Source organism: Georgenia ruanii (genome assembly GCF_009193175.1).
Taxonomy (GTDB): domain Bacteria; phylum Actinomycetota; class Actinomycetes; order Actinomycetales; family Actinomycetaceae; genus Georgenia; species Georgenia ruanii.
On the sequence record NZ_VUKE01000005.1, the window covers coordinates 57,440 to 172,782 of the forward strand.

General features: G+C 74.6%; 96 protein-coding genes and 2 tRNA genes (2 of these 98 running past the window's edge). 62 read left to right on the forward strand and 36 right to left on the reverse strand.

Annotated features, from left to right (window positions below; all coding sequences use genetic code 11):
* The 13 genes from GD880_RS06925 to nhaA all read left to right on the forward strand — a co-directional run.
* On the forward strand, positions 1–729 hold the 3' portion of the coding sequence (locus GD880_RS06925; RefSeq protein ID WP_226909442.1) for a LacI family DNA-binding transcriptional regulator. Its footprint begins 300 nt before the window's first position; only the last 729 of its 1,029 coding nucleotides appear in the window; its start codon lies beyond the left edge, outside the window; the stop codon is at positions 727–729.
* 88 nt (positions 730–817) lie between these two features.
* Positions 818–2,245, forward strand: coding sequence for a glucuronate isomerase (gene uxaC, locus GD880_RS06930; protein WP_152230902.1), 1,428 nt, complete (start codon positions 818–820; stop codon positions 2,243–2,245).
* Positions 2,242–3,642: a mannitol dehydrogenase family protein gene (locus GD880_RS06935; protein WP_152230903.1), complete on the forward strand. Its 1,401-nt coding sequence runs from the start codon at positions 2,242–2,244 to the stop codon at positions 3,640–3,642. The genes uxaC and GD880_RS06935 overlap by 4 nt, the downstream gene beginning before the upstream one ends.
* A gap of 352 nt (positions 3,643–3,994) precedes the next feature.
* Entirely contained in the window at positions 3,995–5,026 is a 1,032-nt protein-coding gene (locus tag GD880_RS06940; RefSeq protein WP_152230904.1) for a TRAP transporter substrate-binding protein, read from the forward strand.
* A 125-nt stretch (positions 5,027–5,151) separates the two neighbouring features.
* Positions 5,152–5,766 carry a TRAP transporter small permease gene (locus GD880_RS06945; protein WP_152230905.1) on the forward strand — a complete coding sequence of 205 codons (615 nt, stop codon included), beginning with the start codon at positions 5,152–5,154 and terminating at the stop codon, positions 5,764–5,766.
* Between the two features lie 7 nt (positions 5,767–5,773).
* Positions 5,774–7,084, forward strand: a complete 1,311-nt coding sequence (locus tag GD880_RS06950) for a TRAP transporter large permease (protein WP_152230906.1) — start codon at positions 5,774–5,776, stop codon at positions 7,082–7,084.
* A gap of 251 nt (positions 7,085–7,335) precedes the next feature.
* Positions 7,336–8,346 (forward strand): LacI family DNA-binding transcriptional regulator, encoded by a 1,011-nt coding sequence (locus tag GD880_RS06955; RefSeq protein ID WP_152230907.1) that lies wholly within the window; start codon positions 7,336–7,338, stop codon positions 8,344–8,346.
* 45 nt (positions 8,347–8,391) lie between these two features.
* Positions 8,392–9,645: an extracellular solute-binding protein gene (locus GD880_RS06960; protein WP_152230908.1), complete on the forward strand. Its 1,254-nt coding sequence runs from the start codon at positions 8,392–8,394 to the stop codon at positions 9,643–9,645.
* Positions 9,646–9,682: 37 nt separating this feature from the next.
* Positions 9,683–10,819: an ABC transporter ATP-binding protein gene (locus GD880_RS06965; protein WP_152230909.1), complete on the forward strand. Its 1,137-nt coding sequence runs from the start codon at positions 9,683–9,685 to the stop codon at positions 10,817–10,819.
* Positions 10,816–11,745, forward strand: a complete 930-nt coding sequence (locus GD880_RS06970; RefSeq protein WP_152230910.1) for an ABC transporter permease — start codon at positions 10,816–10,818, stop codon at positions 11,743–11,745. Before GD880_RS06965 ends, GD880_RS06970 begins: the two co-directional genes overlap by 4 nt.
* Positions 11,745–12,626, forward strand: a complete 882-nt coding sequence (locus tag GD880_RS06975) for an ABC transporter permease (protein WP_152230911.1) — start codon at positions 11,745–11,747, stop codon at positions 12,624–12,626. The genes GD880_RS06970 and GD880_RS06975 overlap by 1 nt, the downstream gene beginning before the upstream one ends.
* 94 nt (positions 12,627–12,720) lie before the next feature.
* On the forward strand, positions 12,721–13,191 hold the full coding sequence (locus tag GD880_RS06980; protein ID WP_152230912.1) for a MarR family winged helix-turn-helix transcriptional regulator: 471 nt from the start codon (positions 12,721–12,723) through the stop codon (positions 13,189–13,191).
* A 168-nt stretch (positions 13,192–13,359) separates the two neighbouring features.
* Positions 13,360–14,652: a Na+/H+ antiporter NhaA gene (gene nhaA, locus GD880_RS06985; protein WP_152230913.1), complete on the forward strand. Its 1,293-nt coding sequence runs from the start codon at positions 13,360–13,362 to the stop codon at positions 14,650–14,652.
* Positions 14,653–14,658: 6 nt separating this feature from the next.
* Here nhaA and GD880_RS06990 read toward each other — a convergent pair whose 3' ends face one another.
* Positions 14,659–15,114 carry a Dps family protein gene (locus GD880_RS06990; protein WP_152230914.1) on the reverse strand — a complete coding sequence of 152 codons (456 nt, stop codon included), beginning with the start codon at positions 15,112–15,114 and terminating at the stop codon, positions 14,659–14,661.
* A gap of 265 nt (positions 15,115–15,379) precedes the next feature.
* Between GD880_RS06990 and leuS the strand changes: the two genes are divergently transcribed.
* Both leuS and GD880_RS07000 read left to right on the forward strand, forming a co-directional pair.
* Positions 15,380–18,319 carry a leucine--tRNA ligase gene (gene leuS, locus GD880_RS06995; RefSeq protein ID WP_152230915.1) on the forward strand — a complete coding sequence of 980 codons (2,940 nt, stop codon included), beginning with the start codon at positions 15,380–15,382 and terminating at the stop codon, positions 18,317–18,319.
* 151 nt (positions 18,320–18,470) lie between these two features.
* Entirely contained in the window at positions 18,471–19,493 is a 1,023-nt protein-coding gene (locus GD880_RS07000; protein WP_152230916.1) for an aldose 1-epimerase, read from the forward strand.
* A gap of 46 nt (positions 19,494–19,539) precedes the next feature.
* On the opposite strand, the gene GD880_RS07005 is transcribed toward GD880_RS07000, so the two are convergent.
* Together GD880_RS07005 and GD880_RS07010 are read right to left on the reverse strand one after the other, a co-directional pair.
* Positions 19,540–20,409, reverse strand: coding sequence for a TolB family protein (locus GD880_RS07005; RefSeq protein WP_152230917.1), 870 nt, complete (start codon positions 20,407–20,409; stop codon positions 19,540–19,542).
* A complete protein-coding gene (locus tag GD880_RS07010; RefSeq protein ID WP_152230918.1) occupies positions 20,406–22,238 on the reverse strand; it encodes a helicase HerA-like domain-containing protein in 1,833 nt (610 codons plus the stop codon). The genes GD880_RS07005 and GD880_RS07010 overlap by 4 nt, the downstream gene beginning before the upstream one ends.
* A 65-nt stretch (positions 22,239–22,303) precedes the next feature.
* Between GD880_RS07010 and GD880_RS07015 the strand changes: the two genes are divergently transcribed.
* The 6 genes from GD880_RS07015 to GD880_RS07040 all read left to right on the forward strand — a co-directional run bounded on the left by GD880_RS07015 (position 22,304) and on the right by GD880_RS07040 (position 30,401).
* On the forward strand, positions 22,304–23,197 hold the full coding sequence (locus GD880_RS07015) for a DegV family protein (RefSeq protein ID WP_152230919.1): 894 nt from the start codon (positions 22,304–22,306) through the stop codon (positions 23,195–23,197).
* A 122-nt stretch (positions 23,198–23,319) separates the two neighbouring features.
* Entirely contained in the window at positions 23,320–24,150 is an 831-nt protein-coding gene (locus GD880_RS20640; protein ID WP_226909443.1) for a helix-hairpin-helix domain-containing protein, read from the forward strand.
* Positions 24,147–26,645 carry a ComEC/Rec2 family competence protein gene (locus GD880_RS07025; protein WP_193314396.1) on the forward strand — a complete coding sequence of 833 codons (2,499 nt, stop codon included), beginning with the start codon at positions 24,147–24,149 and terminating at the stop codon, positions 26,643–26,645. The genes GD880_RS20640 and GD880_RS07025 overlap by 4 nt, the downstream gene beginning before the upstream one ends.
* 41 nt (positions 26,646–26,686) lie before the next feature.
* Complete coding sequence (gene holA, locus GD880_RS07030; protein WP_226909444.1) at positions 26,687–27,694, forward strand: DNA polymerase III subunit delta; 1,008 nt, start codon at positions 26,687–26,689, stop codon at positions 27,692–27,694.
* Positions 27,695–27,758: 64 nt separating this feature from the next.
* Positions 27,759–29,183, forward strand: a complete 1,425-nt coding sequence (locus GD880_RS07035) for an MFS transporter (protein ID WP_152230921.1) — start codon at positions 27,759–27,761, stop codon at positions 29,181–29,183.
* 78 nt (positions 29,184–29,261) lie between these two features.
* Positions 29,262–30,401, forward strand: a complete 1,140-nt coding sequence (locus GD880_RS07040) for a glycosyltransferase family 4 protein (protein WP_152230922.1) — start codon at positions 29,262–29,264, stop codon at positions 30,399–30,401.
* Positions 30,402–30,503: 102 nt separating this feature from the next.
* On the opposite strand, the gene rpsT is transcribed toward GD880_RS07040, so the two are convergent.
* From rpsT to GD880_RS07055, 3 genes are all read right to left on the reverse strand, one after another.
* Positions 30,504–30,764, reverse strand: coding sequence for a 30S ribosomal protein S20 (gene rpsT, locus GD880_RS07045; protein WP_152230923.1), 261 nt, complete (start codon positions 30,762–30,764; stop codon positions 30,504–30,506).
* A 201-nt stretch (positions 30,765–30,965) separates the two neighbouring features.
* The gene (locus tag GD880_RS07050; protein ID WP_152230924.1) at positions 30,966–31,574 is read right to left on the reverse strand and encodes a type II toxin-antitoxin system PemK/MazF family toxin; all 609 of its coding nucleotides are present in this window, start codon (positions 31,572–31,574) and stop codon (positions 30,966–30,968) included.
* A gap of 26 nt (positions 31,575–31,600) precedes the next feature.
* Positions 31,601–32,167 (reverse strand): hypothetical protein, encoded by a 567-nt coding sequence (locus tag GD880_RS07055; protein WP_152230925.1) that lies wholly within the window; start codon positions 32,165–32,167, stop codon positions 31,601–31,603.
* Positions 32,168–32,306: 139 nt separating this feature from the next.
* Here GD880_RS07055 and lepA point away from each other — a divergent pair, with 139 nt between their 5' ends.
* Both lepA and GD880_RS07065 read left to right on the forward strand, forming a co-directional pair.
* On the forward strand, positions 32,307–34,220 hold the full coding sequence (lepA, locus tag GD880_RS07060; RefSeq protein WP_152230926.1) for a translation elongation factor 4: 1,914 nt from the start codon (positions 32,307–32,309) through the stop codon (positions 34,218–34,220).
* Complete coding sequence (locus GD880_RS07065) at positions 34,217–34,882, forward strand: MOSC domain-containing protein (protein ID WP_193314397.1); 666 nt, start codon at positions 34,217–34,219, stop codon at positions 34,880–34,882. The genes lepA and GD880_RS07065 overlap by 4 nt, the downstream gene beginning before the upstream one ends.
* 44 nt (positions 34,883–34,926) lie before the next feature.
* On the opposite strand, the gene GD880_RS07070 is transcribed toward GD880_RS07065, so the two are convergent.
* The 3 genes from GD880_RS07070 to GD880_RS07080 form a co-directional block, all read right to left on the reverse strand.
* Positions 34,927–35,727 carry a DUF2182 domain-containing protein gene (locus tag GD880_RS07070; protein ID WP_152230927.1) on the reverse strand — a complete coding sequence of 267 codons (801 nt, stop codon included), beginning with the start codon at positions 35,725–35,727 and terminating at the stop codon, positions 34,927–34,929.
* A 13-nt stretch (positions 35,728–35,740) separates the two neighbouring features.
* Positions 35,741–36,340, reverse strand: a complete 600-nt coding sequence (locus tag GD880_RS07075; RefSeq protein WP_152230928.1) for a DUF1326 domain-containing protein — start codon at positions 36,338–36,340, stop codon at positions 35,741–35,743.
* A gap of 156 nt (positions 36,341–36,496) precedes the next feature.
* Entirely contained in the window at positions 36,497–37,051 is a 555-nt protein-coding gene (locus GD880_RS07080; RefSeq protein WP_152230929.1) for a GNAT family N-acetyltransferase, read from the reverse strand.
* A 20-nt stretch (positions 37,052–37,071) separates the two neighbouring features.
* On the opposite strand from GD880_RS07080, the gene hemW reads away from it, so the two are divergent.
* Positions 37,072–38,364: a radical SAM family heme chaperone HemW gene (hemW, locus tag GD880_RS07085; RefSeq protein ID WP_152230930.1), complete on the forward strand. Its 1,293-nt coding sequence runs from the start codon at positions 37,072–37,074 to the stop codon at positions 38,362–38,364.
* Positions 38,365–38,391: 27 nt separating this feature from the next.
* Here hemW and GD880_RS07090 read toward each other — a convergent pair whose 3' ends face one another.
* Positions 38,392–38,868 (reverse strand): DUF1877 domain-containing protein, encoded by a 477-nt coding sequence (locus GD880_RS07090; protein WP_152230931.1) that lies wholly within the window; start codon positions 38,866–38,868, stop codon positions 38,392–38,394.
* A 93-nt stretch (positions 38,869–38,961) separates the two neighbouring features.
* Positions 38,962–39,849 (reverse strand): DUF3097 domain-containing protein, encoded by an 888-nt coding sequence (locus tag GD880_RS07095; RefSeq protein WP_152230932.1) that lies wholly within the window; start codon positions 39,847–39,849, stop codon positions 38,962–38,964.
* Between the two features lie 183 nt (positions 39,850–40,032).
* Between GD880_RS07095 and hrcA the strand changes: the two genes are divergently transcribed.
* From hrcA to GD880_RS07155, 12 genes are all read left to right on the forward strand, one after another.
* Positions 40,033–41,052, forward strand: a complete 1,020-nt coding sequence (gene hrcA / locus GD880_RS07100; protein ID WP_152230933.1) for a heat-inducible transcriptional repressor HrcA — start codon at positions 40,033–40,035, stop codon at positions 41,050–41,052.
* Between the two features lie 85 nt (positions 41,053–41,137).
* Positions 41,138–42,256 (forward strand): molecular chaperone DnaJ, encoded by a 1,119-nt coding sequence (gene dnaJ, locus GD880_RS07105; RefSeq protein ID WP_152230934.1) that lies wholly within the window; start codon positions 41,138–41,140, stop codon positions 42,254–42,256.
* Between the two features lie 22 nt (positions 42,257–42,278).
* The gene (locus GD880_RS07110; RefSeq protein WP_152230935.1) at positions 42,279–43,115 is read left to right on the forward strand and encodes a 16S rRNA (uracil(1498)-N(3))-methyltransferase; all 837 of its coding nucleotides are present in this window, start codon (positions 42,279–42,281) and stop codon (positions 43,113–43,115) included.
* Between the two features lie 119 nt (positions 43,116–43,234).
* Positions 43,235–44,305: a PhoH family protein gene (locus GD880_RS07115; protein ID WP_152230936.1), complete on the forward strand. Its 1,071-nt coding sequence runs from the start codon at positions 43,235–43,237 to the stop codon at positions 44,303–44,305.
* Positions 44,302–44,754, forward strand: coding sequence for an rRNA maturation RNase YbeY (gene ybeY, locus GD880_RS07120; RefSeq protein ID WP_152230937.1), 453 nt, complete (start codon positions 44,302–44,304; stop codon positions 44,752–44,754). The genes GD880_RS07115 and ybeY overlap by 4 nt, the downstream gene beginning before the upstream one ends.
* 7 nt (positions 44,755–44,761) lie before the next feature.
* The gene (locus GD880_RS07125; RefSeq protein ID WP_193314398.1) at positions 44,762–46,084 is read left to right on the forward strand and encodes a hemolysin family protein; all 1,323 of its coding nucleotides are present in this window, start codon (positions 44,762–44,764) and stop codon (positions 46,082–46,084) included.
* Between the two features lie 23 nt (positions 46,085–46,107).
* Positions 46,108–47,061: a GTPase Era gene (era, locus tag GD880_RS07130; RefSeq protein WP_226909461.1), complete on the forward strand. Its 954-nt coding sequence runs from the start codon at positions 46,108–46,110 to the stop codon at positions 47,059–47,061.
* A 106-nt stretch (positions 47,062–47,167) separates the two neighbouring features.
* Positions 47,168–48,670, forward strand: coding sequence for an alpha/beta hydrolase family protein (locus GD880_RS07135; RefSeq protein ID WP_152230939.1), 1,503 nt, complete (start codon positions 47,168–47,170; stop codon positions 48,668–48,670).
* A 131-nt stretch (positions 48,671–48,801) separates the two neighbouring features.
* Complete coding sequence (locus GD880_RS07140) at positions 48,802–49,686, forward strand: PP2C family protein-serine/threonine phosphatase (protein WP_152230940.1); 885 nt, start codon at positions 48,802–48,804, stop codon at positions 49,684–49,686.
* Positions 49,683–50,810, forward strand: a complete 1,128-nt coding sequence (locus GD880_RS07145; protein WP_152230941.1) for an FHA domain-containing protein — start codon at positions 49,683–49,685, stop codon at positions 50,808–50,810. The genes GD880_RS07140 and GD880_RS07145 overlap by 4 nt, the downstream gene beginning before the upstream one ends.
* Positions 50,807–52,345 carry a serine/threonine-protein kinase gene (locus tag GD880_RS07150; RefSeq protein WP_152230942.1) on the forward strand — a complete coding sequence of 513 codons (1,539 nt, stop codon included), beginning with the start codon at positions 50,807–50,809 and terminating at the stop codon, positions 52,343–52,345. The genes GD880_RS07145 and GD880_RS07150 overlap by 4 nt, the downstream gene beginning before the upstream one ends.
* A gap of 117 nt (positions 52,346–52,462) precedes the next feature.
* A complete protein-coding gene (locus GD880_RS07155) occupies positions 52,463–53,164 on the forward strand; it encodes a hypothetical protein (RefSeq protein ID WP_152230943.1) in 702 nt (233 codons plus the stop codon).
* Between the two features lie 37 nt (positions 53,165–53,201).
* Here GD880_RS07155 and GD880_RS07160 read toward each other — a convergent pair whose 3' ends face one another.
* Complete coding sequence (locus tag GD880_RS07160; protein WP_226909446.1) at positions 53,202–54,707, reverse strand: HNH endonuclease; 1,506 nt, start codon at positions 54,705–54,707, stop codon at positions 53,202–53,204.
* 349 nt (positions 54,708–55,056) lie between these two features.
* On the opposite strand from GD880_RS07160, the gene GD880_RS07165 reads away from it, so the two are divergent.
* From GD880_RS07165 to GD880_RS07195, 7 genes are all read left to right on the forward strand, one after another.
* On the forward strand, positions 55,057–61,194 hold the full coding sequence (locus tag GD880_RS07165) for a fibronectin type III domain-containing protein (RefSeq protein WP_152230945.1): 6,138 nt from the start codon (positions 55,057–55,059) through the stop codon (positions 61,192–61,194).
* Positions 61,195–61,270: 76 nt separating this feature from the next.
* Positions 61,271–62,254 carry an AAA family ATPase gene (locus GD880_RS07170; RefSeq protein WP_152230946.1) on the forward strand — a complete coding sequence of 328 codons (984 nt, stop codon included), beginning with the start codon at positions 61,271–61,273 and terminating at the stop codon, positions 62,252–62,254.
* Positions 62,251–63,456 (forward strand): DUF58 domain-containing protein, encoded by a 1,206-nt coding sequence (locus GD880_RS07175; RefSeq protein WP_152230947.1) that lies wholly within the window; start codon positions 62,251–62,253, stop codon positions 63,454–63,456. The genes GD880_RS07170 and GD880_RS07175 overlap by 4 nt, the downstream gene beginning before the upstream one ends.
* Positions 63,453–65,735 carry a transglutaminaseTgpA domain-containing protein gene (locus GD880_RS07180; RefSeq protein ID WP_152230948.1) on the forward strand — a complete coding sequence of 761 codons (2,283 nt, stop codon included), beginning with the start codon at positions 63,453–63,455 and terminating at the stop codon, positions 65,733–65,735. The genes GD880_RS07175 and GD880_RS07180 overlap by 4 nt, the downstream gene beginning before the upstream one ends.
* A gap of 413 nt (positions 65,736–66,148) precedes the next feature.
* Positions 66,149–67,906: a 2-isopropylmalate synthase gene (gene leuA, locus GD880_RS07185; protein ID WP_226909447.1), complete on the forward strand. Its 1,758-nt coding sequence runs from the start codon at positions 66,149–66,151 to the stop codon at positions 67,904–67,906.
* Between the two features lie 100 nt (positions 67,907–68,006).
* A complete protein-coding gene (gene recO / locus GD880_RS07190; RefSeq protein ID WP_152230949.1) occupies positions 68,007–68,738 on the forward strand; it encodes a DNA repair protein RecO in 732 nt (243 codons plus the stop codon).
* A gap of 140 nt (positions 68,739–68,878) precedes the next feature.
* Positions 68,879–69,607, forward strand: coding sequence for an isoprenyl transferase (locus GD880_RS07195; RefSeq protein ID WP_405002734.1), 729 nt, complete (start codon positions 68,879–68,881; stop codon positions 69,605–69,607).
* Here the strand turns inward: GD880_RS07195 and GD880_RS07200 are convergent.
* From GD880_RS07200 to GD880_RS07220, 5 genes are read right to left on the reverse strand one after another with little or no spacing between them, the layout of a single operon-like run.
* Positions 69,604–70,167, reverse strand: coding sequence for a DedA family protein (locus GD880_RS07200; RefSeq protein ID WP_152230950.1), 564 nt, complete (start codon positions 70,165–70,167; stop codon positions 69,604–69,606). The genes GD880_RS07195 and GD880_RS07200 overlap by 4 nt on opposite strands.
* 25 nt (positions 70,168–70,192) lie before the next feature.
* The gene (locus GD880_RS07205; RefSeq protein WP_152230951.1) at positions 70,193–70,591 is read right to left on the reverse strand and encodes a Fur family transcriptional regulator; all 399 of its coding nucleotides are present in this window, start codon (positions 70,589–70,591) and stop codon (positions 70,193–70,195) included.
* Positions 70,591–71,505 (reverse strand): metal ABC transporter permease, encoded by a 915-nt coding sequence (locus GD880_RS07210; RefSeq protein ID WP_152230952.1) that lies wholly within the window; start codon positions 71,503–71,505, stop codon positions 70,591–70,593. The genes GD880_RS07205 and GD880_RS07210 overlap by 1 nt, the downstream gene beginning before the upstream one ends.
* Positions 71,505–72,350, reverse strand: a complete 846-nt coding sequence (locus GD880_RS07215) for a metal ABC transporter ATP-binding protein (RefSeq protein WP_152231045.1) — start codon at positions 72,348–72,350, stop codon at positions 71,505–71,507. Before GD880_RS07215 ends, GD880_RS07210 begins: the two co-directional genes overlap by 1 nt.
* The gene (locus GD880_RS07220) at positions 72,347–73,324 is read right to left on the reverse strand and encodes a metal ABC transporter substrate-binding protein (RefSeq protein ID WP_193314399.1); all 978 of its coding nucleotides are present in this window, start codon (positions 73,322–73,324) and stop codon (positions 72,347–72,349) included. The genes GD880_RS07215 and GD880_RS07220 overlap by 4 nt, the downstream gene beginning before the upstream one ends.
* 422 nt (positions 73,325–73,746) lie before the next feature.
* Between GD880_RS07220 and GD880_RS07225 the strand changes: the two genes are divergently transcribed.
* From GD880_RS07225 to dusB, 3 genes are all read left to right on the forward strand, one after another.
* Complete coding sequence (locus GD880_RS07225; RefSeq protein ID WP_152230954.1) at positions 73,747–75,132, forward strand: glycine--tRNA ligase; 1,386 nt, start codon at positions 73,747–73,749, stop codon at positions 75,130–75,132.
* A 468-nt stretch (positions 75,133–75,600) separates the two neighbouring features.
* Positions 75,601–76,164, forward strand: a complete 564-nt coding sequence (locus tag GD880_RS07230) for a hypothetical protein (protein ID WP_152230955.1) — start codon at positions 75,601–75,603, stop codon at positions 76,162–76,164.
* A gap of 108 nt (positions 76,165–76,272) precedes the next feature.
* Positions 76,273–77,499: a tRNA dihydrouridine synthase DusB gene (gene dusB, locus GD880_RS07235; RefSeq protein WP_152230956.1), complete on the forward strand. Its 1,227-nt coding sequence runs from the start codon at positions 76,273–76,275 to the stop codon at positions 77,497–77,499.
* Positions 77,500–77,516: 17 nt separating this feature from the next.
* Here the strand turns inward: dusB and GD880_RS07240 are convergent, their stop codons facing one another.
* From GD880_RS07240 to GD880_RS20650, 3 genes are all read right to left on the reverse strand, one after another.
* Positions 77,517–79,280, reverse strand: a complete 1,764-nt coding sequence (locus GD880_RS07240; RefSeq protein WP_226909450.1) for a glycoside hydrolase family 13 protein — start codon at positions 79,278–79,280, stop codon at positions 77,517–77,519.
* A 107-nt stretch (positions 79,281–79,387) separates the two neighbouring features.
* Complete coding sequence (locus tag GD880_RS20645) at positions 79,388–79,672, reverse strand: substrate-binding domain-containing protein (RefSeq protein ID WP_319593252.1); 285 nt, start codon at positions 79,670–79,672, stop codon at positions 79,388–79,390.
* A 186-nt stretch (positions 79,673–79,858) separates the two neighbouring features.
* On the reverse strand, positions 79,859–81,073 hold the full coding sequence (locus GD880_RS20650; protein WP_226909451.1) for an alpha-amylase family protein: 1,215 nt from the start codon (positions 81,071–81,073) through the stop codon (positions 79,859–79,861).
* A 56-nt stretch (positions 81,074–81,129) separates the two neighbouring features.
* On the opposite strand from GD880_RS20650, the gene GD880_RS07250 reads away from it, so the two are divergent.
* The 3 genes from GD880_RS07250 (at position 81,130) to GD880_RS07260 (ending at position 85,602) form a co-directional block, all read left to right on the forward strand.
* Positions 81,130–82,458 (forward strand): deoxyguanosinetriphosphate triphosphohydrolase, encoded by a 1,329-nt coding sequence (locus tag GD880_RS07250; protein WP_152230957.1) that lies wholly within the window; start codon positions 81,130–81,132, stop codon positions 82,456–82,458.
* Between the two features lie 126 nt (positions 82,459–82,584).
* Positions 82,585–84,741, forward strand: coding sequence for a DNA primase (dnaG, locus tag GD880_RS07255; protein ID WP_152230958.1), 2,157 nt, complete (start codon positions 82,585–82,587; stop codon positions 84,739–84,741).
* A 228-nt stretch (positions 84,742–84,969) separates the two neighbouring features.
* Positions 84,970–85,602: a DUF4352 domain-containing protein gene (locus tag GD880_RS07260; protein WP_193314400.1), complete on the forward strand. Its 633-nt coding sequence runs from the start codon at positions 84,970–84,972 to the stop codon at positions 85,600–85,602.
* 82 nt (positions 85,603–85,684) lie between these two features.
* Here GD880_RS07260 and GD880_RS07265 read toward each other — a convergent pair whose 3' ends face one another.
* Both GD880_RS07265 and GD880_RS07270 read right to left on the reverse strand, forming a co-directional pair.
* Positions 85,685–86,308, reverse strand: a complete 624-nt coding sequence (locus GD880_RS07265) for a malonic semialdehyde reductase (RefSeq protein ID WP_226909452.1) — start codon at positions 86,306–86,308, stop codon at positions 85,685–85,687.
* A gap of 131 nt (positions 86,309–86,439) precedes the next feature.
* A complete protein-coding gene (locus GD880_RS07270) occupies positions 86,440–86,637 on the reverse strand; it encodes a hypothetical protein (protein ID WP_152230961.1) in 198 nt (65 codons plus the stop codon).
* A gap of 257 nt (positions 86,638–86,894) precedes the next feature.
* On the opposite strand from GD880_RS07270, the gene GD880_RS07275 reads away from it, so the two are divergent.
* Complete coding sequence (locus tag GD880_RS07275) at positions 86,895–88,388, forward strand: DUF1846 domain-containing protein (RefSeq protein WP_152230962.1); 1,494 nt, start codon at positions 86,895–86,897, stop codon at positions 88,386–88,388.
* A 63-nt stretch (positions 88,389–88,451) separates the two neighbouring features.
* On the opposite strand, the gene GD880_RS07280 is transcribed toward GD880_RS07275, so the two are convergent.
* From GD880_RS07280 to GD880_RS07290, 3 genes are all read right to left on the reverse strand, one after another.
* Positions 88,452–90,068 carry an FAD-dependent oxidoreductase gene (locus tag GD880_RS07280; protein ID WP_193314401.1) on the reverse strand — a complete coding sequence of 539 codons (1,617 nt, stop codon included), beginning with the start codon at positions 90,066–90,068 and terminating at the stop codon, positions 88,452–88,454.
* Between the two features lie 287 nt (positions 90,069–90,355).
* Positions 90,356–90,431, reverse strand: a tRNA-Asn gene (locus GD880_RS07285).
* 64 nt (positions 90,432–90,495) lie between these two features.
* On the reverse strand, positions 90,496–90,999 hold the full coding sequence (locus GD880_RS07290) for a hypothetical protein (RefSeq protein ID WP_152230963.1): 504 nt from the start codon (positions 90,997–90,999) through the stop codon (positions 90,496–90,498).
* A 71-nt stretch (positions 91,000–91,070) separates the two neighbouring features.
* On the opposite strand from GD880_RS07290, the gene GD880_RS07295 reads away from it, so the two are divergent.
* A tRNA-Ile gene (locus GD880_RS07295) sits at positions 91,071–91,144 on the forward strand.
* 499 nt (positions 91,145–91,643) lie between these two features.
* A complete protein-coding gene (locus GD880_RS21010) occupies positions 91,644–91,772 on the forward strand; it encodes a hypothetical protein (RefSeq protein ID WP_264372274.1) in 129 nt (42 codons plus the stop codon).
* 89 nt (positions 91,773–91,861) lie between these two features.
* Here the strand turns inward: GD880_RS21010 and GD880_RS07300 are convergent, their stop codons facing one another.
* Complete coding sequence (locus tag GD880_RS07300; RefSeq protein ID WP_152230964.1) at positions 91,862–92,920, reverse strand: zinc-dependent alcohol dehydrogenase family protein; 1,059 nt, start codon at positions 92,918–92,920, stop codon at positions 91,862–91,864.
* A gap of 249 nt (positions 92,921–93,169) precedes the next feature.
* Here GD880_RS07300 and GD880_RS07305 point away from each other — a divergent pair, with 249 nt between their 5' ends.
* The 6 genes from GD880_RS07305 to GD880_RS07330 all read left to right on the forward strand — a co-directional run bounded on the left by GD880_RS07305 (position 93,170) and on the right by GD880_RS07330 (position 100,172).
* A complete protein-coding gene (locus GD880_RS07305) occupies positions 93,170–94,567 on the forward strand; it encodes a ferredoxin reductase family protein (RefSeq protein WP_152230965.1) in 1,398 nt (465 codons plus the stop codon).
* Positions 94,568–94,578: 11 nt separating this feature from the next.
* A complete protein-coding gene (locus GD880_RS07310) occupies positions 94,579–95,115 on the forward strand; it encodes an FMN-binding protein (RefSeq protein ID WP_152230966.1) in 537 nt (178 codons plus the stop codon).
* Positions 95,112–95,972, forward strand: a complete 861-nt coding sequence (locus GD880_RS07315) for an FAD:protein FMN transferase (protein ID WP_152230967.1) — start codon at positions 95,112–95,114, stop codon at positions 95,970–95,972. The genes GD880_RS07310 and GD880_RS07315 overlap by 4 nt, the downstream gene beginning before the upstream one ends.
* A gap of 136 nt (positions 95,973–96,108) precedes the next feature.
* Positions 96,109–96,981, forward strand: coding sequence for a DUF2231 domain-containing protein (locus GD880_RS07320; RefSeq protein WP_152230968.1), 873 nt, complete (start codon positions 96,109–96,111; stop codon positions 96,979–96,981).
* A 260-nt stretch (positions 96,982–97,241) separates the two neighbouring features.
* Positions 97,242–99,587: a coiled-coil domain-containing protein gene (locus GD880_RS07325; protein ID WP_152230969.1), complete on the forward strand. Its 2,346-nt coding sequence runs from the start codon at positions 97,242–97,244 to the stop codon at positions 99,585–99,587.
* Between the two features lie 132 nt (positions 99,588–99,719).
* Entirely contained in the window at positions 99,720–100,172 is a 453-nt protein-coding gene (locus GD880_RS07330) for an SRPBCC family protein (protein WP_152230970.1), read from the forward strand.
* Positions 100,173–100,252: 80 nt separating this feature from the next.
* Here GD880_RS07330 and GD880_RS07335 read toward each other — a convergent pair whose 3' ends face one another.
* From GD880_RS07335 to GD880_RS07345, 3 genes are all read right to left on the reverse strand, one after another.
* Entirely contained in the window at positions 100,253–101,503 is a 1,251-nt protein-coding gene (locus GD880_RS07335; protein ID WP_152231048.1) for a M18 family aminopeptidase, read from the reverse strand.
* A gap of 106 nt (positions 101,504–101,609) precedes the next feature.
* A complete protein-coding gene (locus tag GD880_RS07340) occupies positions 101,610–102,011 on the reverse strand; it encodes a YchJ family protein (protein ID WP_152231049.1) in 402 nt (133 codons plus the stop codon).
* Positions 102,012–102,113: 102 nt separating this feature from the next.
* The gene (locus GD880_RS07345) at positions 102,114–103,145 is read right to left on the reverse strand and encodes an aminotransferase class I/II-fold pyridoxal phosphate-dependent enzyme (protein WP_152230971.1); all 1,032 of its coding nucleotides are present in this window, start codon (positions 103,143–103,145) and stop codon (positions 102,114–102,116) included.
* A gap of 85 nt (positions 103,146–103,230) precedes the next feature.
* Here GD880_RS07345 and def point away from each other — a divergent pair, with 85 nt between their 5' ends.
* Positions 103,231–103,719 (forward strand): peptide deformylase, encoded by a 489-nt coding sequence (def, locus tag GD880_RS07350; protein WP_152230972.1) that lies wholly within the window; start codon positions 103,231–103,233, stop codon positions 103,717–103,719.
* A gap of 165 nt (positions 103,720–103,884) precedes the next feature.
* Positions 103,885–104,385, forward strand: coding sequence for a DUF3145 domain-containing protein (locus GD880_RS07355; protein WP_152230973.1), 501 nt, complete (start codon positions 103,885–103,887; stop codon positions 104,383–104,385).
* 86 nt (positions 104,386–104,471) lie between these two features.
* Here the strand turns inward: GD880_RS07355 and GD880_RS07360 are convergent, their stop codons facing one another.
* The 6 genes from GD880_RS07360 to GD880_RS07385 form a co-directional block, all read right to left on the reverse strand.
* Positions 104,472–105,962 carry a DUF4153 domain-containing protein gene (locus tag GD880_RS07360; protein WP_152230974.1) on the reverse strand — a complete coding sequence of 497 codons (1,491 nt, stop codon included), beginning with the start codon at positions 105,960–105,962 and terminating at the stop codon, positions 104,472–104,474.
* 209 nt (positions 105,963–106,171) lie between these two features.
* Positions 106,172–107,413 (reverse strand): beta-ketoacyl-[acyl-carrier-protein] synthase family protein, encoded by a 1,242-nt coding sequence (locus GD880_RS07365; protein ID WP_152230975.1) that lies wholly within the window; start codon positions 107,411–107,413, stop codon positions 106,172–106,174.
* A gap of 116 nt (positions 107,414–107,529) precedes the next feature.
* Entirely contained in the window at positions 107,530–107,781 is a 252-nt protein-coding gene (locus tag GD880_RS07370) for an acyl carrier protein (RefSeq protein ID WP_152200008.1), read from the reverse strand.
* Positions 107,782–107,892: 111 nt separating this feature from the next.
* Positions 107,893–108,900, reverse strand: coding sequence for a beta-ketoacyl-ACP synthase 3 (locus GD880_RS07375; protein WP_152230976.1), 1,008 nt, complete (start codon positions 108,898–108,900; stop codon positions 107,893–107,895).
* Positions 108,897–109,823, reverse strand: a complete 927-nt coding sequence (locus tag GD880_RS07380; protein ID WP_152230977.1) for an ACP S-malonyltransferase — start codon at positions 109,821–109,823, stop codon at positions 108,897–108,899. The genes GD880_RS07375 and GD880_RS07380 overlap by 4 nt, the downstream gene beginning before the upstream one ends.
* A gap of 181 nt (positions 109,824–110,004) precedes the next feature.
* Positions 110,005–111,201, reverse strand: a complete 1,197-nt coding sequence (locus GD880_RS07385; protein ID WP_226909453.1) for a PucR family transcriptional regulator — start codon at positions 111,199–111,201, stop codon at positions 110,005–110,007.
* Between the two features lie 174 nt (positions 111,202–111,375).
* Here GD880_RS07385 and GD880_RS07390 point away from each other — a divergent pair, with 174 nt between their 5' ends.
* Positions 111,376–112,056: a hypothetical protein gene (locus GD880_RS07390; protein ID WP_152230979.1), complete on the forward strand. Its 681-nt coding sequence runs from the start codon at positions 111,376–111,378 to the stop codon at positions 112,054–112,056.
* Positions 112,057–112,061: 5 nt separating this feature from the next.
* Complete coding sequence (gene aspA / locus GD880_RS07395) at positions 112,062–113,600, forward strand: aspartate ammonia-lyase (RefSeq protein WP_152230980.1); 1,539 nt, start codon at positions 112,062–112,064, stop codon at positions 113,598–113,600.
* A 167-nt stretch (positions 113,601–113,767) separates the two neighbouring features.
* Here the strand turns inward: aspA and aceE are convergent, their stop codons facing one another.
* Positions 113,768–115,343 carry the 3' portion of a pyruvate dehydrogenase (acetyl-transferring), homodimeric type gene (aceE, locus tag GD880_RS07400; RefSeq protein WP_152230981.1) on the reverse strand. Its footprint extends 1,169 nt past the window's final position, so only the last 1,576 of its 2,745 coding nucleotides appear in the window; the start codon falls outside the window, past its right edge; its stop codon occupies positions 113,768–113,770.

Sequence of the window (115,343 nt, forward strand, 5' to 3'; positions counted from 1 at the left end):
GACCGGCAGGAGCGCGAGGCCCTCGAGCGGGCGCTGCCCATCGTCGAGGGCATCGTCCTGGGCACCTCGCGCATGTCGGACGCCTCCATCCGGATGATCGCCAAGCAGCGGCCGATGGTGGCGATCAACCGGGCCGTCCGGGAGATCCCCTCGGTGGTGCCCGACAACTCCCGGGGGGTGCGCCGCGCGCTCGAGCACCTCGGCGAGCTCGGGCACGACCCGGTCACCTACCTCGCCGGCCCCGAGGCGTCGTGGGCGGACGGGATGCGCTGGCGCGGGCTGCGCGAGGCCTCCCTCGAGCTGGCGGTGCACGTGCGCCGGCTCGGCCCGCTGGCCCCCACCGTGGCCGGCGGCGTGGCCGGGGCGAAGGCGTGGCTGCAGTCGCCCACCACCGGGGTGATCGGCTACAACGACCTCGTCGCCATCGGCTTCCTCCGCTACGTCACCTCCCGGGGCGTGCGGGTGCCCGAGGACGTCTCGGTGGTCGGCTACGACAACATCTTCGCCGCGGACCTCGTCACCCCGCCGCTGACGACCGTCGCGACGCCCCGGCGGGCGCTCGGCGCCGCCGCCGTGCGCAACCTGCTCGCCCAGATCAAGGGGGCCCACCCGCGCGGGGGGCCGCCCGTCATCGTGCCGGTCAAGCTCGTGGAGCGCCAGAGCACCGGCCCGGCCCCCGTGCGGGTGCCCGGTGCCGCGGCGTCGTCGTCCGGGCTGCCGGCGCGCTGACCGCCGTCGCCCCCGACCGCGGGGCGCCGACCAAGCAACTGGCGGCAACACGTTGGCGCGTGGTGGCCCCCGCCGGAACGATGGCGGCATGACGACCTCTGACGACGACGTCCTCCACGTTCACCCGGACCGGCTGCTGCCCTCCGAGCCCGGCCTGCGCAAGATCGCGCGCGAGCTCTACGACTCGGTCAAGGACCTGCCGATCATCTCGCCGCACGGGCACGTGCCGGCCCAGTGGCTCGCCGACGACGTCCCGTTCGAGGACCCGACGTCGCTGCTCATCACGCCCGACCACTACGTCAACCGGCTGCTGCACGCCAACGGCGTCTCCCTCGCCGACCTCGGCGTCAACCAGGCGCACTTCACCGAGGAGCAGAAGCGCAACGCCTTCCGCCTGCTGTGCGCCAACTGGAAGGCCTACCGTGGCACGCCGGTGAAGTTCTGGTTCGAGTCCGAGCTCGCCGACATCTTCGGCATCACGCTCGCGCCCACCGAGGCCAACGCGGACGCCATCTACGACCAGATCGCCGCGGCCATCGCCACGCCGGCGTTCCGGCCCCGCGCGCTGTACAAGACCTTCGACATCGAGTTCATCGCCACCACCGACGACCCCACGGACGACCTGCGCTTCCACGAGAAGCTCGCCGCCGACCCCGCCTGGGACGGCACGGTGGCCCCGACGTTCCGGCCGGACAAGTACCTCGAGCCGGCCACCCCGGCGTGGAACGGCCTGGTCGACCGGCTCGGCGAGGTCGCCGGCGTCGACACCGGCACCTACGCCGGCTGGGTGGCCGCCATGGAGAACCGCCGGGCGTTCTTCAAGGTCCACGGCGCCGTCTCCTCCGACCACTCCCACCGCGACCCGGGCGCCGTCAAGCTCGACGACGCCGAGGCCGAGCGGCTCTACGCCAAGGCCCGCGCCGGTGAGATCACCCCGGCGGAGGGCGACGTGCTGCGCCGGGACTTCATGTTCCAGCAGGCCCGGATGGCCTCCGAGGACGGCCTCGTCATGACGCTGCACCCGGCCGTCTACCGCAACCACGACACGGGCAGCTTCGAGCGGTACGGCGCCGACGTCGGCGGTGACATCCCCATGCGGGCCGAGTTCACGAACAACCTCCAGCCGATGCTGTCGGCGTTCGGCACCAACCCGAACTTCCAGCTCATCCTGTTCACCATCGACGAGACGGTGTACTCCCGCGAGCTGGCCCCGCTGGCCGGCTTCTACCCGTCGGTGTACGTCGGCGCGCCGTGGTGGTTCATCGACGAGCCGGACGCGATCCGCCGCTTCCGCCGGGCCGTCACCGGCTCCGGCGCGGGCTTCGGGCGCACGTCGGGCTTCATCGACGACACCCGGGCGTTCCTCTCCATCCCGGCGCGCCACGACATGAGCCGCCGCCTCGACTCCGGATACCTCGCCGAGCTCGTCGGCGAGCACCGCCTGACCATGGACGAGGCACTCGACACCGCTCACGACCTCGTCGTCACCCAGCCCCGGAAGGCGTTCAAGCTGTGACCACCGCCCTGCCCCGCCTCTCGCGGTCCGCCCACGGCCGCCCCGCCGCCCCCGTGCGCATCGTGCACCTGGGCATCGGCAACTTCACCCGGGCCCACCAGGCCTGGTACACCGAGCACGCCCCGGACGCGGGGGAGTGGGGGATCGCGGCCTTCACCGGGCGCCGCCCCGACACCGCCGAGGCCCTCGCCCCCCAGGACGGGCTCTACACCCTCATCACCCGCCGGGCCGAGGGCGACGCCTTCGAGGTCATCAGCTCCCTGTCGGCCGTCCACGCGGCCGCCGAGACCGCGGCGTTCCTCGACTACCTGCGCGCCCCGACGACGGCGATCCTCACCACCACGGTGACCGAGGCCGGGTACATGCGCGGCGCCGACGGGCACCTGGCCGTGGACAACGCCGACGTCGCTGCCGACATCGCGGCCCTCCAGGCCGACCCGACGGCGACCACCCGCACCACGCCGGCCAAGGTGGTCGGGGGCTTCCTCGCCCGCCGCGCGGCCGGTGCCGGCGCGCTCACCGTGCTGCCGTGCGACAACCTGCCCGACAACGGCCCCTCCTTCCGCACCGTGGTGCAGGACCTCGCCGCGCGGGTGGACCCGACGCTGCAGGCCTGGATGGACGAGAACGTCGCCTGGGCCACCTCCATGGTCGACCGGATCACCCCGGCCACCACCGACGCCGAGCGCCAGGCGGTCGCCGACAGCGAGGGCTACGAGGACGCCTCACCGGTGCCCACCGAGCCGTTCAGCGAGTGGGTCGTCGCCGGGGCGTTCCCCGCCGGGCGGCCCGCCTGGGACGCCGCGGGCGTCACCCTGGTGGACGACGTCCGCCCCTTCGAGCAGCGCAAGCTGTGGCTGCTCAACGGCTCGCACTCGCTCATGGCCTACGCCGCGACCATCCTCGGCCACGAGACCGTGGCCGACGCCGTCGCCGACCCCACCGTGCGCGGCTGGGTCGAGGAGTGGTGGGACGTCGCCGGCCCGAACCTGCCGCTGAGCGCCGAGGAGGTCACGAGCTACCGCGCGGCCCTGCTCGACCGCTTCTCCAACCCGCGCGTGCGGCACCTGCTCGCCCAGATCGCCGCCGACGGCTCGCAGAAGATCCCCGTGCGGATCCTGCCCGCGCTGCGCCTGGAGCGGCAGGCCGGCCGCCTGCCCGACGGCGCCGTCCGCCCGCTCGCCGCCTGGGTGCTGCACCTGCAGGGCCACGGCGCGCCCGTGAAGGACGCCCGCCAGGACGACGTCGTGGCCGCCGCGCAGGGCGACGTCGCCGCGGCCACCACCGCCCTGCTGCGGCTGCTCGCGCCGGACATGCTGCCCGACGACGAGCTGGTCGCCGCCGTCGTCGCCAAGGCCGAGGAGCTCCGCGCCCAGGAGGGTGCCGCCGGCCGCTGACGGCGCCCGCCCGCCCGACGAGGCCCTTCCCGTGACCGGGGAGGGCCTCGTTCGTCGTGCCCGGTCACGGGCGCCGAGGCAAGGAGTGGCAACTGATTGCTGCTTGGGGACGGATTGTGACTGAATCTGCGTGTCGTGCTTCACAACGGACGCCCGCCGTCCCCCCGATCCTCAGCGCCCACCCGGGCGGGCGGGCGCGCCCCGTGAAGCGATGCCCGACCCTGAGCCGGGGCCGAATCGGCCGCAACGCCGCGAGTCGTGCCTGGTGCTCCGGGCGCCGTCCCGCGGCGGGCGACCGGCGCGGGCGACGCGGACCCCTACCGCTCATCGCTGAGCAGAACAGGAACAACTCATGAAGCGCAACAAGACCCTCTCGGTGATGGCCCTCGCCGGCGCGACGGCGCTGGTGCTGGCCGCGTGCGGCGGCGGGGCCGACGCGGAGGGCGAGGGCGGCGACGCGGCCGCGTCCGGCGGCAAGACCATGAAGCTGGCGCTCAACCAGACCGAGGAGCACCCCTCCTACATCGCGCTCGACCACTTCGGCGAGCGGCTCTCCGAGGCCACCGACGGCCGCTGGGGCATCGAGGTCTACCCCAACGAGACCCTCGGCGCCCAGCAGGAGGCCCTGCAGCTCGTCTCCTCCGGCAGCGTCGACATGGCCATCGTGTCCGGCACGCAGCTGGAGAACCTCAACGAGGACTTCCTGGTCTTCAACCTGCCGAAGGTCTTCGACAGCGTCGAGCACCAGATGAAGGTCGTCCAGGACCCCGAGATCACCGGCGACCTGTACAGCTCCCTCGAGGACAGCAACCACATCACCGTCGTCGGCGGCTTCACCCAGGGGGCGCGCAGCGTCTACACCAAGGACGCCCCCGTGAAGACGCCCGCGGACCTCAAGGGCAAGAAGATGCGCGTGCAGGAGTCCGACCTGCACATCGCCATGGCCCAGGCCATGGGCGCCGCGGCCACCCCGATGGCCTACGGCGAGCTCTACACCGGCCTGCAGTCCGGGGTCGTCGACGCCGCCGAGAACAACGAGGTCTCCTACTTCACCCAGAAGCACTACGAGGTGGCCCCCTACTTCTCTTACACCAACCACCTCGTCGGGCTCGACTACCTCGTCGTCAACAGCGACCTGCTCAACGAGATGTCGGAGGAGGACCGGGCCGCCTTCGACAAGGAGTGGACCGCCGCCTACGGGGAGCACACCCAGCTCTGGACCGAGTCCACCGAGAAGGCCATCGCCGACGCCAAGGCCGGCGGCGCCCAGTTCAGCGAGGTCGACGCCGCCGCGTTCGACCAGGTGCTCACGCCGCTGGCGGACCAGTTCATCAAGACCGACGCCCAGCGCGCCCTCTACGACGCCGCCCGCGACGCGGCGTAGCGAGCGGTTCAGGCGGGGAGGCGCACCGTGACATCCCGGTGCGCCTCCCCGCCGCCGCGTGCTCAGGAGGCACGTCATGGCATCAGTGAGCAGCGCGCACGCTGCACCCCACAGGGGAGGAAAGCATGAGTAGCAACACAGTGGGCGGCGCCGACGGCGCATCGGTCGTCCCGGAGCAGGGGAGCGGTCCGGCCCGCACGCGCCCCACCGGCGGACCGGTCGTCGCGGCGCTGGAGGCGGTGCGGAAGGTCATCGACCGCATTCTCATCGCCGTCTGCGTCGTCATCTTCGCCGCGCTCGTGGTGATCGTGTCCTGGCAGGTCTTCTCCCGCCAGGTGCTGGACGCCCCGGCGACCTGGACCGAGGAGATGGCCCGGTACGTGTTCGTCGTCCTGGCCCTGCTCGGAGCGGCGCTGGTGTTCTCCGAGCGCGGGCACATCGCCGTCGAGGTCCTGATCCACAAGCTGCGCGAGCCGGTGCAGAAGGTCGTCGCCGTCGTCGTCGAGGCGACCATCATGTTCTTCGCCGTGTACGTCATGATCTTCGGCGGCTACGAGGTGGCGCAGAACGCCTGGGGCCAGAACGTCTCGACGCTGCCGCTGACCGTCGGGCAGATCTACATGATCCTGCCGGTCGCCGGCGTCCTGATCACGTTCTTCTCGCTCTGCCACGTCGTGGGGACGTTCGCCGGCACGGAGGAGCTCGTGCCCTCCGTCGACGAGAACAACCAAGGAATCTGAGGCCGCCATGGAACCCGTGACTCTCGCAACGATCGTCCTCCTGGGCGGCATCGTCATCGGCATCCTCATCGGTGTCCCGGTGGCCATCTCGATGGGCCTGCCCTCCGCGCTGGCCATCGTGGTCCTGCTCGGCTGGGACGGCGCGGCCCTGACCTCCGCCCAGCGGCTGTTCTCCGCCAGCAACTCCTTCGCCCTGCTGGCCATCCCGTTCTTCATCCTCGCGGGCGGGCTGATGAACACCGGTGGCATCGCCCAACGGCTCATCGACCTGGCGCAGGTGGTCGCCGGGCGGCTGCCGGCCTCGCTGGCGCAGACCACCGTGGTCGCCAACGCCATGTTCGGCGCCGTGTCGGGCGCGTCCGTCGCCTCGGCCGCCGCCGTCGGCTCGGTGCTCTCGCCGCCGATGCGCCGGGCCGGCTACGACCCCGCGTTCGCCGCCGCCGTCAACGCCACCTCCTCGCCCGCCGGCATGCTCATCCCGCCGAGCAACACGTTCATCGTCTACTCGCTCGTGTCGAGCACCTCGATCGCCGCGCTGTTCATGGCCGGCGTCGGCCCGGGCCTGCTGTGGGCGCTGGTGTGCATCGCCATGGTGGCGTTCTACGCCCGCAAGCACCCCGAGCTCGGGGGTGCCCAGCGGCCCACGCTGCGCCAGGCCGGCATCGTGTTCCTGCGCGCCATCCCCTCGCTGCTCATGATCGTCGTCGTCATCGGCGGCATCCTGGCCGGGTACTTCACGGCCACCGAGTCCGCCGTCATCGCGGTGCTCTACGCCCTCGTCCTCGGGCTCATCCAGCGGACGCTGCCGGTGCGGGAGCTGCCGTCGATCATCCTCGAGGCGGCCAAGACCACGGCGATCGTCATGCTGCTCATCGGGGTCTCGGGCATCCTCGCGTGGGTCCTGTCCTTCGCGCGGGTGCCCGAGATGGTCGCCGACTCGCTCCTGGACCTGACCGACAACAAGGTGCTCATCCTCATCATCATCATGGTGATCCTGCTCATCGCGGGCACCGTCATGGACCCGACCCCGGCGATCCTCATCTTCACGCCGATCTTCCTGCCGGTCGTCACCGAGCTCGGCGTCTCGCCGATCCACTTCGGCACGATGATGGTCTTCAACATGTGCCTGGGGAACATCTCCCCGCCGGTGGGCAACAACCTCTTCGTCGCCGCACGCGTGGCGAAGGTGCGGATCGAGCCGATGATCTCCCGGGTCATGCCGATCTTCTGGGCGCTGACCGCGGCGCTGTTCATCGTCGCGTTCGTCCCGCAGCTGTCCCTGTGGCTGCCGGAGCTCATGGGGCTGATCAAGCCCTAGCCCGACCCCTCCCACCCGCGCCGGGCCGGCGCCGCTCCCCGCGGCGCCGGCCCGGCGTTCGTCGTGGCGCTCCCAGCACCGGCTTGCGCGACGTGCTGCAACCCGTTGCACCGCGGACGGGCGCCCGGGATCGACCATGCGTCCGCCGGAGAGCTCCGGCCCCACGGCGTCCGCATCACAGCTCGGTAAACTCTCTTGACGCGGTCTGCAAGGGCTTGCACAGTAGGGCACCTCCACGAGGGGGTGGGGTTATGCGCTCGACCGCACGCGACGTCGCCAAGATGGCCGGCGTGTCCATCTCGACGGTCTCCCGCGCGCTCTCCGCCCCGCAGAAGGTCGCCACCGGCACCCGGCAGAAGGTCGAGCAGGCCGCCCGCACCCTCGGCTACGACCCCAACCTCGCGGCCCGCGAGCTGGCCACCGGCCGCACGGGCAACCTCGGCCTGGTCATCCCCGACCTCGAGAACCCCTTCTTCGCCTCGGTCACCAAGGCGGTGCAGGCCCGGGCCCGGGCCGCGGGCCACGCCGTCTTCGTGGCCGACACCGACGAGGACACCCACCAGGAGCCGCGGCTCGTGCGCAGCCTGGCCCGCCAGGTCGACGGCGTCATCCTGTGCGCCCCGCGTGTCACCGACGCCGAGCTCGCCGCGCTGGAGGCGGCCGCCCACACACGCATGATCCTCATCAACCGCACGTGCGGGGACATGCCGTCGGTCACCGCCGACCACGTCGACGGCGTCCGGCAGGCGCTGCGCCACCTGCGCGCCCTGGGGCACCGGCACATCGCCTACGCCGGCGGGCCGAGCAGGTCCTGGGCCGACCAGCAGCGCCGCGCCGGGCTCACCACCGCGGCCGAGGAGCTCGGCGACGTCACCGTCGACGACCTCGGCGCCTTCGCGCCGGTCTTCTCCGGGGGCATGGCCGCCGCCGACCTCGTGCTGGCCAGCGGGGCCACGGCGGTGCTCGCCTACAACGACCTCATGGCCATCGGACTGCTGGCCCGCGCCCGCGAGCGCGGCGTCGAGGTCCCCGGTGAGCTGAGCGTCGTCTCCTTCGACGACATCCCGCTGGCGGTCGCCGTCTCCCCGGCGCTGACGACCGTGGCGGTGCCCGTCGGCATGCTCGCGCGCACCGCCGTCGACCTCCTCACGGAGATGATCGACGAGGAGCGCACCGGTGCCGTCGGGCCGCCCGCCCGCCGCTCCCGCCTCGACCTACCCGTCGAGCTGAAGGTCCGGGGTACCACCGGTCCCCGTCGCTGAGCACCCGCCGGCGAGGGCGCCGGCGGCACACAGAGAGGAAGCGCCATGAGACGCACCACCCTGCAGGTCGCCACCGCCGCCGTGGCCCTGGGCATGCTGCTCGCCGCGTGCTCGCCGCCGGAGACCGGCGGCGGGGCCACCACCGCCCCGAGCGGGGACGGCACCGCGACCGGCACCGCGGCCGGCGACGTCCCCGACAAGCCGTCCGCGCCGGTCACGCTCAACATCCTCGACGTGGCGGGCAACAGCAAGCTCACCACGACGATGGTCGACGAGTTCGTCCAGAAGAACCCCGACGTCGTCTCGGCCGTGACGTGGGAGACCGGCGCCGCGCCGGACCTGGTGGGCACCATCAAGCCGCAGGTCGACTCCGGCAGCCTGCAGGTAGACCTGGTCATGACCGGCACCGACGGCCTCTCCGCCGGCATCGACCAGGACCTGTGGATCCCGCTGGTCACCGACTACGGCGACCGGCTGAGCAACCAGAAGAACTACCTCGAGCCGGCGGCGAAGATGCAGGAGCTGGCTCAGGGCTTCGGCGCCGTGACGACCTACTACCCGTCCGGCCCGCTGCTCCAGTACAACCCGGACGTCGTCAAGGACGGCGACGTGCCGAAGGACCCCCAGGAGCTGCTCGACTGGGCCAAGGCGAACCCCGGCAAGTTCGGCTACGCCCGCCCGGCCAACTCCGGGCCCGGCCGCACCTTCCTCCAGGGCCTGCCCTACATGCTCGGCGACAAGGACCCCTCCGACCCGGAGAACGGCTGGGAGAAGACCTGGGCGTACCTCAAGGAGCTCAACCAGGTCATCGACAACTACCCGACGGGCACCGGGCAGGTCATCACCAACATGTCCGACGGCACCTGGGCGATGATCCCGACGACGACCGGGTGGGACATCGAGCCGCGCGCGGACGGCCGCGAGCCCGAGAACATCCAGGCGGCCGCGTTCGACGACTTCACCTGGGTGACCGACGCGCACTACGCCGTCGTGCCCAAGGGGCAGAGCCCGGACAAGATCTCCGCCATCCTCCTGCTGCTGCAGGACATGCTCACCCCCGAGCAGAACGCCAAGGCCTACGACAACGGCTACTTCTACCCGGGTCCGTCCATCGAGGGCGCCACCCTGGACAAGGCCCCGCAGGAGAGCCAGGACGTCATCAAGAAGTTCGGTCGTGACTGGTACGACGACCTCATCGCCTCCAAGCCCACCCAGTCGCCGCTCCCGGCAGACAAGCTGGTCAAGGCGTTCGACATCTGGGACCGCGAGATCGGCGCCGGCAAGTACGAGAGCAAGTGACCGCAGCGGCGACGGACAGCACCGAGGACGGCACATCATGGCGATCTCAGCGGGTGTCTTCGAGACCCTCGAGCTGCGCGGGGTCGGGCGCAGCTTCGGCGGGCAGGTCGCGCTGGTCGACCTCGACCTGACGATCCGGGCAGGGGAGTTCATCGCCCTGCTCGGGCCGTCGGGTTGCGGGAAGTCCACCGCGCTCAACTGCCTGGCCGGTCTCCTGCCGCTCACCCACGGCACGATCACGATCGACGACGAGCGCGTGGACACCGTGCCCTCGGAGCGCCGCGGCTTCGGCATGGTGTTCCAGAACTACGCGCTCTTCCCACACCTGACGGTGGAGAAGAACATCGCCTTCGGGCTGCAGATGCGCAAGGTGCCCCGCGCCGAGATCCGGCGGCGGGTGGCCGAGGCAGTGGCCCTGGTCAAGCTCGACGGGCACGAGAAGAAGCTCCCCGGGCAGCTCTCCGGCGGGCAGCAGCAGCGCGTGGCCATCGCCCGGGCGGTCGTGCTCGAGCCCCGGCTGGTGCTCATGGACGAGCCGCTGTCCAACCTCGACGCCAAGCTGCGCCTGGAGATGCGCATGGAGATCCGGCGGCTGCACCAGAGCCTGGGGCTGACCACCGTCTACGTCACCCACGACCAGGAGGAGGCGCTGTCCATGGCGGACCGGCTCGTGGTCCTGCGCGAGGGGCGGGTGCAGCAGGTCGGCACCCCCGAGGAGCTGCACAACGCCCCGGTGAACTGGCACGTCGCGGACTTCATGGGGTACCGCAACCTCACCGACGTCACCGTGGTCACCGTCGACGGCGGGCAGGCCGTCGTCGACGGCGGCCTGGGTCGCCTGACCGCCGCGGCGGTGCAGGAGGTGCGGGCCGGCGGGCCGGCGCGCCTGGCCATCCGCCCCGAGGACCTGCGGATCGTGGCGCCCGGCGCGCAGCCGATGGGCGGCAACGCCGTGCCGGCGCGGGTCGCCGTCGTGGAGTACCACGGGCGGGAGTTCGCCGTCGGCGCCCTCACCGCCGACGGCACCACCCTCCACGTGCGCAGCGACTACCCGCCCCAGGTGGGGGAGGAGGTCACGCTGACCGTGGACCCGGCGCGGGCGCGGCTGTACCGCGCGGCCATCGAGGACGGCCTGGACGCCCGGGCGCGCGAGCTCGAGGAGGCCCGGGGATGAGCGCCGCACCCGGGAGACGACGGGAGCGCGGCTCGGCCAGCCTGCGCCACCGGCTGGCCGAGCGGGGGATCGACACCGGGCTGCTGCTCCTCGTCCCGGCGGTCGTGTTCGCGGTCGCGCTCTTCATCTACCCGTTCTTCTACGGCCTGGGCCTGACGGTCCAGCCCACCGCGCTGACCCAGCAGCGCTGGGGCGGGGGGATCTTCGCCAACTACGTGGCGTTCTTCCGCGACCCGTTCATCTTCGACAGCGTGTGGATCACCATGCGGCTGGCCCTGCCGGTGGCGCTGTTCAACGTGCTGGCGGCGGTGCCGGTCGCGTTCAAGCTGCGTCACCGCTTCCGCGGCAAGCGCTTCCTCCAGACCCTGCTGGTGCTGCCCATCGCGCTGGGCACGGTGCTCACCGCGCAGGGGCTGCTCATCTTCGCCGGGCGGCAGGGATGGCTCAACCGCTTCCTCGTCGACGTGGGCCTCGTCGGCGAGCCGGTGCAGCTGGTGATGAACTACACCGGCGTCTTCCTGTCGCTGGTGATCTCCGGCTTCCCGTTCGCGTTCCTGCTCATCTCCTCCTACCTCTCGGGCATCGATCCCGCGCTCGAGGCGGCCGCGACGACGCTGGGGGCGAGCTGGTTCCAGCGCTTCCGCCGGGTGATCCTGCCGCTGCTCGCCCCCGGGCTCGCCACCACGTTCATCCTCACCTTCGTGCTGGCGTTCTCCGTCTTCCCCTCCGCCCGCCTGGTCGGCGACGCCGGCGGCTCCACCCGCGTCATGGCGCTCATGGCGTACCGGGCCTTCGGGGAGCAGATCGACTACCCGATGGCCTCGACCATCGCGGTGATGATGGGCGTCGTCGAGCTCGTCGTCATCGCCCTGGTGCTGCTGTGGCGGGCCACGCTCTACAAGGGGACGACCGGAGGGAAGGGCTGATGGCCACCACCACCGCGAACGCGCCGGACACCGCGGCGCCGGTCCGCCGCCTCGTCGCCGCGCCGAGCACCTGGCTCGTGTGGGCGCTGACGGCCGTGTTCTTCGTCTTCCTCGTCGGGATCCTCGTCTCGGTGGTCATCGACTCCGTCGGCCGGCAGTGGTTCACCGGCTGGCTGCCCGCGGAGTTCACCACCGAGTGGTACAGCCGGGCCTGGGCGCGTTTCGACCTCACCCACGTCGTCGGCGTCACCGTCGGCGTCGCGCTGACCGTCGTGGTGATCTCCATCCTCATCGGCGTGCCGGCGTCGTACGTGCTCGCCCGGCGCGACTTCCCCGGCAAGCGGCTGGTCACGCTGCTGTTCCTGCTGCCGATCATCATCCCGCCGATCACCTACGGCATCCCGCTGGCCACGGTGATGTACAACGTCGGCCTGGGCCGCACCGTGGTCGCCGTCGTGCTCGTCAACCTGGTGCCCTCGGTGCCGTTCGTCATCCTGACCATGACGCCGTTCATCGAGCAGATCAACCCGGCGATCGAGAGCGCCGCGCGGATGTCCGGGGCGCGGATGACGGACGTGTTCGTGCGGATCCTCGGGCCGCTCCTGGTGCCGGGCATTCTCGCCGCGGGCATCCTCGTCCTCGTCCGCACGGTGGGGATGTTCGAGCTGACCTTCCTCGTCTCCGGGCCGCCGAGCGACACCCTCGTGGTGGCGATCTACCGCGCCATGACCTCCGCCGGCGGCGGCGAGGCGCGCCAGCTGGTCTCCGCCATGGCGTTCCTCTACACGGCGACGATGCTGGTGATCCTCCTCATCGCGCTGCGCTTCATCAACCCCACCCAGCTCGTGGCGCGGGTGCGGGAGACCCGGGAGGAGGACTGAGCCTGCCCGGCCGGGGCCGGCGCGGGCGGGTCCCGGCCGGCGCCGCGGACGGCGGTCCGCCGCCCGCGGCGCCGGGGCCCGTAAGGTGAGCCCCATGGAGGAGAGGGCACAGGTCGCGGCGCACGCCCCGGCCGGTAGCCGCCTGGCCGCCGAGGCCTGGGAATCGCTCTTCCGCACCCAGGTCGCCCTCATGCGCCGGTTCGAGAACGACGGCGACTTCGCCCCGCTGCGCCCGCGCGAGTACGACGTGCTCTTCACCCTCAGCCGCGCCGAGGACCGGCGCCTGCGGCTGCGCGACCTCAACGACCAGGTCTTCATGAGCCAGCCCAGCCTCAGCCGGATGGTCGACCGGCTCGAGCTGCGGGGCCTCGTGGCGCGCGAGCCGGCGCCCGACGACGCCCGGGGCGTCCTCGTGGCGCTCACCGAGGACGGGCTGGCCCTGCAGAAGCAGGTGGGTCGCCAGCACGTGCGCAGCATCGCCCGCTACGTGGGCGGGGCCCTCGACGAGGACGAGCTGCGCGCGCTCGTGGCGCTGACGTCGAAGCTGCGCGCCTACCGGCCGTGAGGCACTGCACCGACCCGGCCTGACGGCCCGGGTGCGCGGGCGGCCACCGCTGTGGCGGAGGCCTCGCGGGCAGGCCCTGCGATCAGGGCGAGGCCGTCCCGTATGCTGGGTGGCAGGTGAGCCGGGAAGTCTGGTCGGCACTGCTGCCGCCGACCCCAGGAGCCTTCCGTGACGCAGCCGCGTGAGCACCACCACGTCCGCACGAGCCGCCCCCGCCGCGGGCTCGCCGCGCGCCTGCAGGACGAACGCTCCTCGGGGCTGCTCCTGCTCGTCGCCGCCGTGCTGGCGCTGGTGTGGGCGAACTCGCCGTGGCGGGAGAGCTACTTCGCCCTCGCCGGCACGGTGGTGGGGCCCTCGGGCCTCCACCTGGACCTCCCGGTCTCGGCGTGGGCGGCGGACGGGCTGCTGGCCGTCTTCTTCTTCGTCGTCGGGCTCGAGCTCAAGACCGAGTTCGTCACCGGGTCGCTGCGTCGCCTCAGCGCGGCGCTGCTGCCCATGCTCGCCGCCGTGCTCGGCATGATCGGCCCGGCCGTCCTGTACACCCTCGTCCAGCTGGGCGCCGGCTCCGGGGCGACCGCGGGCTGGGCGATCCCGACGGCCACGGACATCGCCTTCGCGCTGGCGCTCCTGGGGATCTTCGGCCGGGGCCTGCCGCCCGCACTGCGGGTGTTCCTCATGACCCTCGCGGTGGTCGACGACCTGCTCGCCATCACCGTCATCGCCGTCTTCTACACCGAGGAGATCCACCTCCTGCCGCTGCTCGGCGCGCTGGCGGTCGTGGGGCTCTTCGCCGTGCTGGTGCGCCGACGGGTCGGCGCCTGGTGGGTGCTCGTCCCGCTCGCGGTCCTCGCGTGGGGCCTCATGCACGCCTCGGGCGTGCACGCCACGGTCGCCGGGGTGCTGCTCGGCCTGAGCGTGCCCGCCCGCGCCGGCCGGGGCGAGCGCGAGGCCATGACCCACCGGTTCGTCGCCCGTGTGCAGCCCTGGTCCGCCGGGCTCGTCCTCCCGGTGTTCGCCTTCTTCGCGGCGGGCGTCGCCGTGGTCGACTCCGGCGGGCTCGGCGAGGTGCTCGCCGACCCCGTGGCGCTGGGCGTGATGGCCGGCCTGGTGCTCGGCAAGCCGCTGGGCATCTGGGGCGGCGTCGCGGTGCTGGTGCGCACCACCCGCCTGCGGCTCGGCAACGGGGTGGACCTGGCCGACCTGCTCGGCGTCGCGATGCTCGCCGGGATCGGCTTCACCGTCTCCTTGCTCATCGCGGACCTGTCCTTCGGTGGCACCGGCCTCGGCAGCTCGGCGAAGCTGGCCGTGATCGTCGGCTCGGTGCTCTCCGCCGTCCTCGGCGGGCTCACCCTGCGGCTGCGCGCCCGGGTGCGGGTCCGGGGCGCCGGCGCCCGCCGCGCTCCGGCGGGCGGCGGTGCGGCCGGCCCGCGCCCCGAGAGGGTGCGGGCCGGCCGGCGCTGAGTCCGCTCAGTCGCTGGTGCTGGCGCGCAGCATCCAGGCCTGCTTCTCCAGGCCGCGGGCGATGCCGATGAGCAGGTCGGCGCTGAGGTGGTCGGTCTCGTCGAGCTCGTCCAGGCGCTCCTTGATCCGGTCGGCCACGCCCTGCAGACGTTCCTCGAACATCCGGATGACCTTGTCGGTGGCCAGCGGGCCGCCGTCGAGCCGGGGCAGCCCGGAGCCCTCCGCCACGGTCGCGGCGCGGGCGTCCGGCGTCCCGCCGACGGCCACGAGCCGCTCGGCGACCTCGTCGGACCCCGCCCGGACCTCGGCGATGATCTCGTCGAGCTGCAGGTGCACCGACCGGAAGTGCGGGCCGTGGAGGTTCCAGTGCGCCTGCTTGCCCTGGAGGGCGAGGTCGACCAGGTCGACGAGCGCCTGCTGCAGGCTCGTCTCGACGATGGCGGGCAGCGTCGTCGTGGGCATGGATACGTGCTCCTTCCTGCCCCTAATGGGGCCACGATGCGGTGCCCCTCACCCTAGGTACGCCCTCCCGGCGCCGCCCGTCGAGCCGTTCGCTGGGGCACCGGAGCGCTGCGATAGCCTTGGACCATGACGGCCGCGGTGCTCCTTACGCAGCCGCGCTGACACCAGCGGGCGCCCTCGGCGCCGCGCCAGCGCGGCTCACCTCCCTGTCGGGAGGTTTTCTCATGTCCGGAGCCCCGAGCATCACTGAGCAGGAAGAGCAGCCATGAGCACGCACGACGACGCCACGACCACCGAAGAGCGCGTCCCCGCCGAGGAGACCGGCTACCGCTACACGGCGGCCCTGGCGAACGAGATCGAGCGGGCCTGGCAGGACCGCTGGGAGGAGCGCGGCACCTTCTGGGCCGACAACCCCACCGGCGACCTCGCCACCGGCGCCCCGGTCCCCACCGAGAAGTTCTACCTGCTCGACATGTTCCCCTACCCCTCCGGCAAGGGGCTGCACGTCGGCCACCCGCTGGGGTACATCGCCACCGACGTCGTCGGCCGCTACCAGCGGATGAAGGGCAAGAACGTCCTGCACGCCCTCGGTTACGACGCCTTCGGCCTGCCGGCCGAGCAGTACGCCGTCCAGACCGGCCAGCACCCTCGGATCACCACCGAGGAGAACATCGCCAACATGCGCTCCCAGCTGCGCCGGCTGGGCCTGGCGCACGACTCGCGCCGCACCTTTGCCACCACGGACCCGGAGTTCGTGAAGTGGACCCAGTGGATCTTCCTGCAGATCTTCAACTCCTTCTACGACGCCGACGCCGAGCGCCCCGACGGCGGCCTCGGCCGCGCGCGCCCCATCGCCGAGCTGGAGGCCGAGCTGGCCGCCGGCACCCGGCCCACCCCCGACGGGCGGGCCTGGGCCGAGCTGAGCGCCGACGAGCGGCGCCAGGTCCTCGACGACCAGCGCCTGGCGTACATCTCCGAGGCGCCCGTGAACTGGTGCCCGGGCCTGGGCACCGTGCTGGCCAACGAGGAGGTCACCTCCGAGGGCCGGTCCGAGCGCGGGAACTTCCCGGTCTTCAAGCGGAACCTGCGCCAGTGGATGCTGCGCATCACCGCCTACGCCGACCGCCTGGTCGACGACCTCGACACCATCGACTGGCCCGAGAAGGTCCGCTCGATGCAGCGCAACTGGATCGGCCGGTCCACCGGCGCGCACGTCGACTTCGCCGTCGCCGGCGCAACCGAGCCGCTGACCGTCTTCACCACCCGGCCGGACACGCTCTTCGGCGCCACGTTCATGGTGGTCTCCCCGGAGCACCCGCTGCTCGCCGACGGCGTCCCGGCCGCCTGGCCGGAGGGCACCAAGGCGGCGTGGACCGGCGGGGCGGCCGCCCCGGCCGAGGCGGTGCGCGCGTACCAGGCGGCCGCGGCGGCGAAGACCGACGCCGAGCGCCAGGACGAGGGCCGCACCAAGACCGGCGTGTTCACGGGTCTGTTCGCCACCAACCCGGTCAACGGCGGTGCCGTCCCGGTGTTCACCGCCGACTACGTCCTCATGGGCTACGGCACCGGCGCGATCATGGCCGTGCCGGCCGAGGACGAGCGCGACTACGAGTTCGCCCAGGTCTACGACCTGCCCGTCATCCGCACCGTCCAGCCCCCGGAGGGCTTCGAGGGCGGGGCGTTCACCGGCGAGGGCCCGACCATCAACTCCGCCAACGAGGAGATCTCCCTCGACGGCATGGGCATGGACGAGGCCAAGGCCACCATCACCGCCTGGCTCGAGCGGAAGGGCGTCGGACGCGGCGCGACCACCTACCGGCTGCGCGACTGGCTGTTCTCCCGCCAGCGCTACTGGGGCGAGCCGTTCCCGGTGGTCTACGACGAGCAGGGCCGCGTCCACGCGCTGCCGGCGTCCATGCTGCCGGTGGACCTGCCCGAGGTGCCCGACTACTCCCCGCGCACCTTCGACGCCGACGACGCCGAGTCCTCCCCGGAGCCGCCGCTGGGGCGGGTGCCCGAGTGGGTCGAGGTGCAGCTGGACCTCGGCGACGGGGTCAAGACCTACCACCGCGACACCAACACCATGCCGAACTGGGCGGGCTCGTCCTGGTACGAGCTGCGCTACCTCGACCCCCACAACGACGCCGCGCCGGTCGACCCGGCGAACGAGCGGTACTGGATGGGCCCGCGCCCGGCGACGACGCTGCCCGACGGCACCGCGGCGCCCGCGAACGTCTCCGGCGGCGCGGACCTGTACGTCGGCGGCGTCGAGCACGCCGTCCTGCACCTGCTCTACGCCCGCTTCTGGCACAAGGTGCTCCACGACCTGGGGTACATCTCCAGCTCCGAGCCGTTCCACAAGCTCTTCAACCAGGGCTACATCCAGGCGTACGCCTTCGCCGACGCCCGCGGGCAGTACGTGCCGGCGGAGGAGGTCGTGGAGGGGCCGGCGGGGGCCGATGGTGAGCCGACCTACACCTGGCAGGGCCAGGAGGTCTTCCGCGAGTACGGGAAGATGGGCAAGTCGCTGAAGAACATCGTCACCCCCGACGACATGTACGCGACGTACGGCGCCGACACCTTCCGGGTCTACGAGATGTCGATGGGGCCGCTGGACGTCTCCCGGCCCTGGGACACCCGCGCCGTCGTCGGCTCCCAGCGGTTCCTCCAGCGGCTGTGGCGCAACGTCGTCGACGAGCACACGGGGGAGACGACGGCGGTGGACGCGCCCGCCGACCTCGAGACCCGCAAGCTCGTCGCCCGCACGGTGGCCGAGGTGGAGACCGAGATGTCGGCGATGCGGGTCAACACCGCCATCGCCCGCATGATCGTGCTGAACAACCACCTCACGGCGCTGGCGCAGGTGCCGCGCGAGGCCGTCGAGCCGCTCGTGCTCATGGTCGCGCCGGTCGCCCCGCACATCGCCGAGGAGCTGTGGTCCCGCCTCGGGCACCGCGAGTCCCTGGCCAAGGAGCCGTTCCCGACGGCGGACCCGGCCCTGCTCGTCGAGGACACCGTCACCTGCGTGGTCCAGGTGGCCGGCAAGGTGCGCGACCGCCTCGAGGTGCCCGCCTCCATCGGCGAGGACGACCTCAAGGCCCTGGCCCTGGGCTCCGCCGCCGTCAAGCGCAGCCTGGGCGACAAGGCGGTGCGCACGGTGATCGTGCGGGCGCCCAAGCTGGTCAACATCGTCCCGGCGAAGTAGCCCCGCTCCGCCACCAGCCACGATGCCACTCTGGTCGCGGCCAGACTGACATCGTGGCTGGTGGCTGGGCGACGGTCCGTGGACATCTCGGCACGGCGGGCGCCGATCGGCCACAGTTGGGGGAGAGACCTTCCGACCCTGGAGCGAACTGATGGCGACTGCGGCACCCGAGAACCGCGCGACCGTGGAGCGCGGCTCCTTCGACGGCGAGCCGACGTGGATCCTCACCCACCCCGACGGCGCCCGTCTGGTCGTGGCGGAGACCGGGGCGACGCTCCTGGCGTGGCAGGTGCCCGGGCCTGACGGCGGGCCGGTGGACCTGCTCGACGGGTACGCCTCGGCCGCCGAGCTCGAGGCTCAGGACGGCTACCGCAACGCGGTCCTCGTGCCCTGGTCGAACCGGGTGCACGGCGCGGTGTACACCTTCGCCGGGCAGCGGCACGAGCTCGCGGCCGACGCCGACGGCGAGGCGCTGCACGGCCTGGTGGCCGGGACCCGGTTCACCCGGGCGCAGGTCGCCGCCAGCGACAGCGACCGCATGGTGCGCCTGCGCACCTCCCTCGCCCCCGGCGACCACCCGGGCTACCCGTTCGCGCTCGACGTCACGGTGACCTACTCCCTCGGCGTGGGCTCGGAGGGCGAGGCCCGTCTCGACGTCGAGATCAGCGTGGTCAACACCGGCGACGACCCGGCGCCGGTGGCCCTCGGCTGGCACCCGTACCTGCGCCTGCCCGGCCACGCCGCCGTCGACGACCTCGATGTCACCATCCCGGCCCGCGCCCGGGTGCTCACCGACGAGGACCTCATCCCGCTCGCCGGGGAGCAGGCCTACGCGGGCGTCGCCGCCCCCGCGCGCTACGCCCCCCTCGGCACGGCGGTGCTCGACGACGCCTTCACCCACCTCGTCCCCGACGAGGACGGCGTGGTCGCCACCGTGGTGCGCTCCCCGCGCACCGGCGCCACCCTCACCGTCGAGCAGGAACCCGATCAGGCCCGGGTGGTGCACGTCTTCACCGGCGACACGCTCGACCGGGACCCACGCACCTCGGTGGCCGTCGAGCCGTGCCAGCTGCTCGCCGACGCCTTCAACCGCGCCGACACCGCCAAGGCGATCGCCCTCGCGCCCGGCGCCCGCCGCCAGCTGGTCAGCGGCATCGTGTACCGCCGCGGCTGACGCCGCGACGCTTCGCGGTCGCCCGGACCCGGTCGGTCACGCCAGGTCAGAGCGGGTACGCGACGAAGGCGAACCGCCGCGAGTCCGGCGCCCACCCGTTGACGTTGGTGGTGCCCTGGCCGCCGCGCAGCCCGACCAGGTCGCGCGGGGGAGCGGACCGGTCGGCGGGGACCAGCCGGAGCAGGACGTCGAGGTCGGCCGGGTGCCCCGCGGTCCCGGGCGGGTAGCTGAGGTAGACCACCCACCGCCCGTCCGGGGAGACGTGCGGGAACCAGTTGACGCGCTCGTCGTCGGTGACCTGCTCGACGGCGCCGCCCGCCCAGCGGAACAGCTGGGCGTGGCCCGGGGAGGCACGCTCGGAGTTGAACCACACCGACCCGTCCGGGGCCAGCTCGGCGCCGTCGTCGGGGAAGGGGTCGTCGGTCAGCTGCCGGTCGGGGCCACCGGCCGCGGGGACGGTGTAGACGTTGGTCACCCACCGGCCCGCGGCGTCCAGGCCGCCGCCGACGTAGCTGAGGGTGCGCCCGTCGGCGGAGATGCCGTGCAGGTAGTGCTTGAACCGGCGCGCCTCCGGCTGGCCGTTGCCGATGCGACGGCCGGTCCCGCCGGTCCACGGCACGGCGTAGAGGTGGCCGTCGCGACCGGAGACGTAGATCGTCGTGCCGTCGGGCGCGAGGACGTGGTCGTTGTTGACCGGCGGGAGCCCGGTGGTGACGATCCGCTCGAGGACGGCCGGGCCCGCCCCGGGTGCGGGCAGACGGTAGAGTTCGCCGTCGCAGTTCACCACGAGCCAGTGCCCGTCCCGGCTCCAGTTCGGCGCCTCGACGTGCCGGTCCGTCCGGAGCACCACCTCGCAGGCGCCGGTGGCGACGTCGATGACCGTGAGCGCGGCGTGCCGCCCCGGTGCGAGGGTCACCGGCGCCGCCTCGTGCCGAAGAGGGAGCGGGTGATCTCCCGGCCGAGCTGGGTGCCGGCGGAGCGGAGCAGGCTGTCGATCGCGCTCGACCCGGCGCTCCGCGCCCGCCGGGATGCCGCCCGGACGCGGGCCTCGTCCCGCTCGAGCTGCTCTCGCCGCTCCCTGTCGTGCGCCCGCGCGGCCTTCTCCGCCTCCGCGGCCTGCGCCCGCGCCGCGCGGTCGGCCTCCGCCTTCGCCCTCGCCGCCTGGGCGGCCGCCTGCTGCTGGGCCACCCGCGCGGTGAGCAGCTCGTAGGCGGACTCGCGGTCCACCGGCTCGCGGTAGCGCGCGGCGAGCGGGGAGGCGGCGGCGACCTGCTCGGTGGTGCCCGGCGCGGCCGGGCCCATGGCCGAGCGCGGGGCGCGTACGCGGGTGGGGGCCACCGGCGTGGGCGCGCCCGACTCCGACAGGACGGTCACGACCGCCTCGCCCGTGCCCAGGGAGGTAAGCACCTCCTCGAGGTTCAGCGGCGACGTGGGGAAGGTGCGCACGGTGGCGCGCAGCGCGTCGGCGTCCTCAGGGGTGAACGCGCGCAGGGCGTGCTGGACCCGGGCGCCGAGCTGGGCCAGCACGTCGGCCGGGACGTCCTGCGGGGTCTGGGTGACGAAGAAGATCCCGACGCCCCGCGAGCGGATGAGCCGGACGGTCTGCACCACCTGGGTGAGGAACTCCTTCGAGGCGCCGGTGAACAGCAGGTGCGCCTCGTCGAAGAAGAACACCAGCGTGGGCCGGTCCGCGTCGCCGACCTCCGGGAGGGAGCCGAACAGGTCCGCGAGCAGCCACATCACGAACGTGGAGAACAAGGCGGGACGGTCCTGCAGGTCGGGAAGCTCGAGCGCGGTGACGACGCCGCGGCCGTCCGCGGCGGTGCGGAGCAGGTCGGTGGTCTCGAACGCCGGCTCGCCGAAGAACGCGTCGGCGCCCTGGGCCTGCAGGGCGGCGATCTCGCGCAGGATCACCCCGGCGGTGGCGGTCGAGATGCCGCCGATGTCCCGCAGCTCGGGCTTGCCCGCGTCGCTCGTGAGATAGGCGACGGTGGAGCGCAGGTCCTTCAGGTCGAGCAGGGCGAGCCCCTGGGCGTCGGCCCAGTGGAAGATCAGCTGCAGGCTGGACTCCTGGGTGTCGTTGAGCCCGAGGACGCGGCTGAGCAGGAGGGGGCCGAAGTCGGTCACGGTGGTGCGCACCGGCACGCCGGCGCCGGCGCCGCCCAGCGCGAGCAGCTCGACCGGGAAGGACGACGGCGACCAGTCCTGGCCCAGCGCGCGCGTGCGGGCGAGCAGCTTGTCGCTACGGGCGCCGGGCTGCGCGAGGCCGGTGAGGTCGCCCTTGATGTCGGTGAGGAACACCGGCACGCCGGCGTCCGAGAGCTCCTCGGCGAGCAGCTGGAGCGTGCGGGTCTTGCCGGTACCGGTGGCGCCCGCCACCAGACCGTGGCGGTTGAGCATCGCGAGCGGGAGCCGGACCGGGGCGCCGGGGACCGGGGCGCCGCCGTCGAGCAGCGCCCCCAGCGCGATGCTGGGCCCGGTGAAGGCGTACCGCTGTGCGACCTCCTGGGCGTAGCCCGTCAGTGCGTCGCCCGGTGCTGGTGCAGGGGCCGCGGGCACGGTTGACGGTGCCGGTGCCGCGGGCGCCGCCGCTCCCGCCGCAGCCGGAGGATCGCCGCTCGCGGCCAGCGCGGCGTCGAGTGCGGCCTGGGCGGCTGCCGCGCGGGCCTCGGCCGCCTCGGCGGCCGCCTGGGCGGCCGCGGCGCGCAGGCGGGCGATCTCGGCGGCGTCGGGTGCGTCGGCCATGGCGGGGATCCTATGTGCGGCGTCCCACGCGGGCGCCCGGGACGGGCGACCGTAGGGTGAGGGTCATGAATCCGACCGTCGCCGTCGTCACCGACTCGACGGCGAGCCTGCCGCCGCGGGTGGCGGCGGTGTACGGCATCGGCGTGGCGCCGCTGCACGTCGTGGTCGCCGGTGACGACCGGCTCGACGACGCCGCCTCGAGCGCGGAGCTGGTCGACCGGATGCGGGCCGGCGCGGCGGTGACCACCTCCCAGCCGTCGGTCGGCGAGCTCGTCGCGGTGTTCCGCGCGGCCGCGGACGGCGATCGCGAAGTGGTCAGCCTGCACCTGTCGGGCGAGCTGTCGGGGACGGTGGGTACGGCGCGGCGGGCCGCCGCGCTCCTTGCCGCCGAGGGCCGCCGGGTCCACGTGCTCGACACCCGCACGGTCGCCGGCGGCACCGGGCTGGCCGCCCTCGCGGCCGCCGAGGCGGCGGCCGCCGGCCGGCCGGCGGACCAGGTGGTCGCCGTGGCCCGCGAGACAGCGGCCAAGGCACAGGTCCTCTTCGCCGTGCCGGAGCTCGGCTGGCTCCAGCGCGGCGGGCGGATCGGCCCGGGCGCCGCCCTCGTCGGCTCGGCCCTGGGCATCCGCCCCGTCCTCGGCATCGCCGACGGCCGGATCGCCGTGGTGGAGACGGTCCGCGGCCTCGCACGCGCCCGGCGCCGGCTGGTGGCCCGCGCGGTCCAGGCGGCCGGCGGGCCCGGCGCCCGCGTGCCGCACCCGCCGGCGGTGCGGGTGCGGCTGGCCCTGCACCACTTCGGCGACCCCGCCGAGGCCCGGGAGCTGCAGGACCAGCTGGCCGCCGCCCTGGCGGAGACGGGGGCACTCGTCGCCGAGACCCTCCGGAGCGAGCTGACCGCCGTGGTGGGCGCGCACACCGGGCCGGGCGCGCTCGGCGTCGTCGTCGCTCCGGCGGGCTGAGTCGCCGCCGCCGCCGCCGCAGCAGCCGGCGCCGGCTGGGCCCGGCGCGGTCCTGCCAGCCCGTCCACAGCCGCGCCGCCGCGGCTCCGGCCGCGCGGGACGGCCTGCATAACGTGCCGGTCGTGGACAGCTCCCGACTGCACGCCCTGACCCGCGCCGCCTACTCGGCCGCGGCCGGGCACCTCGAGGTCACGCCGGAGGACGACGACGTCCCGGCCGCCCGCCGTTGGCTGCCGGGCGGTCGGGCCGCGGCCGCGGCGGCGGTGGTGCTGCTCCTGCTGGGGCTGGGGTGGGCGGCGTTGTCGTGGGCGCACGCGCCGGCAGCCCCGGTGCCGCTGCCGACGGCCGACAGCGCCGAGCCGGCGCCCGGCGCGACGGGGCAGGCGCCCGACGGCCCGGCGGGCGCGCCCGCGGAAAGGCCCGGCGCCGGTTCGGCGTCCGCCGGTCCTGTCCCCGCCGCCACCGCCGGCGCGCAGCGGGTGGTCGTGCACGTGGCCGGCGCGGTCGCGCGTCCCGGCGTCGTCGAGCTGGCGGGCGGCGCCCGCGTGGCGGACGCGGTGGAGGCGGCCGGCGGGGCCACCGGGGAGGCGGAGCTCGCGGCGGTGAACCTCGCCCGCCTGCTGGTGGACGGCGAGCAGGTCTACCTGCCCCGTCTCGGCGAGGCCGTCCCCGGCGGGCAGGCGGGATCAGCCGTCCCCGGGGGCCAGGCCGGCCCGACCGGCCCAGACGGCGGACCGGGAACCTCGGGCGCCGGGGCGGGCGGCCTCGTCAACCTCAACACGGCGACCGCCGCCGACCTCGACGCCCTGCCGGGCGTCGGGCCCGCGATCGCCCAGCGCATCCTCGAGTGGCGCGAGGCCAACGGGCAGTTCACCTCGGTCGACGACCTCGATTCCGTCCCGGGCATCGGCCCGACGACCATGGAGCGGCTGCGCCCGCTGGTGACGGTGTGACCGGCCCGCCGGCGGCCGCGGACGCCACGGGACGCCGACACGACCCGGCGGGTCCGCGCGACCGCCCGCCCACCGAGACGGCCGGGCCGCCGCCCGCACCCGTCGACGCCCGGCTCGTCCCGGCTGCCCTGGCCCTGTGGGCAGCCACCGGGATCGGGGTGGCGGCCGACGCGGCACTGCTCGGCGCGGCCGCGGCTCTGGCGGGCGCCGGCGCCACCGCGGCCGCCCTGCGGCTACCCCGAGAAGCCCGCGCCCGCGCACGGGGCCGCCACCACGGCGCGCCGACCGCGCGGCCGGCCGCCGCCGTGCTGCTGGTGCTGACGACGCTGTGCGCCGGGCTCGCCTCCACCGCGGTGCAGGTCCACACCCGGAGCACCGGCCTGCTGGCCGAGCTGGGCGACGGCGCCAGCGCTGTGCTGGTGGGCCACGTCGCCACCGAGCCGCGGCCGGTGGCGCAGCGGCAGTGGGAGAGCGTCCCGCGCCAGCGGCTCGAGCTGCGCCTCACCGAGGTCGCCGGCCGGGGGCAGGCCGGCCCCAGCCGGGCGCGGGTCGTGCTGGTCGGCCCACCGGAGTGGGCCGAGGTGGCGCTGGGGGAGCAGGTCCGGGTCCGCGCCACGGTGCGGGCCACCCCACCGGGCGACGCGGCCGCCGCCCTGGCCACCACCCGCGCGGCGCCGACCATCTTGGCCGGCCCCGGTGGCCACCTGGCGGTGGTCAACCACCTGCGCCAGGATCTGCGCGCGCTCACCGCCGACCTGCCCCCGCACGCTCGGGGCCTGGTGCCGGGCATCGCCGTCGGGGACGACCGGGCGCTGCCCGCGGACCTGGCCGCGGCGATGCGGGCGACCTCGCTGACCCACCTCACCGCCGTCTCAGGCGCACACGTCGCCATCGTGCTGGGCGTGGTGCTCGCCGCCCTGGCCTGGCTGCCGCGGCGGTGGCGGGCGGGGGGCGCCGTCGTCGTGCTGGTCGCGCTCGTGACCCTGGTGCGTCCCGAGGCCAGCGTCCTGCGGGCCGCCGTCATGGGCGCCGTCGTGGTCGCCGCGCTGGTGCTCGGCCGGCCGGCCCGGGCGCTGCCGGGTCTGTGCACCGCCGTCGTCGTCCTGCTCCTGGGCGACCCGTGGCTGGCGCGCGCCTACGGGTTCGTGCTGTCGGTGCTCGCCACCGCCGGTCTCGTGCTGCTCGCCCGCCCGTGGACGCGATGGCTCGCGCGCTGGCTGCCCCGCTGGCTGGCGGCCGCGCTGGCGCTGCCCGCCGCGGCGCAGGCGGCGTGCGCGCCGGTGGTGGTCCTCCTCCAACCCGCCGTGGCGACCTACGCCGTGCCCGCGAACCTGCTCGCCGCGCCGGCCGTGCCGCCGGCGACCGTGCTGGGCGTGGCTGCCACGCTGCTGGCGCCGCTGTGGCCGGGCGGGGCGCACGCGCTCGTGCACGTGGCCGCGGGCTGCACCTGGTGGATCGCGACGGTGGCCCGTGCCCTCGCCGCGGCCCCGGCCGCCCAGCTGCCCTGGCTGCCCGGGCCGGCCGGCCTCGTCGCCCTGGCGGTCTTGACCGCCGCGGCGGTGGCGCTGCTCGCCCGGGCCGGTCCGCGCGCCCCGCGGTGGGTCGCGGCCCCGGCGCTCCTGGCCCTGGTGGCGCTCCTGCTGCCCGGGCCGCGGCACCTGGCGAGCGGGCTGCTCCCCGGGCGTGGTCCGCCGCCGGGCTGGCTGGCGGTCCAGTGCGACGTCGGCCAGGGCGGGGCATTCCTGCTGCGCTCGGGCCCCGGTGCCGCCGTCATGGTCGACGTCGGCCCGGCCGGCGGCGCGGCCGTGACCTGCCTGCGGGCAGCCGGGGTCAGGCGCCTCGACCTGCTCGTGCTCACCCACGCGCACGCCGACCACGTCGGCGCCCTCGCCGAGGTGCTCGACACCGTCGACGTCGCCGGCGTCCTGCTCGGTCCCGGCCCGGAGCCGGCCGCCACGGTCGCCGCGGTCCTCGGTCAGCTCGACGGCGTGCCCGTCGCCCGGCCGGTCGCCGACGGCGCCGGGACCCAGGGCGTGGCCGGGGACGTCACCTGGGCGGTGCTGTGGCCGCCGGCGGGCGCGGTGCCCGCGCTCTCGGGGCCCGACGACGTCAACGACCTCTCCCTCGCGCTGGACCTGCGCGCCCCCGGCCTGCACGTCCTGGCCCCCGGGGATCTGGAGCTGGCGGGACAGGCCGGGCTGCTGCGCGCACTGCGCCACGGGGGCGCCGGGCCCGGGGCGGCGCCGGTGGACGTCGTCGTCATGGCCCACCACGGGTCGGCACGCCAGGACCGCACCCTCGCGGCGATGCTCGACCCGCGCCTCGCGGTGGTCAGCGTCGGGGCTGGCAACGACTACGGCCACCCGGCCCCCGCGGCGCTCGAGCTCTACGGCGGCCTCGGCGCCGCGGTGCTGCGCACCGACCTCTGCGGCACGATCGCCGTGGTCCCCGCGGGCGACGGCCTGGGCGCCGTAGCCAGGTGCCCGCCGCGGTGACGGTGCCCGGCGATGTCGGCGGGTCGTGGCACCCTTGGGGCGTGCCTCCCTCCCGCCGCAAGACCCCCAGCCCCGGCCTCACCTGGGACCAGGTCGACCTCGCCCCCGTGGTGCTCGTTCGCGGCACCGAGGGCCTGCTCGCCGACCGCGCGGTCGACCGGCTGCTCGACCAGGCCCGCGCGATCGACGCAAACGTCGAGGTCACCCGGCTCGAGGCCGCCGCGTACGAGCACGGCCAGCTCGAGATGGTCGCCAGCCCGTCCCTCTTCGGCGAGCGCCGCTGCGTCGTCGTCGAGGGCGCCGAGGCCATGACCGACGCCCTCCTCGACGACGCGCTGGTCTACCTGCGCGCCGCGCCCGACGACGTCTGGCTCGTGGTGCGGCACAACGGCGGCACCCGGGGCAAGAAGCTGCTCGACGCCGTCGCGGCAGCCGGGTACCCGGTGGTGGCCTGCGAGCAGGTCAAGCGCGACGGCGACAAGGCCGACTTCGTCCGCGCCGACTTCAAGCGCGCCCGCCGCCGGATCGACGCCGACGCCGTCCAGGCCCTGGTGGAGGCGGTGGGCGCGGACCTGCGCGAGCTCGGCGCGGCCACCACTCAGCTCCTCGCCGACACCACCGGGGTCGTCACGGCGGAGGTGGTGCAGCGCTACTACGGCGGGCGCGTGGAGGCCACCGGCTTCAAGGTGGCCGACGCCGCCGTCGCCGGCCACGCCGGCGACGCCGTGACGCTGCTGCGCCACGCCGTGGCCACCGGCACCGGGCCGGTGCCGCTGGTGGCCGCCCTGGCGATGAAGCTGCGCACGCTCGCCAAGGTCGCCGCCACCCGGGGACGCTCGGGGGTCTCCGCCGGCGAGCTGGGTCTGGCGCCCTGGCAGATCGACCGGGCCCGCAAGGAGCTGGACGGCTGGACCCCCGAGGGGCTCGCCGCCGCCATCACCGCCGTCGCCGCGGCCGACGCCGAGGTCAAGGGGCAGGGCCGCGACCCGGTCTTCGCCGTCGAGCGGGCCGTGCTCAAGGTCGCGGCGGCGCACGGGCGCCGGCACTGAGGCGCCGCAGTCGCCGGACGAGACGGCTCGTCCGCCACGCCGGTGAGGTGGCTACGGTCGTGCTGTGACCGAGCCCCACGCGCGCCCCGCGGCGCCCGCCCTCACCCGCGCCGAGCGGCTGGACCGGCTGCCACTCACCCGCGCGCACGGCCGCCTCCTCGGCGGCTCGGGCATCGGCTGGGCGCTCGACGCCATGGATGTCGGCCTCATCTCGTTCGTCATGGCGGCGCTGTCCAAGCAGTGGCAGCTCGAGCCGACGACGCTGGGCTGGATCGGCTCCATCGGCTTCGTCGGCATGGCCCTCGGCGCGACGCTGGGCGGGCTGCTCGCGGACCGGTTCGGCCGGCGCAACGTCTTCGCGCTGACCCTGTTGGTCTATGGACTCGCCACGGGCGCCTCGGCGCTCGTCAGCTCCGTGGCGGCACTGCTGGTGCTGCGCTTCGTCGTCGGCCTGGGCCTGGGCTCCGAGCTGCCGGTCGCCTCGACCCTGGTCAGCGAGTACGCGCCCACCCGGGTGCGCGGCCGCCTGGTCGTCATCCTCGAGGCGTTCTGGGCGGTGGGCTGGCTCGCCGCCGCGCTGGTGGGCTATCTCGTCGTCGCCCCGCACGACGACGGCTGGCGCTGGGCCCTGGCCATCGGCGCCCTGCCCGCGGTGTACGCCCTGTACGTGCGCCGCTCCATCCCCGAGTCGGTGCGGTTCCTCGAGGCGGCCGGTCGGCAGGCCGAGGCCGAGGCGGCCGTCCGCACGTTCGAGGACTCCGCTCCGTTGTTCGGCCAGAGCGCGTCCGCGGCCTCCGCGGGGGGCGCCGCGGCCGCGGCTCACGCGGTCCGCCCGGCGGCGAGCCACCCATCGGCGGACGCGTCCGTCGCATCAGGCGAGCACGCCGGGCCCACCCGCGGGTTCCGTGCCCTGTGGCGCCCGGACCTGCGCACCCGCACGACCGGCCTGTGGGCGGTGTGGTTCTTCCTCAACTTCGCGTACTACGGGGCCTTCACCTGGCTGCCCACGCTGCTCGTCGCCGACGGCATGACCATGGTCAGGTCCTTCGCCTACACGGTGATCATCACCGCCGCCCAGCTGCCCGGCTACGCCGCCGCGGCCTACCTCATCGAGCGGTGGGGGCGGCGCCCCACCCTGGCCACGTTCCTCCTCGGCGCCGCGGCGGCCGCGGCCCTCTTCGCCGGCGCGAGCACGCCCGCCGGCGTCGTCGCCGCCGGCTGCCTCCTGTCCTTCTTCGCCCTGGGCGCCTGGGGTGCCCTGTACGCCGTCACCCCGGAGATGTATCCCACCCCCGTGCGGGGCACCGGCGCCGGCTGGGCCGCCGGCTTCGGCCGCCTCGCCTCGATCTTCGCCCCGCTCGCCGTCCCGGTGCTCTTGCAGGCCGGGCAGCTGTGGCTGGTCTTCACCGTCTTCGCGGTCGCGTTCGTGCTCGCCGCGGCGGGTGCGCTGCTCCTCAAGGAGCAGCGCGGGCTGGCGCTCGAGGCCTGACCGAGCGTTCACCGACGCGTCACCGGACACACGGCTTCCGGTTCCCGGGACGCCACCCGGGGCCGCCACGGTGGGCTCGTGCGCGTCGCCGTCGTCACCGAGTCCTTCCTGCCCTCCGCGAACGGGGTCACCACCTCGGTGCTGCGGGTCCTCGACCACCTGGCGGGCCGCGGCCACGAGGCACTGGTCGTGTGTCCTGGCCCCGCGCCAGGCGCCTACGCCGGGTACCCGGTGGTGCAGGTGCCCGGCTTCAGCTATCGCGGCTTCCGCGCCGGTGTGCCCTCGCCGGCCCTCGTGCGCGCGCTCGACGACTTCCGGCCCGACGTCCTCCACGCCGCCTCGCCGTTCGGCCTGGGCGCCCAGGCGCTGTACGTCGCCCGGCGCCGGCGCGTGGCCACCGTCGCGGTCTTCCAGACCGACGTCGCGGGGTTCGCCCGCAAGCACGGCCTCGCCGCGACCGCGCCGAGCATCTGGCGCTGGCTGCGCCACGTGCACTCCTACGCCGACCTCACCCTGGCGCCGTCCTCCGCGTCCCTCGCCGACCTGGCCGCCAACGGCATCGGCCGGACCCGATGGTGGGGCCGCGGGGTCGACGCCGCCACCTACCACCCTCGGCACCGCACCTCGCCGGCCGGGGCGGCGCTGCGGGCGCGGCTCCTCGCCGGCGCGCCGGCCGGGACGGTCCTGGTCGGGTACGTGGGGCGGTTGGCCCCCGAGAAGCGGGTCGAGCGGCTCGCCCGGCTCACCGGGGTGCCCGGGGCGCGGGTGGTCGTCGTGGGCGACGGGCCCTCGCGGCCGGCGCTGGAGCGCGACCTCGGCGGCGGCGCGGCCTTCCTCGGGCGGCTGGACGGGGAGGACCTCGCCCGCGCCTACGCCGCGCTGGACGTCTTCGTCCACACCGGCACCACCGAGACCTTCGGGCAGACCCTTCAGGAGGCCATGGCCAGCGGGTTGCCCGTGGTGGCGCCGGCGGCCGGCGGCCCGCTCGACGTCGTCGCCGAGGGGGAGACGGGCTACCTCTACGCGCCCGAGGACGACGGCGCCCTGGAGCGGGCGGTCCGCGTCCTCGTGGCCGACCCGGCGATGCGGGCCCGGATGGGCGAGGCCGGCCGGCGCCGGGTGCTGCCGCGCTCGTGGGACGTGCTCGGCGAGGCGATCGTCGGCCACTACGCCGACGCGATGGCGGTGGCCGGCGCGTCGCGCCGGGCTCGGGTGTGAGCCGGGCGCGCAGACGGCGACGGCGCCGCCCCCTGGGGGGCGGCGCCGTGCGGTGTCGGTCATGCGGCCGGCGGGCGCGAATCCGGCCCGGCCGGAGCCGGCTCAGATTGCGGCGACCTGCTTGGCCAGCTTGGACTTGCGGTTCGCGGCCTGGTTGGCGTGGATGACGCCCTTGCTGGCCGCCTTGTCGAGCTTGCGGCCGGCAAGCTTCAGCGCCTCGCTGGCCGCGTCCTTGTCACCGGTGGTGACGGCCTCGCGGACCCGACGCACGTACGTCTTGAGCTCCGACTTCACAGCCTTGTTGCGCAGCCGCGCCTTCTCGGCGGTGCGGATGCGCTTGATCTGGGACTTGATGTTCGCCACGTCTGGACTCTCTCTGCGTTCGCCTGAGCGATCTGTCAACGGTCGGTGAGGGATGTGCCGCGACCGGGACTGGGGCGTGGGGATACCTCGTGGTTGGTCGGTGGCCGGGCAGCCGCCGACCAGGCGGCAAACCCAAGGAAGCACCCTAGCAGGAGCGCCGGTGGGGCCGCGAGCACGCGCCGTGTGTCCGGCGTCTCGTCCTCAGCCGTGCAGCTCGCGCAGCGCCCGGGTCACCTCGGCGAAACGGGCCGGCGCGAGGGCGGCGCCCTGGCGGCGCACGGCCTCGGGGTCCACCCACAGCAGCCGGTCGAGGCGCACCTCGCTCGGGCGGCCGCGGGCGTCCCAGGCCCCGGACCCGACGTCGATCCACCGCCGGCCCCACCGGGCCTCGTCGGCGGCGTCCTTGTCGTGGTCCTGGGAGGTCATCTGCGCGACCACCAGCCCGGCGCCCTCGCGGGCCAGGACGAGCACGGGCCGGTCCTTGCCCTGGTCGGGGTCGTCGTCGTAGGGCACCCATGTCCACACGACCTCGCCGGGGTCGGGCTGGTCGTCGTGCCGGGCGGCGTAGGCCAGCGCGGGCAGGCCCAGCCGGGCGACGTCGTACTCCACCGTCTCGCGCGAGGCGGCCTGGACCTGGCGCTCGCCCGGGCTGGCCGCGGGTGAGGCGGCGCCGCGGCGGGCGGTGCCGGACCGCTGACGGCGCGGGCTCGGTGGGGTGGCCGACCGGTTGCCCCGCAGGCGGGCGGTGACGGCGGACGCGGCCGCGGCGCCGGCCGCCCCCAGGGCGCGGCGCCAGATGCTGCTGCTCATCCGGGCAGGCTAGCCGCGGCAGTCGATCAGCGGGCCAGCAGCGCCGCGGCGGTCGCGACGGCGCCGAGCGCGGAGAGCGGCACCGCGGCCAGCGTGCCGAGCAGCGCGAGCAAGGTCACCCGCAGGTCGTCCTTGAGGTAGGGCGCGAGGACCGGGCCGCCGGCGGCGGCCAGCGCCGCCCGCTGGGCCGCCTCGACCCGGGGCAGGAACCGCGCGGTGCGCACGGCGTTCTCGGCCATCGCGGCGCTGAGCGCGTCCATCTCGGCCTGCACGGGGTCCGGCACAGCGCCCGGCTCGACGACCGCGACGTCGCGGGTGGGCTGGTGGACGGTGCGCACGTGCAGGTCACGGGTCTGACGCTGGAGCCGCTCGCGGCGCACCGCGAGGACGAGGACCGGCACGGCGAGCACGAGCGCGAGGATCAGGGGCACCCACGCCCCGGTGCCGGTCCCGGTCAGGCCGGCGAGCACGCCGAGGGCGCCGAAGACCCCCACACCCAGGCCGGCGGCGGTGAGCAGGAGGCCGCCCGGGCGCCGGGCCAGGCGCACCAGCGTCGGCACCACCTGGTTGAGGAAGTCCCCGGTCGCGGTCATGGGCACCAGGCTCGCACGGGGACGGCGCCGGGGGAGGACGCGTCATCCGTGGGCGAACAGCAACGTTCGGACCCGGCGGCCGGCCCCCGCCCGTGACCGGGGCGGCCGCCGTCGTCGACCGGCGGCCCGGCGTGGGACCATGGGGCGAGTTCTTGTCCGACGTGCCGCCCGTGCACCACGCGTAGAGGTAGCTGTGTCACCGATCCCCAGCCCGGCCCAGGCCGCGCAGATCCGCCCGGCGGCGACCCCGCCCGCGCTGCTGCGCAACTTCTGCATCATCGCCCACATCGACCACGGCAAGTCGACGTTGGCGGACCGCATGCTGCAGCTGACCGGGGTGGTCCAGCCGCGGGACATGCGGGCGCAGTATCTCGACCGGATGGACATCGAGCGCGAGCGCGGCATCACCATCAAGTCGCAGGCGGTGCGCATGCCCTGGCAGGTCGGCGAGCAGCCGTACGCGCTGAACATGATCGACACCCCCGGCCACGTCGACTTCTCCTACGAGGTCAACCGGTCCCTGGCCGCCTGCGAGGGCGCGATCCTCCTCGTCGACGCCGCCCAGGGGATCGAGGCGCAGACCCTGGCGAACCTGTACATGGCGCTGGAGAACGACCTCACGATCATCCCCGTCCTCAACAAGATCGACCTGCCCGCCGCGCAGCCGGAGAAGTACGCCGAGGAGCTCGCCGGGCTCATCGGGGGCGACCCCGCGGACTGCCTGAAGGTCTCGGGCAAGACCGGCGAGGGGGTCACCGAGCTGCTCGACCGGATCGTGGCGGACATCCCGGCTCCCGTCGGGGACGCCGACGCCCCCTCCCGGGCGATGATCTTCGACTCGGTCTACGACACCTATCGCGGCGTCGTCACCTACGTGCGCGTCGTCGACGGCAAGCTCAGCCCGCGCGAGCGCATCGAGATGATGAGCACCCGGGCCACCCACGAGCTGCTCGAGATCGGCGTGATCTCGCCCGAGCCGACCCCCTCCGACGGCCTGGGGGTGGGGGAGGTGGGCTACCTCATCACCGGCGTGAAGGACGTGCGCCAGTCGAAGGTCGGCGACACCGTCACCAACATGTCCAAGCCGGCCCCCGAGGCGCTCGGCGGGTACCGCGAGCCCAAGCCCATGGTCTTCTCGGGCCTGTACCCCATCGACGGCTCCGACTACCCGCTGCTGCGCGACGCCCTGGACAAGCTCAAGCTCAACGACGCCGCCCTCGTCTACGAGCCCGAGACCTCCGTGGCCCTCGGGTTCGGTTACCGCTGCGGGTTCCTCGGGCTGCTGCACCTGGAGATCGTCCGCGAGCGGCTCGAGCGCGAGTTCAACCTCGACCTCATCTCCACCGCGCCGAACGTCTCCTACGACGTGGTCACCGAGGACGGCACGGAGGTCCACGTGACCAACCCGAGCGAGTTCCCCGAGGGCAAGATCAGCGCGATCCGCGAGCCGGTGGTGCGCGCGACGATCCTGGCCCCGAGCGAGTTCATCGGCGCGATCATGGAGCTGAGCCAGGGCCGGCGCGGCGCCCTGCGCGGCATGGACTACCTCTCCGAGGATCGCGTCGAGATCCGCTACACCCTGCCCCTGGCCGAGATCGTCGGGGACTTCTTCGACCAGCTGAAGTCCCGCACCCGCGGGTACGCCTCGCTGGACTACGAGGCCGACGGCGACCAGGAGGCCGACCTGGTCAAGGTCGACATCCTCCTCAACCACGAGAAGGTCGACGCCTTCTCCGCCATCGTCCACAAGGACAAGGCCTACAGCTACGGCGTGACGATGGCCTCCAAGCTCAAGGAGCTCATCCCGCGCCAGCAGTTCGAGGTGCCGATCCAGGCCGCCATCGGCTCGCGGGTCATCGCCCGCGAGACCATCCGGGCGCTGCGCAAGGACATGCTCGCCAAGTGCTACGGCGGCGACATCAGCCGCAAGCGCAAGCTGCTCGAGAAGCAGAAGGAGGGCAAGAAGCGCATGAAGAACATCGGTCGGGTCGAGGTGCCCCAGGAGGCCTTCATCGCCGCGCTGACCTCCGACGCGCCGACCGGGAAGAAGTGACGACGCCCGGTTCGGCCGCCGTCACGCACGTGTGCCGGGTCGCCCGGCTGCGGCCCGACGACGGCACGGTCGGCGTCACCGCCATCGACAAGCACCCGGTGGACGGCCCCCACCGGGTGGGCGCCTACGGGCTGCGCGGGGACGTCCAGGCCGACCGCCAGCACCACGGCGGCCGCGAGAAGGCGCTCTACGCCGTCGACCAGGCCGAGGCGGACCACTGGGCCGGCGAGCTGGCCGAGCCGGTGCCGCCGGGCCGGTTCGGCGAGAACCTGCGGGTGGCGGGCCTGGCGGTCGACGACGCCGAGATCGGCGAGCGCTGGCGCGTCGGGGAGACCCTCGAGGTGGAGGTGACCGGACCGCGCACGCCGTGCGCGACCTTCGGCCGGTGGCTGGGGCAGGAGCGCTGGGTCCGCCGCTTCACCGACCACGGCCGCACCGGCGTCTACCTGCGCGTGCTCACCCCCGGTGCGATCCGGGCCGGCGACGGGGTCGAGGTCGCCCACCGGCCCGGGCACGGCGTGTCGGTCACCCGGTGGTTCACCGGCCGGCGGCCCGAGGACGCGCGGGCGCTGCTCGCCCACGAGGCGGCGACGGGCTGGGCCATGGCCGAGTACCTGCGCGAGCACGTCGAGCGTGCGCTGCGGCAGGCGGTGCCGCGCTGACGGCCTGACCGGCAGCTCGCCCCGGGGGCGGCGCCGGCGGCCGGTCACATCGACGGCATGTCGGTCGGCATCGGCGACGTCATCGAGCCGGTCCACAGCGCCTGGGCCAGCTCGGGCCGCACCGCCAGCAGCACGGCCACGGCGAGGGCGCCCACGGCGACGAGGCGCGAGGCGGCGACACCGTGGGACCACAGCTTCTCCAGGGCGACGAGCCCGCTGAGCGCCGCCATGGCCACCAGGTTCATGAGCCCGACCGCCATGAGCGCCACGAACAGCGCCCAGCAGCAGCCGAGGCAGTACAGGCCGTGGTGCACCCCGACCCGGAGGTCCCGCACCGGGCCGGTGACCTGCGCGTACCGCAGGAACTGCCCGAGCGGGGACCGGCAGTTGCGCAGGCACACCCGTTTCAACGGGCTGACCTGATAGACGGCGACGGCGACGAACGTCGCCACGGCGAGCGCCTGGGCGGTGCGCGGCTGGCCGGCGGCGAGCTGGCTGGCCGCCCCGGCCAGGAGGTAGGCGGGCACGCCCGCGGCGGCCCACACGAGGAGGTAGCCGCCGAGGAAGCCGGCGACGCGGCCGGGCCGAGACGCCCCCAGGGAGCGCAGGTACAGGGCCGCGACCGGCGCCACGGCCGGCAACATCATGGCCGCCATCATCAGCACCCACACCCCGAGGAAGGGCACGACCGAAAGGCCCATGGTCGCCGGCATGCCGGGAGCGCCCATGCCGCCGAGCGCCAGGGCGGCGGTCACCGCCCACGCCAGGGCGGCGGCGGCGAGCAGGACGGCGATGACGGTGCTGCGCCGGCCGAGCCACCCGGCGAGCGCGGCCGCGGCGCCCATCGCGGCGGGTGCCTCAGGCCGCCCAGGCGAACGGCGCCGAGTGCCCGTTGGTCCCCGGGCTGTCCATGCGCACGCCGAAGGCGTCGACGTGCGAGCGGGTGGACCGGGCCATCGTGAGCACGGGCGCGGGGAAGGTCATCCCCGTCAGCGTGGCCACCTCGTCGGCATTCGGGAGGACCCAGTCCTCGATCTCCATGTCGATGGCGTCGCCCACGCGCACCCGGTGGGTGCGCCCCTCGTCCGCATAGGTGATCGGCACCCGCTCGGCGCCGAGCATCTCGCCGACGAGGCCCGCCACCGCCGCCCACAGCCCCCCGCGCTGGCCGGAGAACACCGCGCCGAGCCCGGCGAACTGCTCGTCGGTGGCGCCGTCGTCGACGTACAGCCCGACCTTCCAGCCGCCCTCGCTCATGAGCCGCGGCGCGTCGGCCACGACCACGGCGGTGCGGCCCGCGACGTCCACGCCGTCGATGGTGCCGGCGTCGATGTGGAAGGCCAGGACCACCGTGCACCGCTCCACGGTCGCGGGCAGGGTCAGCCCCGAGGTCGTGCACGGACAGACCATGCCGCAGGGGCAGTGCTCGAAGTAGGTGCCGGACAGCTCCCAGGCCATGACCATTCGCCTCCCCGGGGGCCAGGGAGCACGGCGCGGCACCGGTGTGGGGTCAGCATCCGAATCGCCGCGCTGCGCCGCCGGCCCGTCAAACACCGGCAATTCTCGACCCCGACCGGGCGGGCGGTCAACGACAGGTGCCCACAAGTGGGGGCCTCAGCGCACCGCCATGCGCATGACCCGCTGCGGGCCGTGGGAGCCGCCGAGGTACCGGCCGACGTCCTCCAGTCCGGCGGCGGCGTAGGCACGCACCGCCGCCGGGTTCTTCTCGTTCACGGTGAGGTACAGCCACCGCGCGGCCGGGACGACCTCGCGCACCAGGTCGGGCAGCAGCCGGACGGCCGCCCGCCCGTACCCGCGCCGCTGCTGGGCATGGTCGATGTAGAACGCCCGCAGCAGCGCCGCCTCCCGGGGGCGGTCGGTCAGCTGGTCGAGGTAGCCCACGGCGTCGAGGACGCCGTAGCCCACGGCCGCCGCGCCACGGGCGACGACGAACGCGGTGCGGTGCGGCTCGCGGTCCGCCTCGGGCAGCGTCAGCTCCGCCCGCGAGCTGAAGCGCTCCTGCGCGGCGAGCGGGCGCAGCGCCACGGCCGCCGCGCGCCACGCGAGCGTGGCCAGGTCGCGCCGGTCGAGGCGGTGCAGGGCCAGGGCCGCCGCGCCGTCCCCGGCGTGACGCATCTCGTGCTCGGCCGCCGGATCGGTGAGGGTCATGGTGGGAGAGGATAGAGGGCATGCCCGCACTTCCCGACGGCGAGACGCCGCCCGACGACGGCGCCCTCCCGCCCTCGGTCGCGGCCGGCGCCGCCACGCGCGACCTCGGCGTCTACCTGCACGTGCCGTTCTGCCGGGTGCGCTGCGGGTACTGCGACTTCAACACCTACACCAACGCCGAGCTCGGCGGCGGGGCCGACGCGGCCAGCTACGCCGACACCGCGCTGCGCGAGATCGACCTGGCCGCCGGCGTCCTCGCCGACCCGGCGCTGGCGGCCGCCGGGATGCCGGCGCGGCGGGTGTCCACCGTCTTCGTCGGCGGCGGAACGCCCACCATGCTGCCCGTCGCCGACCTCGCCCGGATGCTCGACGGCGTGCGCCGCACCTGGGGCCTGGCCGACGGCGCCGAGGTGACCACCGAGGCCAACCCGGACTCCGTCGACGCCGCCGCGCTCGCCGCGCTGGCCGCGGCCGGCTTCACCCGGGTCTCCTTCGGCATGCAGTCCGCGGTGCCGGCTGTGCTCGCCACCCTGGACCGCACCCACGACCCGCGGCGCCTTCCCGACGTCGTCCGGTGGGCCCGCGAGGCCGGGCTGGACGTCTCGGTGGACCTCATCTACGGCACCCCGGGGGAGTCGCTGGAGGACTGGCGCACCAGCGTGGAGGCCGCCGTCGCGCTGGCGCCGGACCACGTCTCGGCCTACGCCCTCGTCGTCGAGCCGGGCACGAAGATGGGCGCCCAGGTGCGCCGGGGCGAGCTGCCGCTGCCGGACGACGACGACGAGGCCCGCAAGTACGAGCTGGCCGAGGAGCTGCTCTCGGCCGCGGGGCTGGGCTGGTACGAGGTGAGCAACTTCGCCCGCCGGGAGCCCGGGGAGCCCGGCGGGGACGGCGCGGCCCCGAGCGCCCCGCGGCACGCCAGCCGGCACAACCTCGCCTACTGGCGCGGGCAGGACTGGTGGGGCGTCGGCCCCGGCGCGCACAGCCACGTCGGCGGCGTGCGGTGGTGGAACGTCAAGCACCCGCGCACCTACGCCCACCGCCTCGAGCAGGGCCTGAGCCCGGCCGCCGGGCGGGAGGTGCTCGACGACGCCACCCGTGAGCTGGAGCGCGTCATGCTCGGCGTGCGCCTCGCCGAGGGGCTCCAGCTGGCCCCCGGCACGGGCGCGGTGCCCGAGCACCTGCGTCCCGCCGTCGCCGACCTCATCGGCCAGGGGCTCGTCGACTTCGCCGCCGCCCGGACCGGCCGCATCGTGCTGACGCTGCGCGGCCGGCTGCTCGCCGACGTCGTCGTGCGCGCGCTGACACCGTGACGAAGGCGACGACGCGCGGTAACGCATTCAGCCGATGAGGTAGACCAGCCCCCATCCACGTGGCTGCAGCCGGGCGGTGAACGTCTGTGCCTCGTGGAGGAAATGGTTGACGTATCGCCGTTCGTCGTCGGCGCCGGCGGTCCCGCCGCCGTCCGGGGCGAGGAGCGCGTCGACATCACTGGCGTCGAGCAGTGCCAGGTCCCGCGCGACCTCGTCGACGGCGGCGGGGGTGAGGACGGCCGTCCACGGCATCCAGCCCTCCGACGTGTGCGTCACGTTCCCCGCGAACAGCGCATGCGCGGGGCGCGGCGCGCCATCTGGCGGGTGTGTGAGCCGCTGCAACTGGCGCCAGCACTTGTCGAGGTAGAGCATGTCCGCCCGTCTGGGTCGGCCAAGCCCCCAGGCGTCGGCGAGCGGATCGTCCGAGAGGAAGGAGCGAGGCTCGTCAACTGCGTCGGCCACGACGTCAGGGGCGAGTGGATAGGCGTAGTAGCGGATTCCCATGGACCGATGGTGCGCCGGGCTCGACGGCCGGCGCACGCCCCGCGTGACGAATCTGTGGATTGCCCGACCACAACCTGGCTGGACGACCGCGCCCTACTCGGGCACCGCGGTGACGAAGTCGATGAGCTCCTCCATCCGGCCCAGCAGCGCGGGGGAGAGGTCCTTGTAGGAGCGCACCGTGCCGAGGATGCGCTTCCATCCCTGGGCGATGTCGGCCTGGTCCGCGTGGGGCCACCCCAGGGCCGCGAGCGTGCCGACCTTGATGTCCGTGCCGCGGGGGATCTTCGGCCACTCCCGCAGCCCCAGCCGCTCGGGGCGCACCGCCTGCCACACGTCCACGTACGGGTGGCCCAGCACGAGCACGTGCGCGCCCGCCGCGCCGGCGGTGACCTTCGCCGCGATCCGCGACTCCTTCGAGCCCGGCACGAGGTGGTCCACCAGCACCCCGGCGCGCCGGGACGGCCCGGGCCGGAAGTCGCGCAGCACCGCCTCGAGGTTGTCCACGCCGTCGAGCAGCTCGACGACGACGCCCTCCACGCGCAGGTCGTCGCCCCAGACCTTCTCCACCAGCTCGGCGTCGTGGCGGCCCTCGACGTAGATCCGCGAGGCGCGCGCCACCCGGGCGCGGCGCTGCTCCACCGCGATCGAGCCCGACGCCGTCAGCCGGCGCCCGCCGGCCGTCGCCGGCCCGCGCGGCGCGGCCGCCCGGACCGGCGGCACCAGGCGCACCGGCTTGCCGTCCACCCAGAAGCCAGGCCCCAGCGGGAAGGTGCGGGTGCGACCCTGGCGGTCCTCGAGGACGACGACGTGCATCCCGCCGGACTTCTCCACCCGGACCACCGCCCCGACCCAGCCGGTCTGGACCTCCTCGACCACGAGCCCCTTGTCGGCCGGCTGGTCGCGGGTGGTCGGCCGGTGGGCGAAGGCGCCGGCGCGGTGCGGGTCGGAGGCGAGGACGTCGGATCCGTAACGGTCGTTCACCCAGGCAGGCTAGGTCGGTGTGCGGACCGCCACGGCGCGCCCCGCCGCCCGGCGAGTAGAATTAGCACTCAGCACCACGGAGTGCTACGTGCCGACCACCGGCGGCTCGGCGCCCGCACCCGGGCGTGCCGAGCCCCGCGCGCGCGGCGCGGTGACGCACACTGACCGCGGGAGGAGGAAGACATGAGCGAGGAGCGCCGCCTGGAGGTCCTCCAGGCGATCGTGCAGGACTACGTCAGCACGCGTGAGCCGGTCGGTTCCCGCGTGCTCGTCGAGCGCCACGCGCTCGGCGTCTCCCCGGCCACCATCCGCAACGACATGGCGGCGCTGGAGGACGCCGGCTACATCGCCCAGCCGCACACGTCGGCCGGGCGGGTGCCCACCGACAAGGGCTACCGCGCCTTCGTCGACCAGATCTCCACCCTCAAGCCGCTCTCGGTCGCCGAGCGGCACGCGATCCAGGAGCTGCTCGACCACGCCGTCGACCTCGACGACGTCGTCGAGCGCACCGTGCGCCTGCTCGCCCAGCTCACCCACCAGGTCGCCGTCGTGCAGTACCCGTCGCTGAGCCGCTCGGCGCTGCGCCACCTCGAGCTCGTGCCGCTCAGCCCGCACCGCCTGCTCGTCGTCATCATCACCGACGCCGGCCGGGTCGAGCAGCGCACCGTGGACACCGCCGCGGAGATCGACCCCGGCATCATCGCCGAGCTGCGCGCCCGGCTCAACGTCGTCAGCGCCGGGCGCCGCCTCAAGGCCATCGTCGGCCCGCTCGCCGGCCTGCCCGAGCAGTTCGCGCCCGAGCACCGCCACCTCGTGGAGTCCGTGAGCCAGGAGCTGCTCGACACCCTCCGGGAGGAGTCCGAGGAGCGCCTCGTGATGGCCGGCACCGCGAACCTCGCGCGCGCCGACCTCGACTTCACCCACACCATCGGCCCCGTCCTCGAGGCGCTCGAGGAGCAGGTGGTGCTGCTCAAGCTCTTCTCCGAGATGGAGGAGGACGCCGTCGCCGTCCGCATCGGGACCGAGAACCACCACGAGGGGCTCGTCGAGGCGTCGATCGTCGCCAGCACCTACGGTGGGACCGGCCCCGAGGAGGGCGTCGCCCGCCTCGGGATCCTCGGACCCACGCGGATGGACTATCCCGGCACCATGGCCGCCGTGCGGGCCGTGGCCCGGTACCTGTCCCGGATCCTCGCCGGGTGACGGCGCCCGGCGGGCCGCCACCCCGGCGCCCCGCCCCGCCGCCCCACCGACCTGAAGACTTCAGCCCCCAGCAGAGAGTGACGTGGTGAACGACTACTACGAGATCCTCGGCGTGTCCCGCCAGGCGAGCCAGGAGGAGATCAAGAAGGCCTACCGCAAGCTGGCCCGCAAGCTCCACCCGGACGTCGCCGGCCCCGACGCCGAGGACCGGTTCAAGGACGTCACCCGCGCCTACGAGGTGCTCTCGAACCCCGAGAAGCGCCAGATGTACGACCTGGGCGGGGAGCAGGCCTTCTCCGGCGCCGGGGGCGCGGGGGCCGGCTTCGGCTTCCAGGACATCTTCGAGACGTTCTTCGGCGCCGCCGCCGGCGCCCCGCGCGGCCCGGTGCCCCGCGGCCGGCGCGGGCAGGACGCCCTGGTGCGCCTGGACATCGACCTGTCCGAGGCCGTCTTCGGCGCCACCCGCGAGCTCCAGGTGGACACCGCCGTCATCTGCCCCACCTGCAACGGCACCTGCTGCCGGCCCGGCACCCACCCGCAGACCTGCGAGGTGTGCCACGGGCGCGGCTCCGTCCAGCGCGTCACCCGCTCCTTCCTCGGGCAGGTCATGTCGACGACGGCGTGCTCGGCCTGCCAGGGCCACGGCACGATCATCCCCGAGCCCTGCCAGGACTGCGCCGGCGAGGGCCGCGTGCGCACCCGCCGCACCGTGCGCGTCGAGGTGCCCGCGGGCGTCGACTCCGGCACCCGCATCCGCATGTCCGGCCAGGGCGAGGTCGGCCCCGGCGGCGGGCCCGCCGGCGACCTGTACGTCGAGATCCGCGAGCGGCCGCACCCGGTGTTCGTCCGCCGCGGCGACGACCTGCACTGCACCATGGCCATCCCGATGACCGCCGCCGCCCTGGGCACCGTGCTCCCGCTCGACACCCTCGACGGCGCCCGCGAGGTCGACGTCGAGCCCGGCACCCAGCCCGAGCAGGTGATCACCCTGCGCGACCTGGGCGTGGGCCACCTCAACCGGGCCGGCCGCGGGGACCTGCACGTCCACCTCGACGTCCAGGTGCCCACCCGGCTCGACGACCGCCAGCGCGAGCTGCTCGCCGAGCTCGCCGCGCTGCGCGGGGAGGAGCAGCCCGAGCCCCGGCTGGCGGCCACCGGCAGCGGGGTGTTCTCCAAGCTCCGCGACAAGCTCGCCGGGCGCTGAGCCGGACGGGGACCGCGACGCGATGACCACCGCCGTCTTCCACGCCGCCGGCCTGCTCGACGCTGTGACCCCGGGTGCCGTCGTCACCCTCACCGGCGCCGAGGCCCGGCACGCCGCCACGGTGCGGCGCCTGCGCCCGGGCGAGGAGATCGACCTCGTCGACGGGGCCGGGCTGCGCGCCGGCGGCACCGTCACCGCGGCGGCCAAGGACGCGCTGAGCGTCGCGGTCGACCGGGTCACCCGCGAGCCCGCCCCGCCGGTGCGGCTCGTGCTCGCCCAGGCGCTGGCCAAGGGCGGGCGCGACGAGCAGGCGGTCGAGACCGCCACCGAGCTCGGCGTCGACGCCGTCGTGCCGTGGCAGGCGGACCGGTCCGTCTCCGTCTGGACCGGCGCGAAGGTGGCCCGCGGCCGGGAGCGGTGGGCCGCCGTCGTCCTGGCCGCCGCCAAGCAGTCCCGCCGCGCCTGGGTGCCCGCGGTGCGCGAGCCGGCGTCGACCCCGGCGCTGGTGCGGGCCGCGGGGGCGACCGCCGCCGCCGGCGGGGCGGTGCTCGTGCTGCACGAGCAGGCGACCACGCCGCTGGCCGCGGCGCGCCTGCCGGTTGTGTCGGGCGCGCCGCCGTCCGGCACGGACGGCGCTGCCGCTGCCGCGTCGGACGGCGAGGCCCGCGCCCAGGCCGGCGGCGCGCCCGAGGTGCTCGTGGTGGTCGGGCCGGAGGGCGGCATCACCGACGCCGAGGTCGCCGCGCTCGAGACCGCCGGCGCGCAGCCGGTGCTCCTCGGCCCGCACGTGCTGCGCACCTCCACCGCCGGGCCCGCCGCCCTGGCGGTGCTCGCCCAGCGGCTGGGCCGCTGGGGCTGACCGACCGTCCGGGCCGCCGTCCCACCACCCCGGTGGGGCGGAGCCGCCCGGACAGATATCCTGGGGCGGTCCGCCGCCTCGCCGACCAAGGAGAGAAGCAGGGCCCCCGCGCCCGACCCATGTCGCAGAACCCCTCCCCGACCGGTGACCTCCACGCCGGCCACGTCCAGCACCAGGTCACCGTCCCCGAGGACGTCCCCATGGTCGCCCTTCTCGGGCAGCGCGACGAGGTGCTCCGCGCCATCGAGCACGGCTTCCCCGCGGTGGACGTCCACGTGCGCGGCAACGTGCTCACCCTGACCGGCCCCGGCGGCGACGTCTCGCTCGCCGAGCGGCTCGTCGACGAGCTCGCCGAGGTGGCCACCGCCGGCCAGCCGCTCAGCGCCGACGCCGTCCAGCGCGCCATCGGCATGCTCACCGCCCCCTCGGCCGAGCGGCCCGCCGAGGTGCTCACCACGAACATCCTGTCCACCCGCGGGCGCACCATCCGGCCCAAGACGCTCGGGCAGAAGAAGTACGTCGACGCCATCGACTCCTCGACCATCGTCTTCGGCATCGGCCCGGCCGGGACGGGCAAGACCTACCTGGCCATGGCCAAGGCGGTCGGCGCCCTGCAGGCCAAGCAGGTCAACCGGATCGTGCTGACCCGGCCCGCCGTGGAGGCGGGGGAGCGGCTCGGCTACCTGCCGGGCAGCCTGAGCGACAAGATCGACCCGTACCTGCGCCCGCTCTACGACGCGCTGTACGACATGATCGACCCCGAGTCCATCCCCAAGCTCATGGCCGCCGGCACCATCGAGGTCGCGCCGCTGGCCTACATGCGGGGGCGGACCCTCAACGACGCCTTCATCATCCTCGACGAGGCCCAGAACACCTCGCCCGAGCAGATGAAGATGTTCCTCACCCGCCTGGGGTTCAACTCCCACGTCGTGGTCACCGGCGACGTCACCCAGGTCGACCTGCCCACCGGCACCCGGTCCGGGCTGCGGGTGGTCCAGGAGATCCTCGCCGACATCGACGACATCACCTTCTGCCGGCTCACCAGCGCCGACGTCGTCCGCCACCGCCTGGTGGGCGACATCATCGACGCGTACGAGCGCTGGGACGTCACCGCCCGCGCCCGGGCCGAGGGCTCACGCCGACCCGGCGGCGAGCGGGAGCGCTACGAGCACCGGGGAGGCCAGCGGTGAGCATCGAGATCAACAACGAGTCCGGCTACGACGTCGACGGCGAGGAGTTCGCCGCCCTGGCGCGCTACGTGCTCGAGGAGATGCGGGTGCACCCGCAGGCGGAGCTGTCCATCCTGTTCGTCGCCTCGGACGTCATGGCGGAGCTGCACGAGCGGTGGATGGACGAGCCCGGCCCCACCGACGTGCTCTCCTTCCCCATGGACGAGCTGCGCCCGGGCCGCGCCGGGGAGGAGCCGCAGCCGGGCACCCTGGGCGACATCGTGCTCTGCCCGGAGGTGGCGGTGAAGCAGGCGCGCGACGCCGGCCACTCCACCGTCGAGGAGCTGTTGCTGCTCACCACGCACGGGATCTTGCACCTCCTGGGCTACGACCACGCCGAGCCGGAGGAGGAGAAGGAGATGTTCGCGCTCCAGCGCCGACTGCTCCTGACCTTCCTGGCCCAGCGCTGAGGCGGCCATGGACGGCTTGATCGACCAGGTCCCGGTGGGCGCGATGGCGCTGCTGGCGCTGCTCGGCGTCGCGGTGGGCGCCACGCTCAGCGCCGGCGAGAGCGCGCTCGTGCGCATCACCCGCACCGCCGCCGGGGAGCTGCAGGCCTCCGGGCACCGCAACGGCGACGCCGTCGTCGCGCTCGTGGCGCGGCGCGAGGTCGCCCTGCGCGCGGTGGCGTTCGTCCGGGTGCTCGCGGACATGACCGCGGCGGCGGCGGTCACCCTCCTCGTCGCCGACCTGCTGCCGCGCTGGTGGCAGGTGCTGCTGGTGGCGGTCGCCGCGACGGCCCTGCTGCTCGCCGTCGTCGTCGGGGTCAGCCCGCGTCGGCTGGGCCGGCGCAACCCGGGGCGGGTGCTGCTCGTGCTGGCGCCGGCGATGAACGTGCTCGCCGGGATCGGGACGGCGCTGGGCCGACTCGGCGCCGCCGTCACGCCCGGCTCCCCGCGCACCGACAGCGAGCAGCGCGAGGAGCACCAGGAGGACCTGCGCGACATGGTCGACCGCGTCAGCGAGTCCGACCAGATCGAGGAGGAGGAACGCGAGCTCCTCCAGTCCGTCTTCGAGCTCGGCCGCACCCTGACCCGCGAGGTCATGGTCCCGCGCACGGACATGGTCACCATCGACGCCGACGAGCCGCTCGACAGGGCCATCACCCTGTTCACCCGCTCGGGATACTCCCGGGTGCCGGTGGTGGGCGACTCCACCGACGACCTGCGCGGCGTGCTCTACCTCAAGGACGTCATGCGGCGGGTCCACCACCGCAACGACACCGCCGGGCTCACGGTCGCCGACGTCATGCGGGACCCGGTGTTCGTGCCGGAGACCAAGCTCATCGACGACCTGCTGCGCGAGATGCAGGCCGACAGCGTCCACATCGCCATGGTGGTCGACGAGTACGGCGGCATCGCCGGCCTGGTCACCATCGAGGACCTGCTCGAGGAGCTGGTCGGGGAGATGGTCGACGAGCACGACCGGGCCGAGCCCGAGGTCGAGCGCCTCGACGACGGCGTCGTGCGGGTGCCCGCGCGCCTGCCGGTCGACGAGCTCGGCGAGCTGTTCGGCCTGGAGATCCACGACGACGACGTGGACTCCGCCGGCGGGCTGCTCGCCAAGGCCCTGGGCAAGGTGCCGCTGCCGGGGGCCGAGGTGGACGTGCTCGGCCTGCACCTGGTCGCCGAGCGGGCCGAGGGCCGCCGGCGCCGCATCTCCACCATCCTGGCCTCCCGCGCGCCCGAGCCCGCGGAGGGCCCCGACTTTTCCGACGACGAGGCACAGGTGCACCGATGAGCTTCCCCTCCGACGACGAGCTCATGGCCGGGCCCAACGCCCTCGAGCCCGAGCTCATCGACCACGACTGGCCCGAGGACTTCCGGGCGGGCTTCGCCTGCCTGGTCGGCCGGCCCAACGCCGGCAAGTCCACCCTCACCAACGCCCTGGTCGGCCAGAAGGTGGCGATCACCTCCGGCCGCCCACAGACCACCCGGCACACTGTGCGCGGCGTGGTGCACCGGGAGCACGGCCAGCTGGTGCTGGTGGACACCCCCGGCCTGCACCGGCCGCGCACGCTGCTCGGCCAGCGGCTCAACGACCTCGTGCGCGAGACCCTGGCCGAGGTCGACGTCATCGTCTTCTGCCTGCCCGCGGACGAGAAGATCGGCCCGGGCGACCGGTTCATCGCCCGCGAGCTGAGCCAGCAGCGCACCCCGGTGATCGCCGTCGCGACCAAGGCCGACAAGGTCTCCCGCGAGGCGCTGGCCGCGCACCTGCTGGACATCCAGGCGCTTGGGGAGTGGACCGAGATCGTGCCGGTCTCGGCGGTGCGCGGCGAGCAGGTGGACGTCCTCACCGACCTGCTACTGGCCCGCATGCCGCTGTCCCCGCCGCTGTACCCCTCGGGCGAGCTGACCGACGAGCCGGAGAACGTCATGATCGCCGAGCTCGTCCGCGAGGCGGCGCTGGAGGGCGTGCGCGACGAGCTGCCGCACTCCCTGGCGGTGGTGGTCGAGGAGGTCATCGAGCGGCCCCGGGAGAAGGGCGACCAGCGCCCGCCGATGCTGGACGTGCACGTGAACATCTACGTCGAGCGCGACTCGCAGAAGGCCATCGTCATCGGCCGGGGCGGCGCGCGCCTGCGCGACGTGGGTACCCGGGCCCGCCACGGCATCGAGGCGCTGCTCGGCGCGCGGGTGTACCTCGACCTGCACGTGCGGGTGGCGAAGGACTGGCAGCGCGACCCCAAGCTGCTGCAGCGCCTGGGGTTCTGACCTCGCAGGACGTCGAGCCGGGCGTCGCGCGCCTCGGCGCGGGTTGTGCGCGGCGCCACGGGCCGGGCGCTCGGACGGTGTGGCGGGACCAACTACCCTTGCGGGGGTGAGATACCGGCGGCTGGCGGCGACGATCGTCGTCGTCCTGCTCCTCGGGCTGGTCGGCACGGTGGCCGGCCCCGGGTGGAGCCCGCGCCCGCTGGGCCACACGATCGTCCCGGAGACCACGGCCACTGCCATCGGCTCCGACGCGCTCACCCCGCCGGTGGGCACGTTCGAGGTCCGCCGGGAGGTCATCGACGTCCGGGTCGAGGACGGCGTGACGGTCAAGGCCACGATCGCCTCGCCGGTCGGCGCGCGCGGCCTGCGCCCCGGCGTGGTCTTCATGCACGGCGCGGGCACCGCCACCCACGAGAACTTCGGCGACATCACCACGGACCTGGCCAGCGCCGGCATCGTCACGCTGGTGCCGGACAAGCGCACGGACACCTACACCACCCGCGACCGCAACTACGTCGCCATGGCCGAGGACTACCTCGACTCCCTCGAGGTGCTGCGCCGGTGGCCCGGCGTCGACCCCGGCCGGGTCGGCGTGTACGGCGAGAGCGAGGGCGCGATGTCCGCCCCGATCGCGGCCGCCGACAACCCCGACGTCGCCTTCGTGGTCCTGGTCTCCGCCCCGGTGCTGCCCATCCGCGAGCAGGGCGCCTTCGCCGCCGACACCTACCTGCGCGAGGTCGGCGTGCCCGACCGGCTCCTGCGGGCCATCCCGCGGCTCGTCGGCGGGCAGTTCCCGGGCGGGGGCTTCGAGTACTTCGACTTCGACGTCTCGCCCTACCAGCAGCACGTGCGGCAGCCCGTCCTCATGGTCTACGGCACCGCGGACGCCTCGATGCCGATCGTCCAGGGCGCGGAGCGGCTCCTCGCCGACCTCGCGGCCGCCCAGAACGACCGGTACACGATCCGGTACTACCACGGGGCCAACCACGGCATCCGGGTCGGCGGCGCGCTGGCCCCGCACTTCACCGAGGACCTGGCCCGGTGGGTGCAGGGGCTGCCGGACACGGCGACCGCCGAGCCCCGGGTGGCCGGGGCGGAGCCGGTCCAGCAGTTCCGCGCCGGCCCGGTCGCCAACCCGCGGTGGTACGCCAGCGGCGACATGATCGTGCTGACCCTCGTCGCCGGGTTCGGACTGCTCGTGCTCGCGCTGGTCGCCTGGGCGGGCGGCCAGCTGCCGCGCCTGTGGGGCCGGCCCGCCTCGGCGACGGCGCCGCCCGTGGGGCGTTACACCCTCGCCCTGGCCCTCGCCACGGTGGCCACATGGGTGATCTTCGTGGCCTACGTCGCCGGGGTCGCCGACCTGGCCCTGAACTATCGCACCAACGCCCTGTTCGTGCAGGGCGGGTGGATCGCGGTGCAGGCCGTCGGCATCCTCGCCGCGGCGATGCTCGTGCTCTCCGTGACGGCGGCGTGGCGCCAGGGCCGCGCCCGGCGCGGCAGCGTGGTCATGGGCGGCGCCGGCTGGCTCGCCGTCGTGTGCGCGGTGCTCGGGTGCGTCGTGCTGCTGCTCTCCGCCGCGTACTGGGGCGTCTACCCGGCGGTGCTCTGAGGTCGTCGGCCCACGGCCCGTTTCGCCACGTCGCGCGACCGTCGTGGCCTGCGCCCGCACATGGACGGACGGCCGGGGACCGGAGCGACCAGGCGTGGCACGCTGTGACCCAACCGAGCGAGAGGGAACGGATGTTGACCCAGTGGGGCGTGGCCACCGACACCGGCGGCCGCCGCAGCGTCAACGAGGACGCGGCGCTGGCACAGCCGCCCGTCTTCGTCGTCGCCGACGGCATGGGCGGCCACGCCCGCGGGGACATGGCGAGCCGGACCGTCGTCGCGGCCCTCCGTGAGCTCGCCGAGCGGGGCGGGCCGATCGGGGCGTCCGACATCGAGGCCGCCCTCGAACGGGCCGCGCGCGAGATCCGCACGACGATGGCCGCCGACACCGCCACGCCGTTCGGCGGCCCCGAGTCCGTCGCCGGCACCACGGTCGCCGGCGCCGTGCGCACCGAGCTCGACGGCGCGGCGCACTGGCTCGTCCTCAACGTCGGTGACTCTCGGGTGTACCGCTTCGCCGACGGCGAGCTGCACCAGGTCAGCGTCGACCATTCCCTCGTGCAGGAGATGGTCGACGCCGGCACGCTCTCCCCGGCGGCCGCGCGGACCCACCCGCGACGCAACGTCATCACCCGCGCCGTGGGCACCAGCGACGAGGTCGAGGCCGACTTCTGGGTGCTGCCGATCCGGCCCGGTGAACGGCTCCTGCTGTGCACGGACGGGCTGATCGGCGAGCTCGAGGACGCCGAGATCGCCGAGGTGCTCCGGACCGCGCCGGACCCCACCCAGGCCGCCGAGGAGCTGCTGCGCCGCGCCGTGACCGGGGGCGCCAACGACAACGTCACCGTCGTCGTGGTGGACTCCGTGGCCGACGACGCCGATGGGACCGCACCCGGGGCGAGCGCCGAGGGAGCCGACGCGCCTACCGAGAGCGCCGCGCCCGCCGAGCCTGCCGAGTCCGCCGCGCCCTCCCAAACCAGCGACAACGACGCGCCGGGCGGTGGAGCCCGGGCGTGATCGGTCACGAGTACCGACCGGGCAACTGGATCGCCCTGGTCGCCGAGGGCGCCGTCGCGCTGTTGCACCCGATGCTCGGGGATCGTGCGGCGCGCGAGCTCTGGGAGATCGCCCGCCGGGGCGCGCGCGTGGGCGACCGCGTGGGTCACCTCGCGGCGCGCGCCGCCGCGGAGCTGCCGGCCTTCGCCGTGGTCGAGGCTGACCCGCGCGGCTTGCGCGTGCTCGTGCGCGGCGACGTGGTCGTCACTGCCGGGTCCGCGCAGGTGACCGGCGCGGGGCCCGCCACGACGCGCGAGGCCTTGCTGCCGGGCGAGGCACGCTTCGTCCTGGCGGCCGCCTCGACGATGCCGGACGCCGGCCCGGACACCGCCTGGCTGCCCCTGGTCGGCGGGATGGTCCACGCCGCCCAGGTGCGCGCGTTCGACACGGCCCAGGAGCGACCACTCGGGCTGCACCGGCACGATCGGGACCCCGACGTCGACCTCGGGATCATGCACGCGCCCGTCCGCAGCGACCTCGACGACACCGCCATCGAGATGGCCGACGACGACGCTGACCTCACCTGGGCGAGCGAACCGGACCCGCCGGCTGCCCACGACCTGCCCGTCGAGGACGGCGCCCCCGGACCGGTCGAGCCTCGTCGGGACACGGCGGCCGGGGTCTTGGCCACACCGGCCGCATCCATGGCCTCCGCAGTCTCGGAGGTGCTCGCCGCGCCCAGGCATGCCGCAGCGTCCGGGGCGCCGCACACGCCTCCCGGAGCCCGAGCGGCGGAGCCCCTTCTCGAGCTCGTCCTTCCCACGGGCGCCCGGGTGCCGGTCACCGGCCCGGTGCGCCTCGGCCGGGCCCCGGAGCCAGGGCGCGTTCCCGGCGCCGAGGTCCCCCGCCTGGTGGCGGTGCCCAACCCGGAGCGCGGGGTCTCGACGACACATGCGGAGGTCCGACCGGCCGGCGACTACGTCGTCGTCACCGATCTCGGGTCCACCAACGGCACGGTCCTCCACCTGCCCGGCCGGCCGCCGCGACGGCTGCGGCCCGGCACCGGAGTTCCCGTCCCGCCCGGGGGAGTGGTCGAGCTCGGCGCCGAGGTATCCATTGGCGTCGAACGCGTGGGGCTGACATGAGCCCGAAGCGAGCCCCCGGCCGGCCGCCGGCGCTGCCCGGCTACGCCTTCGAGCGGGTGCTCGGCTCCGGCGGCTTCGCCGATGTCTACCTCTACACCCAGCTCATGCCGCGGCGTCCGGTCGCGGTCAAGGTGCTCACCACCGAGACGGTGCACGACCACTCGCCCGAGCAGCTCCTCGCCGAGGCCGACCTCATGGCCCGGCTGTCCTCCCACCCCAGCATCGTGGCCGTCCACGATGCTGGTCGCGCCCCGGACGGGCGGCCCTTCCTGGTCATGCAGTACTGCCCGCTGCCGAGCCTGGCCGAGCGGATCAAGTCTCGCCCGCTCGGCGTGCCCGAGGCGCTCAGCATCGGGGTGCGCCTGGCGAGCGCTGTCGAGACGGCCCACCGGGCGGGCATCGTCCACCGGGACATCAAGCCCGCCAACGTCCTCACCACCGAGTACGGCCGGCCCGCCCTCACGGACTTCGGCATCGCGGGAGCGGCGGAGCAGACCGTCGGGGACGGCGCCGGCGTCTCCGTCCCGTGGGCGCCGCCGGAGGCGCTCGACGGCGAGGGGGCCGTTGGGGTGGCGGGGGACGTGTACTCCCTCGGGGCGACGCTCTACACCCTGCTCGCGGGGCACGCGCCGTACCACCGTGCCGACGGGCCGAACGCGCGTCTTGACCACATCGCCCGGATCCGCCGCGACCCCGTGCCGCCCCTGGGCCGGCCCGACGTGCCCCGCTCCCTCGAGGCGGTGCTCACCCGCGCGATGGCCAAGCAGCCGGCCCGGCGTCATGCCTCCGCCCTCGAGTTGGCCCGGGCGCTCCAGGCAGTCGAGCAGGAGCTGCGACTGGCGATGACGGACGTCGAGGTGCCGGACGCCTCCTGGATGGAAGCTGCTCCGCGGGCCGACGCGGCCGCGCCCACGGTGGTGCACGGCGTCGTCACGGTGGATCCCGCCGGCGTCAAGCGGACCAGCGCGGTGGGGACGGACGACGTCGACCACGACCGGCGCCGGCCGGCAGGGCCGGCGCCGGCTCATGGCGGGGGCGCGTTCCGGCCCGGCGACGAGGGACGCACGGTTCGCCGTCCGACGACCGAGCCGGAGGCGATCGCCGGTCGGCACACGGCCGAACCGGCGCGACGCCGGGTCCGGTGGGTGGTTGCGGCCGGCCTGGCGGCCGTCGGGCTGCTCGGCGTCGCCGTGGGCACCGATGCCCTGCGCGGAGATCCCCCGGCGGAAGCCACGGCTCGCGCCGACCCCGCCATCCCGATCCCGGAGCGCGTGGCCGCCCCGGTGGCACTGACCGGCGCCCGCGACGGCGACGCGGTCACCTTCACCTGGGAGGCGCCCCCCGAGCACGCCGGCCTGGCCGGGGTCAGCTACACCTGGCAGCGCTCCGAGCCGGGCGCCGACGTGCAGGTTCACCTGGTGCGGGACCCGGGCGTCACGCTCGACGACGCCCCGGGCGAGGTGTGCCTCGCGGTCAAGGTGCGCCTCCCCAACGGCACGACCTCCACCGAGCCGGCCGTGGCATGCGTTCCCTAGGCGCCTCCGCACGGAACCGCGTGGCGTCGGTCACCGCGCGCGGACACGCCGGTGTGGTGGCGGGTGCGAAGGTGCGGAGCCTGATAGGTCCTGTTGTCTGGTCGGGAGGAGGAGCGCATGGGCATGGAGCTGGAGTTCTGCGGTGAGTGGTTCCCCGTCGCCGAGGACGAACCGTTCCTCATCGGGCGCGAAGGCGTCCTCGAGATCGACGACAACCCCTACCTGCACCGACGCTTCCTCACCGTGACCCGGCACGACGACCTGTGGTGGCTCGAGAACGTCGGCTCGCGGCTGTCGGCGACGGTGGCGGACCTGGAGGGCAACACCCAGGCCTGGCTCGCCCCTGGCGCGCGCCTCCCGCTCGTGTACGCCCGGACCACCGTGCTGTTCACCGCCGGCCCGACGACCTACGAGCTCACCCTCGTCAACGACGAGCCCGCATACCTGCCCAGCCAGCCGGCCGAGGAGGTCGAGGTGGGGGAGACCACCATCGGCCCGGTCACCCTGACGGAGAGCCAGCGCCTGCTCATCCTGGCCCTGGCCGAGCCGGTGCTCAGCGGTCGCGGCTCGACGGCGACGATCCCCACCTCCGCCGAGGCCGCGCGGCGGCTCGGCTGGGCGCTCACCCGCTTCAATCGCAAGCTCGACAACGTCTGCGACAAGCTGCACCGCTACGGCGTGCGGGGCCTGCGCGGTGGACCGAACAAGCTGGCGGTCAACCGGCGCGCCCGCCTCGTCGAGCACGCCGTCGCCTCCCGGCTCGTCGTCCCCGAGCAACTGCCCCTACTCGACGCGGCACGCGACGTCGCCGACGACTAAGTGCGCGCAGCACGCCAGGTCAGGAGGTCTGGACGGTTCAGGCGGTCCAGGCGAAGTCGGCTCGCATGCGGTGTTCGAGGGCGCTGTCGGTGGCGCGGGCACCTGGTCTGGCCGCCTGTGGACCTGGTGGTGCGGTCGCTCGTTGCGGCCGGCGGCCGGGCAGGGGTGGGGCGTCGGAGGTGTAGCGGTGTCCGGTGGGGGTGGTGAGCTCGACGACGTGCCCGCCGGGCCCGGCCCGCTGGCCTGCGGTGTTGCCGCCGGTGTTGTCGTCGTTGCTGGTGTCGAGGGTGCGGGCGGTCCAGCCGGGGGCCTGCCTGGCGTAGTTGCAGCCCTCGCAGGCGCCGCGCAGGTTGTGCGCGGTGGTGGGCCCGCCCTCGGCGGCGGGGACGACGTGGTCGCGGTGGCGGATCGGGGCGTCGCACCAGTTCGTCCGGCACGCCTGGTCCCGCACGGCGATGAACCGGGCCAGCCCGGGCGGGGCGATGCGGCGGCGGGAGTCCAGCGCGACCAGCTCGCCGGTGCCCGGGGCGGTGAACAGCCGCCGCAACCACGCCAGCACCTTCCCCGCGTCGGCGTTCGTCTCGCCGCCGGTGCCGGCTGAGGCGTCGAGGCGGTCGGTGATCAGGTCGCGGGCGAACTGGGCGGGCACGGTCCCGTAGCCGGGGATGACGGCCGGCTCGGTGTCGGCGGCGAGCAGGGCCTTGTCGGTCATGACCAGCTGGACCTCGATCGGCACCCGCTCCGCGCTCGCCTGGCCGGTGACGCGCTCGACCAGGGTGTCGGCCATGATCTGCCCGCGGCTCCTGCCGTCGCCCTGGGCGCGCAGCGCGTCCGCCGTCCTCGTCAGGGCCGCCCACACCCCCACGCCTTGGGCCACCGGCAGCAGCCCGGTCAGGTAGGTCATGGTGTCCGGGGCCGGGCGCAGGCTCACCCCGCGCTCGTGCTCCGCCCGCCGGGCCCGGGCCACCACGGAGGCGGCGTCCAGGCGGTAGGCGATCTGCCTGGCCCGGGCCACCAGCGCCCTGGTGCCCAGCCGCCCCACCGCGACCGGGTCGGCCCACAGCGCGGCGTCGAAGGCGGCCCGGGCGGCGGCGTCCAGGCAGATCGACTCGCGCACCAGCACCGTGGCCCGCCACTCGCTCAACGCCCCGGACTCCAGCGCGGCGTACGTGTGGGGCATCTCCAGCACCAGCGCCTTCGCCAGGCCCAGCAGCCGCCCGCCCTGGTGCGGAGACTCCCGCCGGGCCAGCGCCACCTGCGCCCCCACCCCCCGACCCCGCCGGACCGCCGGTACCCCGGCCGCCTCCTGTTCGCGGCGCTGGGAGAGGTCCAGGTCCACCGCGATCCGCGCCTGCGCCGCCGCCGCGGCCGCCTTCAGCTCCTCCAACACCCGCAGCTGGTCGACCCGCTCGACATCCGACACATCCCGGTCGATCCCGGCGAGCGCCTCGCGCCAGCCGCCGATGTCGGCCGAGGTCGGCGGGGCAGGGTCCGGACCGGGCTGCCCCGCACCCCGGTCCCGGCCACCCCGCCTATCGAACACGTGTAGCACACTACCCGCGGGGTGCGACATCCGCCGCGCGCCTGGGGATAAGCACGCGAGGCGGCGGGGCCCGACAACGGGGCCAATCGGAAGGCGTCGGGCATCGGCCGCGCAAGAACGGCCGCCGCGTCATGAAGGCGCCGCGCGCGCCCCCGGCCCCTCGGGCGAGCCCCCAATCCGGACGATATCGGTGCGCTACCATCGCCGTGGCCGCAGCGCGCGCCGTCGCCGCCCTGCTGGGCGCGTCCGCCCGCGCCCAGGCGCCACGAGCCGAGACGGCACGAGCGGCGCTCGAGGGCCAGCAACCATGCCGCCGGCGGAGGCGGCCGATGCCGGTGGGGGGCATGACGTGGGACTGTGGGCGCGCCTGCGACACCCCGCGCCCGCGGGCTCCCGCCGCGCCGCCCGCCGTCGCGCGTCCCGCCGCCGCACCGCGAGCATCGCCACCCTGTCGCTGGCGCTCTCCGGCGTGGTCGTGGCCGGCGTCCTCTACGACGGCGTCGCCACCGCCGACGTCGACCTCAACGACGGCGGCGTCTGGGTGACCAGCTCCAGCCAGCTGCGCGTGGGCCGCGTCAACTACCCCGTCCAGCAGCTCGACGGCGCCGTGACGGCCACCAGCCCGGACCTCGACGTCCTGCAGGAGGGGCAGGACGTGTTCGTCGTCGACCACGGCGCCGGCGTCCTCCAGCGGCTCGACCCGACCACGGTGTCCACCACCGGCGAGATCACCCTCCCCGCCCGCCGCGTGGTGGCCCTCGGCGGCGGTGTCGTCGCCGTGCTGGACGTCGGCACGGGTGCCCTCCGCACCGCGCCGGCCGCCGCGGTCGCCGCCCTCGCCGAGCCGGACGCCCCCGCCCCGGCCTCCCTCGGCCCCGACGCCGTGATGACGGTCGGCAAGGACGGCACCGCGTACGGCGTCTCCATCGCCGAGGCCACCCTCGTCACCGTGCCCAAGGGCAGCGAGCCGCGCGAGCCCCAGACGGCCGACGAGGACCCGCCCGCACCACCGACCGCGGGCCTCGGGGTCGCCCCCGCCACCCTCGACCGCGCCGCCACGCAGGTCACGGCCGTCGGCGACGAGCCGGTCGTGCTCGCGCACACCGACAAGGCGCTCCTGCTCCTCCGGCCCGACCGCAAGCCCGTCGACCTCACCGGCCTCGGCCTCGACACCACCGCCGTCGCCCTGCAGCTGCCGAGCGGCCCCGGTGACGACGTCGTCCTCGCCACCGCCGACGCCCTGGTGCGCGTGCCGCTCGACCGCGGCCAGCCCGAGGTCGTGCCGGCCGGCGTCCTCGGCCCGCCCGCCGCGCCGGTGGTCGTGGGCGGCTGCGCCCACGCCGCCTGGGCCGGCGGGCGCCCGCTCTACCTGCGCCAGTGCGACGGCGCCGCGCCCACCCAGGCGGAGATCCCCACCGCGGCGAGCGCCGCGGAGCTGTCCTTCCGCACCAACCGCGACCTCGTCGTCCTCAACGACACGCTCAGCGGGTCCGTCTACCTCGTCAACGACGCGATGACCATCGTGGACAACTGGGAGGACGTCACCCCGCCCGAGGCCGACGACACCCAGGAGCAGGAGTCCCAGCAGAACCTCACCGCCGAGGTCCCGCTGGACCGCGAGGCGGAGAACCGCCCGCCCGTCGCCCAGGACGACCGCCTGGGCGTGCGCCCCGGCTCCACCACCGTCCTCGAGCTCCTCGCCAACGACACCGACCCCGACGGCGACCTGCTCACCATCACCGCCTTCGACGACGCCCCGGCGACCCTCGGGACCGTGCGCTCCGTGCTCGGCGGCCGGGCGCTGCAGGTGGAGGTGCCCGCGGATGCCGCCGGCGGCGCCACCCTCGCGTACACCGTCGACGACGGCCGCGGCGGCCAGGCCCAGGCGGTCGCCACCGTCACGGTCGTCCCGCCGGGCGCCAACACCGCCCCGGAGCAGGTCCGGCCCACCACGCTGACCCTCACCGCCGGCGCCACCGGCAGCCTCAACGTCCTGGCCGACATGCGCGACCCCGACGGCGACCCGCTCGTCGTCACCGGCGCCGCCTGGACCTCTGACGACGTCGTGCGGCACAGCCCCGATGGCGTGCTCACCTTCGAGGACACGGGCACCGCGCCGGGCCGCAAGGAGGTGGTGGTCACGGTCTCGGACGGCCGGGCGAGCACCGACGTCGTCGTCGGCGTCGACGTGCGCGCCGACGCCGGGCTGCCCCCGGTGCCGGTCTTCGACTACGTCACGGCGACCGCGGGCCGGCCGGTCGTCGTCGCGCCGGTGGCCAACGACACCGACCCCGACGGCGAGAGTCTCCGGCTGGCGAACGTCACCGGCGGCGGCGACGTGCGCGTCGTGCCGGACTACGACGCGGGTACCTTCCAGTTCACCAGCGACGCGCCCGGCGCGCACTACCTCACCTACGTCGTCGTCGACGACGGCGGCGCGAGCGCGACCGGGCTCGTGCGGGTGGAGGTCACCGAGGCCGGACAGGGCGCCCCCGTCGCGGTGCGCGACGCCGCCCTGCTGCCCGCGGGCGGCACCGCCCTGGTCGACGTCCTCGCCAACGACGAGGACCCCGCCGGCGGCCTGCTCGCCGTCCAGCAGGTGGAGGTCCCCGAGGACTCGGGCCTCGCCGTCGCCGTCCTCGAGCACCGCCTCCTCAAGATCACCGCCCGCCATTCCCTGCCCGCCGCCACCTCCGTGCGCTACACCGTCGCCGGGGAGAACGGGCGGGCACAGGGGGAGGTGGTCGTCCTGCCGGTCGCGCCGGACCCCGCCGCGCCGCCGGACGCCCAGCCAGACGTCGCCAATGTGCGCGCCGGCGACGTCGTCACCATCCCGGTGCTGCAGAACGACACCCACCCCGCCGGCCTCGACCTGACCCTCACCGGGCTCACCGAGACCCCCGAGCAGGGCCTGTTCTTCGTCGCCGGCGACACCGTGCGCGTGCGCGCCCCCGCCCAGCCCGGAACGCTCAGCGCGGTCTACACCGTCACCGACGCCGCCGGCGTGTCCGACTCCGCGCGGATCACCGTCCACGTCCAGGCCGACACCGCGACCAACTCCGCGCCGCTGCCCGCGCCGGTGGAGACGCGCGCCTTCGCCGGCGAGCGGGTCCGGATCCCGGTCCCGCTGTACGGCGTCGACCCCGACGGCGACTCCGTCCAGCTCCTCGGCACCAACCGCCCGCCCGAGCTCGGCCGCATCGTCGAGGTCGGGCCGAGCTACCTGGACTACGAGGCCTACGGGCACGCGGCCGGCACCGACACGTTCAGCTACACCGTGCGCGACCGTCTCGGCCTGGTCGCCACCGCGGACGTGCGGGTGGGCGTCGTGCCCGCGCCGGACACCAACGGCGCGCCCCAGGCGGCGGACGACCGGGTGGACGTGCGCCCGGGCCGCGCGGTCGAGGTCGACGTCCTCGCCAACGACACCGACCCCGACGGCGACGCCCTCACCCTCGCCGAGGACGCCCCGGTCGAGCCGGTCGAGGGGCTGGACGTCACCGCCCGCGACGGGCAGGTGCAGGTGACCGCGCCGGACCGGCCGGGCACCTTCCCCGTGGTCTACCACGTCACCGACGGGCGCGGGGGCCGGGACTCCGGGGTGCTCATCGTCCACGTCGCCCCCGACGCGCCGCTGCGCCCGCCGCTGGCGCGCGACGACCTCGTCGAGCCCGCCGACATCCTCGAACACGACACCGTCACCGTCCCGGTCCTCGACAACGACGACGACCCCGACGGCACCGCCGCGGCGCTGGATGTCAGCCTCCCCGACGCCCCCGCCGGCGTGCGCGTGGTCGGCGACCGGGTCCAGGCCCCGGTGCTGCCGGCCCGGCAGCTGCTCACCTACCAGGTCACCGACGTCGACGGGAACACCGCCTACGCCTTCGTCGACATCCCGGGCGTCGCCGACACCGGGCCGATCCTGCGCACCGACGCCGACCCGGTCGAGGTGACCACCGGGGAGACGGTCCGCCTGTCGCTGGCCGACCACGTCGTCTCGCCCAGCGGCCGGCCGGTCCGGCTCGCGGAGACCGGCCCCGTCACCGCCACCGGCTCCGACGGCGAGGAGGCACGGGTGGACGGCATCACCCTGGAGTTCACCTCCGCGCCGGGGTTCGCCGGGCCCGCCTCGCTCACCTTCGAGGTCACCGACGCCCCGGCGGGCGGGGAGGGCCTGTCCTCGGTGCTCACCCTGCCGATCACGGTGATGCCCGACGGCGGCAACACCCCGCCCACCATCCGGGGCACCGCCGTGCAGGTCGCCCCGGCGGAGGAGCCGACGCCGGTCAACCTCGCCGAGCTCGTCGAGGACCCCGACGCCGGCGACTTCCGCCGCCTGGACTACCGGCTGGAGTCTGTGCCCGAGGGCTTCGACGCGCGTCTCGAGGGCCCGTTCCTCACCGTCGCCGCGACCGCCGGCGCCGCGGTCGGCACCACGGGCGACGTCGTCGTCTCCGTCGCCGACCCGGTCAACGCCCCGGTGCTCGGGCGCGTCAGCGCCGAGGTGGTCGCCTCCACGCGGGACCTACCCGTGGCCCCGGACGTGGACCTCGGCACGGTGGACCAGGGCGAGACGGTCACTGCCGACGTCCTCGTCGGGGCGTTCAACCCCTTCCCGGAGACGCCGCTGCGCGTCGTCGACGCGCGCGTGGAGGCCGGCGACGCGGGGGTGGCCACCACCGCCGCCGGGGTGCGCGTGACCCCCGACGCGGGCTTCGTCGGCCGCGCGGTGGTCCGCTACACCCTCCAGGACGCCACGGGCGACCCGCAGCGGCAGGCCGAGGGCCGGGTGACGATGCAGGTCGTCGGCGTCCCGGAGCGGCCGGCCCCGCCGCGGGTGGAGGAGGTGCGCGACGGCGCGGCGGTGCTCTCGTGGACCGCCCCGAACGACAACGGCGCCCCGGTCACCGCCTACACCGTCCGCACCAACGGCACCGCCACCCGGTGCGCCTCGACCACGTGCACGGTCACCGGGCTGACCAACGGCGTGGCGTACACCTTCACGGTCAGCGCGACCAACGAGGCGGGCGACTCCGCCCCGTCGGCCCCCTCCGCGCCTGCCCGGCCCGACGTGCGCCCCGAGCGGCCGGCGCCGCCCGTCGTGGCCTTCGGCGACGGCGAGCTGCGGGTGACCTGGCGGGCCCCGGCCAACGCCGGCTCGCCGGTGGAGAGCTACGACCTGCAGATGTCCCCGGCCGCCGGCGCGGGGCAGGTGCGCGTGAGCGGCACCACCCACACCTGGACCGGACTGACCAACGGGCAGGAGTACCGGGTGCGGCTGCGCGCCCACAACGCCGCGCCCGAGCCATCCGAGTGGTCCGGCTGGTCGGCCGGGGTGGTGCCCGCCGGCGTGCCCGCCGCGCCCCAGCCGCCCCGCCTCGACCGCGTCGACAACCCGACGGCGGCGCAGGTCCAGGGCAGCTGGCGGGCGCCGGACGCCCACGGCGCCCCCGTCTCGGAGTACCGGGCCACGATCTACCGCGACGGCGCGCCGTTCCGCGAGCTCACCGTGCCCGGCACGACGACGTCGGTCACCGCCGACGCCCCGCCGGGCGCGCACTACACGATGACCGTCGCCGCGCGGAACAAGGCCGGCTGGGGGCCGGCGTCGCAGCCGTCCCAGAAGGTGCGCACCGTCCTGAGGCCCGGCGCCCCCGGCGCGGTGACCGCGACGCCCACGGGCCAGGACGGCGAGGTCCGGCTGAGCTTCCCCGACGCCGCGGACCACGGCGAGCCCCTCCTCGGCTACCAGGTCAAGGTCTCCGGCGGCACGCTGAGCCTGTGGCAGCCGCTGGCCCCCGACCGCACGGTCCGCGGCCTGGTCGACGGCGCGAGCTACACCTTCCGGGTCCGCGCGGTGAACCTGTTCCCCGGGGACGAGTCGGCCCCGTCCAACCCGGCGGTGCCGTTCGGGCCGCTCGCCGACCCGACGCTCACCGCGGCCGGCACCCCCGGCGCCGTCACCGTCCGGTGGGCCGCGCCGGACCCCAACGGGCGCCGGCTCACCGCCACCGAGCTCCGCGTGCGCGGCGCCGACGGCGGGTGGGGCCCCTGGCAGGCGGTCGGCGCCATCGGCGAGCGCGCGGTGCCGGCCCCGCCCTCGGCGACCCTGCGCGCCGAGGTGCGGGTGACGCGCGAGGACGGGGCCCGCACCACGGCCGCCGCGGAGGCGCGCGCCGGGGACCCGCGGGTCGCGGTCAGCCGCACCCGGACGGCCAGCGGTCAGCCGGGCTGCGCCCACCCCTCGTGCGCCTACCTGGACGCGGAGTACTGGCACCTGCCGGCGGGGGAGTACACCGCCACCTTCTACGCCTCGCGCGAGGGGCTGCGCCCAGTTGCCACCGTCGCGGGGCGCCTCGAGGGCCACGGCGTCCTCCAGTCCGGCCACTACCGCGGCTACCCGAACGAGACGGTGCGCGTGGAGCTGACCGGCCCGGGCGTCCGCGAGTCCGCCAGCCTCACCTGGCCGGGCCGACCGGTGTCGTAACGTCACAGCCAAGATGGCGGTCCGGTCGCAGCCAGATTGGCAGCCTGGTCGCGACCCACCCTCCAGGAAGGACCCGATGACCACGACCACCGCGGCAGCGGTCATGAGCCCGGCCCAGGCCACCGAGTTCCGCGAGGCGTTCGCGCGCATCGTGGACAACGTGGGCCGTGCCGTCCTCGGCAAGGCCGACGTCGTCCGGCTCGTGGTCACCGCGCTGCTCGCCGGCGGCCACGTGCTGCTCGAGGACTACCCCGGCACCGGCAAGACCCAGCTGGCCCGCGCGCTCGGCCAGAGCCTGCGCACGAGCACCAGCCGCATCCAGTTCACCCCCGACCTGCTGCCCTCGGACGTCACCGGGGTCTCGATCTTCGACCCGCGCACCCAGACCTTCGCCTTCCACCGCGGGCCCGTCTTCGCCGGCGTCGTCCTCGCCGACGAGATCAACCGCGCCTCGCCCAAGACCCAGGCGGCGCTGCTGGAGGTCATGGAGGAGGGACGGGTCACGGTCGACGGCGTGGCGCACCCGGTCGGCGAGCCGTTCGTCGTCCTCGCCACCCAGAACCCGGTGGAGCAGGCCGGCACGTACCGCCTGCCCGAGGCCCAGCTGGACCGGTTCCTCGTCAAGACCTCGATCGGCTACCCCGACCACGCCGCCGCCGTCGAGATCCTCGCCGGCGCCGCCGTGCGCGACCGGGCCGCCGCCGTCGAGCCGGTGGTCACCGGCGAGGAGGTCGCCGAGCTGGTGCGCCTGGCCGGGACCGTGCACGTCGAGCCCGCCGTGCTCGGCTACGTCGCGACGCTGGCCGAGGAGACCCGGCGCGCGCCCGGCGTCGCGCTCGGGGTGTCCGTGCGCGGGGCCCTCGCGCTGGTCCGCGCGGCCAAGACCTGGGCGGCGGCGCACGGGCGCGGCTACGTGGTGCCCGACGACGTCAAGGACCTCGCCCACCCCGTGCTCGCCCACCGGCTGGTGCTCGACCCGGAGGCCGAGTTCGACGGCGCCACCGCCGCCGAGGCCCTCGACGCGGTCCTCGCCGCGGTCCCGGTGCCCACCGAGCGGTGAGCGCGCCGGGCGCCGCGGCGCGTGAGCTGGGCACCGCCGGGCGTGCTCTGGGGGTCCGGCCCGCGGGCTGGGTGGTCCTCGCGCTCGGCGTCACGGCGACGTCGGCGGGATGGGCCCTGGGCTGGCTGGAGCTGGTGGCGCTCGGGGCGGCCGTGCTCGCCGTGCTGGCCGCCGCGCTGGCCTTCACGCTGGGGCGCCAGCCCTACGCGGTCGACCTGCGCCTGTCGGCCCGCCGGGTGGTCGTGGGCGAACGGGCGCTCGGTGCCGTCGTCGTCCGCAACGCCGGGGCCGGGCCGGCGCTGCCGGCCCGGCTGGAGCTGCCCGTCGGGGCCGCCGAGGCCGCCTTCGTCCTCCCGGCCCTGCCGGGCGGCGGCGAGCACGAGGAGGTCCTCGCGATCCCCACCGCCCGGCGGGCGGTGATCGCCGTCGGCCCGGTCCGCTCGGTGCGCGGCGATCCGCTCGGCCTCGTGCGGCGGGCCATGACGTGGACCGACGTCCACGAGCTCTACGTCCACCCGCGCACCGTGCGTCTGGCCGCGCGCGCCGCCGGCCTGCTGCACGACCTCGAGGGCCGGCCCGCCCGCGACGTCACCACCGCGGACCTGGCGTTCCACGCGCTGCGCGAGTACCTGCCCGGCGACGACCGCCGCCACGTGCACTGGCGCAGCTCGGCGCGCACCGGCACGCTCATGGTGCGCCAGTACGAGGAGGCCCGCCGCTCGCACCTCGTCGTGGCGCTCGGCAGCGACGCGCGGGACTACGCCGGCGCCGAGGAGGTCGAGGTGGCGGTCTCGGCGGCGGCCTCCCTCGCCCTGCAGGCGTTCGCCGAGGACGCCGACCTCACCGCCCTCACCAGCGGCGCGGCGCTGCCCGCCGGGTCGCCCCGGCGCCTGCTCGACGCCCTGACCCGGCTGCAGCCGACGCCGGGCGCGGGCGGCGTCGTGGCGCTGGCGCACGCCGCCGCGCAGGTCGAGCGGGCCTCGCTCGTGGTGCTGGTGTGCGGCGCGGCCGTGCCGGTGCGCGACCTGCGCGCCGCCGGGGCGGTGCTGCCGGTCGGCGTCCGGGCGGTGGCGGTGCGGGTCGCCGGGGACGTGGGAGAGGCGTCCGCGCGCGCCGACGTCCGCCGGGTCGGGGCGATGACCGTGGCGACCATCGCCGCCCTCGGCGACCTGCCCCGCGCGCTGCGGGCGGCCGCGCGATGAGCACCGGTGCGCCCCTGCCCGACCTGCTCCGCCGGCACGGCGCCGACCTGGTCGTGCTGCCGCTCCTGGTCCTGCTCGCCCTTGTCCCGCTCGGTCCGGCCTTCGGCAGCGGCCACCTCGTCGCGGCGGCGGTCGGCGGGGTGCTCCTCGGCGCCGCCGTCGCGGTGGCCGGGGCGGTGCTGCGCTGGGGCGCGTGGACGGTGCTCGCGGCCGCGGTCGTCGTCCTCACGCTGGGCGCGGCGCTGGCGGCGCCGACGACGGCGCTGGGCGGGGTGCTCCCCACCCCGGACACCGTGGGCGCCGTCGGGCGGGGCGTGGTGACCTCCTGGAAGGAAATCGTTACCGTCCTGCCGCCGCTCGGTGCCGGCGGGGCGATGCTCACGGCGCCGTACCTGCTGGCCTTCGCGGGCACCCTCGTGGCCCTCACGGTGGCGCTGCGCACCGCGCGGCCGGCCTGGGCGCTGCTCGCGCCCGGGCTCGTGCTGCCCGCCGCCATCCTGCTCGGCACCGCCGACCCCGCCGGCGCCGCGGCCGTGGGCACCGGCGGGGCCCTGGTGGGGCTGGTGTGGGCGCGGTGGCGGACCGGGTGGCTGGACGGCGGCCGGCTGCGCGCTGCGGCGGTGCTGGTGCTCGTCGGGGCCGTGGCCGGAGGCGGGGTGGCGGCGGTGGCGTCGCCCGGGCCGCGGCTGGTGCTGCGCGACCTCCTCGAGCCGCCGCCGGACCCGCGGGACTACCCCAGCCCGCTGGCGGGGTTCCGCGGCTACGTCAAGGACCACCGCGACGAGCCGGTGCTCACCGTCGAGGGGCTGCGTGAGGGGGCCCGGGTGCGCCTGGCGGTGCTCGACGCCTACGACGGCACCGCGTGGGCCGTCTCGGGCGGGTCCGCCGCCGGCACGTTCCAGCGCGTGGGCGAGCGCATCGAGCCGGACCTGCCTGCCAGCCTCCACCGGCTGCGGGTGACGGTCGGGGAGTACGCCGGCGTGTGGGTGCCCGTGGTGGGCCGGCCCTACGACGTCGACTTCGCCGACCCCCGGCTCGGCGCGTCCTTCTACGTCAACCGCGGCACCGGCACCGGGCTGGCCGCGGCGGGGTTGCGCCCGGGGGACACCTACGACCTGCTCGCCGCGCCGGTGCGAGAGCCGACCGACTCCGAGCTCGAGGGGGCGCCCCTCGGCGAGGTGCCCCTGCCCCCGGCGCGGTACCCCGAGGTGGCCGGCACCGCCGCCGCCCGCATGCTGGCCGACGCCCGCACCCCGCTCGCGCAGATCCGCGCGATCGAGTCGGGCCTGCAGCAGGGCTACTACTCCCACGGCCTCGAGGGCGACACGCCGTCGCTGCCCGGCCACGGCGCGGCCCGGATCGACGCGCTGCTCGGGGGCGAGGCCATGGTCGGCGACGAGGAGCAGTACGCCGCCGCCATGGCGCTCATGCTCCGCGCGATCGGCATCCCCTCCCGCGTGGTCATGGGCTTCGCGCCGGCGGCCGGCGCGGCCGGGACCGTGGCGCTGACCGGCGACGACGTCACCGCGTGGGTCGAGGTGCCCTTCGAGGGGCACGGCTGGGTGCCGTTCTTCCCCACCCCGGACGAGGACCGCATCTGGCAGCAGGAGTCCCCGACGCCGCAGAACCGCCCGCAGCCGCAGGTGCTCCAGCCCCCGCCGCCGGCGCCAGAGCCCCCGGACGCCCCGCCGGCGGACCGCCGGGAGGTCGACACCGACGACGAGCCGGCGGACCACGCCGCCTGGCCGCGGGCGCTGCTCGTCGCCGCCGGGGTTGCCGGCGGGCTCCTCGTCCTCGTCTCCCCGCTGCTGCTCGTGCTGGCCATCAAGGGGCGCCGGCGCGCCCGCCGCCGAGACGGCGCCACCCCCTCCCAGCGGGTCGCCGGCGGCTGGGCCGAGCTGCTCGACGCCGCCGCCGACCTCGGCGTCGTTGTGCGCCGCGGCGCGACGCGGCAGGAGGCCGCCCGGGAGCTGGTCGGCGTCCTGGCGGTGTCGCCCGAGGTCGCCGCCCGGACGGCGGACCTGGCTGGCCGCGCCGACGCCTGCACGTTCGCCCCGGCCCAGCCGGACGACCCGGCCGTCGCGCGCTACTGGCGCGACGTGGGGGCGGTGCTCGCCGGCCTGGCGCAGACGGTGGGGCGGCGGCGCTGGTGGCGCGCACGGGTCTCGCCCCGCTCGCTGCGGCCGCCGCGCCCAGCACGGACCGCCCCGCCGGCGCACGACCGCGGGCCGGGGGACCGACGGCCGCATCGCGTACGTCTTCGCAGGTCAGAGCGGTGATGGGGAGTTGTCCCCATCACCGAGGGGCGACAACGGCCGGGTCGCCCAGGTAGGAATGAGGGCAGTGACACCGCGGGCTCCGGCCCGGGGGTCCGCCGCCCGCAGGGGGAGCGACGGGCCCGGGGGAGTCCCCGACGGCGGTGGTCACGTCGCCCGCAGGGGGAGCGACGTGCCCACCGCCGTTGTGTCTCCGGCGCCGGGTTGGGACGCCGTCGTCCCCGGATGCTGAGACGGGCCGGACCGGAACGTGACGCGACCCGCCTCGCGCGCTAACCTCACAGACGTGCGCAGGGCTCGCCCCGAGCAGCACCAGCTGCTCCTTCCGTGCCGCGACGAGGCCTCCTGAGGCCGGCTCCTCGTCGCGGCGGTTGTTGTGCCTGGCCACCCGCACAGACGACGAGGAACCCATCACGATGAAGACGCAAGGCCACATCTACGCACAGCAGCCCTCCGGCATGCCGGTGACGAAGTACCGCCCGTTCCACGAGGTCAACCCGGTCCACCTGCCCGACCGGCAGTGGCCCGCCCGCCGCACCACGCACGCCCCCCGGTGGCTGTCCACCGACCTGCGCGACGGCAACCAGGCGCTCATCGAGCCGATGAACGCCGAGCGCAAGCGCGCGATGTTCGACCTCCTGGTGAAGATGGGCTACAAGGAGATCGAGATCGGCTTCCCGGCCGCCTCCCAGACGGACTTCGACTTCGTGCGCTCGCTCGTCGAGGACGACGCCGTCCCCGAGGACGTCACCGTCTCCGTGCTCACCCAGTCCCGCCCCGAGCTCATCCACCGCACCATCGACTCGCTCGTCGGCTTCCCGCGGGCCACCGTGCACCTGTACAACGCCACCGCGCCGGTCTTCCGCGAGATCGTCTTCCGCAACGACCGCGAGGCCACCAAGGAGCTGGCCGTCGCGGGCACCCGCGAGGTCATGGCCTACGCAGAGAAGGTCCTCGGCGACGACACCGTCTTCGGGTACCAGTACTCCCCGGAGATCTTCGTCGACACCGAGATCGAGTACGCCCTCGAGGTCTCCGAGGCGGTCATCGCCACCTGGCAGCCCGACGGCGACCGTGAGCTCATCCTCAACCTGCCCGCCACCGTGGAGCGGGCCACGCCCAACGTCTACGCCGACCAGATCGAGTGGATGTGCCGGCACCTGTCGCGCCGGGACGCCGTCGCGGTGTCCCTGCACCCGCACAACGACCGCGGCACCGGCGTCGCCGCCGCCGAGCTGGGCCTGCTCGCGGGCGCCGACCGGGTGGAGGGCTGCCTGTTCGGCCAGGGCGAGCGCACCGGCAACGTCGACCTCGTCACCCTGGGCCTGAACCTGTTCAGCCAGGGCATCGACCCGATGATCGACTTCTCCGACATCGACGAGGTGCGCCGCACCGTCGAGCAGTGCACGCAGATGGACGTCCACCCGCGCCACCCCTACGGCGGCGACCTCGTCTACACCTCCTTCTCCGGCTCCCACCAGGACGCCATCAAGAAGGGCTTCACGGTGCGCGAGGAGAAGGTGGTCGCCGCGGGCGGCGAGGAGACCGCCGTCGTCTGGGAGCTGCCCTACCTCCCGATCGACCCCAAGGACGTCGGGCGCAGCTACGAGGCCGTGGTCCGGGTGAACTCCCAGTCCGGCAAGGGCGGGGTCGCCTACCTGCTGTCCTCCACCCGCCACCTGGACCTGCCGCGCCGGCTGCAGATCGAGCTGTCCGGCATCGTCCAGAAGCACACCGACGCCTACGGCGGCGAGATCGACGCCGAGCAGCTGTGGTCGATCTTCGCCGACGAGTACCTCCCGCACACCGCCGCCATGGGTCTGAAGCCCTGGGGCCGCTTCGCGCTCAAGGGCACCACGGTGACCACGGCCGGCGAGGGCACCGACGCGGTGCTCACCGTCACCCTGGTCGACGGCGGAGAGGAGAAGGTCGTCGCCGCCACCGGCAACGGCCCGATCGACGCCTTCGTCAACGCCCTGACCGAGGTCGGGGTGGACGTGCACGTGCTCGACTACGCCGAGCACGCCCTGTCCGAGGGCGGGGACGCCACCGCCGCCGCCTACCTCGAGTGCGAGGTGGACGGCCAGGTGCTGTGGGGGGTGGGCATCGACCCGTCCACGATGACCGCCTCGTTCAAGGCGATCGTCTCCGCAGTCAACCGCGCCGAGCGCTGACCACGCCGTCGCACGCCACCCGGCCCGCACCGTCGTCCCGCACCGGCGACGACGGCGCGGGCTGCGGGCGCCCTGCTCGCGCACCTGGGATGATGGAGCCGTGAAGCTCTACCGGGACGAGGCCGTGGTGCTGCGCACCCACAAGCTCGGGGAGGCCGACCGCATCATCACCCTGCTCACCCGCGAGCACGGCCAGGTCCGTGCGGTGGCCAAGGGGGTGCGGCGCACGACGAGCAAGTTCGGCGCCCGCCTGGAGCCGTTCGGCATCGTCGACGTCCAGCTCCACCTCGGCCGTGGCCTGGACACCATCACGCAGGTGGACACGCTCGCCCCCTACGGCCGGGCCATCTGCGCGGACTACTCGCTGTACACCACGGCGACGGCGATGGTGGAGACGGCGGGCCGGCTCACCGAGATCGAGCGCGAGCCCGCCCCGCAGCAGTACCTCCTGCTGGTCGGGGCGCTGCACGCCCTCGCCACCCGCCGGCACGCCGCCTCGCTGGTGCTCGACTCCTACCTGCTGCGCGCGCTCGCCGTCGCCGGCTGGGCGCCCAGCTGCTACGACTGCGCCCAGTGCGGGGCGGAGGGCCCGCACCGGGCGTTCAACCCGGCCCTGGGCGGGGCGCTGTGCGACAGCTGCCGCGTGCCCGGCTCGGCCGCCCCCGACCGGGAGACGGTCGCCCTGCTCGGCGCGCTGCTCTCGGGGGACTGGGCGGCGGCCGACGCCTCCGACCCGCGCCGGCGCAAGGAGGCCTCCGGCCTGGTGGCGGCCTATCTCCAGTGGCACCTGGAGCGCCAGCTGCGCTCCCTGCGGATGGTGGAGCGCGCGTGAGCGAGTTCGAGAGCACCCTGCGGACCTTCCCGGCGGCCGGCGTCCCGGACGACGGCGCCGCCTCCGCCCCGCCGGACGGCACACGCCGTCGCCGCCCGGTCCCGCCGCCCCCGCACCCGTCGGGGGAGCGGGCGCCGCGGATGGACCCGCGGTTCGTGCCCAAGCACGTCGCCGTGGTCATGGACGGCAACGGCCGGTGGGCCAACGCCCGCGGCCTGCCGCGCACCGAGGGGCACAAGGCCGGCGAGGCCGCGCTGCTGGAGGTCGTCGCCGGCGCGATCGAGCTGGGCGTCACCCACGTCTCCGCCTACGCCTTCTCCACCGAGAACTGGAAGCGCTCGCCCGAGGAGGTCCGCTTCCTCATGGGCTTCAACCGCGACGTGCTGCACCGGCGCCGGGACCAGATGGACGCCTGGGGCGTCCGGGTGCGCTGGGCCGGGCGGCGCCCGCGGCTGTGGCGCTCGGTCATCAGCGAGCTCGAGCGGGCCGAGGAGCAGACCAAGGACAACACGGTCTGCACGCTGACGATGTGCGTGAACTACGGCGGGCGGGCGGAGATCGCCGACGCCGCGAAGGCGATCGCGCAGGACGTCGCCGCCGGCCGGCTGGACCCGGCGAAGGTCACCGAGAAGACCGTGGCGCGCTACCTCGACGAGCCGGAGCTGCCCGACGTCGACATGTTCCTGCGCACCGGCGGGGAGCAGCGCACCAGCAACTTCATGCTGTGGCAGTCGGCCTACGCCGAGATGGTGTTCATCGACGACGCCTGGCCCGACGTCGACCGGCGCACCCTGTGGCGGGCCGTGGAGACCTACGCCCGCCGCGACCGCCGCTACGGCGGCGCCGTGGACAAGCCGGTCGGCCTCTAGCCGGCGGCGTCCCCGCGGGCAGGAGACAGGTCGGCGGCGGGCCCACCCGCGGGGGCGGGGCTCGCCCCGGGGGCGCGGTGGCGGCGTCGCACCAGCACGCTCGCGACGATGACCACGGCCACCGCCGCGATGCCCGCCAGGCCCCACGGCGAGCCGGCGGCCGCCGCGAGGGCCGCGTCCCACACGGCGAAGCCGATGGTGGAGTAGATGGCCGCCCACGCCAGCGCGCCGGGTACCTGCGCCAGGGAGTAGCGCGGCCAGGAGATGCGCAGCACCCCCGCGGCGGCGTTGACCATGGTCTGGAACCCCACGGTGAGGTAGGAGAAGGGGACCACCACGAGCCCCCAGCGCCGGATGGCCGCGATGCCGCGTGCGGTGCCCTCGCCCTGCAGCCACGCGTGCGCGCGCAGCCGCCACCCGCCGCTGGGGTGGGTGTGGCGCAGCGCCTGCTCCGTCACCAGCCGCCCGAGCCAGTAGGTCCCCTGACCGCGCAGCGTGGCGCCGAGGTACAGGAACACGAAGACCAGCCAGAACGGCCAGCTCGCCAGGAACTCCGGCACTCGCTCCTCCTCCCGGGCCCCGCCCTCAGCTCTGGTACTCCTGCGCGGCGCACGCCGCGCAGGTGCCGAACAGCTCGGCGGTGTGGTCCACGGCGACGAAGCCGTGCTCGCGCGCCACCCGCGCCGCCCAGCGTTCCACCGGCTCGCCGCCCACCTCCACCGTACGACCGCACGAGCGGCACACCAGGTGGTGGTGGTGCTCCTGGCGGGCGCAGCGCCGGTACAGGCTCTCGCCGTCGTCCATCCGCAGCACGTCGACCTCGCCGGCCTCGGCCAGGGACTGCAGCGTGCGGTAGACCGTGGCCAGCCCCACGGTCTGCCCGCCCTCGCGCAGCATCTCGTGCAACTGCTGGGCGCTGCGGAAGTCCTGCGTCTGGGCGAGCAGGTCGCTCACCGCCGAGCGCTGGCGCGTCATCCTCAACATCACACGGCCTCCTTGACCTCGACGTCGTCCTCCACGTCCACGTGCGGCTCTCCGGCCCGTGGCCCGCGCACGAGGACCGGGCGCAGCGCGGCGACGACGGCGTAGGTCAGCACGGCCAGCACGACGATCGTCGCGCCGGGGGACAGCGGCAGGAAGTAGGTGACGGTCAGCCCGACGACGCTCACGGCCGCCCCGATCACCATCGCGACCGTCATCGTGGTCCGGAAGGAGCGGGCCAGGAGCTGAGAGATCGCCACCGGCACGATCATCACGGCCGAGACGAGCAGCACCCCGACCACCCGCATCGACACCGACACGGTCATCGCCGCCATGACCGCGACGAGGATGTTCAGCCCGCGCACGGGCAGCCCGCTGGCCCGGGCGTACTCCTCGTCGTGGCTCAGCGCGAACAGCGCCGGGCGCAGCCCGAGACCCGCGCCGAGGATGAGCACGGCGAGCCCGACGGTGAGCCACACGTCCGTCACCGACACCGTGGAGATGGACCCGAACAGGTAGCTGTTGAGGTTCGCCGTCGTCCCGCCGGCGATGCCGATGATCAGCACGCCGCCGGCGATGCCGCCGTAGAAGAGCAGCGCGAGGGCGAGGTCGCCGGTGGTCTTGCCACGGGCCCGGACCACCTCGATGAGCACCGCACCGGCGATGGCGGCGACGATCGCCCCCGGGACGGCGAGGACGTCGCGCGGGGTCAGCCCGGCGAGACTGCCGGCGAGCCAGCCGACGGCGACGCCGGTGAGCGCCACGTGCCCGATGCCGTCGCCGAGCAGGGCCAGGCGCCGCTGGACGAGGTAGGTGCCCATCACCGGGGCGGAGACGCCGACGAGCACCGCCACCAGCAGCGCGCGCTGCATCAGCGGCGTGGACAGCATGAGCACGAGCGTGTCGACGAATCCCATCACAGCTCCACGTGGAGGTTGGGCACGTGCGCGGGACGGTGGCCCGCGTCCTCGTGCGGGTGGACGTGGTCGTGCCCGGGCGCGTCGTGGCCCGCCGTGGGGGAGGGGCTGACGCCGTCGTGGACCACGCGCCCATGGCGCAGAACGATCGCCCGCTCGAGCAGCGGGCCGAGCTCGCCGAGCTCGTGCAGGACGACGAGGATCGTCGTGCCGCGCGCGTGCAGCGCCTCCAGGGTGGCCGCGAGGGCGTCCTTGGAGCGCTTGTCGATGCCGGCCAGCGGCTCGTCGAGGATGAGCAGGTCGGGGTCGCGCACCAGCGCGCGGGCGATGAGCACCCGCTGGTGCTGCCCGCCGGAGAACACCTGCACGCTGTCGCCGGCCCGGTCGGCGAGGCCGACCTGGTCGAGGGCGGCCAGGGCGCGCCGGCGCGCCCCGCGCGGCAGGCGCAGGCGCTGGTTGTCGATCAGCCCGGAGACGACCACCTCGAGGGCGGTGGCCGGCACGCCCGCGCCGGAGGTCACCCGCTGGGGCACGTACCCGATGCGGTTCCAGGGCACCGAGTGACGGGCGGTGACGTCCTGCCCGAACAGCCGGGCGTGGCCGTGGGCGATCGGCACGACGCCGACGAGGGACTTCACGAGGGTGGACTTGCCCGAGCCGTTGGCGCCGAGCAGCGCGACGATCTCCCCGGGCCGGACGGTGAAGGACACCCCGCGCAGGATGGTCGAGGCGCCGAGGACCACGCCAAGGTCCTCGACGGCCACGGGGGCGCCGTCGGGAGGCGGGGCGTCCGGGCGGGCGCCGTCGGTCTGGGTGCCGTCGGCGCCGGCGCGGTGGCGGGTCATGCGCATCGCAGCGCCTCCTGGAGTGCCTCGAGGTTGTGGTGCATGGCCTCGCGATAGTCCACCTGGGTGTTGAGCTGGACGTCGAGGGGGTCGAGCAGAGCGACGTGGAGGCCGAGATCCTCGGCGAGCGTCGTGGCGATGGCCGAGAAGCCCGGTTCGGCGAAGATGGTGCGCACCCCGTGCGCCCGGACGTCGGCGGCGATCTGGGCGACGCGGGCGGGGGAGGGCTCGGACTCGGGGTCGAGCCCGGTGACGGGCACCTGGGCGAGGTCGTAGCGCTCGGCGAGGTAGCCGTACGCCTGGTGGGACACGACGATCGTGCGGCTGGCGCAGTGGGCCAGCCCGGCGGCGAGCTCCGCGTCCAGCGCCTCCTGCTGCGCGGTGAACCTGGCGGCGTTGGCGTGGTAGTCGGCGGCGTGGGCGGGGTCGAGGCGCGCCAGCTCGTCGGCGACGGCGAGGCCGACGTCGCTCAGCCGGAGCGGGTCGAGCCAGAAGTGCGGGTCGGCCGTGCCGTGGTCGTGCCCGTGGTCGTCGTCGTGGCCGGATTGCGGGCCCTGCTCCGCCGCGTGCGCGACGGCGTGGTCGTCGCCCGCGTGCGCGGCGGCGTCCTCCTCCGCGGGCGTGAGCAGGTGCGCGGGCCCGGCGACGTCCAGCGCCGTCGGCCGCGTCTGCGTCACGGCGTCGTCGACGGCGGCCTGGAACCCCGAGAGGTAGACGACCAGGTCCGCGGCGTCGAGCCGGGCGACGGTGTACGGGGAGAGCTCGAGGTCGTGGGCATCCACGCCCGGCGGGGTGACGGAGCGGACCTCGACGTGGTCCCCGCCCACCTGGGCCGTGACGTACTGCAGCGGGTAGATCGCGGCCATGACCTGCAGCGGGCCGTTGTCGGGGCCGGCCTCCCGCGCCGGGCTGCACCCGGCGAGCAGCGCGCCGACGGCGACGAGCAGTGCCGCGGCGCGCCGGAAGGTCGTCATGAGGATCATTCTCAGCGGAGATGAGAACCATGGTCAACTCTGCGTGGTGTGGGCGCCGCCACGATCGCGCTCGGCCCGGCCCGGGCTGGCGCGGCGCGGGGACACCGCCCCTGGATGGGCCGGGCGGTGCGCGCCCCACCCTCACCGAGGTCGCGGTCGGCAGCCAGATCCGCCCCTGGGGCGGCCGGGCACGGCGGGCCGGATGTGACCCCGGGCGGCCGGGCACGGCGGGCCGGATGTGACCCCGGGCGGCGGGCCGGCGGGCCGGATCTGACCCGGACAGGGGCGGCATGGTTAGGTGGGGGCACCGTGGGCGGGCCGCAACCATGCGCCGTCCCGCCCGTCGCCCACGCCACCCAGGCGCGGGTCCGATGCCCGCACCCGCCAGGTGCGGGCCCGCACGATGAACCGGAGTGAAACCAGTGGCCGCACCCTCGCGACTCGACAACGTCATCAACCTCGCCAAGCGGCGGGGCTTCGTCTACCCCGCGGGGGAGATCTACGGCGGGACCCGCTCCGCCTGGGACTACGGACCGCTCGGCGTCGAGCTCAAGGAGAACATCAAGAAGCAGTGGTGGCGTGCCATGGTCACCTCCCGCGAGGACGTCGTGGGCCTGGACTCCTCGGTCATCCTGCCGCGCCAGGTGTGGGTGGCCTCCGGGCACGTGGGGGTGTTCACCGACCCGCTCACCGAGTGCCTGAGCTGCCACAAGCGCTTCCGCGCCGACCAGATGGAAGAGGAGTACGAGGAGAAGAAGGGCCACGCCCCGGCCAACGGCCTCGCCGACATCGCCTGCCCCAACTGCGGCACCCGCGGGCAGTGGACCGAGCCGCGCGACTTCAACATGATGCTCAAGACCTACCTCGGCCCCGTCGAGGACGAGACCGGGCTGCACTACCTGCGCCCGGAGACGGCGCAGGGCATCTTCGTCAACTTCGCGAACGTCATGACCTCGGCCCGCAAGAAGCCGCCGTTCGGCATCGGCCAGATCGGCAAGTCCTTCCGCAACGAGATCACCCCCGGCAACTTCATCTTCCGCACGCGCGAGTTCGAGCAGATGGAGATGGAGTTCTTCGTCGAGCCCGGCACGGACGCGGAGTGGCACCAGTACTGGATCGACACGCGCACGCGGTGGTACACGGAGCTCGGCATCGACGCCGCGAACCTGCGTCACTACGAGCACCCGCAGGAGAAGCTCTCCCACTACTCCACGCGCACGGTCGACATCGAGTACCGCTTCGGCTTCCAGGGCAGCGAATGGGGCGAGCTCGAGGGCATCGCCAACCGCACCAACTTCGACCTCACGACCCACTCGGAGCACTCCGGGCAGGACCTCAGCTACTTCGACCAGGCCAAGAACGAGCGCTGGGTGCCCTACGTCATCGAGCCGGCGGCAGGCCTGACCCGCTCGCTCATGGCCTTCCTGGTGGACGCCTACACCGAGGACGAGGCGCCCAACACCAAGGGCGGGGTGGACAAGCGCACCGTGCTGCGCCTGGACCCGCGCCTGGCCCCGGTCAAGGCCGCGGTGCTGCCGCTCTCGCGCAACGAGCGGCTCTCGCCGGTGGCCCGGGACCTCGCGCAGGAGCTGCGCCGGTACTGGAACGTCGATTTCGACGACGCCGGCGCGGTCGGCCGGCGCTACCGCCGCCAGGACGAGGTCGGCACCCCGTTCTGCATCACCGTCGACTTCGACTCCCTCGAGGACCAGGCCGTCACGGTGCGCGAGCGCGACAGCATGAGCCAGGAGCGCATCGGCCTGGACCAGGTGCGCGGTTACCTCGCCGAGCGCCTGCCCGGCTGCTGACCGTCCGCGCCGCGACCGGATGCGCATCTGGTCGCGGCGCGCTCGGTGGTCCTGCCCGGCGCCTGCGCGCTCAAGTCCGGTGCGCCAGCGGTGCCCTCGCACCGGCGCCGGCCCGGACGGGCCGATCGGCCCGCGTGCGCGGCCCTGAGGTGGTAGACCGGCCGTGGGGCCGCGCCGGTGCGGCAAGGGACGTCGGAGGTGAGCACGATGGCGGTGTCGGGAGCCGGCCGTGGCCGGGCCGCGGTCCGGGCGGGGCTTGGACTGCTGGCCGCCCTCGCGCTGGCCGGCTGCACGGCGTCGTCGAACTCTGACGGGAGCACGCCGCCGCAGCCGGCGCCCACGCAGCCGACAACCACACAACCGGCGACGCAACCGGCGACGCCCTCGCCGCCTGCGGAGCCGACGGCGAGCCCGGACGACAGCACCCGGCCCCCGACCGCCGGCGGATGCCCGGCCACCGGCGCGACCGTGCCCCAGGGGGCGGCGTCGAAGCCGACCGTCGACCTCGACGGCGACGGCGCGGCGGACACCCTGTGGCTGTCGGCCGGGGTGCCACGGATCCTGGGGGTGCGCACCCACTCCGGCGCGGTGTTCTCGGTCGAGTTCTCCAGCGGGGCGCCCCAGGCGGCCCGGGCCACGGGCCAGCGGCTCGCCGACGGCTCGGCGATCATCCTGCTCGACACCGGTCGCGCGGTGCCGCTCTACGCCGTCGTCGACTGCGCGATCGTCCCGACCCGCAACGTCCAGGGCCACCAGTACACCTTCGACCTCGGCTTCACCGGGTACGGCACGGGCGTGGCCTGCGAGGACCTCGGCGCGGGCGTGCAGCTCGTGGGGGTGAACGCCACCAGCGCCGACGGGGCGAGGTTCGACGTGACCCGCACGGCCATCTCCCTCGCGGCGCACGGGATGAAGGCGACGAACGGGCGGACCACGACCGTCGCCACGGCCGTGCCCCCGGACGACCCCGCGGTCGCGGCCGCGCACGAGGTCAGTTGCGCCGGCGCGCCGCCGCCGGTCGTCGAGCCCTGACCTGGTCGCAGCCGGAATGGCAGGGGAGTCGCGCGGGACGGACGAATTGGTCGCAGGTCACAGAGCGGTCGGGTTGGGCGCTCCGGACCCCTCGGGGACAATGACCCGGTGACTGAGCTGCAGATCGGCGCCGTGCGCCTGGGGAGCCCGGTGGTCCTCGCCCCGATGGCTGGGGTGACCAACCCGCCGTTCCGGCAGCTGTGCCGGGCGGCGGGGGTGGACGGGCTGCGCGCGGCCACCGGCACCGCGCCCGCGGCCGCGCCGGCCAACGGCACCCACGCGCCCGCCGGGCTGTACGTCACGGAGATGATTACCTCCCGGGCACTCGTCGAGCGCACTCCCGAGACGATGCGGATGATCACCCCCGACCCCGCCGAGCCGGTCCGCTCGGTCCAGCTCTACGGCGTCGACCCCGCCACCATCGCCGCGGCCATCCGCATCCTGGTGGCCGAGGACCGCGCCGACCACGTCGACCTCAACTTCGGCTGCCCGGTGCCCAAGGTCACCCGCAAGGGCGGCGGCGGCGCCCTGCCGTGGAAGCGGGACCTGTTCGACGGCATCGTCACCGACGCCGTCGCGGCGGCGCGCGAGGCCTCCGCGGGCCGTGACCACGAGGTGCCGGTGACCGTCAAGATGCGCATGGGCATCGACGACGACCATCTCACCTACCTCGACGCCGGCCGGCTGGCCGAGCGCGCCGGCATCGCTGCGGTGGCCCTGCACGCCCGCACCGTGGCCCAGCACTACTCCGGACAGGCCCGCTGGGAGCACATCGCCCGGCTCAAGGAGGCCGTGACCACCATCCCGGTGCTCGGCAACGGCGACGTCTGGTCCGCCGAGGAGGCCGAGGAGATGATGGCGCGCACCGGCTGCGACGGCGTCGTCGTCGGGCGCGGCTGCCAGGGCCGGCCGTGGCTGTTCACCGACCTCGTCGCCGCCGCGCACGGCTCCGGCGTCCGGGTCCGGCCCGGGCTGCGGGAGGTGGCGGCCGTCATCCGCCGCCACGCCGAGCTCATGGTCGAGCACTTCGGCGAGGAGGGCCGGGCGCTGCGCGAGATGCGCAAGCACATGGCCTGGTACCTCAAGGGCTACGTCGTCGGCGGCCCGACCCGCCACGACCTCGGCCTGGTCTCCTCCCTCGCCGAGCTCGACGAGCGGCTCGCCGCCCTCGACCTCGACCAGCCCTACCCCGGCGAGGGCGCCGAGGGCCCGCGCGGGCGGGCGGGCAGCGCGAAGCAGCCGCACCTGCCCGACGGCTGGCTCACCAGCCGCGACATCGACGCCGACCTACGCGCCATGCTCGCCGAGGCCGAGCTGTCGGTCTCCGGCGGCTGAGCCGCCGGGCGGCGCGCTCAGCGCGCGAGCCACACCGTGGTGTCCGTGGGCACGAGCGTGGCGCCGTCGGCCTCGATCAGCTCGCCGCTGGCCACGAGCACGCGGTGGCCGGCCGGCAGCCGCGCCGGCGTCGCGCCGAGGTTGGTGACCACGACGACGTCCCCGCGCGCGCCGTCGGCCGGGCCGTTGACGAACGCGACGACGTCGGGACCGAAGCCCGGCGCCCAGGCGAGCGAGCCGAGCCCCAGGCCCAGCTCGCGGCGCAGGCGCAGCGTCGTGCGGTACAGCTCCAGGGTCGAGCCCGCCTGGCCGGTCTGGGCGTCGACGGCGTAGCGCGCCCAGCCCGCCGGCTGCGGCAGCCAGGCGGCGCCGGTAGGGGAGAAGCCGAACGCCGGCGCGGCCGCCTCCCACGGCAGCGGCACCCGGCACCCGTCGCGGCCCTTCTCGGCGCCCCGGGTGCGAAAGAAGGCCGGGTCCTGGCGGGCGTCGTCGGGCAGCGCGGTGTGCTCGGGCAGACCGAGCTCCTCGCCCTGGTAGAGGTAGGCCGAGCCGGGCAGGCCGAGCATGAGCAGGGTGGCGGCGCGGGCGCGGCGCAGCCCGAGCGCGGCGTCGGGCTGGGGGTCCTCGGCCCCGATGCCGTTGGGGCCCTTGCCGGTGGCCTCGAGCCCGAGCCGGGAGGCGTGGCGCACGACGTCGTGGTTGGACACCACCCAGGTGGTGGGGGCGCCGACGGCGTCGTTAGCGGCGAGGGAGGCCGAGACGACCGCGCGCAGCTCCTGGGCGTGCCAACGCGAGACGAGGAAGGCGAAGTTGAACGCCTGGTGCATCTCGTCCGAGCGGACGTACCTGGCGAGCCGCTCGAGCGGGTCCACCCACGCCTCGGCGACGAGGACGCGCTCGCCCGGGTAGCCGTCCACCACCCGGCGCCAGGCGCGGTAGATCTCGTGGACCCCGTCCTGGTCGAACATCGGCGGCCGGGCGCCCTGGTGCGCGGAGGCGGCCGGGCCGTCGTCGTCGGTGCCCTCGACCATCGTGACGTGGCCGGTCCAGTCGGGCAGGCCCTGGGCCTTGACCAGGCCGTGGGCGACGTCGACCCGGAAGCCGTCGACGCCCCGGTCGAGCCAGAACCGCAGCACGTCCTCGAACTCGGCGTGCACCTCGGTGTTCTCCCAGCTGAGGTCCGGCTGGGCGGCGTCGAAGAGGTGCAGGTACCACTGCCCGTCGCCGGCCCAGGCCGAGCCGGCCGCGTCCGGGCGGTCGCACACCCGCGTCCAGGCCGGTCCGCCGAAGACCGACTCCCAGTTGTTCGGCGGCTCCTCGCCCGTCTCGCCGAGCCCCTCGCGGAAGACGTAACGCGCCCGCTCGGGGCTGCCCGGGCCCGCGGCGAGGGCCTGGCGAAACCAGGCGTGCTGGTCGGAGGTGTGGTTGGGGACGAGGTCGACGATCACCCGCAGGCCGAGCTCGTGGGCGCGGGCGAGCAGCGCGTCGGCGTCGGCCAGGGTGCCGAAGCGCGGGTCGACGTCGCGGTAGTCCGCCACGTCGTAGCCGCCGTCGGCCTGCGGCGAGCGGTAGAACGGGGAGAGCCACAGGGCGTCGACGCCCAGACGGGCCAGGTGCTCCAGGCGGGCGGTGATGCCGCGCAGGTCGCCCATGCCGTCGCCGTCGGAGTCGGCGAAGGAGCGCGGGTAGACCTGGTAGATCACCGCCTGGCGCCACCACTGCGCCGCGGCCCCGGCGGGGTGGACGAGCGTGCTGGCGGCGGCGGTGGTCTCGACGGTCACGGTTCTCCAGGCAGGTCGGTCGCGCGGGGCGCGAGGGGACGGGCTCGAGGGTCGGCCGGCCACGCTATGCCGGACGGGGACCGGGTGTCCAGGCGGCTACCGGGCCCTCAGACCGCCACAGCGCCGCGCAGTGCGGACGCCGCCGCCGGCGACCCGCGCACGATGAGCTCGGGCACGAACAGCAGGTCACCGCGCGGCACCGAGGCCCCGCCCATCTCGGTGACCAGCGTGGTCACGGCCGCCTGGCACATGGCGGCGACCGCCTGGCAGATGGTCGTCAGCGGCGGGTCCGTGAACGCGATGAGCGCCGAGTCGTCGTAGCCGATCACCGACAGGTCCTGCGGCACCCGCAGCCCGCACGAGCGGGCCGCCCGCACCACGCCGAGCGACATGAACAGGGCCGGCGACGTCGAGGTCGATCGCCGTGGCCTCGCGGAAGCCGTCGCGCTTGCGCCGGGCCGGCACGAACCGGTCCGGTCCGACGGCCAGCCCGACCCTGCGGTGGCCCTGGGAGGCCAGGTGGCGCACGGCGAGGTCGATGCTGCGCCGGGCGCGGGGACCGCGCCGGGTCCGCCGCGTCAGGACACGGCCAGCCACACCGTGGTGTCCGCCGGCACGCTCACCTCGCCGCCCGCCGGCGCCGGCAGGTCGGCGCTGGCGTGGAGGATCTCCCGCTCGGCGGGAACGACCACCGTGCCGGGGCCGAGGTTCACCAGCACGAGCACCTCGCGGTTGAGGAAGGCCAGCGTGCCCGCGGGGGAGTCGACCCAACCCACCGGTCCGGTGCCCAGGCGCAGCTCGTCGCGCAGGCGCAGCCCGCGGCGGTAGCGCTCGAAGCCGGTGTCCGGCCGGCCCTTCTGCGCCGCGACGGCCGCCGCGGTCGCCCGCACGGCGGCGGCGACGTCGCCGTCCTGGCGCACGCCCACGGCCTCGCCCAGGTGCAGGTAGGCGGTGCCGGGCAGGGCGAGCATGAGCGCGGCCGCGGCGTCGTGCCGGCGCCGGAGCGCCGCGTGGGCGAGGTCCCCCCACTCGGCGGGGGCGGCCAGCGCCGCGGTCGCCAGCGTCCACCCCGCGGGCGCCCCGACCGGGTCCCGCAGCGCGTAGGCGTCGGTGATCGTGGCGCGCAGCGGCTCGGGGCGCCACGGGGTGACCACGAGGCGGTCGTCGCGGGTGATGTGGAGCCAGTCCTCGTGCAGGTGGGAGGCCAGGGCCGCCCGGTCCCGGGCGGTGCCGCCGCCGGTGAGGATGACGTCCTCGCCGTGCTCGGCGATCAGTGCGTGCAGCGCGCCGAGCTCGATGCCCGCGTGGGCGTGAGGGCCGAGCGGGGGCACCGGGCGGCTCGCCGAGATGAGGTCGATGCCGTCGATGCCGCGGTGCAGCCATGCGGTGCAGCGGGCGAGGTGCCAGGCGGCGGCGTCGGTCTGTGGCGGGGCGTCGGTGCCGGCGAGGGCGACGAGGACCTTGATGCCGCGCTGGTGGGCGCGGCGCACGAACTCCTCCACGACGCCGCGCGCCGGCTCCGCGCCGGGGTCGAGGCCCGGGCAGTGCACCTCTATGGCGTCCGCCCCCAGGCGCGCGACGTGGGAGATCTCCGCCGCGAGCGCCTCCAGGCCGGGAAGGTCCGTCTCCCCGCGGACCTGGAGGACGACGGCGTGCTGCCACCAGGAGGTGGGCCGCCTCGTGCTGCGGTGGACGACGGTGGTCGTGGTGACGTCGCCGAGGGCGGGGGTCCGCTGGTCGCCGCGCGGCTGCTCGCCGGGCGCCGCCTGCGCCGTCGTCTCGTGGTCCGTCACGGCGCCATTGTGGACCACGCGCCGTCGGGGCACCCGCCATCCCGTAGGCTCCTGGCGTGCCCCAGGAGCCGTCAGCCCTCGATCATGGCGTCCGGGCTCACGCCGCGGGCGAGGCCCGCCGCCCGGAGGCCTACACCCGCCGCGACCGCGAGCGCCGGTGGCCCGAGCCGGCGAAGAACCCCCGGCGCACCGCGTTCGAGAGGGACCGGGCGCGGGTGCTCCACTCTTCGGCGCTGCGCCGGCTGGGCGCCAAGACGCAGGTGCTCGGCCCGGCCAGCGACGACTTCGTCCGCACCCGGCTGACCCACTCCCTCGAGGTGGCCCAGGTGGGCCGGGAGCTGGGCAAGGCGCTGGGCTGCGACCCCGACGTCGTCGACGCCGCGTGCCTGTCCCACGACCTGGGCCACCCGCCCTTCGGTCACAACGGCGAACGGGCGCTGGACGAGGTCGCCGCGGGGATCGGCGGGTTCGAGGGCAACGCCCAGACCCTGCGGCTGCTCACCCGCCTGGAGCCGAAGACCTTCGCCGACGACGGCGCCAGCGCCGGCCTCAACCTCACGCGCGCGAGCCTGGATGCGGCCACGAAGTATCCGTGGCGCCGCGGCGACGGGCCGGCCCGGCCGGACGGCACCCCGACGCGCAAGTTCGGGGTCTACGAGGACGACCTGCCCGTCTTCGACTGGCTGCGCGAGGGGGCCCCGCCCGGGCGACGCTGCCTGGAGGCGCAGGTCATGGACCTCTCCGACGACATCGCCTACAGCGTGCACGACGTCGAGGACGCCATCGTCGGCGGGCGGGTGGACCTGGAGCGGGTGCGCCGGACCGAGGAGCAGCAGCGCGTGGTCGGCCAGGTGCGGGCCTGGTACGACCCGCCGGTGGACGACGACGCGCTGGGCGCGGCCATCGACCGGCTGGTGGCGCTGCCGATCTGGATGCGTGCCTTCGACGGCTCCCGGCGCGACCTCGCTGGCATCAAGAACATGACCAGCCAGCTCATCGGGCGGTTCTGCGGCGCGGCCGAGGCCGCCACCCGCGCGGCCTCCGGCGAGGGGCGGCTGACCCGCTACGCCGCCGACCTGGTGGTGCCGCCGGAGACGCTGGCCGAGATCGTCGTGCTCAAGGGCGTCGCGGCCCTGTACGTCATGGCCCCGCGCGAGCTCGAGCCCCTCTATCTGTCCCAGCGCACGATCATCTTCGACCTGGTCGACGCCCTGCTGGAGACCGGCGACCGGCACCTCGAGCCGCCCTTCGTCGCGGACTTCCACGCCGCCGCCGACGACGCGGCGCGGCTGCGGGTGGTCGTGGACCAGGTGGCCTCGCTCACCGACACCTCGGCGAATCAGTGGCACGCCCGGCTGCGGGGGATGCTCTCCGAGGTCTTCTGACCCGCGCACCGCCGGTAAGCCGGGAAGTTCGCGCCGAGATGTGGGTCCTCGGCAGCTCCTCCCGTGCCGCGCCGGCCCGGGCGACGGGCGCCCGGGCCCGTCGGTATCGGCACCTACACTGACGCCATGGCAGGCCTGATCCGACGCGAGGACATCGACGCCGTCCGCGAGCGCGCCCGGATCGAGGAGATCGTCGGCACGTACGTCACCCTCAAGTCTGCCGGCGTGGGCTCGATGAAGGGCCTGTGCCCCTTCCACGACGAGCGCACCGCCTCCTTCCACGTCCGCCCCCAGCTGGGCCTGTGGCACTGCTTCGGCTGTGACGAGGGCGGCGACGTCATCTCCTTCGTCCAGAAGATCGACCACCTGTCTTTCACCGAGGCGGTGGAGCTGCTGGCCGGCAAGGTCGGCGTCCAGCTGCGCTACGAGGACGGCGGCACGGGCCGGCCCCGGGAGGAGCCCGGCCGGCGCCAGCGGCTCGTGGACGCCCACCGCGTCGCCGAGGAGTTCTACGCCGGCCAGCTGGACGGCCCCGAGGGCGAGGCGGGGCGCCGGTTCCTCGCCGAGCGCGGCTTCGACCGGCAGGCCGCGGCCACCTTCGGCGTCGGCTACGCCCCCAAGGGCTGGGACCACCTGCTGCGCCACCTGCGCGGGCGGGGCTTCACCGAGGCGGAGCTGACCGCCTCCGGGCTCGTCTCGCAGGGCAACCGCGGCGTCTACGACCGCTTCCGCGGCCGCCTGGTCTGGCCGATCCGGGACATCACCGGCGAGACGGTCGGCTTCGGCGCGCGCCGGCTGTACGAGGAGGACCAGGGGCCCAAGTACCTCAACACCCCCGAGACCTCCCTCTACAAGAAGTCTCACGTCCTCTACGGCCTCGACCTCGCCAAGCGCACCATCGCCAAGGAGCGCCGGGTCGTCGTCGTCGAGGGGTACACCGATGTCATGGCGGCCCACCTGGCCGGCGTGGGCACCGCCGTGGCCACCTGCGGGACGGCGTTCGGGACCGACCACGTCAAGATCGTCCGCCGTCTGCTGGGCGACACCGCCGACGCCGCCGCCGGGGTCATCTTCGCCTCCGGCGCCACCCGCGGCGGGGAGGTGATCTTCACGTTCGACGGCGACGCCGCCGGCCAGAAGGCCGCCCTGCGCGCCTTCGAGGAGGACCAGCGCTTCGCGTCCCAGACGTTCGTCGCCGTCGGGCCCGACGGGCTGGACCCCTGCGACCTGCGCCTGCAGCGCGGGGACGCCGCGGTGCGCGAGCTCATCGCCGGCCGGCAGCCGCTGTTCGCCTTCGCCATCCGGTCGGTCCTCAACCAGCTCGACCTGGCGACGGCGGAGGGTCGGGTCGCCGCCCTCCGGGCGGCCGCCCCGGTGGTCGCCGGCATCCGCGACCAGGCGCTGCGCTGGGAGTACACCCGCGAGCTCGCCGGCTGGCTGGGGATGGACGAGCCGACCGTGCGCGGTGCCGTCCACGCCGCCGAACGGGCCCAGGGGCGCCACGACCTCACCCCGCCGCCGCCCGACCCCGGGTCCGGCGGCGGCTTCGGCGGACGCCGCCAGGGCGCGCCCGGGGGCCGGCCCGAGGGGCGCTGGGACGGGCGGCAGGCGGCCCGCGGCGGGGCCCCGGGCCGGTCGGGGCGCGACGGGGGGTTCCGCGGCCGCGACGGCGGGTTCCGCGACGGCGCCGGCGGGCGCGACGGCGGCCGCCCGCCCTACCCGGACCGGGCGACCGCGCCCGGCGCGATGCCTGGCGGTCAGCGCCCGCCGCGGGAGGACCCGGTGGCCCGCCTCGAGCGCCAGGTGCTCGAGGTGGTCCTCCAGCTGCCCCAGCACGCCCTGGGCGCCGGCTTCGACGACCTCGCCCCGGACACCTTCACCGTCCCGGCCTACCGGGGGGTGCACGACGCCATCCGGGCGGCGGGTGGCACGCTGGCCTACGGCCAGGAGGTCGAGCGGTACGCGGCCCAGCACCCCGGCGCCGACGCCGCCCGGCACGCGGCGGGCTGGTGGGCCGAGCAGGTGCGCGAGAACGCCGTCGGCCCGGTGGCCGGCGTCATCACCGAGCTGGCGGTGGCCCCGCTGCCCGAGGACCGGCCCGAGGCGCTCTCCGGGTACGCGCACGGCGTCCTCGTGGCCCTCATCCGCATGGGCCTGACCCGCGAGATCGCCGACGTCAAGGGACGCCTGCAGCGCACCGACCCGGCCGACCCGGGCTACGCCGACGTCTTCGCCGCCCTCATGGCCCTGGAGAACCGCCGCCGCGCGCTCCGGAGCGATTGACGGCAGGTCCGCGCCGTGTTGCGCGTGCACGAGCGCGTCATCACGGCCAGTGTTGTACCTGGAGAGCCCGGGGCACGCCCGGTCATGACCGCCGTCGGGAGGGGCACGGTTATGGGGGAGCAGCTGCTGCCTCGCACAGCGCCTGTCCACTCCCTCCGCCGCTTCCTTGCTCGCCTGCACCCCGGACGCCGCACCCCTGGCGGCGACGCCGTCGGTGGGCTGGGGGCGATGACCATCGTCGGCGCCGTGGCGATCCTCGCCACCGCGGCGCTCGTCGTCGGGGTGATCGCCGTGTGGCCGTCCCATGGGCAGCACCCGCGCGCGTCGGCCACCCGGCCGCCCACGGGCGCCGTGCTCGGTGCCGAGGGCCGGCCGGACGTCATGGCACCCGGGGCCGGTCCGCTGACCGGCCGCCTGCAGCCCCAGGGCGCCACGGGCGGTGCTACGACCGACGGCCGGGTCCGGCTGGGTCAGCCCGCCCGCGTCGGGAGCTGGGAAGTGGCCGTCCGGCGCACGGAGGCACGCCAGGTTCCCGCCGCCGCGGAGGCCGCGACGCCGTCTCCGGGGGAGCGGGTGCTCGAGGCCCAGGTCACCGTCACGAACGACGGCACGACGCCGACGGACCCGGGGTTGGATCTCCTGGTCGGGTATCTCGGCCCGGACGGAGTGGAGTACAACGGCGACGCCGGCGGTGCATGCCCCACGCGGGAGGCGATCTTCGGCCGGGGCAGGATCCCGCCCGGGGAGACCGTGCGGGGCACCGTCTGCCTGGGCGTACCGGACCGCGCCGTCGAGGGCGGGGCGTGGGTGCTGCGGACCCCGGCGGAGTACGCCCGGCCGATGGTGTTCGCCGCCCGGTAGACGGCGCCAGCCCCGACGTGGCGTCGCCGCGTGACCGGCCACGGCCCGGTGGGCCCGCGCCCGGTCACGCGGCGAGGAGCGGCTACAGGGCGGCGACGACCTCGTCGAAGGGCAGGCGCGGCAGGCGGTCGCGGAAGGCGTTGTCGGCCGGCTTGCCGATGTTGACGGCGACCAGCACGCGGTGGCGCCCGTCGGGGAAGAACTCGCGGGACACCGCCGCGGCGTCGAAGCCGGTCATCGGGCCCGCCGCCAGGCCGGCGGCCCGGATCCCGATGATCGCGTAGCCCACCTGCAGGCCCGCGTTGAGCTCTGCCATGCGGGCGCGGGAGGCCTCGTCGCCGGCGAGCATGTCGCGCGCGCCCGGGTTGTGCGGGAAGGTGCGCGGCAGCTCCTCGTGGAAGTCGATGTCGGCCGCGAGGAGGGCGGTGGCGGGGGCGGCCGCCGTCTTGGCCCGGTTGCCCTCGGCCATGTGGGGCAGGAGGCGGTCCTTCGCCTCGGCGGAGCGGACGACGACGACGCGCAGCGGCTGGGTGTTCATCGCCGTGGGCGCCCACTTGACGAGCTCGAAGATCGCGGCGAGCTGCTCGTCCGTGACGGGCTCATCCGTGAACGCGTTCGCCGTGCGGGCCTCACGGAAGAGCAGGTCCTGGGCGTCCTCGTCGAGGAGGAGCGCGTCGGTGGTCCGAGGTTCAGTTGAAGTACTCACGCCTAGTGCAGCCACGACCGTGGCTTGGCGATTCCGGAGCCGGCCGTGATTGATGCCATAGCGCGCACGCATGGCGGAGCAGGGCCGCACGGGCGGAGACGGCACGGCCGTGCCCGCGAGGGGCGTACCGCTCAGTTGCTCCCGCCGGCGTCGTCGCAGGACGGGCACAGGAGGACCTCGACGTCGTCGCCGGCGCCACGACCGACCCGCCGCATCGGCCCGTGGTCCGTCCCACACACCGCGCACAGGTGGGCGCGCCGCGGCCAGCCCTCGGAGAGCTCGAGCATCCCGAGCGCGCCGTCACCGAGACGGATGGCATGAAAGGTCACATGAAAAAGTATGCCGAGTGTCCCATTCGTTGCCAAGTGCCCCAGGTACGGGGGGCGTCAGATGAGTCTGGGCATCGGGACGAGGTGCGGCGGCCTCCGCAGGTGGAGGTCCTCCCCGGCGTGGGGCAAGGCCGTGCCGGTGAGCCGGGAGGGGGAGGCGGCGGTGGTGACGCAGCGGGGCCTGCCCGGCCGAGCCGCCAGTGCACAGGTAAAGTTATGCGGCGTCGTCCATGCCGAGGGAAGAAGTGCACGTCCTGATGCCGCACCGCACCGGATTCGATCGTGAACGCTATATCGCGCTGCAGTCGCGTCAGATCCAGGAGCGGCGCGCCTCTATCGGCGGCAAGCTCTACCTCGAGATGGGGGGCAAGCTCTTCGACGACATGCACGCCTCGCGCGTCCTGCCCGGTTTCACCCCGGACAACAAGATCGCGATGCTCGAGAATCTCAAGGACGAGCTGGAGATCCTGGTCTGCATCAACGCCAAGGATCTGGAGCGCCAGAAGGTGCGCGCGGACCTCGGCATCCCGTACGAGGAGGACGCCCTCCGGCTGATCGACATCTTCCGCGAGCGCGGCTTCCTGGTGGACCACGTCGTCCTCACCCAGTTCGAGGACGGCAACACCATGGCCCAGGCCCTCAAGGATCGCATGGAGCGGTTGGGACTCAAGGTCGCCCGCCACCACGTCATCCCGGGCTACCCCAGCAACACCGGGCAGATCCTCTCCGACGAGGGCTTCGGCCGTAACGAGTATTCCGAGACGAGCCGTGACCTGATCGTGGTCACCGCACCGGGCCCGGGCTCCGGCAAGCTTGCCACGTGCCTGTCGCAGGTCTACCACGACCACCAGCGTGGTCTGGTAGCCGGTTACGCCAAGTTCGAGACCTTCCCCATCTGGGACCTTTCGCTTGAGCACCCGGTGAACCTGGCCTATGAGGCCGCCACCGTGGACCTCGACGACATCAACGTCATCGACCCCTTCCATCTCGCCGCCTACGGCAAGCAGGCCACCAGCTACAACCGTGACGTCGAGGTCTTCCCGCTGGTGAAGACCATGCTGGAGAAGCTCGATGGCACCGCTCCCTACAAGTCCCCGACCGACATGGGCGTGAACATGGTCGGCTCGTGCATCAGTGACGACGAGGTCTGCAGGGAGGCTGCCTACCAGGAGATCATCCGCCGTTACTACAAGGCCCTGGTGGAGGAGCGTCGCGACGAGCTCGACGACACCCTCTCGCAGCGGGTCGCCATGGTGATGAGCAAGGCCGGCACGACCGTCGCGGAACGCCGCGTGGTCGCCGCCGCCCTCGAGGTCGAGGCGGAGACCGGCGCCCCGGCCTCCGCCCTGGAGCTCGCCGACGGCACCATCATCACCGGCAAGACCTCCGAGCTGCTGGGCTGCTCCGCCGCGATGCTGCTCAACGCGCTCAAGCACCTGGCGGGCATCGGCCGGGAGATCGACCTGCTCTCGCCGTCCTCGATCGAGCCGATCCAGACCCTGAAGACCGAGCACCTGGGTTCCCGGAACCCGCGGCTGCATACGGATGAGGTGCTCATCGCCCTGTCGGTCTCCGGTGCCTCCAGCCAGGATGCCCGCACGGCGCTGCGGGAGCTGAAGAACCTGCGGCGCTGCGACGCCCACACCACCACGATCCTCGGCTCGGTGGACGAGGGCATCTTCCGCAACCTCGGCATCCTGGTGACGTCGGAGCCGAAGTACCAGCGCAAGGCGCTCTACCGGAAGCGCTGAACGTCCCAGGTGGCCAACGAGCCCCGGGTTGGCGGCATCGCTGCTCGCGCGGCCTCGTCCTCATCAGGCGAGCACGCGGTGCACCGAGGCAACGGCACTCGACCCCTCACCGACCGCGGCGGCGACGCGCTTCATCGACCCGCGCCGCACGTCGCCGGCGGCGAAGACCCGCGGGATCGACGTCTCGAACGGCAACGGCTCCCGGCCGAGACGCTGCCACCGCTCGAGCGCCAGTGCTACGTCGGCACCAGTGCGGATGAACCCCGACTCGTCGCGATCGATGCCACCGAGCCAGGAGGTCGCCGGCTCTACGCCGATGAAACAGAACAGGGCCCGCGCCGCGACATCGCCTGCCGTGTCGATGCGCACGGCCTCGAGATCGTGGTCGCCGTCGAGTGCGGTGATGTTCGACCCGGCATGCAGGTGGATGCGGGGCTCCTCCGAGATGCGGTCGACCAGGTAGGAGGACATGCGAGCGCCCAGGTCCGTCCCACGCACGACCAGGTGCACGGGGCACCCGTGCGTCGAGAGGAACAGCGCTGCCTGGCCTGCCGAGTTCGCGCCACCGACCACGACGACCGGGGACCCGCGCACCTGCTTCAGCTCGAGCGGGGTGGCGGCGTAGTAGATGCAGGTGCGTTCGAAGTCGTCCCACCGCTCGAGGCCGAGGCGACGGTAGGCGGCACCGGACGCGACGATCGCGGACCTGGCGCGGATCGCGCGGCCGTCGGACAGCCTGACCTCGATCTCGGTCTCCCCGGCCGTCAGGCTCACCGCCTCGCACGGGGCATACACCCGCACGCCGAACTTGATGGCCTGCAGGGTGGCCTGTCCGATCAGGTCTCCGCCGCTGACCCCGAAGGGGAACCCGAGGAAGTTCTCGATGCGTGACGTCGCCGCGGCCTGCCCGCCGGGTGCCACGGCCTCCAGCAACACCGTGCTCAGCCCTTCGGAGGCCCCGTAGATCGCCGCCGCGAGGCCTGCCGGCCCGCCGCCGACCACCATGAGGTCGACGAACCCCTCGTCGCCTGGCTCGTAGCTCAGTCCCAGGCGCTCGGCGACGACCCCGGGCGTGGCGCGGAGGATGGGCTCGCCCTGGATGAAGGCGACGGGCAGATCCGTGACGGCGTAGTCATGCGCGGGATGGGACAGCGACTGACCCGGCTCGAGCGGCACCGCGGTGTGCACGAGATCGAAACGCTCGGCGAACCGGCGCAGCGCGAGAAACTCCCGAGAGGTCGCCGTCCCGACGAACTTCAGGGTGAGGGCCGCCGGCCCGCTGCGCATCCACTCGCGCCGTGCCCAGAGCGCGTGCAGGACGAGATCACCGAGCTCGTCGTCCTCGGCGAGGACGCGGCGCAGGTCGGCCCGTGAGAGGACCCGGACCCGGCTCGGCACCGCCGCGCGGGCCGACAGGAATGCGCGCTGACCGTTGAGCAGACCGAGGTCGCCGGTGAAGGAGCGCGGGCCGAACGTCACGACGACCTGTTCGCTCAGCCAGTACATGGCGTCACGCACTAGCTCGAGCTCGCCCTCCTCCACGAGGGCCATCGGGTAGAGGTCACCGGCGCGGACCAGGTACTCCCCGGCGGGGATCTCCAGGGGTTCGGCACGGGCGGTCAGTCGTTCCCACTGCGCGTCGGTCAGTGGGGGTGCGATCGCGCCGTCGTTGTCCTGCACCGGTGCTCCCTACTGCTGCCGACGATCGTCGACAGGTGGGTGGGCGATTCTCGGCAAGGCGGCCGCCGGTGGGTCCGGGCGAGCACCTGAGCCGTCCGATGGCGCCGACACTACCCGCCCGCTCATGGCGGCTGAAGGCCCCTCCGCGTGGCCTGCGGGTCGGACCCTGCGGTCCGCCTCCCTCAGCCGCGAGGGAGTGCCCGTTTCGGTGTTGCACGCATGTTGCACGAGTCCGAAACGGCGAAGGCCCCTCCCGGCGTTTCCGCAGGTGAGGGGCCTTGTCCGCGTGGCTCCCGCGACTGGACTCGAACCAGTAACCGTCCGATTAACAGTCGGATGCTCTGCCAATTGAGCTACGCGGGATCGCGAGATAGGACTCTAGCAAACAATCCGACCGCCCCTTGACCGCGAGGCGGCCTCTGGGCCGTTATGTGGGGAGTCCCACAGCCGCGCGGGCCCGGCTCTCGAGGGCGTCGATGACCCGCCGCTCCTCCTCGTCGCCCTGGAGCGGGCCCTGGGCGGTGAGCTGGGAGAACAACGCGCCCTCCTCGTCCCGTCGGATCTGCGCCCGCAGCAGGGTGCCGTGCGGGGTCTCCGCCGTCTCGGTGTGGACCACCGACGACTGCACGCGCTCGCGCACCGCGGCCGTGAAGGTCTCCACGTCGTCCGTCGCCGTGGTCAGGACGAGGGGAGGCCGGGCGCCGTCGACCCAGGACACGGTGAACTGGCGCAGCTCGCCGTCCCACCTGCCGTGCTGGACGGCGTGCCAGGGGTGGCGGTCGCGGATGCCGGACGGGTCCACGACGAGCAGGGCACCGGCCGACACCACGGCCCAGGCCCCGTCCGCGAGCTCCGCGACGGCGAGCGTGTCGTGCGGCTTGAGCCGCGCCGCGACCTCGCGCGGCAGTCGGCGGCCTCGGCGAAAGATCATGGGTGACACGGTAGCCGCGCGGGTCCCGGTAGGGTGGACGCCGCCGTGACCGTGGTCTCGTGGCGCGGCACGCCCCTGTAGCTCAGCTGGTTAGAGCAGCGAACTCATAATTCGTCGGTCGCGGGTTCAAGTCCTGCCGGGGGCACCGGCCCGGCCCCGAGACGTGCGCGGTCGACGGACCGGCCGCGAACGGCATGGGTCACGGCTCCCGGAGGCCGACCGTGCGGGCACTGGCGCTCGCCGGCCCGGCGCCGACCCTCCCGTCACGTGCACGAGCGACTCGGAAAACCACCCTCCGGCAGTTTTCCGCGGCCCGCTCGATGCGGGCGGAAATGGCGATGAATCGGCGCTGGCCAACGTCGCATGAGCGGCGATGATCAACGCGTATATCCCACCGGTTGCGGCAATTCCACATGGCGCATATGGTTGATGACTCAATTACGTAGTTCGGACGGCGTGGCAGTGCTCACCTTTCCTCCACCGGGACAGTGAGGACCCTGACCGGAAAGCGAGTCGAATTGGCGTTCAGCTCGAGGAGGGAACGTATGAGTGCAGAACAATTTCTCCCTGATGCCCCGAAGGGGTTGACGTGGTCGTTGCGCCGTCGGGGCGAGTCGGTAAGCCTCCGGCTCCGTACGCGCGGGGTGTGGCCCAAGGTCGTTGCGGCGTGGAGCACCGACGCGTTCTCGAGCCTCTCGCCCGACCCGGGCACCGCGCTGACGGAGGTCGCCACCCAGATCAAGGCCAACGCCGACTATTCCACCGTCGCCTAGGAAATCAGGGGTTGCGCCCGGCCCGGGGCCGGGCGCAACCCGGTTTCGTCAGCGTCGACGGCGACGGGTGGTCCTCGAGAAGAAAGCGTTCACCGGGAGATGACGACTTTCAGGGCCTTGGTCTCGGCGGCGCGGCCGAACGTGTCGTAGGCGTCGAGCATCTGGTCCAGTGAGAAGTGGTGGGTCGCGAATTTCTCCGCCGGGATCTTGTGCTGGGCGACGAGCTTGAGCAGCATCGGGGTGGTCGACGTACTCACCAGCCCGGTGGTGATCGTGACGTCCTTGATCCACAGGTCCTGCATCGCCAGCTCCACCGGGTGGCCGTGGACGCCGACGTTGGCCACGTGCCCGCCGGGGCGGATGAGCTCGGTGCACGCCTGCAGCGTGGTCGGGATGCCAACCGCTTCCACGGCCACGTCGACGCCGAGGCCGTCGTCGGTGAGCTTGCGGACGTCCTCCTGCCAGCCGTCGCGGCCGCTGTTGACCCCGTCGGTGGCCCCGAAGGACTTCGCCTGCTCGATGCGGTTGTCGTCGAGGTCGATGGCGATCACCCGGGAGGCCCCGTAGAGCCCGGCGGTCATCATCACGGCCAGGCCGATCGGGCCCGAGCCGACGACGGCGACGACGTCGCCGGGCTTGACCGCCCCGTTGCGCACGCCGATCTCGAACCCGGTGGGCAGGATGTCCGAGAGCATGACGGCGGCCTCGTCGCTGATGCCCTCGGGCAGCTTGTAGACGGAGGTGTCGGCGAACGGCACGCGCACGTACTCGGCCTGGGTGCCGTCGATGAGGTGGCCGAAGATCCAGCCGATGCCGCTCGCGCCCTCCTCGGCGAGGCAGTGGGCGTACAGGCCCTGCGCGCAGTACGAGCACCGCCCGCAGGCGCTGATGCACGACAGCACCACCCGGTCGCCCACCGCGACCGTGGTGACGGCGTCGCCCACCTCGGTCACGGTGCCCACGCCCTCGTGGCCGAGGATCCGTCCGTCGGTGACCGCCGGGACGTCCCCCTTCAGGATGTGCAGGTCCGTGCCGCAGATCGTCGTCGTGTCGATCCTTACGATGACGTCCGTCGGGGCCTGGATCGTCGGGTCCGGCACGTCCTCCCAGGCCTTCTCGCCCGGACCGTGGTACACCAGCGCCTTCATGTCGCGACTCCCTCGTCGGCTGGGCCGGCCCGGAGCGGGCCGGGGGCGCGTGCGCGCCCGCTCTCACCCTGACCCATCCGCGGACGAGCGGACCAGGGCTTGGGGCCCACGACGGCATCGACACGTCGTCGGAAGGCCGTCGCGGGCCTCGTCAGGGACCGACGCCGCGCCCCGGCCGGGCCGGGAACTCACACCAGCACCCCAGCGACGGCCCAGCCGACTCCCAGGGAATCGGAGCACCGTGTCCCCATGGTCGCCGTCACCGCTCCCGCCCGCCCCGGCACCTGGGCCGCCGGGCGCGTGCCCCCGTGGTGGCGGGACGTCGCCGGGCTGCTCGCCTGGGGCTCGATGCTCGTCGTCGTCGCGCTCTGGGTGCGCGGCGGGGGTTTGCAGGACCTCGCCGCCGGCACCGGCGCGGCGCTGACCACCGCCGGGCGGCTCACCGGCCTCGTGGCGGCGGACCTCATGCTCGTCCAGGTCGCGCTCATGGCGCGGGTGCCGTTCGTCGAGCGCTCCTACGGCCAGGACGAGCTGGCCCGGCGGCACCGGCTGGTCGGCTTCACGTCGTTCTGGCTCCTGCTCGCCCACATCGTCCTCGTCGTGCTGGGGTACTCGGCCTCCGCAAGCGCCGGGGCCTGGGCCACCGCGTGGGACATGCTGCGCACCTATCCCGGCATGCTGCTCGCCGCGGCGGGCACCGCCCTGACCGTCCTCGTCGTGGTGACGTCCATCCGGGCGGCCCGGCGCCGCGCCCGGTACGAGTCCTGGCACCTCATCCACCTCTACGGGTACCTCGGCGCGTTCCTCGTGGTCCCGCACATGGTGTGGACCGGGCAGGACTTCCTCACCGCCCCGCTCGCGCGGGCCTACTGGTGGACGGCCTGGGCGCTCGTGGTGCTCGCCGTGCTGGCCTTCCGCGTGGCGCTGCCGCTGTGGCGCACCGGCCGGCACCGGATGGTGGTCGAGCGGGTCGTGTGGGAGGGCCCCGGCGTCTTCTCCGTCCACCTGCGCGGCCACGGGCTGTCCCGCCTCCCGGTGGCCGCCGGCCAGTACTTCGTCTGGCGCTTCGCCGGGCCCGGCCGGACCCGCGGGCACCCGCTGTCCCTCTCCGCCGCGCCGGACGGCGACCGGCTGCGCGTCACGGCCAAGGTCGCCGGGGACGGCACCACGCAGATGACCCGGCTGTGTCCGGGCACCCCGGTCGCCTTCGAGGGCCCCTACGGCCGGCTCACCGAGGACGCCCGCACGCGCCCCGGCGTCGTCCTGCTGGGCTGCGGCATCGGGATCACGCCGATGCGGGCGCTCCTCGAGGGGCTGGCCTACGAACCCGGTCGGGCCACGCTCATCTACCGCGCGCGCAGCGAGGCCGACCTCGTGCTGCGCGAGGAGATCCACGACGTCGCCACCCGCCGCGGCGCCGCGGTGGTCGAGCTCCCGGGCCGCCGCGTGCCAGGCCGACCCTCCTGGCTGCCGGACTGGGCGGCCCGGTGGGACGACGCCGCCGCCCTGGTGCGCCTCGTCCCCGACGTCGCCGACCGCGACGTCTACCTCTGCGGTCCCGACCGCTGGATGGACGCCGCCCGCACCGCCGCCCTCAGGGCGGGCGTGCCGGCCGAGCAGATCCACCTCGAGCGGTTCTCGATGTGAAGGAGCCTCCGATGCGCAAGATCGTCCTCGCCGGTGCCACCACCGTCACCGGGCTGGTCCTCCTGCTCTCGTATCCGACATCGAGGAACCACGCCCTCGACGGTGCGGCGACGGCGGCCGGGGCGCCGGGTTCGCGTCTGTCCTCGGGGGGCTCCTCGGGTGGGTCGTCGCCGTCCGCGGGCGCCCTGACGGGGAGACCCTCGCCCCCGTCCTCCGGCGGCTCCGCCGGCGGGTCGTCCGGGCAGCCGTCCGGCCAGTCCTCCGGCGGCGGCAGCACGTACACGGGGGCCGAGGTGAACACCCGATGGGGCGTGGTCCAGGTGGAGGTCACGGTCCAGGACGGGCAGCTCGTCGACGCCCAGGCGGTCCAGGTGCCCGACGAGAACTCCCGCGACCAGCAGATCAACGCCTACGCCGTACCCATCCTCCAGCAAGAAACGGTCCAGGCCGGCAGCTCCCAGATCGACGCCGTCTCCGGCGCCACGGTGACGAGCGACGGGTACATCTCCTCGCTGCAGTCGGCCCTGGACCAGGCGGGGCTGCGATGAGCACCGCAACACCCACGCCCGCGCCGCACACGCCCGGTGCCCCGGCGCCCGCCTCACGCCCGACGCGCCTCCTCGACCGGCGCGCCTGGCACGAGAGCGTCATGGGCATGCCCGTCAGCGTCCACCTCCGCGCTCCCCACCTAGGCCCCGACGTCGACGCCGCCGTCGCCGCCGTCTACGCCGAGCTGCGGCGACTCGAGGCGCTCCTCAGCACCTACAAGCCCGACTCGGACCTCTCCCGTCTCGCCGACGGCGCCCTCACCCTCGACCAGTGCGCCCCGGAGGTTGCCGAGGTGCTCGAGCTGTGCACGCTCGCCACCGCCCACACCGCCGGCGCCTTCTCCGCCCTGCGCCCGCTGCCCGGCGGCGGCCACCGCCTCGACCCCACCGGCCTGGTCAAGGGCTGGGCGGTGGAGCGGGCCGCGGCACCGCTGCGCGACCTCGGCGTCGACTGGTACGTCAATGCCGGCGGCGACATCGCCGCCCACGTGGCCGAGAACCGGCCGCCGTGGCGCGTGGGCATCGAGGACCCGCACGACCGCGGAAGGGTGCTCGCCGTCGTCGCCCTGCGCGACGGCGGCGTGGCCACCTCCGGCACCGCCGCCCGCGACGGCCACATCTGGGACCCGCGCACGGGCGCCCCCGCCGACCGGCTCGCGTCCGTCACCGTCGCCGGACCGACCCTGCTGTGGGCGGACGTGCTCGCCACCGCCGTGTTCGTCGAGGGCCCGGCGGCGGTCGGGTGCGCCGTGCGCGATGGGTACGAGGTGGTCGTCGTCCACCGCGACGGGCGCGCGGAGCGCACGGCGCCGGTGGTTGCTGCCCGGTGCGAGGCTGCTCCTGCGCCCACGCCCTGATCAGGGCCACGCGGGCTGAGGCGGGTCCATCTCCACAGCGCCGAGGGCGCATCGGGCGGAGGCCTCCGCGCGCGCGGCGCCGGAAGATGGTCGATAGCCTCGCGCCCACGACCGATCCCCGACACCGGAGGCCGTCATGCACCTCGCGCGACTCGTGGGCAAGCTCGAGCAGGTGGAGCTCCTCGACCCGGCGGTGGACGCCGTCGCCGGCGTGGTCAATCAGGTGCTGCCTCCGGGCGACGTCAAGGACGTCCTGCACGGCAAGTTCCTCGGCCATGCCCTGCACCCGCTCCTGGTGGCCCTGCCGATCGGCATGAACGTCGGCGCGCTGCTCCTCGACCTCACCGGCGGGGAGCGGGCCCGGCCCGCCGCCCAACGCCTGGTCGGTGCCGCCGTGCTCCTCGTCGCGCCGACGGCGGCGTCCGGCCTGGCCGACTGGTCGGAGCTCGGCTCCGAACGACGCCCCAAGAGGGTGGGCCTCGTCCACGCCGCCTCGAACGTCGTCGCCACCGGGTTCTTCGCGGCGAGCTGGCTGGCCCGACGACGGGGACGCCACGGGACCGGCGCCGCGCTGGCCCTGGCCGGCTCGGCCGGCCTGTCGGTCGGTGGCTACCTCGGCGGCCACCTCGCCTACTCGGAGGCCGTGGCCGTCAACCGCAACGCCGACCGCACGCCGATCCCGGAGGACTGGGAGGACGTCGCCGCCGCCGATGACCTCGACGGCGGGATGCTGCGCGTGGCGGCGGCCGGCCAGCCCGTGCTGATCGCCCGCCACGGCGGCGCACTCTTCGCCATGGGCGCGGTGTGCAGCCACCTCGGCGGCGCCCTGGACGAGGGCGAGATCGTCGACGACGACGACGACGGCGGCGGCTGCGTCGTCTGCCCGCTCCACGGCAGCCACTTCCGCCTGCGCGACGCCGCGGTGGCCCGCGGCCCGGCGACGGCGCCGGTGCTCGCCTTCGACGTGCGCCAGGTCGCGGACCGCATCCAGGTCCGCGCTCGCACCTGAGCGCGACGCAACCCGACTCTCACCCCCGCTCACCCCTGGGTGAGCGGGGGTGACCTGTCTCCGTTTCATCCTCTCGTCACCCCTGGACACCCCGCACGGTTTCGGCCGCTTCGGTGTGCTTGTTGCCGCGAACAGTCTCCTCGTGCGCCGCACAGGGAGACCGCGGGTCGCTCCTGCGCCCCCCGTACCCCCGCGGGCGGGCGCCGCTGCGGCTCTCGCCCCCCGGCACCCGTCGGGGCGCCGGCATGTCGAGGAGTGACGTGAAGAAGAACAGCGCGAAGCCGTCCCCCGGGCGTCGCTTTGTCGGAACAGTGGTGGTCCCCGGTATGGCCCTCGGACTGCTGACCCTGGGCGGTCCCGCGTATGCCGGGCCCCCCGCCGGCGTGGGCGGGAGCTGCAACGGGGTGGTGAACCAGCTCGCCCACCGCGGCGCCGTCCAGCAGAACCTGCTCAAGGCGGCGGCGAAGCAGAACGCCGACGTCATCGCCCGCCTCCAGGCCGAGAAGACCGCGCTGCAGACCCAGCAGGCCACCCTGACGGCGGACCTCGCCGCCGCCCAGAAGCAGCTCGACGCCATTGATGCCGAGGAGCGGGCCCTCGACGAGCAGATCGCCGCGACGAAGGCGCAGCTCGATGACCTCACCACCCAGCAGACAGCGGCCAGCCAGAGCGTCGACCAGGCCACGACGGACCTGGCCGCGCTCGCGGCCCAGCGGCAGACCGCCCAGGACGAGCTCGCCGGGCTGCAGGCCCAGCTTGACGACGCCCACACCACCCTCCAGTCCCTCACGGATGAGAAGAGCGCACTGGACGCGCAGATCGCGGCCAAGCAGGCTGAGCTCGCCGCCGCGCAGAGCGAGCTGGACGGCCTGCGGGCGGATTTCGCGACCGCCGAGCGGGCGGTGGCGGACCACCAGGCCGCCTTGCAGGCCGCCGAGGTCGACCTGGGGGCGGCGCAGGACCGGGCCACTGCGGCTTCCGATGCCGTGACCCAGGCCGAGGCGGATGTCACCTCCGCCCAGGACGAGCTCGCGCGCCTGCAGGCCGCGGGCGACACCGCCGCCGACGCTCTCGCCGCCAAGCAGGCCCAGCTCGCCGCCGCCCAGGAGGCCCTCGTCGGCAAGCGGGCCGACGCTGCTGCGGCGCAGAAGGCGCTCGAGGACAGGCAGGCCGAGATCACTGCCGCCCGGGACGAGCTGGCCCGGCGCGAGGCCGACGCTGCTGCCGCCAACAATGCGCTCGAGGGCAAGCAGGCCGAGATCACGGCTGCCCACAAGACGCTGAGCGAGAAGCAGGCGGCGGCGGCCGCCGCGGCCGAACAGGTTGCCACCACCCAGGCCCAGCTCGACGCCCTCCCGGGCCAGATCGCGACGCTGAACGGACAGATCGCCACGACTCAGAGGTCGATCGACGCGAAGCAGGCCCAGCTCACGACCGCCCAGAGCGACCTCCGTTCGCTCCAGACCCGCAGGACGACGCTGGAGACCGAGATCGCCGACCTGCAGAGGCGGATCGACACCGAGTTCCCGCCCAACAGCAACTCGAACGCGAAGCGCCAGCTGGAGGCGCAACGGGATGCGAAGAAGGCCGAGCTGGCCAGTGTCACAAGCCAGATCACGGACAAGAACGCCCAGATCGCCGGGCTCAACGGTGACCTCCAGGCGCTCCAGGGCCAGATCGCCGCGCTCAACGCCGACCTCAGCGCGAAGCAGGCCGAGAGCAGCCGGCTGCAGACCCAGCTGGCTGCCGACCAGCAGGCGCTGGCCGCCGCCGACCTGGCGGCCACCGACGCAGCCACGGCGCTCGCCGGCCTCAAGGACCAGATGCCGGGCCTGCAGAAGGCTGTGACCGACGCCAGCTCCGCCGTCGACGCCCAGGCCGCTCACGTCACGGACCTCGAGGGCGCGGTGCCAGGCCTCACCGCGGCCGTCGAGGACGCCAACCGGGCCGTCCAGGAGCAGCAGGCACGGGTCGCGGCCCTCGAGTCCGAGGTGCCCGACCTGGCTCGTGCCGACGCGGACGCCCGCGCGGCCATCGTGGCGCAGCAGGCCACGCTGGAGGACCTGCAGGCCACGCTAGCGACGCGCCAGGCGGCGCTGGACGCGGCGAACCAGGAGGTCGCCGACCAGTCCGCGCGGCTCGACCAGACGCGGCAGGACCTGGCCGACGCGCAGACCGCGCTGGGGACCGCCGCCAAGCTGGCCGGCGAGAAGCAGGCCACGGTCGAGGCCCTCGGCCGTGAGGTCGACAGGCTGAGCAGCGAGATGGCGGACCTCAACAGCCGCATCACCGCGGTCGAGAAGGAGATCCTCGGCCTCGAGGGGCGGGTCGCGCCCCTGCTCGCGCAGCTGACCGACCTCGACAAGCAGACGAGCGCCAAGGAGGCCGAGCTCGCGGCCCTCCAGGCCCAGCTCACCGCCCTGGACGCCAAGATCGTCGACGCCCAGGCGGTGCTGCGCACGCTGCAGAGCCAGAAGGGCAACAACAAGGACAAGGTCGCCGCCCAGCAGGCGGTCGTGGCCGGCCTGCAGGCCCAGCTTGCCGGCGTGCAGAAGGAGATCAGCCAGATCGACGGGCAGATCGCCCTCGGCGGGTGCGCGGTCTGACGACCGGGTCCTGGGTGGGGCGAGCGGTCACCGCTCGCCCCACCCGTGCGATGTGAGGCCGCATTCTCGACATGGGGGAGCGGCCCTGTCACTGTGGCTTGGTTCGGCCCCCCGAGCGCGACCGGAGGAACCATGACCGAGCCCCAGGGGCTGCGCCTCGAGATCGACGAGGTCCTCGACGCACCGCGCGACGCCGTGTTCCGCATGCTCACCGAACCCGCCGGGCTGGCGCGGTGGTGGGGCCCGGCGGGGTTCACGACCTCGGTGATCGAGCTCGACCTCCGGCCCGGCGGCGGCTACCGGTTCACCATGCAGCCGCCCGCCGGTGAGGCGTTCCACCTCGCCGGCGAGTTCCTCGAGGTCGACGCGCCTCGGCGCCTCGTCTCCACCTTCCGGTGGGAGGAGCCCGCGCCGGACGACCGGGAGACCGTCGTCACCCTCGACCTCGACGACCGGGGCAGCTTGACCCGTCTCACGCTGTCGCACGGGACCTTCGCGACGCCCGAGCGGCTCGAGCTGCACCGTGGCGGGTGGACGGAGAGCCTCCAGAAGCTCCGCGCGGCGCTGGCGTCACCGGCCGCCTGAGCCGGCTGGCGGAACCGGCCGTCCGACGACGCCATCGCGGAGACGGCCGCCCGCACGCCCGGCGTCGATGAGGACGCGGGCTACACCCCGGCGAAGAACGCCGCGACCGCGCCGGCAAGCGCCACCGGATCGGCGACGTGCGCCAGCTCGCGCGCGGAGTGCATCGACAGCAGGGGCACGCCGACGTCGACCGTGCGGATGCCCAGCCGGGTGGCCGTGAGCGGCCCGATCGTCGACCCGCACGGGATGGCGTTGTTCGACACGAACGGCTGCCACGGCACCCCGGCCTGCTCGCTCACCCGTGCCCACAGCGCCGCGCCGTGCGCGTCGGTGGTGTAGCGCTGGTTGGCGTTGATCTTCAGCAGCGGGCCGGCGCCGAGCATGGGCGTGTTCGCGGGGTCATGCCGCTCCGGGTAGTTCGGGTGGACGCCGTGGCCGGCGTCGGCGGAGACACACCACGAGCCCGCGTAGGCCCGCAACCGCTCCTCGGTCGAACCGACCGACAGTCGCGTGAGCACGTCGTCCAGGAAGGGCCCGCTCGCGCCGGAGCGGGACTGCGAGCCGAGCTCCTCGTGGTCGAACGCGGCGAGCACGCTGATGTGGCCGGCGTCCTGCGGAGGGGCGAGCAGCGCGGTGAGGCCGGCGTGCACGGAGGAGAGGTTGTCCATGCGCCCGGCCGCGAACAGCTCCTCGTCCTGCCCGAAACGCCGGGGCGGCTGGGTGTCGGCGGTGAGGACGTCGTAGCCGACGACGTCGGCCGCCCGGACCCCGGCCGCGCCGGCGAGCCGGTCGAGGACGTCGCCGACGGAGCCGACGCCGAACACCGGCACGGTGTGGCGCTGCTTGTCGAGCGTGAGCCCCTCGTTGACGGCGCGGTCCAGGTGGATCGCGAGCTGGGGGATGCGCAGGTACGGCCCCGTCCGCACGAGGTGCTCGGCACCGTCGCGGGTGACCAACCGGCCGGCCAGCTCCAGCTCCCGGTCGAGCCAGGAGTTCAGCAGCGGCCCGCCGTAGACCTCGACCCCGGCCTGCAGCCACCCGTGCGCGGCGATCGTCGGCCGCGGCTTGAGCTTGAAGCCGGGGGAGTCGGTGTGGGCGCCGAGGATGCGGAACGGGGTGACCGCGGTGGCCCCGGCGGGCTTCACCCAGGCGATGACGGCGCCGTCCCGGCGGACATAGTGCCGCCCGGCGTTCTCCCAGGCGTCGGCCTCGCGCAGCTCGGTGAAGCCGGCGGCGTCCAGGCGTCGGGCCACCTCGGCCGCCGCGTGGTACGAGGACGGGGCAGCGGCGATGAAGTCGGCGAAGTCGGCGATGTGCCCAGCGGTGTCGATCACCCCTCGATCCAACCACCCCGGCCGGGTTCCGGCGTGCTGCGTCCGCTACCGGAACTGCTAGGCGCGCGGGGACGGCGACGGCCTGACACGGCCTGACGGCCGGCTACGGCAGCTGGTCGCCGTCGACGTACCACCACCGGCCGTCCTCGCGGACGAACCGGCTCACCTCGTGCAGCGTGCCGCGCCCGGCGCTCGACCGGTGGTGCGCCACGAACTCGACGACGCCGTCGGTGTCGAACGGGCCGCCGGCTGCACGGAGGATGTCCAGGCGGCGCCAGGTGAGGTCGTCGTCGAGCTCCAGGACCGGCGGGCGGGTCGTGGGGTGCCAGGTGCCGAGCAGGTACGCCGCGTCGCCTACCGCGAAGGCGCTGTAGCGCGAGCGCATGAGCGCCTCCGCCGTCGGGGCATGCGGACCGCCGGCGAGCCCGGCGTGGTAGCGGCCGCAGCAGGCGCCGTAGCGTTCCGCGGACAGGCAGGGGCAGCGGGCGTCGTGGGCGAGGGGCATACGCACGTGCGCCATTGTCGCCCACCACCCCGTACGGCCTCCGCCGCGGTCGCCGCCTGGTGGCGGACTATGCCGCCGCCACGGCGGGCGCCTGCGAGCGGCCTACGCGGCAGCCACGGCCGCGACGACGGCGCAGGCCACCTCGTCCATCTCCGCCGGGCCGTAGCGGTGGTCGACGGGCAGGGAGATCAGGTCCGTACGCCAGGGTCGCCCGCGCGGCAGGCCCGCCGGGCGGGGCCAGTACACCGGGCCGGCGATCCCGGCCCGCGCGAGCCGCGGGATGATCGCGGCGGCGCGGTCGTGGCGCACCACGACGAAGCACGGGGAGGCGCCGGGATTGACGGCCTCGAGGCCGGCCTCGCCCAGCGCGCTGCGCAGCCGGGCGGCATTCGCCCGCAGGCGCGTCAACAGGGCGCCGCCGTCCAGGTTGTGCAGGAGCCGCCGGGCACGACGGCTCATGGGGGAGGGCTCCAGGGCCTCGTCCATGAGGTCCTCGGCGTAGTCGAACTCCGCCTCGACCTCCGCGCCGAGCGCCGCGCCGTGCAGCTGGGCCCGCTTGTGCGCCGCGGCGTCGAGGCGCAGCCGGGTGATCTCGCGGTCGACGGCGTGGGGCGTCAGCGCCGCCGGGCCGGCCAGCCCGGTGACCCAGGCGCCGTCGGGCACCGGCAGGAGCTTGCGCAGGCTCGCGACGCGGTAGTCGCCCGCCGTGTGCTCCGGGCCGAGGACGGAGTGCGTCTCGTCGACGACGACCGGCACGCCGTGGCGGCGGGCGCGCTCGAGGACGCCGGCGAGCGCGGCCCCGGCGAGGTTGCCGAAGGTCTCGCAGTGCAGCACGGCGGCGCGGTCGGTCAGGGCCGCGGCCAGGGCGTCGGCGTCCAGCAGGCAGCGTGGGTCCGTCGCGACGGTCTCGACGTGCAGGCCCTCCAGCTGGAAGGGGAGCACCATCGTCGTGCAGTGGTGGGCCGGGACCAGCACGGTGCGCACCCCGCGGGCGCGGAGATCCTGGGCGACCAGGCTGAGGGCCTGCCGGCCGGAGGCGACGAGCGTGGCGCCGTCGGGCACGAACAGATCCGCGGCGCTCGCGGACTCCGGGCGCACCCCGAGCGCCGGGGCCTCGAACTCGTCGCCGATCACGCCCTCAGTGTCTACCCGCGCCCCGCGGCCGCCGGCGGCCTACCCGCTGACCAGGGCCGGTGCGCGGTCGTGCGACGATACGCCTATGGCTTTCCGTGAGATCCGTGTTGTGGGCGACCCCGTGCTGCGCACCCCGTGCGAAGAGGTCACCGAGATCGATGGCCGGGTCCGGTCCCTCGTGGAGGACCTGCTCGAGACGGTCGACGCCGAGGGGCGGGCGGGGCTGGCCGCGAACCAGATCGGCGTCGGCCTGCGCGCCTTCTCGTGGAACATCGACGACGAGATCGGCTACGTCATCAACCCGCGGATCGTGGAGCTCTCCGAGGACGAGTACCAGGACGGCGACGAGGGCTGCCTGTCCGTGCCCGGCCTGTGGTTCCCCACCCGTCGCGCCTGGTACGCCCGCGTCGAGGGCATCGACCTCGACCACAAGAAGGTCGTCGTCGAGGGCGAGGAGCTCATGGCACGCTGCCTGCAGCACGAGGTCGACCACCTCGACGGCATGCTGTACCTCGACCGGCTGGACAAGAACGTCCGCAAGAAGGCCATGAAGGCGATCCGCGAGCAGCTGTGACGACACGCCGGCCGCGACACGCCCGCCCGTGAGGGCGGGTGGTGGCGCCGGCCGGTCATTTTCGGGCATGATTGCCCCGTTCCGTCGCGCAGGCATGTTGCCCGCCTGGTCGTGGGCGAGGTCGTTGGGGAAGACGCACCTCGAAACAGACCAGGAGGAGTTGACATGAGTGGTGCCTACACCCGCGGCGTCATTTTCGTGCACTCTGCGCCCCGTGCGCTGTGCCCCCACATCGAGTGGGCGGCGGGCACGGTACTCGATGCGCGCGTGAGCATGGAGTGGACGGCGCAGCCGGCCGCGCCGGGGATGTTCCGCGCCGAGTACTCCTGGATCGGTGCTGTGGGCACCGGGGCGCGTCTGGCGTCGGCGCTGCGCGGGTGGACCCACCTGCGCTACGAGATCACCGAGGAAGCGAGCCCGGGCTGCGACGGCGGACGCTGGTCGCACACCCCCGAGCTCGGGATCTTCCACGCGCAGACGGACGCCCACGGCAACGTGGTCGTCCCGGAGGACCGCATCCGCGCAGCGCTCGAGCACGCCGCCGACCCCACCCGCATGCGCCACGAGCTCGACCTCGCGCTCGGCCAGGCGTGGGACGACGAGCTGGAGCCCTTCCGGTACGCGGGCGCGGGTGCCCCGATCCGGTGGCTGCACCGGGTGGGCTGACGCCGACCTGCGGGCACCGGGTGGGCTGACGCCGACCTGCGGGCACCGGGTGGGCTGACGCCGACCTGCCGGCGCCGGCGCCCCGCTCAGGGGCAGCCGGCGCCGCCCGTTCCCCACTCGGGCACGCCCACGGCGCGGGCCCGGGCGAGGTTCCAGGACAGCGCGTCGTCGTCCACGCGCTGCTGCGCCGCCAGGACGCAGCGTGCGAGCGGGGCCGGCAGGCCCTCGGCGATGGCCGGGACGGCGTCCGCCCCGAGGGTGGCGAGGTAGGCGGTATCGATCTTGCCGGTCGCCGCGAAGCGGTCGATGTTCTGCCGGGCCACCCAGCCCTCGGGGTTGGCCAGCCCGAGGGCGAGCACGAACACCGCCCCCGCGACGAGCGCGGCGCGCGGCAGCCACGCGCCGGACCAGCGCACGCCGGCGACGACGACGAGCACCACCACCAGGCCGAGCCACAGCTCGAAGGCGTCGACGAGGACCCGCAGCACGGTGTAGCCGAAGGCCTGCTGGTACACCGCCATGCGGAACAGCGCCGAGGCGACGACCACGAGGGTCAGCAGGCACAGCGCGCCGAGCACCACCCGGAGCAGCATCCGGTCGCGCGCGGTGGCCCGGGGCGCCTTGCGCACGGTGAGCGCGATCGTCGCCAGGGTCAGCGTGGTCGCCACCGTGAGCTGGCCGAACCCCTCGTGCACGTAGGCGCCGTAGCTCAGGCCCGTCACCCGCCGCACGTAGTCGTGACCGCCCCACATCGCCGAGGCCTGCGCGAGCACGAAGCCGGCGAACACCGCGACGACGAGCCCGACCGGCACGAGCCACTCCCACACCCGCCGCACCGGGCGGGCGGCGGGGGCCCGGACCCGGTCCACCTGCGGCGGGTTCAGCGCGAGGTAGCACCCGGTCAGCACCGCGGCGCCGACGGCCCCGAGGACGAAGATGCGCAGCACGAGGGAGTCCCACGCCAGGTCGGGGACCAGGGCGGTGACCCAGGACCGGAAGACCGCGTCGCCGGAGGCGAACAGGCCGCCGAAGACCACCAGCGCGACGAGCGAGAGCGCCGCCGTGCGCAGCACCGGCCAGAGCAGCCGGTGCCCGCTCGCCGCCGCGACGGTCCGGCCGAGCAGGGGCAGGCCGCGCACCGCCGACAGCGGCCAGGCGGCGAGGGCGGCGAGCATGGGCCCCAGCCGCCGGGCGTCCGTCAGCGCCGTGGTCACGAGCCCCGCGACCACGGCCAGCGCCAGGACGGCGAGCCAGCCGGCCGCGCGCACCACGAGCAGCGAGCCGAGCCCGAGGCACAGGACGAGGCTGAGCAGCGTCCACCACCGCGCCCGGAGCGCCGACAGCCGCCACACCACGGCGCCGCCGAGCAGCAGCACGGCGAGCGTGCCGGCGCCGACCTCGCGCTCGGGCAGCACGACGGCGGCGAGCGCGCCGACGCCGAGCGCGGCGGCGACCGCCCGGGGCGCGCTGACCGGGCCCCGCTCGGGCCACAGGCCGGCGAAGAGCTGCTCGGCGAAGGACGGCTGGGCGGGCAGGGCGGTGCCGCCGTGGGGCAGCGGTGCCATGGCGTCGGTCATGCCGCGAGCGTAGGAGCGGGCGGGGACGCCGGCGGGGAGCGGCCCGCGGAGGTTGTGTGGAGAGACGGTGGGGATGCTGTGAGCGGCCTGGAAGCGCCCCGGGAAACGGCGCGGACCGAGGATGTGCCGGACCGGCGGCGCCGCCCCCTCACGCACGACGACGGCGCCGCCGCCTCACGGACCGAGGCGGCGGCGCCGTCGTCCACGCGTCAGGCGGAGCGGACCACCAGGGCCACGTTGTGCCCCCCGAACCCGAAGGCGTTGTTCACGGCGGCGATGTCGCCGGCGCGCAGCTGACGGGGGGTGTCGCGGACGAGGTCGATGTCCAGGCCGTCCTCGATCTGGGTGACGTTGATCGTCGGGGGCGCGAGGTGCTCCCGAACGGCCAGCACGGTGAACACGGTCTCCAGCGCGCCGGCGCCGCCGAGCAGGTGCCCGGTCATCGACTTCGTCGCGGAGATGGTGGCGCCGTCGGCGTCGTCGCCCAGCGCCCGGCGCACGGCCAGCGCCTCGACCCCGTCGCCGGCCGGCGTGGAGGTGGCGTGGGCGTTGACGTGGACGATGTCGCCGGTGCTCAGGCCCGAGTCGGCCAGCGCGATGCGCATGGCGCGCTCCTGGCCGGACCCGGTGGGGTCGGGCGGGGCGATGTCGTAGGCGTCGGCGGTCATGCCGACGCCCGCGAGCACGGCGTGCACGGTCGCGCCGCGGGCGGCGGCGTGCTCGGCGGACTCGAGGACGACGATGCCGGCGCCCTCGCCCATGACGAACCCGTCGCGGGAGACGTCGTAGGGCCGCGACGCCCCGGCGGGGTCGTCGGTGCGGGTGGACAGCGCCTGCATCTTCGCGAACGAGGCCAGCGGGAGCGGGTGGATCGCCGCCTCGGTGCCCCCGGCGATGACGACGTCGGCGCGGCCGGAGCGGATCATGTCCGCGGCGTGCGCGATGGCCTCCGCGCCCGAGGCGCAGGCGGAGATGGTGGCGTGGGCGCCGGCCTTGGCGCCGAAGTACACCGAGATGTTGGCGGCCGGCGAGTTCGCCATGAGCATGGGGACGGTCAGGGGGAGCACGCGCCGCGCGCCCTTCTCCTTGACGGTGTCCCAGGCGGTCAGGGTGGTCCAGATCCCGCCGATCCCGGAGCCGACGACGACGCCGAGCCGCTCGCCGTCGACCTCGGGGCTGCCGGCGTCGGCCCACGCCTCGCGGGCGGCGACCATGGCGTACTGGGCGGAGGGGTCGAGGCGCCGGGTCTCCTGCCTGGTGAGCACGGTGTCGGGGGCGACGGCGACCTGGCCGGCGAAGTTGACGGGGAGCTCGTAGGTCTCGGCCCAGTCGTTCTCCAGGGTCCGCACGCCGGACCGTCCGGCGAGGGCCGCCTCCCACGTGGAGGCGACGTCGCCCCCGAGGGGGTTGGTGGTGCCCAGGCCGGTGATGACGACGGACGGGCGTGCCATGAGCTGCTCCTGGTTGCTGTGAAGGGGTGCCGGGCCGGGCCCGGCGGGGGAGTGCGCCGTGCCCCGGGGACGACCGGTCTGACCGGAGCCCCCGGGACGGTGAGGCGCGGGGCGCGTCAGGCGGTCTGGGCGCCGTTGATGTAGTTGACGGCGTCCTGGACGGTCTTGAGGTTGCCGACCTCCTCGTCGGGGATGCGCACCTCGAACTTCTCCTCGGCGAGCGTGGCGATCGTCATCATCGACAGGGAGTCGACGTCGAGGTCGTCGGTGAAGGACTTCTCGGGGGTGACGGACTCGGTGGGCAGGCCCGTCTCCTCGTTGACGATCTCGGCCAGGCCGGCAAGGATCTCCTGCTCGCTGAATGCCATGGGGGTTCTCCGTTTCCTTGGTGGATGTGTCGGTTGACAGTCTTGTCGGCGCCCGGGGTGGGCGCCACGGTGGCGCGCGGGGGTGGTCCGGCGCCGCGCCGCCCGCGGCGGCTAGGGCAGCAGCACGACCTGCGCAGCGTAGACGAGGCCCGCGCCGAAGCCGATCTGCAGCGCCACGTCGCCGCTCTTGGCCTGCCCTTCCCGCAGCAGCCGCTCGGTGGCCAGCGGGATGGAGGCGGCGGAGGTGTTGCCGGTCTCGGCGATGTCCCGGCCGACGACGACGTCCTCGCGCAGGCCGAGGTACTTGACCATGTGGTCGATGATCCGCATGTTCGCCTGGTGGGGGAGGAACACATCGATGTCCTCCGGCTCCAGCCCGGCCGCCTCGATGGCCTGCTTGGCCACGGGGGTCATCTGGAACACCGCCCACTTGTAGACGGACGGGCCCTCCTGGCGCAGCGTGGGCCACGCGACCTCGCCATCGCCGGTGCGGTAGTCCAGCCAGGAGTGGGTCTGCCCGATCATCGCGGCCGACGAGCCGTCCGAGCCCCACACGGTGCGCCCGATCCCGGGGGTGTCCGAGGGGCCGACGACGGCCGCGCCGGCGCCGTCGCCGAGCAGGAAGCTGATGGAGCGGTCGGTGGGGTCGATGAACTCGGACATCTTCTCCACGCCGATGACCACCACGTGGCGGGCGGTGCCGGCCCGCACGAGGGCGTCGGCCTGGGCGATGCCGTAGGCGTAGCCGGCGCACGCGGCGGAGATGTCGTAGGCGGCGGCGGGGGTGGCGCCGAGGCGGTCGGCGACGACGGCGGCGAGGGATGGGGTCTGCTCGAACCACGTCACCGTGCTGATGATCACGGCGTCGACGTCCGCGCCGGTGATGCCGGCCTGGTCCATCGCGGCGCGGGCGGCGGCCTCGGCCATGTCGGCGACGGTGGTCTCGGCCTTGGCGCGGCGCCGGGAGATGATGCCGGTGCGCTGACGGATCCACTCGTCGGAGGAGTTGATGGGCCCGACGACCTCGTCGTTGACGACCACGTCCTCCCCGCGCACGCCGCCGACGCCGAGGATGCGGGCGTGCTGGATCGGCTGGGCGGCGAGCAGGGTGCGGGTCATCGGGTTCCTCCATGGCGGGTCATCAGCTCGCGGGCGGCGGGCAGGTCGTCGGGGCTCTTGATCGCCACGGTCTCGACCCCGGGCAGCGTACGCCGCGCCAGCCCGGTGAGGACGCCGCCCGGGCACAGCTCCACCGCGCCGGTGACGCCGAGGGCCAGCATCTGCTCGCAGCACAGGTCCCACCGCACGGGGTTGGCGACCTGGGTGACCAGCCGGTCCAGGGCCGCGGCGCCGGAGGTGACCGGTGCGCCGTCGGCGTTGGACAGCAGGATGACCGTCGGGTCTGCGGCCCTGAGGGTGCCGGCCACCTCGCGGACGCGACCGACGGCGGGAGCCATGTGCTCGGTGTGGAACGCGCCGGCCACCTGCAGCGGGATGACGCGGGCGCGCCCGGGCGGATCGGCGGCCAGGGCGTCGAGCTGCTCGCGGGTGCCGGCGGCGACGACCTGGCCGCCGCCGTTGACGTTGGCGGGCGTGAGACCGTGCCGGGCGAGGGCGGCCTCCACCTCCTCCGGCTTGCCGCCGACGACGGCGGTCATGCCGGTGGGACGGGCGGCGGCGGCCTCCGCCATCGCGCGGCCACGCTCCCGGACCAGGACGAGGGCCTGCTCGTCGCGCAGCACCCCGGCGACTGCGGCCGCGGCCAGCTCCCCGACCGAGTGGCCGGCGACGACGTCGGGCGCGGGGACGTCGGCGAGGCCGAGCGCCTGGAAGCTCAGCAGGGACGCCGCGGTGAGCAGCGGCTGGGCGACCTTGGTGTCCTTGATCGTCTCCGCGTCGGCGGTGGTGCCGAGGGCGACGAGGTCGAGCTCGGTCACGGCGGCGTAGGACTCCAGCCGCTCGCGCAGCACCGGCTCCTCGAGCCAGGGGGCGAGCATGCCGGGGGTCTGGGCACCCTGTCCAGGGCACAGTAGGGCAAGCACCCGTCCACTGTGCCAACCGGAACGGGTTCGTCCGCGCCTACGACGCCTACGAAGTGTCCGCGGGCCCCTTGTCGGATTCCGACAAACGCGTGAGCGAGGTCTCACGGCGCGCCGGGAGCGCGTTGCGGGGCGCTGCGCCGCACCTTGTGGGATGCGTTCACACCGGTGGACCCGCAGGCCTTCACACCCCGGTGTGCCGGGCGGCGGTCTCGGCCAGGCGGCCGACGGCGAGCGCCACCTGCAGCACGAAGCCCTCCCGGGCGTCGGTGGGGTCCCAGCCCACGACCTGGCCGATGCGCCGCAGCCGGTAGCGCACGGTGTTGGGGTGGACGTACAGCGCCCGGGCCGCGCCCTCGAGGGAGCGGCCCTGGGCGAGGTACTCCTCGAGGGTCTGCACCAGGGTGGCGCCGCCGGCGACCAGGGGCCGGTAGAGCTCCTCGATGAGGGTGCGGCGGGCCAGCGGGTCGGCGTTGAGCATCCGCTCGGGCAGCAGGTCGTCGGCGCTGACCGGACGGGGCGCCCCGGGCCAGGCGCGCACGGCCAGGAGGCCGGCGACGGCCGCGCGGGCGGAGCGGCCGGCGTCGCCGACCTCGCGGACCACCGGGCCGAGCACGACCGGCCCCGGGCCGAAGCGGGGCAGCAGGGTGTCGGCCGCGGCGCGCAGGTCGCCCTCCCCGCCCAGGACGACGACGAGCCGGTCGCCCTGGATGCCCACGAGCGCGTCCTGCGCGGCGCGCCGGCAGGCCCGGCGCACGTCGGCGGTGCGCCGCTCGTCGAGCCCGCCGGGCGCCTGCCCGACGACGACGAGGGTCGCCCCGCGGCCCGACCAGCCCAGGGCGGAGATGCGCGAGCGGAGGGACTCGTCGGACACGCCGCGCACGAGGGAGTCGACGACGAGGGCCTCGAGCCGGGCGTCCCAGGCGCCGCGCGTCTCGGCGGCGCGGGCGTAGACCTCCGCGGCGGAGAAGGCGACCTCGCGGGAGTAGAGCAGGACGGCGTCGCGCAGGTCGCGCTGCTGGCCCCGCTCGGCGAGCTGGACGGCGTTGTCCTCGACGACCTCGACGACGATGCGGACCAGCTGGAGGGTGTGCTGCAGCGAGATCGACCGGGTGAGCTCGGGCGGCGCCGCACGGAAGATCTCCTGGGCGTTGTACGTGCCGTTGGTGGGGGTCTCGTACCAGGAGATGAAGGCGGCGATGCCGGCCTGCGCGACCAGCCCGATCCAGGAGCGGTCCTCGGCGGCGAGGGTGCGGTACCAGTCCAGCTCGGCGTCCAGGCGCTTGAGGGCGGCGGCGGTGAGCATGTCGGTGCCGCTGCGCAGCCGGCGCACGACGTCGGAGCTGCCCTGCTCGCGCCCCGCGCGTTCGCCACTGCTCATGCGGGCGAGCATAGGGCGTGCTTGTGGGATGCCTACAAACGTGGTCCCGGGCAGGCCTCGGGGACGCCTGCCCGGGACCCGCCGCGCCGCGTTGCCCGGCGCTCGCCCCGCCCTCCGGGGGCGAGCGGGGGTATCGCGGGGCGCGTCATGGAGGGAGCGGATATGGTCGTCGGCATGGCTCTCCTTGACCGACTCCGTGCCTTGCTGTCGAGAAAGAAGCCGGGGCACCTGGTCGGTGCCCGGCGCCCTTCGGCGGTGTCGCGCCCGGCCGACGCGCCGCGCGAGGACGCCCTGCGGGCCCGCCTCATCGAGGACCCCAACGACATCGAGGCCTTCAAGGCCCTGGCCGAGCTGGTGCGCCGCCGCGCCGCCGGCGTGGGTCCCGCCGACCCGCTCACTGCCGAGCAGCTGCCGCCGGACCTGCGGCGGGCGTCCGACCTCGCCGTCTGGGCGCTGGCCGAAGAGATCGCCGGCAACCCGCGCGCCTGGTACGCCCTGGTCGAGCTCGGGCGGCTCTCGCTCGAGAACGACCACGAGGGCGCGATGCGGCGCCTGGCCGGGGCGTGCGAACGGGAGAACACCGGCCGCGCCCTGGCCGAGAGCATCAAGATGCTGCGCGAGGCGGGACAGCCCGGCGAGGCGCTCGGGCTCGGGGTGGGGCACTGGGCCCCGAAGGACAACATCGTCGAGGCCGGCCGGCAGGTGGTGCTCGCCGCCATCGAGGCGGGCCGGCCGATGGAGGCCCGGCGCCACCTGCAGGAGCTGAGCACCTCGCGCGACCAGGCCGGCGCCGCCGCCGCCATCACGGAGCTCGAGCCGCTGGTGGCGGAGGCCGAGGTCGGCCACGGGGTCTGAGCGTCATGGACGCCAGACCGGGCGCCACCGGCACGCGACCCGCCGCGCCACGCACCGCCACTCCCGCGACCGGTGGCGCCGTCCGCGTGGAGGAGGACCTGCTCGGGCCGCGGGAGGTCCCCGCCGACGCCTACTACGGCGTGCACACCGTCCGTGCCCTGGAGAACTTCCAGTTCTCCGCTGAGCGCATCAGCGACATCCCCCAGCTCGTGCGCGCCATGGTGGAGGTCAAGAAGGCCGCCGCGCTGGCCAACAAGGACCTGGGCACCGTCGCGCCGGAGATCGCCGACGCGATCGGCGCGGCCTGCGACGACGTCCTCCTGCGCGGCCGCTGCCTCGACCAGTTCCCGGTGGACGTCTTCCAGGGCGGCGCGGGCACGAGCGTGAACATGAACACCAACGAGGTCGTCGCGAACCTCGCGCTCGAGCAGCTCGGGCTGCCCAAGGGCCGCTACGACGTCGTCAACCCCAACGACCACGTCAACAAGAGCCAGTCCACCAACGACGCCTACCCGACCGGGCTGCGCATCGCCCTCTACCGGGCCGTCGACGGGCTCATGGCCGAGCTCGAGCGGCTCGTGCTGGCGCTGGGCGACAAGGCCGAGGAGTTTGCGGACGTGCTGAAGATGGGCCGCACCCAGCTCCAGGACGCCGTGCCGATGACGCTCGGGCAGGAGTTCACGGCCTTCGCCGTCGTCCTCGCCGAGGAGCTGCGCCAGCTGCGTCACGCGCGGGCGCTGTTGCTCGAGGTCAACCTGGGCGCCACCGCCATCGGGACGGGGCTGAACACCCCCGAGGGCTACGCGCAGCGGGCGGTCACCCGGCTCGCCGAGGTCACCGGGCTGCCGGTGGTGCCCGCCGAGAACCTCATCGAGGCGACGTCCGACGCCGGCGCGTACGTCTCCATGCACGCCGCGGCCAAGCGCACGGCCGTGAAGCTCGGGAAGATCTGCAACGACCTGCGGTTGCTGTCGTCCGGGCCGCGGGCGGGGCTGGGGGAGATCAACCTGCCCGAGCGGCAGGCCGGGTCCTCGATCATGCCCGCGAAGGTCAACCCCGTCATCCCCGAGGTGGTCAACCAGGTCTGCTTCAAGGTCATCGGCAACGACGTCACGGTGACGATGGCCGCCGAGGCCGGGCAGCTGCAGCTCAACGTCATGGAGCCGGTCATCGCCCAGGCCCTGTTCGAGAGCATCGCGCTGCTCAGCCGCGCGTGCGAGACGCTGCGGGAGAAGTGCGTCGTGGGGATCACCGCCAACGCGGACGTCACCCGGCACGACGTGCTCGACTCGATCGGTCTGGTCACCTTCCTCAACCCCATCATCGGCCACCACAACGGCGACCTCGTGGGGCGCGAGTGCGCGCGCACCGGCAAGGGGGTGCGAGAGGTGGTGCTGGCCATGGGCCTGCTCACCGAGGACCAGCTCGACGAGATCCTCGCGCCGGCCAACCTCATGCGCCCGCAGTACCGCGGCCGCCACTACGAGGGCCAGGACCCCACCACGCCCACACGCGCCGGGGGCGAGACGTCACCTCGGGCGTGAGGCGTCAGCTCCCGCATCGAGCGCAGGGCTGAACGCGCTCCGCACGGTTGGCCTGTCACGCGTTGGCCTGTCACGCACCGCGTGACTTCTCGTCCACCGATCCTGCGCACGGGGCAGCCCCGCCGGTCCTTGACCGGCGGGGCTGCCCCGTCACCCGCGCGCCGCGGTCAGGCGTCGCCGCCCGCGGTGCCGGACTCGCCGGCGTGGACGTTGAACAGGTCGTACTTCTCGATCGCCTGACGCGGGACGTCGCGGTCGATCTCCCCGCGGTCGGCCAGGGCCTGCAGCGCCCGCACCGCCATCGAGTGGGCGTCGATGTGCAGGTGGCGCCGGGCCGCCGGGCGGGTGTCGGAGAAGCCGAAGCCGTCCGCGCCCAGCGTGTAGTAGTCGCCCGGGACCCACTGCCGGATCGAGTCCTGCACCTGGTGCTCGAAGTCGCTGGTGGCCACGTACGGGCCGCCGGCGTCGCGCAGCTTGGCGGTGACGTAGGCCTCACGGCGCTCCTCCTCGGGGTGGAGGAAGTTGTGCCGCTCGGCCTCGATCCCGTCCCGACGCAGCTCGTACCAGCTGGTCACCGACCACACGCCGGCCCTGACGCCCCAGTCGTTCGCGAGGAGCTCACGGGCGTGCAGCGCCCACGGCACCCCGACGCCGGAGGCGAGGAGCTGGGCCCGCGGCCCGTCGCCCTCGGGCTCGGCCAGGCGGTAGATGCCCTTGAGGATGCCCTCGACGTCGACGCCGTCCGGCTCGGCCGGCTGGCGCATCGGCTCGTTGTACACCGTGAGGTAGTACATGACGTCCGGGTCGCGCGGGTCCTCGCCGTACATCCGCTGCAGGCCGTCCCGGACGATGTGGCGGATCTCGTAGGCGTACGCCGGGTCGTAGTGGACGATCGCGGGGTTGGTCGAGGCCAGGACGGGGGAGTGCCCGTCCATGTGCTGGGTGCCCTCACCGGCGAGGGTGGTCTTGCCCGCCGTGGCGCCGATGATGAACCCGCGGGCCAGCTGGTCGGCCGCGGCCCAGAACTGGTCGCCGGTCCGCTGGAACCCGAACATCGAGTAGAAGATGTACACCGGGATCATCGGCTCGCCCTGGGTGGCGTAGGCGGTGCCGACCACCTGCATGGCGGCCGCCGAGCCGGCCTCGTTGATGCCGGTGTGGAGGATCTGCCCCTGCTCGGACTCCTTGTAGCTGAGCATGAGGTCGTGGTCCACGGAGGTGTAGTGCTGCCCGTGGGTGTTGAAGATCTTCGCGGTCGGGAAGATCGAGTCCAGGCCGAAGGTGCGCGCCTCGTCCGGGATGATCGGCACGATCCGCTTGCCGATCTCCTTGTCCTTCATCAGCTCCTTGAGGAGCCGGACGAAGGCCATGGTGGTGGCGACCTCCTGGTGGCCCGAGCCCTTGGCGAGGATCTCGTACGGCTTGTCGTCCGGCAGGGCGAGCTTCTTGCCGTTGTCGCGCCGCTCGGGGAGGTACCCGCCCAGCGCCCGGCGCCGCTCGAGCATATACTGCAGCGTCGGGTCGTCCTCGGCGGGCCGGTAGTACGGCGCGTTGTACGGGTCCTCGAGCTGCTCGTCGGAGATCGGGATGCCCAGGGAGTCCCGGAGCATCTTGAGGTCCGTCGTCTTCATCTTCTTCATCTGGTGCGTGGCGTTGCGCCCCGCGAAGCTCGGGCCCAGGCCGTAGCCCTTGACGGTGTGCGCCAGGATCACCGTCGGGGCGCCGGTGTGCTCGGTGGCGGCC

Excerpts from the sequence above, each read along its gene's own strand:
- GD880_RS06970 (WP_152230910.1), top strand. The coding sequence starts at position 10,816 with ATGAGCGCCGCACCCGGGAGACGACGGGAGCGCGGCTCGGCCAGCCTG.
- GD880_RS06975 (WP_152230911.1), top strand. The coding sequence starts at position 11,745 with ATGGCCACCACCACCGCGAACGCGCCGGACACCGCGGCGCCGGTCCGC.
- hemW (WP_152230930.1), top strand. The coding sequence starts at position 37,072 with ATGCCCGCACTTCCCGACGGCGAGACGCCGCCCGACGACGGCGCCCTC.
- GD880_RS07330 (WP_152230970.1), top strand. The coding sequence starts at position 99,720 with ATGACCGAGCCCCAGGGGCTGCGCCTCGAGATCGACGAGGTCCTCGAC.
- GD880_RS06960 (WP_152230908.1), top strand. The coding sequence starts at position 8,392 with ATGAGACGCACCACCCTGCAGGTCGCCACCGCCGCCGTGGCCCTGGGC.
- GD880_RS07180 (WP_152230948.1), top strand. The coding sequence starts at position 63,453 with ATGAGCACCGGTGCGCCCCTGCCCGACCTGCTCCGCCGGCACGGCGCC.
- GD880_RS07305 (WP_152230965.1), top strand. The coding sequence starts at position 93,170 with ATGGTCGCCGTCACCGCTCCCGCCCGCCCCGGCACCTGGGCCGCCGGG.
- GD880_RS07080 (WP_152230929.1), bottom strand. The coding sequence starts at position 37,051 with ATGACCCTCACCGATCCGGCGGCCGAGCACGAGATGCGTCACGCCGGG.
- GD880_RS07050 (WP_152230924.1), bottom strand. The coding sequence starts at position 31,574 with ATGAGCAGCAGCATCTGGCGCCGCGCCCTGGGGGCGGCCGGCGCCGCG.
- GD880_RS07315 (WP_152230967.1), top strand. The coding sequence starts at position 95,112 with ATGAGCACCGCAACACCCACGCCCGCGCCGCACACGCCCGGTGCCCCG.
- GD880_RS07015 (WP_152230919.1), top strand. The coding sequence starts at position 22,304 with ATGAATCCGACCGTCGCCGTCGTCACCGACTCGACGGCGAGCCTGCCG.
- GD880_RS07010 (WP_152230918.1), bottom strand. The coding sequence starts at position 22,238 with ATGGCCGACGCACCCGACGCCGCCGAGATCGCCCGCCTGCGCGCCGCG.
- uxaC (WP_152230902.1), top strand. The coding sequence starts at position 818 with ATGACGACCTCTGACGACGACGTCCTCCACGTTCACCCGGACCGGCTG.
- GD880_RS07340 (WP_152231049.1), bottom strand. The coding sequence starts at position 102,011 with ATGCCCCTCGCCCACGACGCCCGCTGCCCCTGCCTGTCCGCGGAACGC.
- GD880_RS06980 (WP_152230912.1), top strand. The coding sequence starts at position 12,721 with ATGGAGGAGAGGGCACAGGTCGCGGCGCACGCCCCGGCCGGTAGCCGC.
- GD880_RS07385 (WP_226909453.1), bottom strand. The coding sequence starts at position 111,201 with ATGAGCAGTGGCGAACGCGCGGGGCGCGAGCAGGGCAGCTCCGACGTC.
- GD880_RS07075 (WP_152230928.1), bottom strand. The coding sequence starts at position 36,340 with ATGGCCTGGGAGCTGTCCGGCACCTACTTCGAGCACTGCCCCTGCGGC.
- GD880_RS07360 (WP_152230974.1), bottom strand. The coding sequence starts at position 105,962 with ATGACCGACGCCATGGCACCGCTGCCCCACGGCGGCACCGCCCTGCCC.
- era (WP_226909461.1), top strand. The coding sequence starts at position 46,108 with ATGGCCGGGCCCAACGCCCTCGAGCCCGAGCTCATCGACCACGACTGG.
- GD880_RS07320 (WP_152230968.1), top strand. The coding sequence starts at position 96,109 with ATGCACCTCGCGCGACTCGTGGGCAAGCTCGAGCAGGTGGAGCTCCTC.
- GD880_RS06940 (WP_152230904.1), top strand. The coding sequence starts at position 3,995 with ATGAAGCGCAACAAGACCCTCTCGGTGATGGCCCTCGCCGGCGCGACG.
- GD880_RS07070 (WP_152230927.1), bottom strand. The coding sequence starts at position 35,727 with ATGGGCGCCGCGGCCGCGCTCGCCGGGTGGCTCGGCCGGCGCAGCACC.
- dnaG (WP_152230958.1), top strand. The coding sequence starts at position 82,585 with ATGGCAGGCCTGATCCGACGCGAGGACATCGACGCCGTCCGCGAGCGC.
- GD880_RS07365 (WP_152230975.1), bottom strand. The coding sequence starts at position 107,413 with ATGGCACGCCCGTCCGTCGTCATCACCGGCCTGGGCACCACCAACCCC.
- leuS (WP_152230915.1), top strand. The coding sequence starts at position 15,380 with ATGAGCACGCACGACGACGCCACGACCACCGAAGAGCGCGTCCCCGCC.
- GD880_RS07370 (WP_152200008.1), bottom strand. The coding sequence starts at position 107,781 with ATGGCATTCAGCGAGCAGGAGATCCTTGCCGGCCTGGCCGAGATCGTC.
- GD880_RS07155 (WP_152230943.1), top strand. The coding sequence starts at position 52,463 with ATGGGCATGGAGCTGGAGTTCTGCGGTGAGTGGTTCCCCGTCGCCGAG.
- GD880_RS07140 (WP_152230940.1), top strand. The coding sequence starts at position 48,802 with ATGTTGACCCAGTGGGGCGTGGCCACCGACACCGGCGGCCGCCGCAGC.
- GD880_RS07125 (WP_193314398.1), top strand. The coding sequence starts at position 44,762 with ATGGACGGCTTGATCGACCAGGTCCCGGTGGGCGCGATGGCGCTGCTG.
- GD880_RS06990 (WP_152230914.1), bottom strand. The coding sequence starts at position 15,114 with ATGCCCACGACGACGCTGCCCGCCATCGTCGAGACGAGCCTGCAGCAG.
- hrcA (WP_152230933.1), top strand. The coding sequence starts at position 40,033 with ATGAGCGAGGAGCGCCGCCTGGAGGTCCTCCAGGCGATCGTGCAGGAC.
- GD880_RS07310 (WP_152230966.1), top strand. The coding sequence starts at position 94,579 with ATGCGCAAGATCGTCCTCGCCGGTGCCACCACCGTCACCGGGCTGGTC.
- GD880_RS07375 (WP_152230976.1), bottom strand. The coding sequence starts at position 108,900 with ATGACCCGCACCCTGCTCGCCGCCCAGCCGATCCAGCACGCCCGCATC.
- GD880_RS07205 (WP_152230951.1), bottom strand. The coding sequence starts at position 70,591 with ATGTTGAGGATGACGCGCCAGCGCTCGGCGGTGAGCGACCTGCTCGCC.
- lepA (WP_152230926.1), top strand. The coding sequence starts at position 32,307 with ATGGGGCGAGTTCTTGTCCGACGTGCCGCCCGTGCACCACGCGTAGAG.
- GD880_RS07220 (WP_193314399.1), bottom strand. The coding sequence starts at position 73,324 with ATGACGACCTTCCGGCGCGCCGCGGCACTGCTCGTCGCCGTCGGCGCG.
- GD880_RS07195 (WP_405002734.1), top strand. The coding sequence starts at position 68,879 with ATGGACCCGCGGTTCGTGCCCAAGCACGTCGCCGTGGTCATGGACGGC.
- GD880_RS06965 (WP_152230909.1), top strand. The coding sequence starts at position 9,683 with ATGGCGATCTCAGCGGGTGTCTTCGAGACCCTCGAGCTGCGCGGGGTC.
- GD880_RS07150 (WP_152230942.1), top strand. The coding sequence starts at position 50,807 with ATGAGCCCGAAGCGAGCCCCCGGCCGGCCGCCGGCGCTGCCCGGCTAC.
- GD880_RS07055 (WP_152230925.1), bottom strand. The coding sequence starts at position 32,167 with ATGACCGCGACCGGGGACTTCCTCAACCAGGTGGTGCCGACGCTGGTG.
- GD880_RS07210 (WP_152230952.1), bottom strand. The coding sequence starts at position 71,505 with ATGGGATTCGTCGACACGCTCGTGCTCATGCTGTCCACGCCGCTGATG.
- GD880_RS07260 (WP_193314400.1), top strand. The coding sequence starts at position 84,970 with ATGACCATCGTCGGCGCCGTGGCGATCCTCGCCACCGCGGCGCTCGTC.
- GD880_RS06945 (WP_152230905.1), top strand. The coding sequence starts at position 5,152 with ATGAGTAGCAACACAGTGGGCGGCGCCGACGGCGCATCGGTCGTCCCG.
- GD880_RS07170 (WP_152230946.1), top strand. The coding sequence starts at position 61,271 with ATGACCACGACCACCGCGGCAGCGGTCATGAGCCCGGCCCAGGCCACC.
- GD880_RS07115 (WP_152230936.1), top strand. The coding sequence starts at position 43,235 with ATGTCGCAGAACCCCTCCCCGACCGGTGACCTCCACGCCGGCCACGTC.
- GD880_RS07110 (WP_152230935.1), top strand. The coding sequence starts at position 42,279 with ATGACCACCGCCGTCTTCCACGCCGCCGGCCTGCTCGACGCTGTGACC.
- GD880_RS07300 (WP_152230964.1), bottom strand. The coding sequence starts at position 92,920 with ATGAAGGCGCTGGTGTACCACGGTCCGGGCGAGAAGGCCTGGGAGGAC.
- GD880_RS07215 (WP_152231045.1), bottom strand. The coding sequence starts at position 72,350 with ATGACCCGCCACCGCGCCGGCGCCGACGGCACCCAGACCGACGGCGCC.
- aspA (WP_152230980.1), top strand. The coding sequence starts at position 112,062 with ATGGACGCCAGACCGGGCGCCACCGGCACGCGACCCGCCGCGCCACGC.
- GD880_RS07290 (WP_152230963.1), bottom strand. The coding sequence starts at position 90,999 with ATGATCTTTCGCCGAGGCCGCCGACTGCCGCGCGAGGTCGCGGCGCGG.
- GD880_RS20645 (WP_319593252.1), bottom strand. The coding sequence starts at position 79,672 with ATGTCGCTCGGCGTGGTGCGGGCGGCCCGCTCGTGCGGGCTGCGGGTG.
- GD880_RS07090 (WP_152230931.1), bottom strand. The coding sequence starts at position 38,868 with ATGGGAATCCGCTACTACGCCTATCCACTCGCCCCTGACGTCGTGGCC.
- GD880_RS07355 (WP_152230973.1), top strand. The coding sequence starts at position 103,885 with ATGAGTGGTGCCTACACCCGCGGCGTCATTTTCGTGCACTCTGCGCCC.
- GD880_RS06950 (WP_152230906.1), top strand. The coding sequence starts at position 5,774 with ATGGAACCCGTGACTCTCGCAACGATCGTCCTCCTGGGCGGCATCGTC.
- GD880_RS07000 (WP_152230916.1), top strand. The coding sequence starts at position 18,471 with ATGGCGACTGCGGCACCCGAGAACCGCGCGACCGTGGAGCGCGGCTCC.
- GD880_RS07275 (WP_152230962.1), top strand. The coding sequence starts at position 86,895 with ATGCCGCACCGCACCGGATTCGATCGTGAACGCTATATCGCGCTGCAG.
- def (WP_152230972.1), top strand. The coding sequence starts at position 103,231 with ATGGCTTTCCGTGAGATCCGTGTTGTGGGCGACCCCGTGCTGCGCACC.
- GD880_RS06955 (WP_152230907.1), top strand. The coding sequence starts at position 7,336 with ATGCGCTCGACCGCACGCGACGTCGCCAAGATGGCCGGCGTGTCCATC.
- leuA (WP_226909447.1), top strand. The coding sequence starts at position 66,149 with ATGAAGACGCAAGGCCACATCTACGCACAGCAGCCCTCCGGCATGCCG.
- GD880_RS07390 (WP_152230979.1), top strand. The coding sequence starts at position 111,376 with ATGGCTCTCCTTGACCGACTCCGTGCCTTGCTGTCGAGAAAGAAGCCG.